A 110,253-nucleotide genomic window follows, 5' to 3' on the forward strand; every position below is an offset into this window, starting at 1 on the left:
CGCGGGGGCGCGGCGGGCGGGCGAGAGCGGGGCGCTCCAGGGCGTGGCGGGCGACGAGTGCGCGGGGCGCGACGGGCGCGCGGGGCTCTACGGGTGGTTCGTGGGCGCGCCGCGCTCCGTCCGGTCGGGCGGCGTTGGGCGGGCGGCGGGCCGGAGCGGAAGGGGCGGGCCGACGGCCTGCTCGTCGGGTCGTGTACCGCTGAGGTACCGAACTCGACGAGGTGCGGCCGGCGACCGTCGCGCGGCCGACCGACGGCCTGCTCGTCGGATCGTGTACCGCCGAGGTACCGAACTCGACGAGGAGCGGGCCGGCGACCGCCGCGCGGCCGGCCGACGGCCTGCTCGTCGGCCTGCGTACCGCTGAGGTACCGAACTCGACGTGGGGCAGGCCGGCGGGGGCGCCGCGACGTGCGCGTCGGATCGTGTACCGCCGAGGTACCGAACTCGACGAGGTGCGACCGTCGCGCGGCCGGCCGACGGCCTGCTCGTCGGATCGTGTACCGCCGCGGTACACGAACCGACGACGGGCGGGCGGCGCTGCCACGGGCGCGTCGCGTCCCGCGTGACGAACGACCATCGGCTCCGCGCCGTCCGGCGGTCGGGTGCGGGTCGTCGCGCCCGGCGAGACGGGGGACCATCGACCTCCCGCCAAGCGAAGGCCGGGTGCGGTTCGTCGCCCCCGACGAGACGAACGACCGCCGACCTCCCGCGCCCCATCTCCCTCCTCCCGCGCCCCGCGCCCCATCTCCGTCCTCCCGCGCCCCGCGCCCCATCTCCCGCCTGCCTCCTCCCACGCCCCGCGCCCCGCGCCCTGCGCCCTCGATGACCGGGCGCCTGTCCCTCTGGGGTCCCTTCGGGAGCCGGCCGCCCGTCACGCACCTGTCCGGTGCGAGCCGGTGCGGCCCGCGCCCGCCGCCCCTCGCCCCACCGTCCGTCCGCCCCTCGCGCGGCCGAAAGGCCCGCGGAGACGGGGCGCGGCCGGTCCGTCCACCCCCGTGGACCGTCCCGCGAGGTCCGATGTACGGTCCGTCCGTGGCCGTCTCATCGAGCGCGGACCATGGACGGATGGCATTCCGAATTGTCTTTTCGCAGGTCCTTGCAGGCGATCTCGGGCGGCCTGCGGCGTAGACGCGGCCACGGGGCGTCGTTCCGTCGGAGCAGTACGTCATGGTGTCCGTCCGTCGCCCTTGCGGACCAGTTCGCAAGGCCGGGGGAACCCCTTCGCCCGGATGGTCCGGCCGTGCTCTGCAGCGGTCTTCGCGTTCCGGGAACAGCACCAGTTCGGCAATCCCAGAGGAACGTAGGCAGGCATGGAACCGGCGAACCCGTCCATCATCAGCGACCGACGCGCAGACCAGGCGCTGACGGTCAGTCGTCGGTTCACCACCGCCGGTGTCCACCCCTTCGACCAGGTCGAGTGGGAGCTCCGCGACGCCGTCATCGGCAACCCGGAGAAGCCGGCGTTCGTCCAGCGGAACGTCGAGTTCCCGACGTCGTGGTCGCAGAACGCGACCAACATCGTCACGCAGAAGTACTTCCGCGGCCAGGTCGACACGCCGGCGCGCGAGTCCTCGGTCCGCCAGATCGTCAGCCGCGTGGCCGGCACGATCGCCGACTGGGGCCGCTCCCTCGCGTACTTCGCGACGCAGGAGGACGGCGACGCCTTCGAGGCCGAGCTGACCTACATCCTGCTCAACCAGCTCGCGGCGTTCAACAGCCCCGTCTGGTTCAACGTCGGGTTCGAGGAGTCGCCGCAGTGCTCGGCGTGCTTCATCCTCTCCGTCGACGACTCGATGGACTCGATCCTCGACTGGAACACCAAGGAGGGCCGGATCTTCCGCGGCGGCTCCGGTTCCGGCATCAACCTGTCGAACATCCGCGGCTCGATGGAGCCGCTGTCCAAGGGCGGCACCGCCTCGGGCCCCGTCTCGTTCATGCGCGGCGCGGACTCCTGGGCCGGCACGATCAAGTCCGGCGGCAAGACCCGCCGCGCGGCGAAGATGGTCGTCCTCGACGTCGACCACCCGGACATCCTCGAGTTCGTCCAGTGCAAGGCGAAGGAGGAGGACAAGGCCGAGGCCCTGGCCAAGGCCGGCTTCGACATGTCGATCGACGGTGACGGCTTCACCTCGATCCAGTACCAGAACGCGAACAACTCGGTCCGCGTCTCCGACGACTTCATGCAGGCCGTCGTCGACGACGCCGAGTGGCGGACGACGCCGCGCAACAAGGCGGCGCAGGACGTCGAGACGCCGAGCTTCCGCGCCCGGCAGCTGATGGACGAGATCGCGAAGGCCGCCTGGCGCTGCGCCGATCCGGGCATCCAGTACGACACGACGATCAACCGCTGGCACACGTCGCCGAACTCGGGGCGCATCAACGCGTCGAACCCGTGCTCGGAGTACATGCACGTCGACGACTCGGCCTGCAACCTCGCGTCGATCAACCTGATGAAGTTCCGTCGCCCCGACGGCACGTTCGACGTCCCGACGTTCGAGCACACGGTCGACGTCCTCCTGCTCGCGCAGGAGATCATCGTCGGCCCGTCGAGCTACCCGACGGAGAAGATCGGCGAGAACGCCCGCCGCTTCCGCCAGCTCGGACTCGGCTACGCCAACCTCGGCGCGCTCCTGATGTCCAAGGGCATGCCGTACGACTCCGACCACGGCCGCGCCACCGCCGCCGCGATCACCGCCCTGATGACGGGCCGCGCGTACCGCCGCTCCGCCGAGATCTCGGCCGCCATCGGCCCGTTCGAGGCGTACGAGGAGAACCGCGAGCCCCACAACGCGATCATGCGCATGCACCGCGACGCGTCGTACGAGATCGACGACGTCGACGCCGGCGACGTGCCGCTCCTGAAGGCCGCGCAGCGGTCCTGGGAGGAGGCCGTCGAGCTCGGTGAGCAGCACGGGTACCGCAACGCCCAGGCGACCGTCCTGGCACCGACCGGGACCATCTCGTTCCTGATGGACTGCGACACGACCGGCATCGAGCCGGACTTCTCGCTCGTCAAGTACAAGGAGCTCGTCGGCGGCGGCTCCATGGTCATCGTCAACCGGACGGTGCCGCTGGCGCTGAAGGAGCTCGGCTACACGCCCGAGCAGGTCGACCAGATCATCGCCTTCACGAACGAGCACGGCTCGATCGTCGGCGCCCCGGGCCTCAAGGACGAGCACCTCTCGGTGTTCGACGTGGCGGTCGGCGAGCGCGCGATCACGCACATGGGCCACATCAAGATGATGGGCGCCACGCAGCCGTTCCTCTCGGGCGCGATCTCGAAGACGGTCAACATGCCGAAGACCGCGTCGGTCGAGGACATCGCCGAGGCGTACACCGAGGCCTGGCGCCTGGGCGTCAAGGCCCTGGCCATCTACCGCGACGGCAGCAAGACGGCGCAGGCCCTGCGCACCGACGCCCAGGACGACGAGGTCGTCGCCCAGGAGGAGGTCGACCAGATCGTCGCGAAGGCCGTCGGCAAGGCCGTGGCCGAGGCCGAGACCCGCCTGCGCGCCGAGCTCGGCCCGCAGCGTCGTCGCATGCCGCGCGAGCGCCAGTCGATCACGCACAAGTTCTCGATCGGCGGCCACGAGGGCTACATCACGGCCGGCAAGTACGAGGACGGCTCGGTCGGCGAGATCTTCCTGACCGACATCGGCAAGGAGGGCTCCGCCGTCCGCGGCATGATGAACTCCTTCGCCACCTCGGTGTCGATCGCGCTGCAGTACGGCGTGCCGCTCGAGACGCTGGTGCGCAAGTTCGCGTACATGCGCTTCGAGCCGGAGGGGATCACGACGAATCCCGAGATCCCGTTCGCGAAGTCGATGCCGGACTACTTCATGCGCTGGCTCGCCAGCCGCTTCCTGGACGCCGACATCCAGGAGGAGCTCGGCATCCGGACCGACGCCGTGCGCCACCGCCAGAACGCGCAGGACGTCGTCTCCGGCGGCGGCGACACCGCCCGCCCGAACTCCGGCGGCGCGGTCGTCGGCTCGGCCGGCACGGCCACCCCGCCCGCCGGCGCGGCACCGGCGCTGAACGCCTCGACGGACACCCCGCCGGTCGTCCCCGCCCGCGTCCAGGCCTCGGGCCCGGACATCGAGCTGGGCCCGGTCTGCGGCGACTGCGGCGGCATGATGCAGCGCACGGGCGCGTGCTACACGTGCTCCAGCTGCGGCAACAACACGGGCTGCGGCTGAGCGGCAGCCCCTTCCGGTGACGTCGCACACGCGGCGCCACCGGGATCCGGTTGGCCCCGACGGCCGCCGACGCACCCGAACAGGACCGTGACGGGCGCCGCGAGGCGCCCGTCGTCATCGGCGCCCGTCGTCGGCCGTGCCCGTCATCGTCGGCGCCCGTCGTCGTCGGTACCCGTCGCGGGACTCCCGTCGCCGGCCGTCGCTCCTCGAGGAGGGCCTCCGGTGCGAAGGGGCCGAGCCAGCCGTCGAGCTCGAGGGCCAGGCCCACCGCGCCGACCACCGGCCCGCTCGCGACGATCGCCGCCGACGGCGCGTCGCCCACCGAGCATGCGTTCGGCGACGCACCCCCGGACGCCGTGCGGATCCGGGCGACGGTCGAGCTCGTCCTCGCGGACCTGCGAGACCTCGAGCGTCGGGGCGCCTCGGCGGCGGGCTCGACGACGACGTCGTCTCCAGGTTCCACGAGCAGGCGGACCGGCTCGAGGGGCTGACCCGGCCCACGCTCGTCGGGGTGCGGGAGTCCGGCACCCTCGGGGAGCTGCTCGCCGCCCAGCAGCTCGTCCGGCTCGCGCTGCGGCTGACCATCCACATCACCGAGACCCTCGAGCGCGGGCGCTGAGCGGCCCGGGCAGACCGACCGGCGGACACGACGACGGGCACCGCGTCGCGGTGCCCGTTGTGACCGGCGAGGAGGCGGGCGTCGCGCCCGCCGGACCTCAGTCGCCGTTCTGGAACGTGCCGCTGGTCGCCGAGAGCAGCGCGCCACCCTGCGGGAGGGCCGACGTGTCGCAGCCGATGGTCGGGACCATGCCGTCGAGCATCGGGACGAAGCCCATCTGCGTCTTGCCGTCCGCGCCCTTGTGGAGCGAGACGATCATCCCGGCGCCCACCTTGTCCAGCACGCCGGACGTCGAGGTGTTGTCGAACTTGTAGTAGAAGCTCGTGTCGTTCCCGTGGGTCTCGAGGCACGAGATCGGGCCGGCGAGGCGGATCTTGCCGACCTCGGGCGGGAGGCCCATCACCGCCACCGGAGCGCCCTCGGCGGTGAACGTGCCCGTGGCCTGCGTGGACTTCTGACCCGCGGCGCGCTGGGCGTCGTAGGTGACGTGGATGCCACCGGCCTGGAAGTCGCCGGACGAGCTCTGGGCACCCGACGTGTCGGCGGCGGCAGCGGTGGCGGCGGTGGCAGCGACGGCGGCCACGGATGCGACGGCCACGGCGGCCATGCGGCGGCGGGTGCGCTTCATCGGACGTGCGGTCATGCGTCTCTCCTCGTCGTGACGGCCGGACGCCTCGGCGTCCGCTCTTGGGGGAAGGACCGTCACCCGTTGCATCGGGGGCGCCCCGTCCGCGGACGCGGATCCGGCCCGATTCACGACTCCCGGGGGAGGCCTTCCCACCCGATGGGGGAGTTCGCCGACCCGGTGTGGGTAACGCTGTTGCCGCCGAACGGGGGACCGAGTAGGGTGACGATATGGACGTCCCTGGAGCGCCCACACCCCTCCCGGTGCGTGAGCTGTCCCGGGAGATCACCGACCGCATCGTCGACCTCACGGGCCGGTGGATCGAGGGCCGTCCGCCGTCACGGGACGAGATCGACTCGGTGTCCGCCGCGATCGCGCGGCTGCACACGACCATCACCTTCTCGGCCCCCAGCACGACCGGCCGACAGCCGCATCGCTGATACGCCCGCTGCAGGCAGCCGCAGCGGGTAGAAGTCCCCTGATGGCCGAGCGCACGCAGCCCCGCATCCTGCAGAAGCTCGAGGCCCGCCGGGAGTCCTACAAGGAGAAGGGCCGCATCTACCGCGCGGCCTGGGTGCTCGCGGGCGTGATCGTGGTGCTCGCGGGCATCGCGATGATCGTCTTCCCGGGTCCCGCCGTCGTCGTCATCCCGCTGGGCCTCGCGATGCTGTCGTTCGAGTTCGCGTGGGCGCAGCGGCTGCTCGACCGCGGCGTCGACGGCGGGCTCGAGGTCAAGGAGCGGATCGTCGCGGCCGACCGGCGGTCGCAGGTGCTCGGCGGCATCGCGGTCCTCGCGGCGGTCGCCGCGGTGGTGGCGGTCGCCGTCGCCGTCCTGCTCTGACCCGCGCCCGGACGCGGTCGTGCTTCGACCACCGGGGACGCACGAACGCCGACGGGGTGACCGGTCGCCCGGACGCGGTCGTGGTCCGGCCGCCGGGACGCGGACTCGCCGGGGCGCGGACTGCGACGACCTGGCCCACCACCCGGGCGCGGCCGGACCTGCGTCAGCCGCGGTCGCCCGACAGCCCGCCCGCGTCGGGCGGGACGTCCACCGCGTGGGCGCGGAGGGCCTCGATCGGCACGTCGTCGAGGACCCGCTCGTGGGTCGCGGCCAGCACGACCAGGGCCGCGGCACCGTCCTCGTGGGCGCGGAACCAGTTGCGCGCCGTCACGCACCAGCGGTCCCCCGGTTGGAGGCCCGGGAACAGGAACCGGGGCATCGGGGTCGTCAGGTCGTTGCCGATCGTTCGCTGGTGCTCCAGGAACTCCGCGGTGACGACGGCGCAGATCGTGTGCCGGCCCTGGTCCTGCGGGCCCGTGCGGCAGCAGCCGTCGCGGAAGAACCCGGTCAGCGGATCGGTGCCGCACTCCTCGAGGGGACCGCCGAGGACGTTCTGCTCCGCATCCACCCGACGAGCATCGCACGGACGCCGTGTCGCGCCGCCCGCCGTCCGCCCCGGCCGGCCGGGTCATGGGGCCTGCCGCCCGTGCACCCCGCCGGTGGCGCGTCGCGCGTCCGTGCCGATCTGTGCCGATCCGCAGGGGCACCCGTGGCCGGGCCAGGACGTACCGGGTAGGATCGACCGAGGTCAGAAGGCGTGGCGCACCGGTTGCGACACCTGCTCGGCACCCGGGCAGGACGTCCGCGAAGGAGGCGCACGGGGCTCGCCCCGCGGCGGACGACACCACGACAGTGCCGACAGCGTCCCGGAGCCGCCCTCCGCGGCGAGCGAGGCGAAAACCGATCACGGCCGGGCGCGAGTCCGGGCGGAGGATCCGTGTCCGAGTCCTACGAGCAGCGCGACCTGCTCGACATCGCCCTCATACGGCTCTACCGCGCCACCGGCGATCCCCGACGGCTCGACAAGCTCGTGCAGCGGTTCACGCCCCTGGTCCGGTCGGTCGTCCGGCAGTACACGGGCCGCGGCGAGTCGCTCGACGACCTCCACCAGGTCGGCATGCTCGCGCTGATGAAGGCGCTCGAGCGGTTCGACGCCTCCGGCGGCGGCAGCTTCGGGGCCTACGCCCGTCCGACGATCGCCGGCGAGATCAAGCGGCACTTCCGCGATCACACGTGGGCGGTCAAGGTGCCCCGGGCGATGCAGGAGCTGCAGGCCAAGGTCGCACGCGCGAAGACCGACGATCCGGCGGCCACGCACGAGGACCTCGCCCGGCAGTTCGACGTGACGGTCGCGGAGGTGATGGACGCCGAAGTCGCCCACGACGCCTACCGGGCGAAGTCGCTGGACTTCTCGACCCCCGGGGAGTCCGGTTCGTCGCCGCTGGACACGATGGGGTCGCGCGACCGCGGCTACGACGAGGTGGTCCTGCGTGACGAGATCGAGGACGCCCTCTCCGCCCTGGGGCCCCGGGACCGCGAGGTCGTCGAGCTGCGGTACTTCGACGAACGGCTCCAGCGCGAGATCGGGCAGGGGATCGGGGTCTCGCAGATGCAGGTCTCGAGGATCCTCAACCGCGCGATCGAGTCGATGCGCGACCACCTGGACCCGGACGACCGTCCGTCGGACCCTCCCCCGCTCGCGGCATGAGGTGCGTGCGCCGACGAACCGGGGGTACAGGATCAGACGGGCACCTGCGACCTGCGCTCGCAGCGGGCACGCCCGGACCGCCCCGGAGGGAGATCGGATGAAGGACGACCACACCCCAGCGACCACCCTCCCGACGCTGCTCGCCGCGGTCGTCGGGGCGCTCGACGCGGTCGACGACCACGTCGTCGTCGTCGACGAGCGCGGTCGGGTCCTGCACGTCAACGTGGCGTGGCAGCGCTTCGCCCACGACAACGGCTGGGAGGGGAGCGACTGGATCGGGATGGACTACATCGCCGCCAGCACCGTCGCCGGGGCAGGGACGGAGGGTGATCCCATCAGCCAGGGAGTCCGCGAGGTCCTCGAGGGCCGCCGCGCGCGGTTCGGCGTGGAGTACGACTGCCACGCGCCCGACGAGCTGCGCTGGTTCAGCCTCCGGGTGACGAAGATCGACGTCCCGGGCGTGGGTGCCGTCATCACGCACACCGACATCACCCACCGGCGGATGGCCGAGCGCCGGCTCGAGCGTCTGGCCACCCGGGACGAGCTGACCGGGCTCGCCAATCGCCCGAGCCTCCAGGAGAGCGTCGCGGAGATGCTCCGCGAGGAACGCGAGGTCGGCCTGATCGTCGTCACGCTCGAGGATCCGCGGGATCCCGGGCGGACGCTCGCCGACGACGTCGTCTCGCGTGCCGCGGCCCTGCTCAGCGAGCTCTTCCCCTCCCCCGCCATCACGGCACGCTACGGGCAGCACCAGCTCGTCGTCGCGATCGCCGGGATGCAGGCCCCGGCGCTCGAGGCGTCGCGTGAGATCGTCGCCATCACCATGGACACGGGGATGAGCGCGATCGCCGGCTTGCGGACGGAGGTCGCGGTGCACACGGCGGTCGAGGACGCGGCGACTCCTGACGGACTCGATCGGCTCGTGGCGGCCGCCCGCGACGAGGGCCGCACCGCCGGCTGAGCACCCCGCGGGCCCGGGACCCACCGGTTCCCGGTTGCTTCGGTCCGGGCGCTCCGTTAGAACCCGGAGGGGACAACACCTCCGGAAGCCGTTCCAAGGAGTCCCACCGTGGCCGTCCACCTCACCCCCGAAGAGCTCGCCGACGCCGTCGGCGTCAAGCGGGTCGACATCATCGCGACCTGCATCCAGCTCGGCGTGCCCGTGTACCAGGGCCGCATCGACCGCACGCTGTTCCAAGCGGCGGTCGAGGGGAGCCGCGAGGACTTCGACGACGCGCTGAACGAGCACGACCCCGACTGGCAGCTGCACTAGGCGCACGTCGGGCCCGCCGCCCGTCGGCGTGGGCGCGCTCGTCGGCGCGCCACGCCGTCGCCGCCGCGGCGCTCCGCTCAGAACCCGCAGTCGCCCTCGCCGGAGTAGGCGACGGCGGCGCGGTGCAGCACCGACGCGACGGTGTACGACGCGGTCAGCGTCGTCACGCGGCCGCACTCCCCCACGTCCTCGAAGGTCGGCCTGATCCGCATCGTGGCCTCCAACGCGCGGCCGGCGAGCGCGTCGAGCGGGCCCAGCGCGTCGACGATCGCGGCCCGGTGGTCGGCGAACCGCTGCGTGCCGTCCGACCCGTCGGCGTTCAGGCTGCGGGCGCTGTCGTCGATGCCGACGGCCGCCTGCACGACCGTGCCGTCGTCGGTGGCCCAGAGCGCGCCGCCCTGCCGCTGCACCACGAGCGCCCGCACCACGCCGTTGCGTCGCGCGCCGGCGGCGGAGGCCCGCGGGACGGCGGCGCGATCCTTGAGGAACGCGCGCTTGGTGCCGAGCTCGACGGCCCACACGCGGTCGATCGGCGCGCCCGCCTTCATGGTGTGGACCACGAACGCGGCGTACCGCCCGTCGAAGCGCACCAGCGACGGCTTCACGGGCCCGATGGTGCGGGTCAAGGAGCCGTTCAGCGTGCTGCACCCGCGCAGGAGGCCCGCCTTCGTCGAGAGGCGCGACACGACCTGGCCCTTCACGCGCTGCTGCGCCACCGTCCGGCCGGACCGGTCGCACGGGTTCACCGGCGTGACCGCCGAGGACGGGGCAGCGACCGCCAGGACGAGCGCGGCGGTGCCGGCCAAGCAGAGGAGCGGACGGGATGGACGTGGGCGTCGGGGCATGGACGCACGCTCGCAGCACCCCGTGCCGGTGGCGTCGAGGACCCCACCCTGAACTTTCCGGCGCCGCCCGGTCGGTCGCTGTCCGGCGCCACGCGGTCCGTCCAGGTTCCGTCGCCGCCCGGTCCTCCAGGTTCCGTCGCCGCCCGGTCCGTCTACGCTGCGCGCATGGCTACGATCGACCTGAACGAGGTCCGGACGCTCTGCCTGGCGCTGCCGGAGGCCGAGGAGCGCGTCAGCCACGGCAACCCGGGGTTCTTCGCCGGGGCCAAGGGGAAGATGTTCGCCGCGCACCTCGTCGACCACCACGGCGACGGCCGGATCGCCGTGTGGCTCGCGGCACCCGAGGGCGCGCAGGAGGCCCTCGTCGACGGCGACCCGGACCGCTACTTCCGGCCGCCGTACGTCGGCCATCGCGGCTGGATCGGCGTCCACCTCGACCGCGGCATCACCCGCGACGAGCTGCAGGAGCTGATCGCCGACGCCTACGTCACGGTGGCGATCAAGCGGCTGGCGCGGCTGGTCGAGGGCGCCGACGCCTGAGACGACGCCGGACCTCGTGATCGAGGGCGACGCGCGGCCGGGACCGGCGTCCGCCGTCGGTCCGCGTCAGTAGGCCCGCGCGACCACGGCGACCAGGTCGTCGGCCCCCGGCTCCGGCAACCCGCCGTCGGCGGCGACGAGGCAGCGGACGGTGACGCCCTGCTTGGCCAGGGCCTCCTCGCCCTCGACGCCGAGGATCGCCCACGGGATGCGCGCGAAGCCGGAGCCCGCGGCCTCGAGGGCCTCGTCGACGGTGGCGACGTCGACGGTCCGCTCGGTGCGGCGGGTCAGGGCCTCGTCGTACAGGCGCTGGTGCTGGCCGTCGAGGACCTCGATCGTGCGGGCGACGAGCTCGGTCAGCGGGACCGGGCCCTTGCTGCGGTCGACGCGGTCGGCGATCGTGGCGACGCCGCCCTCGATGTCGCGCTTGCCGATCTCGATGCGGACCGGTGCGCCCTTGAGCTCCCAGTCCGTGGCGCGACGGCCGAAGCCGCGGTCGACGCGGTCGTCGAGCTCCACGCGGACGCCGCGGGCCAGCAGCTCCTGCACGGTGGCGCGGGCGGCCTCGGCGACCGGCTCGTCCTCGGCGAGCTGCATGACGACGACCTGGGTCGGCGCCAGGCGCGGCGACAGGCGGATGCCGTGGTCGTCGCCGTGGACCATGATCGCCGCGCCCAGCAGGCGGGTGGAGACGCCCCAGGACGTCTGCCACGGGTGCTGCATCTCGCCGTTCTGGTCCTGGAAGCGGATGTCGAACGCCTTGGCGAAGTTCTGGGCGAGCTCGTGGCTCGTGCCCATCTGCAGCGCCTTGCCGTCGCCCATCATGCCCTCGACGGTCCAGGAGCGGATGGCGCCCGCGAAGCGCTCCTTGTCGGTCTTCAGGCCCGGGATGACCGGGATGCCCATGACGTCGACGATCACCTGGCGGTAGACGTCCTCGAGGATCCCGACGGCGTACCCCTGCGCCTCGTCGGCGGTGGCGTGGGCGGTGTGGCCCTCCTGCCAGAGGAACTCGGTGGTCCGCAGGAACAGGCGCGGACGCAGCTCCCACCGCACGACGTTGGACCAGTTGTTGATCCGGAGCGGCAGGTCCTTGTAGCTGTTGATCCACTTCGCGAAGTACGAGTTGATGATCGTCTCGCTCGTGGGGCGGATGACGGCGGGCTCCTCGAGCTCCTTGCCACCGCCCTGCGTGACGACCGCGAGCTCGGGGGCGAAGCCCTCGACGTGCTCGGCCTCCTTCTGGAGGTACGACGCCGGGATCAGCAGCGGGAAGTACGCGTTCTGCGCGCCGGCGCCCTTGATCCGCCGGTCGACCTGGCCCTGGAGCTGCTCCCAGATGCCGTAGGCCCACGGGCGGATGACCATCGTGCCGCGGACGGGGCCGTTGTCGGCGAGCTCGGCCTTGCTGACGACGTCCTGGTACCACTTCGGGAAGTCGGTGGCCTGCGGGGTGAGGACGGGCGGCTTCGGCACGCGGGCGATGATACGGACGACGTCGCGGTCCGCCCGCCGCGGTGCCGCCGGGCGTCGGCCTCCGCCGGCCGTCTACCGGTTGACGTGCGCGGTCAGGCCCACCTTCGCCTTCGCCCCGATCCGCTTCAGGCCGAGCGTCATCAGCGGGTCCAGGAGGCGCAGCGGGCCCTTCAGGAGGATCGTCGCGTCGTAGGTCACCTCGCAGCCGCCCGGCCGGGGCTCCACGGTGATCACGTCGATGGACACGAGCCACGCGTTGGTCCCGCGGAGCGTCACGCGGTGCGGGTGGGAGATCCGCTCGATCACGTAGTCGATCCGGACGTCCGGGCCCGTCGTGTCCTGGATCACGCGGAACCGGCAGCCGGCCTCGCCGATCGTGCCGCCGGTGTGCTCGCACGACGCGACACCGGGATCCCATTCCGCGACCGACCGGAAGTCGGCGAGATCCTCGAAGACCTCCCGCGCGGGGCGGTTGGAGGTGACGGTTCCGACGTACCGGGCCATGCCGGGGGTACGCGGGGCCGGCGGACGACGGACGCGCCCGGGGCGTGACGTCGCTCCGGTCCGCGGCGTGGTCAGCCCGCCGGCGGCGCCGCCCCGTGCGGGGTGGGTCGCGGCGGGCCGAGCGGGCGGTTGCGGCGCGCGACCTCGAGCGCGCACGCCGCGCGGAAGGGCGCACCGTGCCCGCCGCCCGTCTCCGGCACCGGCCCGAGCGAGCCGAGGATGTCGAACAGGGACGGGGCCGGGCGCTCGGCCGGGGCGGTCTCGTGACGGAGGAAGCCGGGGAGCTGGGTCATGCGGACCATCCTGCGCGGGGGCGCCCTCCCGCACCATGGGGATTCCCCCCAGTGCTTCCCCCAGGATCCCCGACGCGCACCCCGGAAAGGACCCCGCCCGGACGCTCGGGGACCGTCCGGCCGGCCGCCACCGCACGGAGGGTCGGTGCCTCCGCCGGGATCGGACCCGGTCGTCCCGGGGCCCGGGATCCGCGGCGCGCCCACGGCGATCGCCGTCCCTCGTTACCGCCGGTCGGCGCCGGGTAGCGTCGAGGGCATGGACGTCGTCATCGTCGGAGGACACGGGCAGATCGCCCGCAAGCTCGGTGCGCTGCTCGCGCAGCGCGGGGACACCGCCCGTGGGGTGATCCGCAACCCGGCGCACGGCGACGAGCTGCGCGCCGACGGGATCGACCCGGTCGTCGTGGACCTCGAGGACGAGCACACCACCGGAGAGTCGCTGGCCGGGGCGTTCCGCGGCGCGAGCGCGGCGGTCTTCGCGGCCGGTTCGGGTCCGGGCCAGCCCGCGGAGCGCAAGTGGTCGGTCGACCACGGCGGCGTCGTCAAGACGATCGACGCGTGCCGCCATGCCGGCATCGACCGTCTCGTGATCGTGTCCGCGATCGGCATCGACGGCGACATCACGGGCGACGACGTCTACGCCGAGTACCAGCGCGCCAAGGCCCAGGCCGACGCGGACGTGCGCGCCAGCGGGCTCCACTACACCATCGTGCGCCCCGCGATGCTCACGGACGAAGACCCGCACGGACGCGTCCACGCGGCGCGCCACGTCGAGCGCGGGCCGATTCCCCGGGCCGACGTCGCCGCGACCCTGCTGGCGGTCCTCGACGACCCGTCGACCGTCGGCCGCACCTTCGAGGTCGTGGGCGGGCCCGACGAGATCGTCGCCGCGGTCGCGGGCCTGAACGCCCTGCCGGACACCGTCGACGCGGTCAGCAGCGAGGGCTGAGGCCGCCGCTCCGGACCCGGGCCGGAGGACCGGCCCGGGAGCGGCCCTACTTGACCTTCACCGTCATCGTCATGAAGGACTCGTGGATCGTGCAGACGATCTTGTAGGTCCCCTTCTTGCGGAAGGTCGTGGAGTAGGACCCCGACTGCATCAGCTTCGAGTGGACCTTCTTCACGTTCTTCGGGGCCTTGCGGACCGTCACGTCGTGCTGGGTCATCGTCCCGGACCAGACGAACTTGACCTTCGTGCCGGCCTTGACCGTGAGCGTGGTCGGGCTGAAGCGGTTGTCGACGACCCGGACGGTCTTCGTGCTCGCCGCCTCCGTGCCCGGGACGGCGAGGACGGCGACGGCCGCGACGGTGGTGAGGGTCGCGGCGGCGACGGTCAGGGTGCGGGTGCGCATGGGGCTCCTTCGACGGACGGACCCGCGGCGGGTCGCCGTCGGTCCTGCATGGTGTACGCAACCGCACGGGCGGTGGACGCGTCAACGGGACCTTCGTCGCGGCGCGCCCGCGGCGCGCCCTACTCCTCGTCGTCGTCCAGCGGCTGCAGCTGCGCGAGGAGCTCCGGGAGCACGTCGAGGAAGATCTCGACCTGGTCCTCGGGGACCTCGATCTCGACGCCCTCGAAGTGCGAGTGGTCGCCGTGCTCCCGGATCCTCGGCGAGATCGTCGCGCCGGCGATCACGAAGAACGGGCTGTAGGAGAAGTACGGCAGGCCCTCGAACTCCTCGGGCTCGAGGCCGGTCTCCTCGAGGATCTTCAGGAAGCGATCCTCGAACGAGGCCCCCTCCAGCGTGATGGACGCCATCTGGGTCATGCCGACAGTCTCGCAAGACCGGGGCCGGGCGGGCCGTGGCTGCCCGCAGGGCCCCCGCGACGGCCCGGCACCGGCGCCCGCCGCGACCCGTCATCCTCCGTGGCGATGGACCCCGACGATCTGCGCGCCGTCCTGGCCGCCCACCCCGCCGTCGCGATCCAGCCGTTCGGGACCCGCCGCGGCGTGCTATGCGTCCGCGCGTCGGACGCGGCGCGGCTGATCGCGGAGGCGGGCCACGACCTCACCGACGCCGAGATCGAGACTGCGATGTCGGTCCTCGGCGGGGAGCGCCTGCGCCTCGTCGACCCCGCCGCGCAGGAGGGCGTCCGGCCGCCCGGGCAGGCGAAGGGCGGGCGCGGCCGGGCGAAGCCGCCGAAGGCCCCGCGACGGACGCGCAAGGGCCCGCCGCTGCAGGACCTCGACGTCTACGAGCTGCCGGCGAAGGTCTTCGGGGGCTGACCGACGACCATCGCCGCCGGCACACGCGGACGCGGCCACGTCCGACGCACCCCGTGCGATGGTGTGGACCCGGAGTCCGCCTCGCGCCTCCGTGTCCCGCTGCCGTTCCCTCGAAGGAGTCCGCGTGCCCCTCATCGGCATGAGAGCCGTGAACGAGACGACCGACGCCGACGGCGTGTTCGTCCGACTGTCGTTGATGACCCTGCTGTTCGGGCCCAACGACGCCGGGAAATCGCGGCTGCTGCGCAGCTTCGGCGCGGGATTCCAACGGCCGTCCGAGACTCCTCGTCGGGCACGACTGGAGACGCTGTACGTCGAACTGACCTCGTCCCAGATCGAATCGCTGCAGCAACGCTGTCACGTCGACGCCGCCGAGGGACACCCCGTGACATCGGCGCTCCGTCTCGGCGGCAACGTCCTGGTGGAACCCGACACCGGACCACTCCGGTCGTTCAGCAGGCAGGGCCACGGCAGGCGCGGCGAGCTTGCGTGGGTCGGGTGGGCCCGCGAGGTCGGCGGGCTCCAGGATCGCGGGTGGGACGCCACGTTCGACGTCCTCTCGCAGTCGCGGACCGTCGCGCTCACCGCGGCGGAGTACTCCGAGGACGGTGACGACGAACCCATGCTCGGGGTCGACATCTCGTGGTGCCTCCCGGCCGACAGCGCGTTCGAGGTCCTCGCGCACGCGAACTCCGCGCTCCATGGCGACCGTCCCCTCGTGGACGGCGAGCCGGTCCCGATGTTGACCATCAACCTCGAGCCCTTCACCCCGGACGGGCTCTTCGAGACGATCCGACTGCCGCAGAGCCTCGATGGGCAGATGCCGTGGAGCGACACCGCGAGGCAGGTCGACCGGCTCGCGGAGGCCATCGCGGACGCGACGATCTGGCGCCGGTTCTCCGACGACGCGGAGTACGAGGACGACGACGACGAATGGCGACGCGTCCGGGCCGTCTCGACTCCCGCCGCGCACGCCGTCGCGGGGGGTCTCATCGAATCAGCGCTCCCGTCCTTCGTCTCGGAGCGCTACCGCGTGGTGTCCGTCCCGGCCGGGGAGGACGCGTGGCATCTCGACCTGATGGATCGCGACAGCGGGCGGTCGTTCGCTTCCAAGGACGTCGCCGAGGGGTACCGCAACTGGGTCCGCCTCTCGACGGACGTCGCCTCGCGCCAGATGTGGAAGGTCGTCGAGCTCGCCGAGAGCGTGCGGGATGACCCGGACGAGCACGACGAAGGTGCGTGGTACCGCCGGATCGCGGCCTTGGCCGACTCCGACCCCGAGCGGTCCGTGGAGCACGTCACCGCGTTGACCGAGACGTGGGACGCGATCCGGGACGGCGACGGTGTCGGCCACGGGCCACTGAGCGACGAGCTCTCTCTCGGGGCCGTCCTCGGCGGGACGCGCCCTCTCGTCTATCTCCTGGACGAACCGGAGCGGAACCTCCATCCCCAGCTCCAGCGGGACGTCGCCGAGTGGCTGGGCCGGACCATCGCCGACCTCGGCGCGCAAGCGGTGCTCGCGACCCACTCGACGACGTTCCTCGAGCTCGACCCGTCGATCGCCACGTTCAACCGCGTCTCGCGCCCGCGCGGCGAGCCGAGCCGCGTCACGTCGTTCGCCCCGACCTCGCTGTCGCGGTCGGACGACCTCGCACGAGAGATGGGGCTCACCCGGGGCGAGCTCCTGACGTTGCAGCGCGGCTTCATCCTGGTCGAGGGACCGACCGACGTCGCGTTCCTCCAGGGATACGCCGGACCGCGGCTGCGCCGGCTCGGACTCGTCGTCGTGGCGATGCACGGCGGTGCGAAGGCGAAGCACGCACCGAACGCGCTGCTGCAGGGAGCGCTCGCGTTCACGGACGCACCGGTCGTGCTGCTGCTCGACGGGTTCGACACCGAGCTCCTGCAGGGCCGCGACGGATCGCGGGCCGCCGGCGTCGACGGCGGGGATCAGCGGTCGCGGCCGGCAGAGCTGACGTGGGCGGAGCAGGCCCTGAGGACCGCACGCGAGGCCGGTGTCCGGCTCGAGGCCCGCGGGATCGGGGTGAAGGACATCTTCCACCTCACCGACGACGACACCGTTCGCGCGCTCCGGACCGGGAAGGCGACCGCGAGGACGAAGCGGTTCCCCGGGCACGAGGAGGCGATGCGACTGGCCGACGACCGCGGGGTGCCGTGGAAGGCGCTGTACCGGGACCGGTGGGGCATCGACACCTACGACGAAGCGATCTTCGAGCAGGCGGGGTTCGCGATGAGCAAGGGCGCCGACGCGGTACGACCCCTGGAGGACGTGATCGCGCACTTCACCGCCGCCGCGGCCCGCGGTCCGCGGTGACGGTCCTGGACGTGACCGTCGTGCGGCGCGTGCTTCACCGCCGCAGCTTCGCGGCGTCCTCGATGCAGAGGACGCTCTCGGGCATCGCTGCCAGGCGGCGGGGTGCGATCGGCTCGCCGCACGCGTCGCAGCGCCCGTAGGTGCCCTCGTCGAGCTTCTCCAGCGCGCGGGCGACCCGGGCCTCCTCGTGCTCGAGCGATGCGCCGACGCCGACCTCGGTCAGGCGACCGACGGCCTCGATCGTGCCGTCGCCGATGCGCTTGCCGAACCCGAGGGCCGAGCCGCGCTCGGGCGCCTCCGCCATGGTCCCGATGCGCGAACGCAGCTCCTCGTCCCGTGCCTGCAGGGCACGCCGGATCGCGTCGAGGTCCGGGCCGGCGATCGGCGTGGCGGCAGCGGTGCGGCGGGGGACCATCCAGGGTTGCTACCCGGCGACGCCACGACGACACCCGGCGGCGCGCACGGCGCGCCGTCGCCCCGGGTCCGGCGGCCACCTGTTCACGACGACACACCCGGGCGCCGGGGCCGACCGGGGAGCCGAGCGGCCGGGCGCCGGTCCTACGGGAACGCCTTGATCGGGCCCTCGACGCCCTGGACCGTGCGCTCCTGGCGCGGCGGCTCGGGCGGCGCGACGTACGGGCCGGGTTTCGGCGTCTCGCCGCCGCCCGGGAACGCGAGGCGCAGGATCGTGCGCTGCACCATCAGCCACTGCTGCCAGAACGGGCCCGTGTTGTACGGCAGCCCGTACTCCTCGCAGAGGGCCTTCACCTTCGGCGCGATCTCCTTGTAGCGGGAGCTCGGCATGTCCGGGAAGAGGTGGTGCTCGACCTGGTAGCTCAGGTTGCCGCTCATCAGGTGGAACGTGTCGTTCCCCTCGATGTTCGCGGCGCCCAGGAGCTGCCGGACGTACCAGCCGCCGCGGGTCTCGTCGGCGACCTCCTCCTCGGTGAACGTGTACGCCTGGTCCGGGAAGTGGCCGCAGAAGATGATCGCGTTGGACCAGATGTTGCGGACGATGTTGGCGGTGAAGTTCGCCTTCAGCGTCTTCTTCCAGTGCTTGCCCGAGAGCGCCGGGAACAGCACGTAGTCCTTGAGCACCTGGCGGCCGGCCTTGCGGCCGATGCCCTTGAGGTCGGCCATGATGGCCTTCTTGGACTTCTTGCCCTTCTTGATGGCCTCGAGGTCCATGTCGTGGATCGCGACGCCCCACTCGAAGAAGAGCATCACGAGCACGTTGATGAACGGCTGGGCGAGGAACTCGGGCGACCACTTCTGCTTCGGGTCCACGCGCATGAACTCGTAGCCGACGTCCTTGTCGAGCCCGATGATGTTCGTGTACGTGTGGTGCACGTAGTTGTGGGAGTGCTTCCACGACGCGGCGGTCGAGGCGGTGTCCCAGTCCCACGTCGAGCTGTGGATCTGCGGGTCGTTCATCCAGTCCCACTGACCGTGCAGGACGTTGTGGCCGATCTCCATGTTCTCGAGGATCTTCGCCGTCGAGAGCCCCGCGGTCCCGAGCAGCCAGGCCGGCGGGTAGCGCGAGGCCATCAGCACGATCCGGGAGAGGGCGGTGAGTCGGCGATGGAACTCGATGATCGAGCGGATGTACTGCGCGTCGCGCTCGCCGAGGTCGGCCTTGACCTCGTCGTGGATCTTCTGGAACCGCTCGCCGATCTCCTCGATCTCCTCCGAGGACAGGCGGAACAGCGGGTTGAACGCGTTCGGGTCCCCGTCGCGGCGGGACGCTCCGCCGTGGGAGCCGTCGTTCGTGCCGGGGATGGTGGCGGTGCTCGGTCCGGTGGGGGTCATGCGTTCTGTCCTGTTCCTCGGGTGGCGTGGAGCCTGGAAGGGGAAGGGCCCCGCGGGGCCTGGAAGGTGGGTGTCCCGCGATGACGGACCTGGGAGGCGCCGTCGCGGTCGGTCGGCCTGCGGGTGCCCGGAACCCCGTCGTCGTCCGATGCGGTCCGGATACGAGAGGTGGAGGGCGGGGCTCGCACCGTTGTTCTCAGAGCTCGATGACGACGTGGCCCTCGGGGGCGTTGACGCAGGTGCGGACGGTCTCGCCCTGCTCGCCGTGGACCTCGCCGGAGCGCAGGTCGCGGACCTGCCCCTCGCGGAGCACGCCGACGCACGTGTGGCAGATGCCCATCCGGCAGCCGTAGGGCAGGGTGGCGCCGGCCTCCTCGCCGCCGACCAGGATGGAGATGCCCTGCTCGCAGGTCGCCTCCTTGTCGGTGACGACGAAGGAGACGGTGCCGCCGGAGCCGACCTCGGCGTCGCCGGTGCCGATGACCGGCTGGAAGCGCTCGGTCTGCAGCTGGTCGGCGATGCCCTCGGCCTCCCAGTGCTCGGTGAACGCGTCGATCATCTCGCGCGGGCCGGAGAGGCAGGCGGAGCGCTCGCGCCAGTCGGGGCAGAGGTCGTCGAGGTTCTCGGTGGTCAGCCGGCCGTCGTCGGCGCTGAGCTGCTCGTGGAGCTTGTAGCCATCGTTCTCGGCGGCGAGCTCGCGGAGCGGCGCGCCGAAGATGAAGCCCTCGGCGGTGCGGGTGCCGTGGAGGTGGACGACGTCGTCGAGGCGGCCGCGGCGCTGGAGCTCGCGGAGCATGCTCCAGATCGGCGTGATGCCGCTGCCGGCGCTGATCATCAGGAGCTTCTCGGGCAGCGGGTCCGGCAGCGCGAACTCGCCCTCGACGTTGCCGAGGAAGACGGACGTCCCGGGACCGCAGACCTCGGTGAACCAGGGCGACATCTTGCCGCCCTCGACGGTCTTGATGGTCACCGAGACGAGACCCCGGGGGTGGTCGGGGTCGGACGTCAGCGAGTACGCGCGCCAGTGGCGGATGCCGTCGATCTCGGCGCCGATGCGGAGGTACTGCCCGGGGCGGTGCCCGGGCCACGGGTGGTCGGGACGGACGACGACCGTCGCGGCCTCGTCGGTCTCGGACTTCACGCGGAGCACGGTGCCCGTGGCCTCGCGCGTCGACCAACGGGGGTCGAGCAGCGCGAAGTAGTCGTCGGGCAGCAACGGCGTGGTCATCGCCCCAGCCGCCTGGAGGGCCTTCCGACGCCAGCGCGAGACCCGCGGAGCTGCTGCTTTCTCAACCATGGTGTGACGACCCTACCCTCGGTCGGGACGCCCTACGCGCCCCGAGGGTCGAAACGTACGGGTTTCGGTGCACAGTCGTCAAGTGAACTCGGATCCGCGTCCGGAACGCAACCGGTCCGCCACCCGGCCGACACCTCCTGACGGCCGCCGCGGGAACCTCCGGACGCCCGTGCCGGACGCATCGTCCGCGGCCCGCGAGCCTCCACCGCCGCCCTCAGACGCGCCGCGCGCGCTCGCAGCCGCGAACGTGCGCGAGCAGCTCGGGGGCGTCGCCGAGGTCCGCCCCGGCGCCGTCCCCGGCGACCTCGAGCTCGAGGACCCTCCCCTTCTTCCGCGCGCGCCAGAGCCCCGCGATCGCGCCGTCCCGCAGCACGACGCCGGGACGGCCGACGGCCGGGAAGAGCGCCTTGCGCTGCGCCGTGTCCGGCACCAGCGTCTCGCGGTCGGGCTGGGCGACGTACGGGTCGTGCCCGTGCAGCAGGTGGACGCCCGAGGCGGCGGGCGGGTCCGCGAGCCGGTCCTCGTCGGCGACGAGGATCCAGCGCTTCGCGCCCTCCAGGCGGACCGCGCGGAGCTCGTCCTCGATCCCTCGGAACAGCGTCTTCGCGTACGCGGGGGACGTCTGCGCCCAGGACGCGAGCTGGCTGTGCGTCCCGGGGCCGTAGGTGCGGAGGAAGCGCCGGACGAGCTCGGCGCGTGCGGCGGGCAGGTCGGCCGCCGGCGTCGCGCCGTCCGCAGCGCCGTGGCCGGCGAGCGCCCAGACGGCCTTCTCCGGCATCTCGGTCACGCCGAGCGGGCCGAGGGCGCGCCAGATCGCGGGACGGACGTGGTGGCTCTGGCAGCCACGGCACCACGGCAGCAGGCTCTCGGGGAGCCGCTCGCGGAGCGCCTGGTGGAACGCGTCGCGGTCCAGCGGGCCGCCGGCCAGGCCGTCGCGGGCGGCGGTGGCGACGAGGTCCAGGGCCTCGGGGACCTCGTGGCCGGCGTCGGCGAGCCCCTTGGCCACGGCGGAGCCGATCAGTCCGCTGAGGTCCTCGTCCTCCTCGGGGACGAGCGCGGTCGTGAAGACCGCGAGGTCGGCACGCGGCACGACGTACGGCGAGCCGCGCATCGCGTTGACGGTGACGAGGTCGTCCCACACGGGGGCGTCGTCCTCCACCGCCCCCGCCCGGGCGTGCAGCGCGACCCGCGCGTGGCCCGGCGGGAACTCCTGCAGGCCGCACGCGGCGACGGCGGTCAGCGGGTCGACCGGGGCGTCCAGGTGGTGCCCGGCGACACGGAACGCGAGCGCCTGCTCGCGGGAGACCTCGAGCATGCTCACCCCTCCTCGCCGGGGGCCTCGTCGACGATGCCGGCGCGGGCGAACCGGGCGCCGAGCGTCCGGACCTCCTCCGCGAACTCGGGTGGCCCGAGGACCGTGAAGTCGACGCCGATCGACGCGACGTGCACCGCCAGGCCGCCCATCCAGCCGGCGCCGACCTCGAGCAGGCAGCAGTCCTCGTCGATCTCCGTGATCGTGCCGAACCAGGGCGGCACCTTGCCCTCGAGCGCCGACTTCGGCGCGTGCAGCCGGACGCGCGCCCGGTAGCGGCTGCGGGTGGCGGAGACCTGGCGCAGGACGTAGGCCGCGAGGTCGTGGTCGGGCGGGTCGCGTCGCGTGCACCGGCGTCCGAGGCTGAGCTTCGACGTGATCCGGTCGACGCGGAACGTGCGCCAGTCCTCCCGGGTCTGGTCCCACGCGACGAGGTACCAGCGCCCGTGCAGGTGGACCATCCGGTGGGGCTCGACGAGCCGGCGGCTCTTCGTGCCGTCGTGCGTGCCGTACCCGAAGCGCAGCTGGACGCGGTCGCGACAGGCACCCGCGATCGTCGACAGAGCCTCGGCGTCGACCTCCGGCCCGAAGCCCGGGACCGGCACCGTGAACTGGTGCACCGCCCCGACCCGGCGGCGCAGCGCGGGCGGGAGCACCTGGTCGAGCTTCGCCAGCGCGCGCAGCGACGACTCCTCGATCCCGCCGACGCTCGACCCGCTCGCGGCCGTCCGCAGGCCGACCGCCACGGCGACGGCCTCGTCGTCGTCGAGCAGGAGCGGCGGGAGCTCGCTGCCCGCGCCGAGCCGGTAGCCGCCCGCGACGCCGGGCGCCGCGTTGACCGGGTAGCCGAGCGAGCGCAGCTTGTCGACGTCGCGCCGGACGGTGCGCGGCGTGATCTCGAGCTCGTCGGCCAGCTGCGTGCCCGTCCAGTCGCGGTGCATCTGCAGCAGCGACAGCAGGCGGAGCAGCCGGGCCGAGGTCTCGAGCATGGGCGGAGTCTCGCGAGCAACGCGGACGGGATCGGTCCGCGATGAGCCGCGCGGCCGCCTGCGCGCCCGAGGGTCCGGCGACCGGCCGCCCGCCGTCGGTCGATCGCGTGAGACGACGTACGCCCGCGCCTCGGGCGCCCGCACCGCGTCGTACCCTTCCCGGCGATGGCGCTCGAGGACCTGGCCCCCTTCCCCACCGTCGGCCGCGTCCACGAGCTGGCGCAGCGGGTGGGGCCGGCGTCGACGACGATCGCCGGGCGGGCGCGCCTGGACGCGATCGCGGACTGGCTCCAGCAGGTCGCCTACGACGACGTCGTGGCCGCGGGCATCGCGCAGGAGGTCGTCTGGGTGCTCCGGCGCAACCAGATCCGGGTGGAGCGGTTCCCGGTCTTCGGCGAGCTCCTGAGGATGCGCACCGCGTGCAGCGGCCTCGGCCCCCTGGTCTCCGAGCGGCGGACGACGATCACGGGCGACGCCGGCGGGCGGATCGAGGCCGCGGCGATCTGGGTCCCGCTGCACCCCGGCACCCTGCTGCCGCACCGGTCGCCGGCGTTCCTCGAGGTCTTTGGCCCGTCCGCCGCGGGCCGACGGGTCCGCGCGCGGCTGCGGCACCCCGCACCGCCGGCCGACGCCCCCGCGGTCCCGTGGTCGTTCGTGTCCGCGGACCTCGACGTCGCCGGGCACGTGAACAACGCGGCGACCTGGCGCCCCCTGGAGGAGGAGCTCACCGCGCTCCCCGCCGACGCCCCGCTCGGCGTCGATCTCGAGCACCACGAGCCGGCGTTCGCGGGCCCGGTCCGGGTCGTCGCCGACGGCGTCTCGCGCTGGGTCACCACGGCGGACGGGCGGGCGCTGGTGTCGGCGGTCTTCGACCGGGAGCCGGGCGTCGACGCCTGACCGGAGGCCCGGTCACAACCCGCCCGCGCTGCGCGTAGTAGGTGCGTGTGGCGTGGAGACCAGGACCGCAGGTCCGACGAGGCGTTGCTCGCGGCGGCGGCCTCGGGCGACGATCCCGACGCGTTCGGGGCGTTCTACCGCCGGCACGTGGAGGCGCTGCTGCGGTTCCTGCTGGCCCGCACGCGGAGACCGGAGATCGCGGCCGACGTGTGCGCCGAGACGTTCGCGCACGTGCTCGAGCGGCTCGACGCCTACGACCCGCGGCGCGGCGCCGCGCGGGGGTGGCTGTTCACGGTCTCCCGGAACCTCCTGATCGACGCCGCGCGCCGCGGGCAGGTCGAGGACCGTGCGCGCCGGCGGCTCGGGATCGAGCCGCGCGACCTCACGGACCGCGACCTCGCGACGATCGGCGGGCTGCTGGACGAGGGCGACGACGCCACGTCGCTGCTCGCCGACCTGCCGGCGGACCAGCGCGAGGCGCTGAAGGCCCGGATCGTCGAGGAGCGCGAGTACCACGAGATCGCCGCGTCGCTGTCGGTGTCGGAGTCCGTGGTGCGCAAGCGCGTCAGCCGCGGGCTCTCGACGCTGCGCACCCAGCTCGGAGGAGGGAACCGATGACCGACTTCATCACCGGTCTGGAGCGCGACCTCGTCGCCGCGGCGGCCCGCCGGGCGGCCACGAACGGGCCGGCGCATGCCCCCGGGACAACGGGTGCTCCGGCGGGCGACGGCCGTCGGCGATCGTTCGGCCTGCCGCTGCGGACCGTGCTGGTGGCCCTCGTGATCGGCGGGACGACGGCCTCCGCGGGCGCGGCCGCCACGCTCGTCGCGCTCCGCGGCAGCGTCATCCCGGCGCCTTCGGCGGCCGACGTCCCCCGCGAGCAGACCCCCGTGCCCGACTCCGTGCGGGTGTCGGCGGTCCGGGCGCCCGACCCCGCGCCGGGCGTGCCGCCGTGGACCGTCCGCGTCGCCCGCAGCACCACCGGCTACGTCTGCAGCACGATCGGCCAGGTCTCGGGCGGGGTGTTCGGGCTCGTCGGCCTCGACGGCCGGTTCCGTCCCCTGGCGCCCGGCGTCACGAACTCGTGCGGCCAGGAGCAGCGGGACGCCGCGAGCCTGATCGGCGCACGGACCCTCGCCGCGCGCCGGGACGCCGACGCCCGGGTGGTCGTCAGCGGCGTGGCGGGCGACCGGCTCCGTCGGGTCGTCGTCAGCACCTCGCAGGGCAGGCGCACGGTCCCCCACGACGCGGGCGGCGCCTTCGTGACCGTCTACCGCGGGCATCCCGAGGACCTCGGCGCCGAGGCGACGCTGACCTTCGACGGCGGGCGGATCCAGCGGGTGCCGCTGGGGCGCGACCCGGCGGTCCTCCTCGACCCGCTCGGCGGGCCGGCCTGGCGGGCGCAGGCCGGGTCGACGGACGACGACGAGCGCAACTGCGTGTCGTTCGGCACCGTGCGTCGCGTGCCGGGCGGCCCGCAGAGCCCGCCCGCGTGCGGGCTGCTGGGTCCGGCGGGCGACCCGACGGCCCCGAGCACCGGCGTGTTCTTCGCGGTCCGGCGGCTGTCGGCGATCACGGTCCGACGCTCCCCGGAGCGCCGGCGGTTCACCGGCGACTGGCGTGGCGACCCGCCCCGCACCGCGGTGTGGGGCGGGATGGGCCGCGACGTCCGCTCGGTGGCGGTCCTCGGCGTGCCGGGGCGCTCCGCGCCGGTGCAGATCGTCCGGCCGCGCTCCGGCAGCGCGTTCCTCGGCGTCTTCCCGCCGACGGTCCGCCCGTCGAGCCTGCGCGTCCGCGTGACGCTGCGGGACGGCACCGTCCGCACGTACCGGGGCGACACGAACCTCGTCGACCACCGCGTCCCGGTCCGACGCACCACGACTCCCGGAGGACGCCCGTGAGCCCCCTCGTCCGACGCGTGGGCCTGCTCGCGCTCCTCCTCGGCGTCCTCGGCGGTGCCGTCGCCGCCGCGGCGATCCCCGGCGAGCGGACGGCGGCCGCGACGTCCGGGCGGGCGGGCGCGGGGCGCGAGATCCGGGTCGCCGCTGCCCGGCCACAACGGCACGGCTCGGCGGTCGTCGGCCTGCGCCGCACGGGACGCTTCGCGACCGCCGCCCGCGTCGACGATCCGGCGGGTGGCGCCCCGTGGGTCCTCCGCACGTTCCTCGCCGAGCGCTTCACCACGGTCCGGAGCGGCACGCACGTGGTCGGTCGCAACCGGTGCTTCCAGCTCGGCCGGCTCCACCGCGGGCGCTTCGGCTGGATCGACGGGCACGACGTCTTCCGGCCCGTGACCGCCGGATACCGCGGCGCGCCGATCGACTGCGGGTCCCGGCTCCCCGACCTCCACCGGGAGCCCGCGGTCCAGGCGTTCCACCCGCTGCGGACCGCGGCGGGGACGCAGCCGTCGCGGACGGGGACGGTGGTGTGGGGATCGGTCGGCGTCGACGGGCGCGCGCTCGACCTGCGGCTCGACGGGGAGTCGGTCCGGACGACGCGCGGCCGGTACGGCGGCCTGCTCTCCGTCCGCACGGACGACCCGGACGCCGCCACCCTGACCGGCAGCGTCCGGTACCCGACGGGTGGCCCCGTCCCGATCGGCGGTGGGCCCCGGCTGCCGGACCGCTTCCTCCGGGGGCTGAAGGCCCAGCCGGACCCCGACGCGGCGACGTTCGTCGCCGCCCGCGCCGCCGACCCCAACGGGGGCCTGCCCTTCGGTCTCGCCGCACGGCCGGCGACGGGCGGCGGCCACTGCGTCGCGTCCCAGCCCGGGCGGATCGTGCAGGACCGTGTCGGTCGGATCGACTTCGAGCTGGGGACCTTCACCGAGCAGCGGATCGGCCGCGAGAGCTGTCAGAGCATCGGCTACGTCGGACGGACCCACCCGATCGGCATCGGGTACGGCGGCGCCGACGAGGGCGGCGAGCCGTCGGCCGACCCCGCGCCCGGGCGCGTCGCCCGCCGCACGCTCCCCGGGATGGAGTACTTCGCCGGACAGCTGGCGCCGGACGTCCGGTCGTTGACCCTGAGCTCCCCCCGCGACGTCCGCACGCTGCTGCCGTCCTCGCCGGCGCACGCGTACCTCGTCGTCTACGACGGGACCATCGACAGCGGCACGATGCGGTTCTCGGCGCGGATGGCGGACGGCAGCTCGCACGAGGAGTCGGCGCCGCTCGGGTTCTGACCCGTCCCCACCGGGCCGACGTCGGCCGCCCCGTATGGTCGGAGCGATGAAGGTCGAGATCTGGTCGGACGTCGCCTGCCCGTTCTGCTATATCGGGAAGCGGTCGTTCGAGGACGCCCTGGAGCGGTTCGAGCACGCGGACGACGTCGAGGTCACCTGGCGGAGCTTCCAGCTCGACCCGACGATGCCGCCGTCCGTCGAGGGCGGCCTCGACGCGCTGCTCGCGAAGAAGTACGGCAAGACGCCGGAGGAGGCCCGCGCGATGAACCAGCGGGTGGTCGAGATGGCCGCCGGCGTCGGGCTCGAGTATCGCCTGGACCGCGCGCAGCCGGGCAACACCCTGGACGCGCACCGGCTGCTGCACCTCGCCCGGGACCGCGGCGTGGGCGACGCCGTCAAGGAGCGCCTGCTTCGCGGCTACTTCGTAGAGGGCGAGCTGCTCTCCGACCACCCGACGCTCGTGCGGCTGGGCGCCGAGGCGGGGCTCGACGCCGACGAGGCCGAGCGCGTGCTCGCGGGCGACGCCTACGCGACGACGGTGCAGGCCGAGGCGGCGGAGGCCCAGCAGCTCGGGCTGAACGGCGTGCCGGCCTTCGTGCTGGACCGCCGGCTCCTGGTCTCCGGCGCGCAGCCGCCCGAATCGCTCCTCGGCGCGCTGCAGCAGGCCTGGGAGGGCCGCGAGGTCGCGGCGGGCTGACGGCGCCCGCGGTCGGTCACCGCGGCAGCGGCGGGGCGTCCAGGTAGCGGGCGCTCCGGCGGGCGTACGCCCTGGGCCGCTCCGCGTGGAGGCGCAGGCCGTGGGCGCGCGCGACGACGAGCAGCTCCGCGCGGCGCGCCTCCACGACGGGCAGCAGGGCGTCGGTGTCGCCGGCGACGTGCGCCACCGGGCCCGACGGGTCCCGCAACGCGACGTCGAGCGCGTCGAGGTCGTGGTCGGCGCCCAGCACCTTGGACAGCGCCCGGGCCTCCTCGGCCTGGGCGCCCAGCACCGTCGGCCAGACCGGCGACAGCAGCGCCTGCTGGTACCAGAGGTCCTTCACCCGCTTGCGCCAGTCGTGGAGGCGTTCGGCCGTCGGGTCCTCGTCGGCGGCGGCGAACGCGGCGTACCCGCGGGCGTAGGTTCGCGCGAGGCCCGCGGCCAGGGCGGTGCGGCCGTCGACGTCGAGCGCGCCGTCGGCGACGCGCGAGCGGATCTCCGCCACCGCCCGGACGGCGCCGTCGAGATCGTCGCCGCCGCCCGACGGGGCGTCGGCGACCAGCGCCTCGCGGAGCCGGTCGAGCGTCGCGGCGGGCACGTGGCCCGCGGCGGGGTCGCGCAGCGCGTCGACGGTCTCGACGAGCGCGTCCGCCTCGCGCCGCCCGCCGAGCGACCGCGAGACGCTGCGCAGCGCGTCGGCCTCCTCGCGGTAGCGCGCCTTCGGCAGCCCCGGCTTCAGCAGCCGGACGAGCGACCGCGTCTTCTTCAGGTCCTTGCGGGCCTCGTGCACGGCGGTCGCGACGTCGTCCGAGCGCTCCCCGGAGAGCTCGCCCATCACCCGGTCGAGGCGCTCGAGCGCCACGGCGCGGACGGCCTCGGGGACGGGCGGGCGAAGGTCGATCCTGAAGCTCATGGGGTCTCCGGCGGCGGGATGCGTCGCCGCTACCCGGCGGACGGCCCCCGCAGCCGCCCGGATCCCGGGCGACGCAGGCCGGGCGGGACCGCCGCACGTGTCGCGATCCCGCCGCTCGAGACCGCCGGGCGGCCACGCCCGCCCCGACGACCGCTGGTGCGCCCGCGGCCCCGCGGGTACGGTGCCGACATGGCCAAGGTCAAGCTCCACCGGTGCAGCTACACGTTCCTGCACGTCAACCTCGACGCGTGCTGGGTCGTCCAGAAGGAGCTCGACGCCCAGGGCATCGACTACGAGATCGTCAAGCACGGCTTCGGCAAGGGCAAGCGCCCGAAGGTCGAGGAGCTGAGCGGCCAGAGCAAGCTGCCGGTCCTCGAGCTGGCCGACGGCGAGGTCTACCGCGCCGAGTCCAAGGACATGGCCGCGCGGGTCCGCGAGGGGAACCTGCCGACGGGGTGAGCGTCGCGGCAGCCCCGGCCGGGTAGCGCTCGAGGGACCCCCACCCCGGCCACGCGCCGGGAGTCTGGAACCCCTTGAGCACCACCGCCTCCGCCGACACCCTGCCGTTCAAGCGCTCCGGCGCCGGCTCGCCGCTCCTGGCCATCCACGGTCTGGGCGGCGACCGCGACTCGTTCGACGCGATCCTCCCGGGCCTGACCGCCGAGCGCGACGTCATCAGCCCGGACCTGCCCGGGCACGGGGCCGCTCCCGAGCTCGTGGGCGACGTGACCATCGTCGCGATCGCCGACCGGCTCGAGGCGTTCATCGACGCCCACGGGCTCGACGGCGTCGATGTCGTCGGTTCGTCCCTCGGGGCCCGGCTCGCCCTCGAGCTCGCGCGGCGCAAGAAGGTCGGGACCACGGTCGCGCTCGACCCCGGCGGGTTCTGGAGCACCCGCGAGCGCAAGACGTTCGGCGTCTCCGTCGCCGCGTCGTACAAGCTCGTGATGGGGCTCCAGAAGGCGCTGCCCGTCCTGACCGGCAACCCGGTCACCCGGACGGCCCTGCTCGCGCAGTTCTCGGCGCGGCCGTGGGCGCTGCCCCAGGACCTCGTCCTGCAGGAGCTCCGGGCGTTCGCGGCCGCCCCCGGCTTCTCGAAGACGCTCGACGCGCTCTGGCACGGCCCGCTGCAGCAGGGGCTCGCGGCCGGCGAGGCCCGGGGGCCGATCCACCTCGTCTGGGGCCGTCAGGACCGCGTCACGTTCACGAGCCAGGCCCCGCGCGCGCAGCAGGCGTTCCCCGACGCCGACCTCACGTGGATCGAGAAGTGCGGCCACTTCCCGCACTGGGACCAGCCGGAGCAGACCATCCGGCTGATCCTGGACCGCACCGGGGCGTAGGACGGCCACCGCCTCGGCCACCGGCAGGCCGGACGGCGTCCGGCGGGCCGCGGGGTTCAGCCCGTCGCGGTCTCGAGGTCCTCGTCGGTCGCGGGCGCGCCCTCGACGCGGGTCTTCCCGGCCTCCTCGGCGGCGCGCTCCTCCTGCGCCCGGCGGTACTTCGCCGCGGTCTTCCTGCGCCCCGGGATCGCGATCGGCGCCCGCTCGCGGATCTCCTCCACGACGCGGACCATGAACGCGCCGGGCTCCTCGCCCGCGGCGAGCTGCCCGTCGCGGGGCGGGAAGAACTCGACCCGGATGGTCGGCCGCAGCGGGAACCGGACGAGGTCGACCGTCCCGGTGACGCTCACGCTGACGACCGTCGCGGCGGGCACGGCCTGCGCCAGCCGCCCGGCCCCGCTGCGGGGACGCAGGTAGGCGCCGCGGGAGATCGTGCCCTCGGGGAAGACGCCGATGCAGGCGCCCGACGCGAGCTCGGTGATCGCGGTGTCGAGCGCGTGGGCGTCGCCCTGGCCGCGCCGGACGGGGATCTGGCCCATGCCGTTCATCACGAACGCCAGCGGCTTCGTCTTCCACAGCGTCGACTTCGCCAGCGCGCGGATCTGGCGGCGGGACTCGCCGGCCTTGCCGATCGCGACCGGGTCCCAGTTGCTGTCGTGGTTGCCGATGAGGAGGACGGGCCCCTCGAGCGGCAGGTGCTCGGTCCCCGCGACCTCGAGGCGCCCCCAGTGCTTCACGACGCCGCCGGCGATCGCCATCACCAGCGCGTACATCGGGGTCATCCGCTCGGTGCGGGTCGCGGTCGGCGGGACGTCGGCAGCAGCCACGGGGCCATCATCGCAGCGGTGGGCGGCCCGGGTGGCGGGCGCGTGTCCCGACCGCCCGCGAGGTGCACGCGGTCGTCGCGCTCCGACTGCTCGTGAGGTGAACGGTGTTGCGGCGTCTCGACCTCCGAGAGGTGAACGGTGTTGCGTCTCCGCGACCGTCGGTTTCCGACATGTGACCTAGGTGATACCCCCTTGACACGAATGGCGCGAGTGGTCAGATTGGGCGCCTTCGAGGCCTTACCGCGTCCCCGGCGGTGTGCGCAACGACCATCAACGCGTATACGAGGGAGCACCAGTGAGGACATCAGGACGGCGCGCGACAGGCGTGCTGGCCGCGGCGGCGTGCGTGGGCACGTTCGCCGCAGCCACCCCCGCGCAGGCCGGGCTGCTCGGGAATCTCGGAGGGCTCGTCGGCGGCGTGCTGCAGCCGACGACCCCGAAGGCCCCGACGACCGCGACCGGCACCACGCCGACCGGCGGCGCGACCACCGCGGCCGCGACGCCCGCCGCGAACCCGCTGGCCCCGGTCCTCGGGCTGCTCGGCGGCCAGAACGGCGTCGGCACCGTCGTGCAGGGACTCCTCTGCCAGCCGCTGACCGCGGTGTCGGGCGTCGTCAAGAACCCCGTGACGGGCGGCCTCTCGCCGATCACGGACGGCCTGACGACCCTGGCGTGCAACGCGAGCATCCTCGACTACCGCTTCCAGACGCGGTTCAAGCGGGCCGACGGGACGATCGTCACCCGCACCCAGGTCGCACAGCTCGGCGTCCCCACCGCCCTGAACGTCGACGACGACGCGCAGGCCGACCTCGTCGGCACCATCACGCTCGTCGGCCAGAACGCCGTCGGCCTGAAGGTGGAGCGCGCGCCCGGCGAGACGTCGCAGCTCCCGGTGCAGGTCGAGGCGATCGTCGGCGACCCCGGCGCGACCGTCCTCGGCGGCCGCCGCATCAACGTCGGCTACGACAGCCGCGACGACCGCGCGCCGTCGTCCTTCACGATCTCCACTCCCGCGGACACCCTCCTGAAGCCCGGCCCGAGCGTGACCGCGACGGTCACGCAGAGCGGCCGCGGCGAGCGCGTCGCGATCCTCGCCGGCGTCTTCGACGGCACGCCCGACGCCCGGACGAACGCCACGCAGGCCCGGCTCGACTACCGCCAGGCCCCCGACGCGGCGACGTTCACCGCGAACCTCTCCGGCGCGACCGCGGTGACGGCCACGACGAACCGCCCCGGCGGGCTCCTGACCGCCGCGGTCACCACGCCCGACCTGAGCGCGGACGTCGCGCTGCGCGCCGTCCCCGCGAAGCTCGACCTGGCGTTCCAGCAGGACGCCGGCCGCATCGCGTACGACGGGAACGGCAGCTCGATCGGCCGGCTGACCGCCGACCTCCGCTCGAAGAAGCCGCTGATCGGCGACGCCGACCGCCTCCGCGCCGACCTCCTCGGCATGCCTGTGAAGGGCTCGCTCGGCCTGCGGGCACCGGAGACGAACCGCGACGCGTTCGGCCTGACGGCCGACGGCGAGATCGACCGCATCGAGGTCCAGGCCACCGGCGGGACCGCCGACTTCCCGGCCGTGCCCGGCGCCGACGACGACGACGGCGCCTTCCTCGACACGACCGGCGGCACGTTCCGCCTGGCGGCGCGGGTCTTCAAGCTGCGGTCCGTCTCCGTCGCCCCGAACCCGGCGGCGATCGAGATCCGGACCGGCGCGGTCCACCCCTTCCGCGTCGACGCCACCGTGCCCGGGAAGGGCTCCGGTGCCGCGCCGTCGCACCTGGCGCTCGCGATCCAGGACCTGCCCGAGAGCCTGAAGCTCGGTGTGCAGGACGGCCAGGACGGCGCCCGCCTGACCTACGAGGCCAGCGCCCCGATCGACCGCATCGACGTCGCCGCCGACGGCCTCGCGCTCGTCGACGGCGCCGACCGCGTGAAGCTGTCGCTGGACGGGATCTCCGGGAACGGCGCCCTGGCGCTCCGGACGCCCTCGACCGATGACGGCCGCCTGGGCCTCGTCGCCGACGGCGTGAAGATCGATCGCATCGACGTGGCCGCCACGAAGGGCGACCGGCCGTTCCCGGAGGTCCCGGGCGACGGCACCGACGCCGGTGCGTTCGTCGACACCACCGACGGCCTCCGCCTGGCGGCCCGCATCTACGCGCTGGAGTCGATCACGGTCGGCACCGACCCCGTGTCGCTCTCCCTGCGGACGGGCGTCGTCCGGCCGTTCCTCGTGGACGCGACCGTGCCCGGCAGGAGCTCGGGCGCCGCGCCGGTCCACGTGACCGCCGCGATCCGCGACCTGCCGAAGGCGCTCACGATCGGCCTGGAGGACGGCCCCGACGGCACGCGGCTCCGGTACGCCGCCGACAGCCCGATCGACACGATCGACGTCGCCGGCTCGGGCATCCCGCTCGTCGACGGCGCCGACCGGCTGCACGTCCGGCTCACCGGCGTCTCCGGCGACGGCTCCATCGCGGTCAGCGGCGGGGACGACGACGGTGCGCTCGGCCTGACGGCCGAAGGCGTCGCCGTGCAGAAGCTCGAGATCGAGGCCACCGACGCGGGCTCCGACTTCCCGCAGGTGCCCGGTTCCGGCGACGACGCCGGCGCGTTCCTCGACACCACCGGCGGGCACTTCCGGCTCGCCGCCCGGGTGTTCGAGCTGCGGTCGATCACGGTGGACCCGGATCCGGTCACGCTCGAGGCCACGACCGGCGTGTCGAAGCCGTTCCGCGTCGACGCGACGTTGCCGCCCGGCGAGGGCGCCACGACGCCGATCCACGTGACGGCCGCGATCGAGGACCTGCCGACGGCGTTCAAGCTGGCGCTCCAGGACGACGGCGCCGGCGGCACGAAGCTCGCCTACGACGCCAACGCCCGCGTGGCGCGGCTGAGCCTCGGCGCCGACGGCGTGCCGCTGCTCGACGGGGCGGACTCGATCTCCGCCGCGATCCGCGACGTGCCGAGGTCGTTCGCGCTCGGGCTGCCGAAGCAGGACGGCCCGACCGCCCGACCGCTCGCCGAGCTGTCGATCGGCGACGGCGAGGCCGCGATCGGTGAGCTCCGGCTCGCCGCGGGCTCCACGCCGCTGCCGGTGACCGGCCTGAAGGAGGACGGCTCGAACGACGACGCCGTCGAGGACCTGTTCCAGTACGAGAGCGGGTCGGCCGACCAGGTGGGCGTCGCCGTCCGCCTGACCGGCCTGAAGTCGCTGAGCCTCGGGCTCGACCCGATCGCGATCACGCTCGGGCAGGACGAGACGCGCAGCAAGCCGATCCGCCTGCAGGCGTCGACCCCGAACGACAGCGGCCCGGCGTCGCAGATCACCGGCCGGTTCTCGAAGACGTCCGCGTCGACGAGCGTGCAGGCGATCCTCGCCGACGGCCAGCCGACGCGGCTGGTCTTCGGGAACGCGGCGAACCTCGCGCGGCTGGAGCTGAACGCCACGAACCTCGGGTCGATCCCGAAGCTCGACCTGGCGCTCGACAACGTCCCGCGGACGCTGAACGTCTGCGTCGACTCCGCGGGCGGCTGCCGGCGCGACAACCCCAACCTGCTCTCGGGCGGGGGCGCGGCGGGCAAGAACCGGCCGTACGTCGCGAAGACGTCGATCGACCTGGACGACGCGGGCACGCTCGCGGCCGGCCAGTTCACGACGCTGAACGCGTCGCTGCCGGTCGGCTCGGACAACGTGTCGGTGTCGAACCTGCGGTTCCGGAACCTGCAGCTCGACCTGGGCGACGGGCCGACGTTCAGCTACCTGACGCAGAGCATCCCGCGGCTCTACGCGTTCTTCGACTCGCGGAACCAGCCGTTCTCGATCGGGGAGATCAAGTTCCCGCCGACGATCGAGTCGTTCAAGATCGGCACCCCGGCGAGCCCCGCGACGGCGAACAACCGCATCGTGTGGCTGAAGGGCACCAAGGGGCTCTTCGGTGCGCAGCTCGACAACGTCTCGGCGGGCCAGCTGGCCTGCGGCGGCGCCCGGACGATGTCGATCAAGGTCATCGGGTTGAACATCAACCTGCTGAACTTCCTCGGCACGCAGATCCTGCCGGTCTGCTCGAGCTGACCGGCGGTCGCGCGCCGGTCCGGTGATCCCGGTCCGGCGCGCGGCGACGGCACGACGGACGCGGTCGGGCGGGCGACGCCACCCGACCGGAGATCCGCAGGAACGACGACGGCCCGCTCGCGCGGGCCGTCGGTGTTCCCGGGTGGCGCCGGTCGCCGGCGCCCGCGGGTCGGTCCGGGGCCCCGGCCGGCCGCGTCCTGTCGGACGGGCCGGACCGGGTGGCCCCGGGGGTCAGTGGGCCATCGCGGGCGCGCCGCCCGGCTCGCCCTCCGGCTGGACCTGGGCGCCCGGGCGCAGGATCGTCCCGGCCACGACCGCGCCGACGGCGAGGATCCCCGACGCGATCCAGAAGGCCGTCACGTAGCCGTGCATCGACGACTCCAGGACGAGCTGCTGCCCCTGGAACCGGCCGGCGTTGTCGGCCGCGAACCCCGACGCCGCACTGGCGAAGAGCGTGGACAGGAGCGCGGTGCCGATCGAGCCGCCGACCTGCTGCGTCGTGTTCACCATCGCCGAGCCGACGCCGGCGTCGCGCGGCTCGATGCCGAGCGTCGCGGTGGCCATCGCGGCCGAGAACACGAGGCCCATGCCGAGGCCCATGACGATCAGGCCCGGCAGCACCCCGGTCGCGTAGCCGGAGCTCGTCTCCAGCTGGGCGAAGATCGCCATCGCGATCGCCGCGAGCGCCATGCCGCCGGCGATCAGCGGGCGCGGCCCGAACCGCGGCAGGAGCCTCGTGCTCGCCACCGCGATGACGCCCATGATCGAGAAGTTCATCGGCAGGAACGCCAGCCCGGTCTCGACCGGACGCATCTCCAGCGTGCGCTGCATGTAGTACGTCAGGAACAGGAAGACGCCGAACATGCCGGTCGACACGATGCCGATGGCCAGGTACGAGCCGCCGCGGTTGCGGTCCAGCACGACGCGGAGCGGCAGCAGCGGCTCCTTCACGCGCAGCTGGATCGCGACGAACGCGGCCAGGAGCACCACGGAGGCGGCGAGCATGATGATCGTCAGCGGGGCGCCCCAGCCGTTGGTCTCGGCGTTCGAGAAGCCGTAGACGAGGGCGAACAGGCCACCGGTGACCGCGACCGTGCCGGGGACGTCCAGACGCGGACGCCGACCGGTGCCGTGCTGCGTGTTGGAGTGCAGGACGGTGAACGCGCCGATGGCCGCGGGGATCGCGAAGGCGAGGTTCACGTAGAGGCACCAGCGCCACGACAGGTACTCGGTGAGGACGCCGCCGAGCAGCAGCCCGACGCCGCCGCCGACGCCGGCGAGCGCGCCGAAGACGCCGAACGCCTTGTTGCGCTCCAGCGGGTCGGTGAACGTCGTGGTGAGGATCGAGAGCGCGGCCGGCGCGAGCAGCGCGCCGAAGACGCCCTGCAGCGCACGGGCGACGACGAGGACGCCGAAGCTGCCGGCGGCACCGCCGACGGCGGAGGCCGCGGCGAAGCCGAGCAGGCCGATGATGAAGACGTGCTTGCGGCCGATGAGGTCGCCGATCTTGCCGCCGAGCAGCAGCAGCGAGCCGAACGCCAGCGCGTAGGCCGTGATGACCCACTGGCGGTTGTCGTCGGAGAAGCCGAGGTCGCCCTGCGCCGACGGGAGCGCGATGTTCACGATCGTCGCGTCGAGGATGACCATCAGCTGCGCGATGCCGAGGATCCCGAGGATCAGCCAGCGCCGCTCGTGGTGTGGATCGACCGTGGTCTCGGTCGGGGAGGAAGACATGCGAGGTCCTTCGGACGGATGCGGTGCCGGGCGGATCGGTGCCCCGAGGGTCGGGAGCGCCTCCCACCCGGCGTTCCGGAGCACCGTAGCACGAAAGCGGAGGCGTGTCCTCCATATGGAGTGTGACCCTCCGCATAGTGATCGTGGGCTAGCCTGTCCCTCATGGAGACGACCGCCGACGACCCGGCCGCCCGCCCGCTGCGCCGTGACGCCGAGCGCAACCGGCGTCGCATCCTCGACGCCGCCGCCGAGGTCTTCGCGGATCGGGGCCTGGGCGCGAGCCTCGACGAGATCGCCCAGCACGCCGAGGTCGGCGTGGGGACGGTCTACCGGCGCTTCCCGAACAAGGAGACGCTGATCGACGCGCTGTTCGACGACCAGCTCGACGGCATCGTCGCGATCGCCGAGGAGGGGCTCGCGATCGACGACCCCTGGGGCGGGCTCGAGCACTTCGTCCGCAGCGCGACCGAGCGTCAGGCCGCCAACCGCGGGCTGAAGGAGCTCCTGCTCGGCGCGCGGATGGGCACCTCGACCGGGTGCGCGATGGCCGGGCGCGAGCGGATCGAGCCGCTCGTCCGGCGCCTCGTCGAGCGGGCCCAGGCCGACGGCAGCCTGCGACCGGACGTCGTCACGACCGACATGCCGCTGATCCAGCTGATGGTCGGTGCCCTCGTCGACTACACCCGGGACGTCGACCCCGACGTGTGGCAGCGCCTCTTCACCGTCGTGCTCGACGGCCTCCGGGCGCAGCCGGGCGCCCGCACGCCGATCACCGCCACGCCGCTGGACGACGACGGCCTCACCGCCGCGATGACCGGCTGGCGCCCGCCGCGCGGCTGACGCCGGCCGCCCTCAGCGTCGCGATCGCCAGACGCGGAACGCGTCGACCTGGATCTGCCGCTGCTTCAGGCTGCCGCGGAAGACCGGGCCGGCCCCGGTGACGTACTCGCCCTTCACGGGGTCCCGGGCCGGGCGCAGCGACGCCCGGACGTCGAAGACCGTGATGCCCGGCAGCGTGACGTCGCCGCCGATCGCGACGACGTGCAGGTCGCCGTCCCCGTCGGGGTCGTAGGACTGGATCGACAACACCCGGCCCCGGACGGCCCGACAGCCCATCGGGGACCTGGTGGCCGTGGGGCACGTCGCGTCCCAGCCGCGGGGCGGCGGGGCGACGTCGTCGGTCGTGGCGCCCGGGACCGACCGGGTCGTCGTCGGGGCGCCGGCCGAGGTCGCGGTCGACGGTCTCGTGGCGGGATCCTCGGCCGTCGTCCCGGGCCGCCCGGCCGTCGTCGCGGGCCCCGCGCCGGCGGTCGCGGTGGCGCCCGGCCGCGCGGCGCCCTCCGCGCCGGTCGGCGTCCCGGCGTCGTCGCCGCACCCGGCGACCGCTGCCCCGAGCAGGGCGACGGCGACGACGGCGGCCGTGGTCGGGCGGGGCACACCGGGATCGTGCCGGAACGCCGCCGGTGGTGCGGACGGCGGCCTCCCCCGGGGCCGCTCGGGGAATGCGCACCGATCCTGCACATTCCCCGAGCGGCCGCGCGGCCGGCCGCCCGGGTGGTGGCGGGGGCGTCACGTCGACGTCCCCGTCCGCGGGTGTGCGTGGCTCACCGGGCGAGCCCCGCCCGGTGCGGCGTGCCGCCGGTGGTCCGCGCGATCCGCAGGACGTCGCCGCCGGCCGGGCGGCAGACGCGGACGACGTACGTGTCGGCGCGCAGGACCCGCGGCAGGCGGACCTCCCGCCGGACGCGGTGGGAGCACGCGGCACGCCGCGTGACGCGGATGCGGAGGACCGGGCGGTCCGGTCCGGCGTCGCCGCCGGCCGGCGCCGCGTGCGGCTGCGTCGTCTGGGTGGGCCAGGTCGTCGTCCCGAACATGGGTGCAGCTTCGCCCCGGCCGGTGGGAGCCACCCGAGGCCCCGCTGGGAGGATCCTGAGCGCGCCGAGCGGCAAGGCGCCACGTCTGCGCCCGCCGGAGCGCCCCGACCGCCATCATCCAGGGATGGCCACCCCGCCCCTCGTGCCCGGCGACGTCGTCCGCCGGTCGATCGAGCTCCTCCGCACGCAGTTCGTGCTGCTCTATCCCGTGGCGCTCGTCTTCGGGCTCGTGCAGGCGATGGTCTCCTACGCGCTGATCGACACGGGGGCGGCGGCGCTCGCCCTGGCGGTGTCGATCGTCCTCAACACGCTGATGCTCGGCGTCGTCGTCGCGGCGGTCCACGACGCCGAGACCGGGACGGCGCCCGCGGAGCCGACTCCCGGCCCGCTCTTCCGGCGGATCGCGCCGCTCGCGGACAAGCTGCTGCTGGTGCTGCTGATCACGTTCATCGGCACGATCGGTGGTCTGTTCCTGCTGATCGTCCCCGGCCTGTTCCTGATGACGATCTGGGCCGTCGCGGCACCGGTGGTCGTCGTCGAGCGGACCGGGGCGCTCGCCGCGCTCACCCGCAGCCGCGACCTCGTCGCCCCGCTCTGGCGGCCGGTGCTCGTCACGCTGCTCCTGATGGTGCTGCTCCTGCTGCCCGGGGCGTTCGTCACCCTGGGGGCGCTCCAGCTCGGGGAGGTCGGCGGGTCCTTCGTGCAGGTCCTGTTCGGCGCCTTCGTCACGGTGCTCGGCGGCATCGTCGCCACGGTGCTCTACCTGGGCCTGGTCGCCGCCGAGGCCGGGGCCGCCGCGAGGCGGGCGGAGCCGGTCGCCCAGGACGCCGACGCGTGGACGGGCCCGGTCCGCCCGGAGGCCCGGGCGGACGACGACCCCGTGTCGGTGTGGGGCGGCGGGTCGCGGACCGGTGGGACGTCCGCCGACGCACCCGCGTCGGGCGATGACGGCGGGCGCGGGGACGCCGACGGACCCGGCACCGGGCCGGCCGACGACAGGCCGACCGGCGGTGAGCGGCCCGACGCGGGGTCGCGGTCGTCCGACCGCGACCCCGCGTAGCTCAGCGGTCGATCGAGGACATGTCGGGGTAGCGGTCCCCGGCCGCGGCACCCGTGTCGTCGAGGAGGCGCAGGTCGTCCTCGGAGAGCGCGATGTCGACGGCGCCGGCGTTGTCCTCGAGGTACGTGCGGCGCTTCGTGCCGGGGATCGGCACCACGTCGTCGCCCTGGGCGAGGACCCAGGCGAGCGCGACCTGCGCGGCGGTGGCGTCGTGCTCGCCGGCCAGCCGGTCGACGGCCTCGACGATCGCGATGTTCTGCTCGAGGTTGTCCCCCTGCAGGCGCGGCTGATGACGGCGGAAGTCGCCGTCCTCCAGGTCGTCGAGCGTGCGGATCTTCCCGGTCAGGAACCCGCGGCCCAGCGGGCTGTAGGGGACGAAGCCGATGCCGAGCTCCCGCAGCAGCGGCAGGATCTCGGCCTCGGGGCCGCGCTCCCAGATCGAGTACTCGGTCTGCAGCGCGGAGATCGGGTGGACCGCGTGCGCGCGGCGGATCGTGTCCGGCGCGGCCTCGGACAGCCCGAGGTACCGCACCTTGCCGGCCTGGACGAGCTCGGCCATCGCGCCGACGGTCTCCTCGATCGGCACGGTCTGGTCGACGCGGTGCTGGTAGTAGAGGTCGATGTGGTCGAGCCCCAGCCGCTGCAGCGAGGCGTCGCAGGCGGAGCGCACGTACTCGGGCGACCCGTCGATGCCGCGGAAGCCCTTGTCCTCCGGGTCGCGGACGTTGCCGAACTTCGTGGCGAGGACGACCTGATCCCGGCGGTCGGCGATCGCGCGGCCGACGAGCTCCTCGTTGACGAACGGGCCGTACATGTCGGCGGTGTCCAGGAAGGTCACCCCGAGCTCGAGCGACCGGTGGATCGTGGCGATCGACTCGGTGTCGTCGGTCGCGCCGTAGAACTCCGACATGCCCATGCAGCCGAGGCCGAGGCGGGAGACGCGGAGACCCTGGTCTCCGAGGGCGGTGGTGGTGATGCTGGTCACGGGGTGACGCTCCTCTCGGGCGCGCCCTCGCGGGCACGCTCGCGGTAGATGCCGATCTTGTGCTCGATGGCCTCGAGGTTGCGCCGCGTCTCGTCGAGCTGGCCGAGCACGCGTTCGCGGTGCTCCTCCAACAGCTGCAGCCGGGCGGGCTCGGTGTGCTCGCCGGCCCGGACGAGCGCGGCGTACTCCCGCACCGACCGGATCGGCATGCCGGTGCCGCGCAGCTTCGTGACGAGGCGGATCCAGCCGAGGTCGACGTCGCTGTAGCGCCGGTGGCTGGACGACGCCCGGTCGACGGGCTGCAGCAGGAGCCCCTCGCGCTCGTAGTAGCGCAGGGCGTCCGGCGTCAGCCCGGTCTCCCGGGCGGCGTCGGCGATCGAGTGCCCGCCGGCGCCGGCGATCGCGGGACGTCCGAGGACGCCGTCCTGCGTGTCGGCGGTGGTGGTCGGTGCGGTGGCCATCTCGACCTACGGTAGGACCTGGAGCGCACTCCAGGTCAAGGGCTCAGGACTTCAGCGTCGCCTTCAGCGAGATCTCGGCGTTGCCGCGCAGGACGTTCGAGACGGGGCAGGCCTGCTCCGCGTCGGCGGCGAGCTTCGCGAACTGGTCCTGATCGAGGCCGGGGACGTCGCCGACGACCGTGAGCTCGCTCTTCGTGATCGCGAAGCCCTCGCCGGCCTTGTCGAGGACGACGCGGACGTCGACGTCGAGCTTCGTCGGCGGCGTGTCGTTCTGCGACAGGACGTTGGAGAACGCCATCGCGTAGCACGTGGAGTGCGCCGCGGCGATGAGCTCCTCCGGGTTCGTCTGGGTCTTGTCCTCCTGGTCCGTCCGCTTCGTGAGGCTGACGGGGAACGGCCCACCGGCCTGGGAGCTGACGAACGTGGTGCTGCCGGACCCCTCGGCGGCGGTCCCCTGCCACTCGGTGCTGGCCTTGCGGAATGCGACGGGCATGCTGCTCCTCTGATTGGTTGCGCGAGGAACGAGTACCCCGCGCCCGGGGCGTCATGCGCGGGCCGCCCGGGGGCCGGACAGGGCACCCGGCGCGTGCGGGTCAGAGAGCGGGGGAGCGCCCGGCGCGGATCAGAGCGCCGCGCGGGGGTGCTTCGCGGTGGCCGCCCAGACGATCGCGCCGACGACGAGGCTCACGAGGACCACGGCGGGCCAGGAGTCGATCGCTTTGCCGAGCGGGTGCGACAGCCCGAAGGCGAGGAGGTAGACGGCCACGAGGCCGAGCGCGACCGGCAGTCCGCGGGTCCGGCGCCACTCGAGCCCGCACCAGAGCGCGGCGAGGAACAGCACGATGCCGCCGAGCGGGCGCACGCCCGTGACGTCGGCGACACCGAAGCCGACGATCAGCGACAGCGGGGCGATCAGCCAGGTGGGGTGCGCTCGCGGCATCGGGCCAGGGTAGCTCCGCCGGGCCCGTCGGCGCCGCGCCCCGCCCGGGCGTGCGTGCCGGTCGTCACTCCCGGTGTCCAAGACCGCCTCGCTCCGTTCGGGACCGTCGTCAGAGGCCCCGCCGCGGGGCCTGTCGCATCATGCAGGTGGGTCATGCGCCGGTGGCGCACCCTCTCTCCTCAGGGGCCTCGGCGATCTCGGTCGCCGGGGCCCTGCTCCTTCCCGGGACGCCCCGCCCGCGGCGTCTCAGCCGGCGGCGTCCGCCGCGTGCTCCAGCCGCGCCCGCAGGTCCGTGCCGCGCAGCGGACCCAGGTGCCCCGGCACCACGACCAGCGGGTCGAGCGCGGCCAGCGCGCGGAGGCTCGCGCGGGCGAGGCCCGTGTCCTGGTTGTACGCGGGCAGCGGGAGCGCGGGCTCCTGCGGGCGGCCCCACATGTCGGTCATGTAGAAGGCGTCGGAGACGAGCGCCAGGCGGTCGCGCTCTCGCCACAGGCCGATCTGGCCGGGCGCGTGGCCGGGCAGGTCGATCACCCGGAAGCCGGCGATCTCGTCCCCGGCGGCCACGGTCCCGTCGATGGTCACCGGTCCGCCGTCCCACACGTGGTGCATCACCGCGTGGAAGCGCCGGACCGCGGGCGGCAGGAGCTCCGGGCGCCAGTAGTCGCGGCCGCCGGAACCCTCGGCCTGCGCGACGGCGTCGGCGTGGCAGAGCACCGGGATCGGCCGTTCGCCGCCGGCCGCGCGGATCGCTGGGGCGCCGCCGCGGTGGTCGGTATCGCCGTGCCCGAGCACCACCCGCGAGATCCCGCCCCGTGCCCGTCCGGCCGCGAGGATCGCCGCCGCCATGCCGGCCTCCCCGGAGTCGAGGACGACGACGCCCGGGCCGCCGGGATCGTCGATCAGGACGACGTTCATCGTCCGCGTCAGCCCGCCGCGGAGGAGCTCGACCCCGTCGGCGACGGGCTCGGGCGCGGAGGTCAGCAGGCCGTGGAGCAGCCGCCGCGGGTCGCGGCGACGGACCCGCGGGCGGCCCGGCACGGTCAGATCCGCTCGATCAGGGCGGCCATGCCGAGGCCGCCGGCGACGCACATCGACTCGATGCCGTACCGGGCGTTCTTGGCCTCCAGGCCGTTGATCAGCGTCGTCATGATGCGAGCGCCCGTCATCCCGAACGGATGCCCCAGCGCGATCGCGCCGCCGAACGGGTTCAGCTGCTCGGGGTCGATGCCGAGCTCGTCCATGCACGGCACGATCTGCGCCGCGAACGCCTCGTTGATCTCGACGATGTCGATGTCCTCGATCTTCATGCCCGTCGCCGCCAGCAGCTTCTGGATCGCCGGGATCGGGCCGACGCCCATGATCTCCGGACGCAGGGCGGCGACCGACGTCGCGATGATCCGCGCGCGGGGCGTGAGGCCGAGCTTCTCGGCCTTCTCGGCGCTCATGATCAGCGTCGCCGCCGCGCCGTCGTTCAGCGGACACGCGTTGCCGGCGGTGACCGTGCCGTTCTCGGGGTCGAAGACGGGCTTCAGGCCCGCCAGCTTCTCGACCGTCGTCCCCGGGCGGGGGCCGTCGTCCTGCGAGACGACGGTGCCGTCGGCGAGCGTGAACGGGACGATCTCCTTGTCGAAGTGCCCCGAGTCGCGCGCGGCGACGGCGCGCTGCTGACTCTTGGCGGCCCACGCGTCCTGGGCCTCGCGGGAGACCTTCCACTGCTTCGCGACGTTCTCGGCCGTCAGGCCCATCGGGATGTAGACGTCGCAGAGCGCGCCGTCGGAGCCGTTCAGCTTCGGGTTGAGCTCCCACGGCGACCCCGAGCCGTAGCGGGAGACGGCCTCGACGCCGGCGGCGATGAACTGCTCGCCCTCCCCCGCCTTGATCGCGTGGAACGCGGTGCGGATCGTGTGCAGCGACGACGCGCAGAAGCGGTTGCTCGTCACCCCGGGGACCTCGAACGGCAGGCCCGCCAGGAGGGACGCGGTGCGCGCGATGTTCGAGCTGTGCTCGCCGTCGCCGTTGGCGGCGCCCATGAGGACGTCGACGGTCTCGGCGAAGTCGACCCCCGGGTTGCGCTCGATGAGCGCGCGGATCGGGGCGGCGGCCAGGTCGTCGGCACGGACGTCCTTCAGCGACCCCTTCACGGCACGCCCGATGGGGGTGCGGACGGCGTCGACGATCACGGCTTCGGGCACGGCGGGACTCCTCGGAGAGACGGCTCCGGGCGAGCCTACCGGCCCGCGCTCCCCGACTCCTACCGGCGGTAGATCCGTGCCGTCCGGCCGCTAGGCCCGTGCGTCGCGCAGGACGATCGGACCGGGGCCCGCGGCGGCCGCGCGGTCGTCGGGGTTCGCCAGCGCGCAGCGGTCCAGGGACAGGCAGCCGCACCCGATGCAGTCGGTCATCGCGGACTTCAGGCGCTCGAGCTGGGCGATCTCCTCGTCGACCCGGGTGCGCCAGCGGGCCGACAGGGTCGACCAGTCCGCGCGGGTCGGGGTGCGGTCGCCGGGGAGCGACGCGAGGGTCTCCTCGATCTCGCGCAGGGTCAGGCCGACGCGCTGCGCGAAGACGATGAACGCCAGCCGCCGCAGCACGCTGCGCGGGTAGCGCCGGTGGCCGGAGCCCGCCCGGTCGGACGCGATGAGCCCGCGGGTCTCGTAGTACCGGAGCGCCGTCGCGGCGATGCCGGAGCGCTCCGCGACCTCGCCGATGGTCAGCTGCCGGGACATCGTGGCTCCCGTGCCGCGCAGGGACGCGCCCGCGTCCCTGCGCGGCGGAGGGTCCTCAGGCGGCGAAGCGCTCGGCGACCTTGTTCCAGTCGACGACGTTCCAGAAGGCCTCGAGGTAGGCGGGGCGCTTGTTCTGGTAGGTCAGGTAGTAGGCGTGCTCCCACACGTCGTTGCCCAGGAGCGGGGTCTTGCCCTCGGCCAGCGGGGTGTCCTGGTTGGGGGTCGAGATGACCTCCAGGCCGGAGTCGCCCTTCACGAGCCACACCCAGCCGGACCCGAACCTGGCGACGCCGGCGTCCTGGAACTGCGTCTTGAACGCGTCGAACGAGCCGAACGCGGAGTCGATCGCGGCGGCGAGGTCCCCGGACGGGGTCTGGACGCCGTCGCCCTGCAGGGCCTCCCAGAAGAGGGAGTGGTTGTAGTGGCCGCCGCCGTTGTTGCGGACGGGGCCCTGCTTGTCGGCCGGCAGCGCGCCGAGGTTCGCGACGATCTCCTCGATCGACTTGTCCGCGAACTCGGTGCCCTCCAGCGCGGCGTTGGCCTTGTCGACGTACGCCTGGTGGTGCTTGTCGTGATGGATCTCCATCGTCTTCGCGTCGATGTGGGGCTCGAGCGCGTCGAACGCGAAGGGCAGCGGGGGAACGGAGAACGCCATGGGAGTACCTCGTGGGTCGTGGTGGTCTTGCCGACGCCTACCCGCGGTCGCCGGGGGCGATGCGGTGGGCGGACCGTCCGGTCTCGCCGCTGCCCGGGTCGCCCCGCGGATGCAGCTCGATCGAACTCGAACCCAGTATGCAACTTCGACCTAGGTCGAGGTCAAGGTTTCGTGTCCGGGACCGACGATCAGGGGGCGGCCGGTCGCCGCCGGGCGACGGTCCGGTCGCACGCCGGCTCGTTCAGACCGCCGTCCTCTCGGCCGCGGCCTCGCGCTCGCTGCGGGCGATGCTGTTCAGGAGGCGGATCGCGCCCTTGCGGGCCTCGCGCCGGAAGAGCGGCGGGACGAAGCGCTTGACCGCGTAGGCCACGACGCCCTCGCGGTCGGTGAGGATCAGGAAGCGCCCCTTGGCGACGGCGTCCTGGATCCGCCCGGCGATCACGTCCGCGGGGACGGAGCTCTGGGTCACGAGCTTCTCCATCGTGCGGCGGACCGCCTCGTCGGGCGTACGGAACGAGCCCGCCAGGCCGGTGCGGAAGAACGTCGGGCAGACGACGGAGGTCGTGATACCGGCCGGCTCGAGCTCGCTGCGCAGGGTCTCCGACAGCGAGACCACGCCGGCCTTGACCACGTTGTAGGACGCCATCACCGGCGGGTTCAGGAGCCCGGCGGCCGACGCGATGTTCACGAGGTGCCCGGAGCCCTGCTCCCGGAACAGCGGCACGAACGTGCGGCAGCCGCGGACGACGCCCATGAGGTTGATCTGGAGGATCCAGTCCCAGTCCTCGACCGGCAGGTGCTCGAAGCGCCCGCCCGTCGCCACGCCGGCGTTGTTGACGAGGACGTCGAGCCCGCCCCAGGTGCGCCGCACCCAGGCCTCCGCGGCGCCCCAGTCGTCGTCGGAGCGGACGTCGAGGACGAGCGTCGACAGGCGGTCCGCCGCCCCGCCGGCCGCCGTGATCCCCGCGACGGCGCGGTCGAGCGCGTCCTGGTCGAGATCGGTGAGGAGGACGCGCCAGCCGTCGCGGGCGTAGCGCGTCGCGAGGGCCAGGCCGAGGCCGGACGCCGCGCCGGTGATGAGGATCCGCTGCTCGGTCATGTCGGGCCGATGCTCCCAGACCGCGGGCCTCAGCCGGGCTTGACGCAGTACAGCGTGAGGTTCGCGTCGCCGCGGATCGCGTGGAGCCACCAGAACCGCGCGGCGCGGCGGGCACGGAGGAGGTGCGCACCGCCCGGCCCGTCGCGGAGGGCCCGCTTGGCCTTCCCGAAGCGGGTGGTCGGGACGAACGTGCGGTCGAACGGCTCGTCGAGCATCGCGCGGAGCTTCGGGACCTCGACCGCGAAGCCGGCGGAACGGGTCGCCCGGACGTACTGGTGCATGAGGTAGACGTGCTCGTTGCCCTCGAACTCCGCGACCTCCTCGCCGTGGTCGAGCTTCGGGCGGAGGGGGAACCGCAGCGGCTCGTTGACGATCGTCAGCCGGCCGCCGGGCCTCAGGATCCGGAACAGCTCGCGCAGCGTGCGGTCGAGGTTCTCGCGGTCGTTGTGGTGCAGGACCTCGCAGCAGAAGACGTGGTCGAACGAGGCGTCGGCCAGGGCGGGGGCGTACATCGGGGAGAGCAGGCGCTCGAAGTGGATCCCGTGGCCCTCGAAGTGGATGTCGCCGGCGCCGAGGCCCTGGAGGTCGTTGTCGGCGATGTCGAGCGCGACGACCTCGAGCCCCTCGCGGGCGAAGCGGCTGCTGGCCCAGCAGGTGTTGGACCCGACGTCGAGGATCCGCTGCCCGGGCTCCAGCGGGACGTCGGCGAGCATCCGCTGCATCGCGGCGGCCTGGGCGTTCCAGTAGCCGAGGTCGACGTCGGGCAGCGCGAGGATCCGCTCGGCGTCCCAGCCGTCCGCGCGCATGACGTCCGCGAACCGGGCGAGGCCGTCGGCCTCGCGCTCGACGAACGCCGGCGGATCGGTGAGGAGGTCGACGATCCCGCCGCGGAACGGGCGCTCGAGCGCGCAGGTCGCGCAGCGCAGGGTGCCTTCGCGGACCTCGCGTTCGTCCTCCTCGACGACCTCGAGCCGCAGCGATCGCTCGGACAGGCAGGAGGGGCAACGGAGGATCTCGAGGAAGGACTCACGCACGCCCCGGGACGCTATCGGCCGCCGGGTCGGTCCTGTGCCGGTGCGGGCGCCGGCGCCGGCGTCCTCCGCGGAGGGGGCGACGGACGGCCCGGGAGGCGCGCACCCAACCCGCCCTGCCGACCCATCCCGGACCCGTTTTCGCCGGATTTCACCCCGCGGCCAAGCGCGATGTGACGACGCTGTGTCCGCGGTCCGAACCTGACCGCGGGCCGTGTGACGATGATGGTGCACGGGTAGATGCCCGCGCAACCGGTGCTCGCCCGGGCGCGTAACGATCAGCAGGTCGTCGCGGACGGTCGAGGACCACCACCCTGACCACGGACGGTCAAGCGCCCCTGCGCGGCGTGCCGGTCGTCCTGGTCGACCCCAGACCCCGGAGCCCCTCCGTGAGCACTGCCCAGGCCCTGCCCGCAGACGATCCCGACGACCACGCCGGCGGCCCGCCCGCGGGCGGCGTCCGTCGCCTCCCCACCCCCGCCGAGGCGCTCCGCGCGCCGCTCCCGGCGTCCCCGGTCGACGCCCTGCGCGCCGTCCGGGAGCGCACCCGGATCCTCGTCGACGGCCTGACGCGCGAGGAGCTCGAGGAGCAGCTCGACCCGCTGATGAGCCCGCTGGTCTGGGACCTGGCGCACATCGCCGCCTACGAGGACCTCTGGCTCGTGCACCGCCACGGCGACCGGCCGCTGCTGCACCCCGAGCTCGCCGACCTCTACGACGCGTTCGAGACGCCGCGACAGGCGCGCGGCGACCTCGAGCTGCTCGACGTCCCGCAGGCCTGGGACTACCTCGACGACGTGCGCGCCCGGGTCCTCGAGGTCGCGGAGGAGCGCGGCGTCGACGACGAGCTGTTCGAGATGGTGCTGCAGCACGAGATGCAGCACACCGAGACGATGCTCCAGACGATGCGCCTCGGCGGCCTGACGTCGTGGCTCGGCGGGCTGCCGGGCGGCACCGGTACGTCGACGAGCACGACCGGCGAGGCCGCGCTGCACGCCGGCGCGGGTCAGGGCGGCCCGGCGGCCGGCTCGGACGCGCCGTCGACCGCCATGCGGCCGATCTCCGCCGCGGCCCGGTCCCGCGCCGAGGTCCTCGGGGGCACGCTCCTGCGGGTCCCGGGCGGCGACACGCAGGTCGGCGCCGCCCCGGACGTCTTCTCCTACGACAACGAGCGCCCGCGCCACGCCCGGACCGTCGCGGCGTTCCGGATCGCCCCGCGGCCGGTCACCGTCTCGCAGTGGGACGCGTTCGTCGCCGACGGCGGCACCCGCGACCAGCGCTTCTGGAGCGACGCCGGCTGGGCGTGGCGCGCCGGCGGCGCCGGCAGCGGCGTGGGCGACGCGACGGGCGACGGTGCCACCGGCGGGAATCCGGCCGCGGGCGCCCGAGGCGCCGAGGCCTCGGTCGCGTCGGTGGCGGACGACGTCGTCTGCCACCTGAACGCCTTCCAGGCCGAGGCCTTCGCCGCCTGGGCCGGCCTGCGACTCCCGACCGAGGCCGAGTGGGAGCACGCCGCGGCCGCCGGGATCCTGCAGGACGTCGGCGTCGTCTGGGAGTGGACGTCGACCACGTTCCACGGCTACCCGGGCTTCCGGCCGCACCCGTACAAGGAGTACTCCGAGGTCTTCTTCGACCGCGGGTACCGCGCCCTCCGCGGCGGCTCCTTCGCCGCCCACCCCCGCGTCGCCACCACCACGTTCCGCAACTGGGACCTGCCCGAGCGCCGCCAGATCTTCGCGGGCGTCCGGCTCGCCGCCGACGTCGCACCGACCGGCCGGGAGGCCTCCGCATGAGCACCACCGACCAGTCCCCCGCCGAGCTCGTCCAGGTCACGGTCGCCGACGCCGACCCGGCGCCGCGCACGCTCGCCCACGACGTCCACGACGGGCTGACGCAGCCGTTCAAGCAGCTGCCGCCGAAGCACCTCTACGACGACCACGGGTCCGAGCTCTTCCACGCGATCTGCGACCTGCCCGAGTACTACCCGACGCGCACCGAGCGGGCGATCCTCGTCGAGCGGGCCGAGGAGCTCGCGCAGCGCACCGGCGCGGTCGACCTCGTCGAGCTCGGCTCCGGCTACGCGACGAAGACGGGCGTGCTGCTCGAGGCGCTGAAGGCCCACGGCACGCTGCAGCGCTTCGTCCCCCTCGACGTCTCCGCGCCCACCGTCCACCACTGCGCGAACGAGGCCGCCCGCGACTTCGGGGTCCCCGTCCACGGCATCGTCGGCGACTTCGAGCGGGACCTCGGCCTGATCCCCGGCCCGATCGGCCCGCGGATCGTCGCGATCCTCGGCGGCACGCTCGGCAACCTCCAGGCCGGCTCGCGCCGCCACTTCCTGAGCCGCCTGCGCGGCCTGCTCGACGAGGACTCCCGCCTCGTGATCGGGATCGACCTCGTGAAGGACCCCGCGGTCATCGAGCTCGCCTACAACGACGCCGCCGGCGTCACGAGCGCGTTCAACCGCAACGTCCTGACCGTGATCAACCGCGAGCTCGGCGGGGACTTCCCGGTCGACGAGTACGAGCACGTCGCGTTCTTCGACCACGAGAACGAGTGGATCGACATCCGCCTGCGCGCCGTCCGCGACCACGTCGTCCGGATCGACGCGCTGGACCTCACCGTCGAGTTCGCGGCCCGTGAGGAGCTCCGGACCGAGATCTCCTCGAAGTTCACCCGCGAGCGGATCGCCGCGGACCTCGCGGCCGCGGGGCTGGAGCTGGAGGACCTCCTCACCGACGCGGACGGGCTCTTCGGCCTGGCGCTCGCGAAGGTGGCCTGAGCCCCCGGCCTACGGATCGACCGCGTCGGGCTCCGCCCTGGTGCCCGGCGTCGAGCGCTGGCCCGGCGTCGTCGACGGCGCCGTCTCGGTGGTCGGCGTGGTCGTGGGGGTCGTCACCGTCTCGGTGACGGTGGGCGGGGCCTCCTCCGTCACCGTCGTCGTCGGCGTCGTCCCGGTGGTCGCCGTCTCGGTCGGCTGGGTCACGGTCGTGACGGCGTCCGTCGGCACCTGCTGGATCACCGTCGTGGTGGTCGCGGGCGTCGCCTGCTTCTTCGAGGGCGTGTTCCCGCCGCGGAAGATGGTGGTGCTGCTCTTGCCGGCGATGACCTCCGGCACGGTGATCAGCACCGCGGCGACGACGAAGCCGAGGATGCCCGTGATCGCCGCGATCTGCCAGCGACGGCGGTTGCGCTGCCGGACGGCGTGGACCGTGACCGGATCGACGCCCGTCGCCCCCGGACCCTGCGGGCCGAGCGCCGGCGTCACCTGCGTCGGCTGCTCGGATCCCGGCAGGCGGTGCACGCGGGTCGGGTCCTCGTCGGGGGCCGACAGGTCGTAGCGCGGGTCGCCCGCGAGCGGCCGACGGGTCAGGGGGAGCGCGGCGGGCAGCGCGGAGGTCACGACGTCGGTCGGCTTGGCGAGGGCCTCGCGGAAGAGCGCGACCGCGACGGGCGTGAACGCCGCCGACGCGAGGGTCCCGGGCGCCCACACCTTCGAACAGATGAACGCGGCCAGCGCGGACGCCGCCGCGGTGATGATCAGCGTCTTGAGGTCGAGACCGCCGGCCGCCGCGGGAGCGGGCTGGGGCGGGTTCGCGACCGGCTGGACGCGGGTGGGCTGGTCGTGCGGAGAGGCCATGGGGGAGGTGCGAGGGGCGCGGCCTGCGCCCCTGCGTTGGTTCTAGCGCACCGCGCCCGGACGTGGAGCGATCGATCTCACGGGGACGGCTCAGCCTCCTCGGACACGGGCGATCCGCCGCCGCCGCGCGCCCGGGGGCCCGCTACGTTGACGCGATGACCGACCCGTCGAGCACCCGTTCCTGGCCGCACCCGGACGTCGTCTCCGACCTCACGGCCCTGCGCTCGGCGTCGCCGCTGACCCATTGCATCACGAACGTCGTCGTCTCGAACGTCACCGCCAACGTCCTGCTCGCGACGGGCGCCTCCCCCGCGATGGTCCACGCCCCCGAGGAGGCCGCTGACCTGGCGCGGATCGCCGGTGGGTTGCTGGTCAACCTGGGGACGGTCACCGCGGAGCAGGGCCGCGCCGCGCACGTCGCGGTGGCCGCGGCGAACGAGGCCGGGGTGCCCTGGGTGCTCGATCCCGTCGCCGTCGGCCCGCTGCCGATGCGCACGGCGCTGGCGCACGAGCTGCTCGCGCTCCGGCCGGCCGTCATCCGCGGCAACGCGTCCGAGGTCCTCGCGCTCGCCGGCGGCGCGGGCGGTCGCGGCGTCGACGCGACCACGGGCCCGGAGGCCGCGATCGGGGCCGCCGAGGAGCTCGCCCGCACGACCGGCGCGGTGGTCGCGATCAGCGGACCGGTCGACCACGTCGTGTCCGGCGACGGGATCCTCCGGGTGCCGGGCGGCGACGAGCTCCTCACCCGCGTGACCGGTGCCGGGTGCGCCCTCGGGGCCCTGGTCGCGGCGTTCCTGGCGGTCGCGCCCGACCCGGTCCGCGCCGCGACGGCCGCCCACGCCGTCCTGGCCGTCGCCGCGGAGCGGGCGTCGAGCGCCTCGCGCGGTCCCGGATCGTTCGCCGTCGGGCTGCTGGACGAGCTCTCCCGCCTCGAGACCCACGGGCACTGAGCGCCGGACCGCGCCGCGCGGCGCGGCGGATCCTGTGAAGGTCCAGGGATGACCGACGGACAGATCGTGGCGCTCCTGCAGGGCCTCGCCGAAGCAGAGACGCACCCGATCCCGACCCCCGAGAAGTGCGAGCGCCTCCGCCGCGACAGCGTGCTGCCCAAGCAGCAGGCCGAGGTCGACGACTTCGTGACGCGCAAGGGCGGCAGCGTCGAGACCGCCTCGACGCCCGGCTACAAGGGCGGTCCGGCGACCGACGTCGAGTACTACATCATCCCCACGAAGGCGATCTTCCGCACCTGACGCGGGCGGGCCACGCCCGCCTCCCGCGCGCTGACCTCGGCTCGTGGCACTCCGGTCGACGGCGTCCACACCCCGTCGCCCCCCGCGCGACGGGTCGGTCGGTTGGGACCGGCGTCGAATCCGCCGGGGCGATTCCTCGCCCGGCGGTCAGCCGGGACGCCGCCGCCGCGCTCGACACTGACGCATGCCCGTCGTCACCACCCGCCTCGCCCTCGTCCGCACCGCCCGCTGGCGCCCCGAGTACGAGCTGCGCGAGGGTGGCCGACCACTGGGCCGCCTGCTCTGGGGCGGCACGACGCCGGGCGTGGCCGAGGCCACGGTCGGCGACCGCGTCTGGACCCTGCGGCCCGGCATCGGCTGCGCCGCCGTCGACGCGACCGCGGCGGACGGCCGGATCGGCGCGAGCCTGAGGGACGGCGCGATCACCCTGGGCGACGATCCCCGCCCCGCGGTGGTCTGGCGCCGCAACCGCACGAAGGGCACCTGCGCGGAGCTCGAGGCCCCGGGGTGCACCGCCACGATGCGCGTCCGCCGGCGCACCGTCCCGGGCTTCGACGTCGCGATCGACGGCGACCTCGTGGAGCGGGAGCTGCTCCTCCTCCTGGCGGGATACGACCTGCTGCGCTGAGGGAGGACGTACGGGCCCCGGGTCCGTGCCGCCCGGGGCCCGGTCCGCGTCAGTCGCGCAGCAGCGGGAGGCGGACGACGAACGACGCGCCGCCGTCCGCGGCGTTCGCCGCGCGGACCTCGCCGTCGTGGGCGTCCACGATCGCCGCGACGATCGCCAGGCCCAGGCCGGCGCCGCTCTTGCCGCGCGTCCGGCCGCCCTCCGCCCGCCAGAAGCGGCCGAAGATCGCCTGCGGGTCCTCCGACGGGAGGCCCTGGCCGTGGTCGCGGACCTCGATCTCCACGTGCGTCGCGTCGGTCGTCGTCGTCACCTCCACCGGCGTCCCGCCCGGCGTGTGGACGAGCGCGTTGCGGACGAGGTTCGTCAGCACCTGACGGAGCTGGCCGTCGTCCCCCCGGACCACCGCCTCCCCCGCCCCGGCGGTCGTGATCGGCCGGGCCGGGTCGATCGCCCGGGCGTCCTCGGCGGCGTCCTCCGCGATCAGCGCCACGTCGACCGGCGCGTGCGCCTTCTCCGGCGCCTCGTCCAGGCGCGCGAGCACGAGCAGGTCCTCGACGAGCACGCCCATCCGCGCGGCCTCGTCCTCGATCCTCCCCATCGCCTTCTTCAGGTCTTCGGGATCCTTGACCGCACCGACGCGGAAGAGCTCGGCGTAGCCGCGGATCGACGCCAGCGGCGTGCGGAGCTCGTGGGAGGCGTCCGACAGGAACTGCCGCAGCCGGCCCTCGCTGGCCTCGCGCTCGGCGAACGCGGACTCCAGGCGCCCGAGCATGCCGTTCAGCGCGAGGCCCAGGCGCCCGACCTCGGTCTTGTGGTTCGCGTCCTGGACGCGGTGGTCGAGATCGCCGGCGGCGATCACGCCCGCCGTGGTGGCCATGCGGTCGAGGGGCCGCAGTCCGATCCGGACGAGCACCCACGAGAGGCCGGTCAGGAGCGCCAGGGCGATCGCGATGACGATCGCCTCGGTGCGGAGCAGGCGGTCGAGGGTGTCGTCGACGTCGGTCAGCGGGACGGCGACGACGACGAAGCCGTCGGCCAGGGCGGCACGGACGGCGGAGGTGCCGCCGGCGGAGGTGCTCGTCTGCAGGCCGGTCGATCCGCCGGCGGCGCCGCGGCCCGACGGGTTCCCGGGCCCGCCGGGAGAGCCGGGCCGGTCGCGGGCGACCGTCCGGACGCGGTAGCGCACGCCGTCGTCGCCCTTCGAGCTCGCGGTGAACGTGCGCCCGGCGCTCAGGGTCCTCGGGAGGACCGGTGCGGCGAGGTAGGCGGCACCCAGCGACGGCCGCGACCGCGCGACCTTGCCGACCTTCTCCCCCGTCGCCGAGCGCAGTTCCCCGTACGCGCCGGGGACGAGATCGTTGCCGTCGTCGCCGCCCCCGCCCGGGCCGGGTCCGGCGGCGCCGGGGCCGCCGACCGGCGGGGCGCCCGGAGGACGGTTCGCCCCGCCCGTCCGGCCCAGGGCGTCGTTCTGGACCGCCAGGCGGCGGCCGACGCCCTGCTCGGCCGCGCGCAGCTGGCCGTCGACCTGGTCGAGCAGCGCGCCGCGCTGGCTCGTGTACGTGACGGCGGCCAGCGCGATCATCGCCCCCGCCGTGAGGACGAAGACGAGCGCGATCAGCCGGACGCGGAGCGTCACGGGCTCAGCGCCTCGGGGCGCGCAGCGCGTAGCCGACGCCGCGGGCGGTGTGGATCAGCGACGGCAGCTCCTCGCCGCCGGCGCCGTCGAGTTTCTTGCGCAAGTAGCTGACGTACGTCTCGAGCACCCGGGCGTCGCCGCCGAAGTCGTAGTCCCACACGTGGTCGAGGATCTGCGCGCGGGTCAGCACGCGGCGTGGGTTGCGCAGGAAGTAGCGCAGCAGCCGGAACTCGGTGTCCGTCAGGTCGATCAGGTGCCCGCCGCGCGTGACCTCGCGGGTGTCCTCGTCCATCTCGAGGTCCTCGAACCGGAGCGTCGAGGACTCCTCGGTCGCCTGGCCGGTGCGGCGCAGGATCACGCGGATGCGGGCGACGAGCTCCTCGAGCGAGAACGGCTTCGTCACGTAGTCGTCGCCGCCGGACGTCAGGCCGCGGAGCTTGTCCTCGGTCGCGTCCCGGGCGGTGAGGAAGACGATCGGCACGTGGCTGCGCTGCGCCCCGAGCCGGTCGGCGACGTCGAAGCCCGTCATGTCGGGCAGCATCACGTCGAGGATCATGATCTGCGGGCGGAACGCCTCGACCTGGGTCAGCGCCTCGTCGCCCGTCCCGGCCGTGGCGACCTCGAAGCCCTGGAAGCGCAGGGCCATCGAGACGACGTCGACGATGTTCGGCTCGTCGTCGACCACCAGCACGCGGTGGGCAGGGGCGTCCTGGGTGCTCATGGGCGCAGCATCGCAGCCGTTCCTGGGGGAATGCTGGGGACGTCCTGTGAGCGGAGGCGTGCCAGAATCCGGGCGTGGCCTCCCCCGTCCAGCGCGCCCTGTCCTTCTTCGGGCTCGACAGGACCGATCCCGAGGCCCACGACCCGCGCCACGACCGGTCCCTCCTGCAGGTCCTGCTCGGCAACCTCCTCTTCGGCGTCGTCGCGGCGGTGGTGAGCAAGCTGCTGGGCAGCGACGCGGTCGAGGCCGTGATGTTCGGCGTGATCATCTACGTCGTCTTCCTCTGGTTCGACCTCCAGGCGCGGCGGAAGCGGCGGGAGGCCGACGCCGGCGGACGCGGAGCGGGACGGCGGCGGTAGCTCAGCGCCGGACCTCGTGGCCCGCGTCCGCGAGGAGCCCGGCCGCCTCGTCGACCCGACCGGCGGGGACGAGGACGAGGTCGGCGTCGAAGGTCGACGTCACGAAGACGGGGACGCCCGCCTCGCCGAGCGGGCGGATCACCGCCAGCAGCATCCCGGGGAGGTCGAGGTCGTGCCCGGCCTCGCCGTGGAACGCACGCCACGGCTCGTCCGCCGGCTCGCCCGCCCGTACGCGCCGGACGACGGTGACGCCGTCCGGTGCCCGGACGACGGCGACCCAGTCGTCGCCCGCGGGCGGCGCCGCGGTCCCGCGCTCGACGACGAGGACGTCGTCGAGCAGGCGGAGCGGCTGGACCGGCGGCGGCATCCGGCAAGCGTACGGCCGGACGCACCGGTGTCCCGGCAGCGGGTCGCCGGGACACCGGTGCCGCGGGCGGACGGCGTCCTCGGCCTAGGAGGTGCTGACCGCGTAGAGCGTGCCGCCGCTGACCGTGACCCCCGTGACGGCCTTGCCGTGCTGCTGCACCCACGTGGTCAGGTCGCTGGACCCGCCGCCGCCCGGGCCGCCGCGCCCGCCGCCGCTGGAGACGAGGACGTACTTCAGCTCGCCGGACCGCACCATCTGCGCGAGCTGGGCGACCGTCGGGCTGTTGTCGCTGCCGCTGAAGCCGCCGATCGTCACGACCGGCTTCCCCGTCTCGATGATCACGTCGGCCGTGGTCTGCGAGCCGCTGGCGGCGAACAGGTACTTCGCGGAGCCCTGGTGGGCCTCGAGGTAGCTGACGACCTCGTCGCTGACGGAGCCGCCGCCCATGCCGCCCCCGCCGCCGCCGGGCCCACCCTGGCCGGCCGCGGCGGACGCGGACCCGGTGCCGCCCGACGTCGTCGTGCCGGGCGGCAGCGCCGTGGACGACCCGTTGCCGGAGGCGGCCGAGCCGGAGCCCGCGGTGCCCGACGGGGCCGCCCCGCCGGTCGGCGCACCCGAGGGCGGGGCGCCCTGCGTGCCGGAGGGCGGGGTGCCCATCCGGCCGCCGGGCCCGCCCTGACCGCCGCCGCGCATGCCGCCGGGACCGCCCATGCCGCCCTGCGACGCGCTCGCCGGGCCGGCGAGGACGTTGTTGCCGTTCAGGGACCGGCCGGCGCTCGCGACCGCGTAGGACGCGGGGCCGACCGCGACGGCGAGGACGCCGGTGACCGCGGCGACGACCGCGAGCCGGCGCATCGCCGTCCCGGGCCGGCGCAGGCCGACCGACGCGAGGACGGCGAGGCCCGCGAGCACCGGCACCGCCACGCGGAGCCAGGGCTGGAAGTCGGCGGCGCGGCCGAGGAGCTCGACGGACAGCCACGCGGTGCCCGCGACGCCGACCGCCAGGGCGACGTGCGCGACGACGGACGTGCGGGCCGCGCGGAACAGGAGCACGAGGCCGACGGCGGAGAGCCCGGCGATCGCCGGGGCCATCGCGCTCGTGTAGTACGGGTGGAAGATGCCCTTCGCCGTCGAGAAGACGAGCGCGTGGACGAGCATCCAGACGCCGAGCAGCACGATCACGGCGCGGACCTTGTCCGTGCGGGGCGCCCGGCGGGTCAGCCAGAGCGCGGCGACGAGCGACAGCGCGGAGAGCGGCAGCAGCCAGGCGATCTGGGCGCCGACCTGCTCGTTGAACATGCGCCAGATGCCGGCGGTGCCGCCGAACGTCGGGCCACCGCCACCGCCGCCCATGCCGCCCTCGTTCCCGGTGATCCGGCCGAGTCCGTTGTAGCCGAGGATGAGGTTCCAGGCGGAGCCGTCGTCGGACCCACCGATGTAGGGCTTCGAGCCGGGCCACAGCGAGACCGCCGTCGGCCAGGCGGCCGAGACGACCGCCATGACGACGCCGGCGATCGCGAGCTGCCGGATCCGCGTGAGGAGCTTCGGCGGGCCGGCGAGCAGGTAGACCGCGCCCAGTGCCGGGACGATCATCCAGCCCTGCAGCATCTTCGTCATGAAGGCCAGGCCGACGAACACGCCCGCCCAGACCAGCCACGTCGTCCTGCCGCCCTCGACGGCGCGCATCGTGGCGTACGCCGACGCGACGAGCAGGAGGATGAGCAGCGCATCCGGGTTGTTGACGCGGCCGATCGCGACCGTGATCGGCGTGATCGCCAGCAGCGCCGCGGCGAGCAGGCCGGCGGCGGCCGCGGCGGAGCTGCCGAGCCGGTCCTGCAGCGCGCGGCGGACCGTGGCGTGGAGGAGCCCGACCGCGGCGACCGTGCAGAGCGCCTGCGGCAGCAGCATGGTGAAGCTGCCGAAGCCGAGCACGCGGGTCGAGAGGCCCATGAGCCAGATCGAGAGCGGCGGCTTGTCGACCGTGATGAACGAGCCGGGGTCGAGCGACCCGAAGAACAGCGCCTTCCACGACACCGACGCCGACTTCACCGCTGCGGCGTAGTACGTGTTCGAGTAGCCGTTCCCGGAGAGGTTCCAGAGCAGCAGGAGCGCGGCGCCGGCCAGGACGGCGAGCAGCGTCGGACGGATCCACGCCGGATCGCCCTCGCGGCCGCGGACGAGGGTCTGCAGGCGGCCGCGACCGGATGCGTCGTCGCCCAGAGCCGCCGGACCGCCGCCACGGGTCGTGGTCGCGTCCGGCGCGGGGGCGTCGACGGGCCGTCCCGGCGGAGGCGTCGCTCCGGCGGGGTCGTCGGCGGTCCGGGGCGGGGTCGCGACGGCGAAGCGCCGCTGGCCGCCGAGCGGCGTGGTGCGCGGTCGGCGCGGACGGCCGCGACCGGGAAGGACGGAATCGAACATGCGCGCCACGATCGAGGACCGCCGTGGGCGGCCCGTGAGCGTTCGCTGGGAAGGCGCTGGGAGCGCCGGGACCGCGGTCAGCGCTTGGTGATCACGACCGGGGTGCCGGGCCGCACGAGGTGCGCCAGGTGGCGGGCCGCGGAGTTGTCCAGGCGGATGCAGCCGTGCGAGCGGGCGGTGCCCAGCGGATCACCGAGCGCCGCGGGACCGCGGCCGTGCAGCGCGATCGTGCCCGGGCCCCCGCCGTAGTCGTCGAGCACCTTCGACCGGGCGGTCAGGTGCATGGCCAGGGGCCCGATGAACCCGGTGGGGTCGCGCTGGCGCTGGATCTCGTAGATCGCGAACCGGCCCGTCGGCGTGGGCGTCGCCTTCGCCCCGACGACCGCCCGGAACCGCGAGACGACGCGGCGTCCGCGCAGCAGCTCGACCCGCCGGGCGTTCAGGTGGACCCGGATGATGTACGCGTTGGTGCGGACGATCGCGGCGCTGGAGAGGATCCAGCCGGTCCGGCCGTTCGGCCGGCCGGGCAAGAGCACCCGCAGCCACTCGCGCCCCGTGTCGTCGATGCGGCGCTCGAGCACGAGCAGCCGGACCGAGTTGCGGATGTGGGTCGTCAGCGGGCGCAGCGAGGTCCGGATCCCCGAGCTCAGCCGCGGCGCGAACCGCACGCGGGTGGTCCGGGTCAGCTGCGCGTTGCGGGACGGCCTGGTGGAGTCCGACCACGCCCACGGCCCGTCGCCGGGGAAGGCCGGGTTCCGGACGGGCGCGGCGGCGCCGGGGGTGGGTGGGGCCGGGGTCGTCGTCGTGGCGGACGACGGTGCGGTCGTGACCGTCCTGATCGACGGGGTCCGCGACGTCGTCGTGCTCGACAGGGTCGCCGTCGTCGTGGCCGGTCCGCGACCGGCCGGCGCCCCGGCGACGGCCGTGGCCGCCGTCCCGACGACCATCGCGCCGCCGGTCAGCGCGATCAGGGCCGGACCCGACCCCGGAACGCGGCGACGCCGGGGACGCGGTGCGTTCCCCGGCGTCGCCGGCCGTTCGCGGGCCCCTCGCGGGGCCCGAGGAGCGGAGTCGGTCACCCGGTCACGCCGCCGTTGCCGGAGGTGCCGGGGCCCGGGAGGACCCGCACGGAGCGGGTGGCCTTCTTGCTCAGCTCGTTCGGGGCGATGACCCGCACCGAGTTCTTGAGCGTCTTGGACTTCGTGGCCCGCTCGGCGCGGACGGTCACCGTGAACGTCCGCGTCCTGCCGGCACCGAGGGAGCCGATCGTGACGCACGCCTTGCGGCCCGTGACCTTCAGCGGCGAGGCCTTCTCGAAGACGAGGCCGCGCGGGAGGGTGTCGCAGACGGACACCTTCTTGACGGTCTTCTTCGTGAAGTTCTTCACCCGGATCGTGAAGTTCACGCGGGAGCCGCCGCGCACCGACGTGGCGGACGCGGTCTTCTTCACCGTCAGCGACGAGGCGAGGCGGCGCACCGAGGTGTCCGCGACGTCCGACTCGGCCGGGACCGCCGGGCTGCCCGTCGCGACCGCGGTGGCGGCGTTGTCGAACTTGCCGGGCGTCGTGACCCGCAGGGCGACGGTCACCTGCGCCGTCGCACCGGGCGCCAGATCACCGAGGTCGCAGGTGATCGGGGCCTTGGCGGAGCACGTGCCGACCATCGGCTTGACGGACACGAGCGTGGCGGCGCGGGACGGGACGTCCGTGACGCGGACGGCCCTCGCGACGCCTTGGCCCTTGTTCGTGACCGTGATCCGGTAGGTGAGGATCCGGTTCACCTCGACCGTCTTGTTGATCAGCACCTTGTCGATCGTCAGGTCGGCCTGCGGCTCGGCGGCCGGCGGGTTCGCCGGTGCCGGGTCGATCGCCAGCGGCGTCTCCGCGGAGGTGTTGTCGGCCGGATTGGCGTCGGGATCGCTCGCCGCCTGGACCGATGCGGTGTTGACGACCGTCCGGACCTGGTCGGCCCGGACCCGCAGCAGGATCTGGGCGCGCCCACCCGAGGCCACCGTTCCGAGGGCGCAGCGCACCGTGCGGCCGGAGACCGAGCAGTCGCCCTGGGTCGTCGTGGCCTGCAGGAGCGTGACGCCCTCCGGCAGCGTGTCCGAGACGACCGTGCCGTTCGCCTCGTTGGGTCCGCGGTTGACGACGTCCAGGGTGTAGATCGCCTCACCGCCGACGGGCACCCGGCCCGGCGTCACCGACTTCGTGATGCCGAGGTCGATGAGACGGCCGATCGTGGTCGACGCGGTGGCGTTGTTGTTCCCCGGCGCCGGGTCGGGCGTCGCGGACGAGATCGTCGCCGGGTCGGCCAGGGTCGTCCCTGCAGCGGCGGGGTCGACGACGCCGGTGAAGACCAGCGGGATCGAGGCTCCGTCGGCGAGCGTCGGACGCGCGCAGGTGATGAACTGCCCCGCGCGGGTGCAGTCCGCGGCCCCGGTCGTGATCTGCACGTTCGAGACGTTGTCCGGGATCCGGACGGTGAACGTCGGCGAGGTCGCCGGGCTCGGACCGTTGTTCCTGCCCGTCACCGTCCAGGTGACCGTCTCCCCGACGGACGCGCTGGCCGGCGCCGTGTTCGTGACCTGGAGGTCGGCGCTCGGCGCGACCGTGACGTCCGCCGTCTTCGGCGGGTCGTTCTTGTTGATGTCGACCGCGACGGGATCCGTCGTCGTGGAGACGACGCTGTTCCTGATCGTCGTCCCGGCCGCCGCGTTCGTCGGGCGGACGGTGATGGTCCGGGTCTCCGACGCGCCCGAGGCGAGGGCACCGATGTTGCAGGTGACCGTGCCGGCGACGTTGGAGCAACCCGCGCCCGCGCCGACGAACGTGGTGTTCGTCGGGAGGGTGTCGACCAGCTGCACGCCGGTGGCGTCGTTCGGCCCGTCGTTGCGGATCGTCACGTCGAACGTCGTCGCCTGGTTCGGCGCGACCGTCGTGTCACGCGCGGTCTTCGACAGGACCAGCTTGTAGCGGCGGCCGATCGGGGTCTGCACGATGGCGGTGTTGTTGCCGAGGTTCGGGTCGGCCGTGGCCGACGAGATCGTCGCCATCGCCGTCGCGGTCTTGCCCGCCAGCGGCTCCTGGACGACGCCGCGGATCGCGGCGATGTCCGTCTGCGCGTTCGCGAACGGGCCGGTGACGGTGCAGGTCACGACCTGGCCGCTGACCGAGCAGTTCGGTGCGGTCGTCGTGATGTTCCCGATGCCCGCGGGCAGCGTGATCGAGTAGGTCGTGCCGATCGCCGGGTCCGGGCCGTTGTTGCGGGCCGTCAGGGTCCAGGTGATCGGGTCACCGACGTTCGCCGAGGCGACGTCGGGCACGTTCGTGATCGCGAGGTCGGCCGCGGCGACGAGCGGGAGGCGCGCCGTCGAGCTGTTGTTGCCCTGGAACGGGTCGTCCGTGTCGCTCGTGACCGTCGCGGTGTTCACCGCGGTGCCCGACGAACCGGCGGCGACCTTGACGACGAAGGTCCGGGTCGCGTTGCCGCCGGCGGCGATGGTGCCCATCGGGCAGCTCACCGTCTGGCCGACGTTGGTGCAGCCGTCGGTGCTGCTGTCGAAGGTCAGCGACGCCGGGAGGATGTCCGTGGCGCGGGCGTTGACCGCGGCGCTCGGGCCGGCGTTGTCGGCCCGCAGCGTGACGGTGGCCGTCCCGCCGACGCCGACCGCGGCGTTCGTCGAGAAGGACTTCGCGATGCCGAGGTCGGCGACGGCGCCGATGGTGGTGACCGCCGTCGCGGTGTTGTTCGCCGTGTTCGGATCGGCGGTCGTCGAGTCGGCGGACGCCGTGTTCGTGACCAGGCCACCGGCCGCGGAGGTGCCGGTGATGGTGACCGTCGCCGTCGCGCCCGAGGCGAGGGACGCGCCGGTGCAGGCCACGCGGGCGGTGGTCGTGTCGCAGGTCAGACTCCCGGCACCCGACGCCGCCACGTTCGTGACGTTGAAGTTCGCCGGGACCGGATCGATCAAGGTGATGTTCTGCGCGGTGTCCGGGCCGTTGTTCTTCAGCGTGAGCGTGAAGTCGTACGGCGTGCCGGCAGCCGGGGAGGCCGCCGGGGCGACCTTCGTGAGGACCAGGTCGGCGCTCGGCGCGACGACGAGCTGGGACGACGACGTGTTGTTCGCCGCGTTCGGGTCCGTCACCGGGCTGGAGACGGTGGCCGTGTTGGTGACGGTGCGGGGTGCGCCCGAGACGGTCGCGGTGACCGTGACCGTCGCGCCCTCGCCGCTCGGGATCGTCCCGAAGGTGCAGGTGATCGCGTTCGTGCACGTGCCGCGCGTGGACGTGACGTTCGTGACCGTCAGGCCGGCCGGGACGGTGTCCTGGAGCGTCGCGGCGGTCGCTGCCGACGGGCCGTCGTTGCGGACGTCCATCGTCCACGTCACGGTGCCGCCGGCGGTCGCCGTGGCCTGCCCGAACTTCTTGACGACGTCGAGGTCGGCGCGGTTCGTGCCGGTGCCCGTCGCGGTGCCGGTGTTGTTCGTCGTGTTGCTGTCGTTCCCGCCGGCCACGGTCGTCGTGTTCTGGACGGTGCCGGGCAGGTTGTCGGCCGCGGTGACGTCGACGATGATCGGCGGGTAGCCGGCCCCGGCCGCCAGCGCGTCGGAACGGGTGCAGGTGATGGTCGTGCCCGCGACGTTGCAGGTCCACCCGTTGCCGCTGGCGCCCTGGATGCTCTGGAACGCCGCCGGGTCCACCACGTCGGTCACGGTGACCGCCGGGGGGCTGCTCGAGGGGGCGCCGCCGGAGTTCGTGACGTTCAGCGAGAAGCGGACGGGCTGGCCGGCCGTGATCGCGCCGGACGTGACCGTCTTGGAGATCTGGAGGTCGGGGGCGCGGACGAGCGTCGAGGCGATGGGCGTCGGGACGTCGGTGAATCCGACGCCGCTGGTCGCGGCGCGGTAGCCGGCCTGCGCCTGGTTGTCGATGCGGGTGTTGTCGCCCACCCCGGCGTTCACCGTGACGTCGAAGGTCATCGTCGCCGTCTGGCCGACGGCGATCGTCCCGCCGGTCGTGCCGTTGCCGCCCGTGCCGGGCCGGAAGCGGACGGTGCGGTTCGCGGCGTCGTACTCGCCCGCGTCGGCGTCCGCCGCGTTCGTGATGGTCTGGGTCGCGCCCGGGCTCGTGATCCGCAGTGATCCGTCGACCAGCGTCGTGTTGCCCGGGAGCGGATCGTCGACGCGCATGCCGGCGGCGGCGTCGCCGCCCGTGTTCTCGTACGAGACCGTGTAGCGGAGCGTGTCGCCGGGCCGCGTGGCGCCGGTCGAGCGCGTGAGGTTCTGGACGGTCTTCCGCGGCGTGAACTTCGGCGCGTAGAGCTCCGTCGCGAGAGTCACGACGTGGGGGGCGAAGACGTCCTGCGTCGTGCCGAGCTTGATCGACGCGCTGGTGGCGCTGTTCCCGAGCCGGCCGGTGGCGTCGAAGATGTCGGCGTCGTAGCCGAAGGTGTTGACGTAGTCCGGGGTCATGCCGCTGCGCCGGACGCCGAGCGTGGTCTGCGTGCTGTTGAAGAAGTTGGTCGCCGGGTTCGCCGCGTCCGTGAGGTTCTGCCCGTTGAGCTGCGCGTAGTCGCCCTGGATGCCGTAGTCGCCCTCGTAGGCGATGATGCCGAGCTTCGTGTTGACCGCGCCGGTCGGGGGCGTGAGGAAGCCGGTGACGTTGATCGTCGGCTGGTTCGTCGTGTTGACGGTCTCGAAGCCGTCGAAGACCGAGAGGTTGCGCGCCGGCTCGTTCGGGTCCTTCGTGACGATCACGAGCGACCAGCCGCCGTAGGAGTCGTTCACCGTGGCGCTCGGCGAGGACGGCGAGAAGATCGGGATGCCGCCCGCCGTGTACACGCCTCCGCCGGCCGCCTTGACGATGCTGGTGACGTCCGCGAAGCCGGCGTACCCGTTGACGTGTCCCGGAGTGCCGTTGCCCACCGGGGCACCCTGGTCGAACTGGCTCGCGGCGACCGTCTGGAACGCGCCGCCCGGAGCGCGGAGCTGGATCGTCTGCGCCACGCTCGGGTTGGTCGTACCGCTCGTCGAGCCGGCGTCCCCGCCCCAGTAGAGGCCGGCCCAGAGGACCTGGGCGCCCGTGGGGAGGTTGAAGGTGGAGCTCGAGGAGTTCGCCGTGTTGCCGGAGCCGATGCCCGCGACGTTGACCAGCTGGTTCGGGACGAGGTTGTTGTAGAGGTTGTTCGTCCCGCCCCGGCCGGCCGGCTGGCAGGGCAGGCTGCCCGTGGCCGCCGACGAGACCGACCCGTCGGCGCACGTCGACAGCGTGTTGCTGACGTACGTGATGTCGCCGGTGTCGTTCGTCTGGAACCGGGGTGTGTTGAACGCGCGCGTCGCGGCTGATGCCTCGGCCGCGGAGACGCCCGCGATGCCCGCGACGAGGGTGGCGAGGAGCGCGAGGCGCCGGACGAGCGACCTCGAGCCTCGGGACCGGGTCGGGTCGGGATCCGCCTCGGGATCGGTGGACGGGTTGGACGGACGCATGGCCACACACCACGCACCTGGCTTCTTCATGGCGGCTTTATACCTCCGGTCCACCACGATCGGGGGAGAAATTGGGATCTGTCTCGGTTCTCCGCGATCGGGAGATTTCCGGTAGGGCTTGGGTGGTCGACGTGTGACGACCCTCCGGAGCGCGTGCACCGTCGACCGCCCGGACCCGCGAGGATTCGCGGATTCCCCGTGCCCATCGGACGTTCCCCCGACAGGTGGACCATGGATCGCGACGGCGGCGCGCGCCGCGCGCCGCAACCACGACCGGGCGCGAAGGTCGTCGAACGCGGGCGTTCCGCACCTGAAACGAGACGCTGCGACCCGTCGTCGGACGCCGCGCGGACGCGGACCGGCCGGACACCCATGCTCCACGCGGGGGAGGTCGGCGGGCCCTCGGACGGACGCGTCGCCCCTCCCCGGCATGCTTGTTCCGGGGCGGACGGTGCGCCCCGAGGGCCGCACCGACCGGTCCGGCCGACCGCGACGCGGCCGATCGCCACACCCGGGTGATACACCTTTTCACCGGGGTGATTCCGAGTCTTCGACCCCACCCATGCAGGCCCCGTGCACGGCGCGACGGCGACGGAAGGCGCGCGGCACCACCCCGCCCGCCCACACACTGAACCTCGACCTGACATTGATGCATTCGCCCCTCCGGCGCTACCGCCCACCGCGGTCTCCCGGAGCGCGGCCACGCCGTCCTCTGGAGCTCGCGTCGGCGGCGTGCCCGGAGGACGCGGACCGTGCCCGTCGCCCGCACGCCGCCCTGCTGGCGGACGTCGGCGCCGGGTCCGTCCGACCGACCCGGCGCGGGACCGGGCCCTGGCGCACCCGGGTCCTCGGCACCGAGCGGCACACGCCCCGTCAGCCCGCGGCGCGGATGGCGCTCGCGAGGCCCTGCAGGTCGTAGAGGCCGTCGACCGACGGGACCTGCTTGCCGACCTCCTGGACCAGCGCCATGATCTTCGTCGCGCCGACCCGGCCGCCGCTCGCGCCGCCGCCGCCCGGGCCGCCCTGGCCCGTGCTCGAGGCGAGGACCCAGCGGATGTTCCCGTTCTCGACCTGCTGGGCGAGCCACTCGGCGGTGACCGCGCTCTCGCTGCCGGAGAAGCCGCCGATCCCGGCGACCTCCACGGTCGACGACCCGGTGCCCGACAGGATCGAGGCCGCCGCGCTGCTCTGGCTGGAGACGCCGATCGTGCCGCCGCCCTGGGTCGCCGCGTACGTCACCGCCGCGGTGAGCTCGGTCGAGTTGCCGCCGAACATGCCGCCGCCACCCATCCCGCCGCCGGGGCCGCCGTTCGTCGCGCCACCGGTCGTCCCGGAGGAGGTGCCCGTGGACGAGGTCGTACCGGGCGGGAGCGCCGAGGCCGAGGCGCCGGACGACGTCCCGCCGGCTGCCGACGACCCCGCGGGGGAGCCGGTGGCACCCGGCATCGCCGGGGGCGTGCCCATGCTCGACGTGCCGCCGGGGCCGCCCGCGCCGCGCATGCCGCCCCGCTGACCGCCGGGACCGCCCATGCCGCGCCCGCCGCCCGGACCGCCCATCCCCATGCCGGACGACTCGGGGCCGCCCGCGGGGAAGGTGCTCGAGGTCGCGTGCCCGAGGGTCTGGACCGCCCAGGCGCCCGGGGCCGTCAGCAGCAGCGCGACGATCGCCGCCAGGACCGCGTTCCGCGCCCGGGCCCCGCCGCGGCCGACCGCGAGGGCCAGCGACGCCAGGACGCCGCCGACGATCAGGACCGGGGCGATCCACTCCATGTCCGTCGCGCTGTCGTGGAGGACCACCAGCTCGGTGGCGACGCCGGCGAGGATCAGCGCCGGGCCGAAGGCACGGAGGACGATGCGGTCGGAGGCGGCCGTCCGACGTCCGGCGGCCCGGGAGGCCGGCGCCGCGTCGCCCGTCGACGCGTGGGCGATGGCCGTCGCCGACCCCGTGATGTCGGTCCCGGCGACACGGTCGCGACCGCGACCGATCCGGACCGCCCCGGCGCCCTGGGTCGCGACCGTCCCGATGCCGGCGCCGACCATGGCGGCGACGAACGGGGCGAGCAGCGACACGTAGTACGGATGGAAGATGCCCGCGGCGCGGGAGAACGCGACGGCGGTGACGAGGAAGGCGCCGCCCATCGCCAGCAGGAAGCCGGTGCGGGCGTCCGTGCGTCGCAGGCGGGTCAGGAGCAGGAGCCCCAGGCCCGCGACGAGCGCGGTCCCGATGAGCCAGCCGGCCTGACCGCCGAGCGCGGCGTTCAGCAGGCGGAACGGTCCGGCGTCCCCGCCGAAGACGCCGCCCATGCCGCCACCGCCGCCACCCATGCCGCCGGCGTTGCCGGTCGCCGCGGTCGCCGGCCCACCGGACTGCCCGAAGAGGCGGCCCAGGCCGTTGTAGCCGAAGATCAGCGACCAGATCGAGTTGTCGTTCGTGCCCGAGATCCACGGGCGCGACCCGGCCGGGGTCAACCACATGAGCATCGGCCAGGCCAGGCCGACGACTGCGGCGACGGCACCGAAGACACCGAGCTGGCGGACGGCCTTCAGGCGCCCCTGCGGCGCGATCCACATCCACGCGGCGACGATGCCGGGGACGATCGTCAGCGCGGCGGCCATCTTCGTCTCGAAGCCGAGGCCGATCATGAGACCGGACAGCGCGAGCCAGCGCGTCCTCCCGTCCTCGAGCGCCCGCACCAGGAACCACAGCGCGGCGACGGAGCAGAGGATCAGCAGCGCGTCGGGGTTGTTGTGGCGCGAGATCGCGACGGCGATCGGGGTCAGGACGAGTGCGAGGCCCGCGACGCCACCGGCGACGCGGCCGAAGACCCGGCGCGCGACGTCGTAGGTCAGGCCGACGGTCGCGACGCCCATCAGCGCCTGCGGCACGAGGTACGACCAGGTGTTGAAGCCGAACAGCCGGACCGAGAGCGCCTGGACCCAGAGGGCCAGCGGCGGCTTGTCGACCGTCTGGACGCCGGCGGCGTCGAACGAGCCGTAGACGAACGCGTGCCAGCTCGTCGACATCGACTTGACCGCGGCCGAGTAGTAGTCGTTGGCCTGGCCGTTGATGCCGAGGTTCCAGAGGTTCAGGACGCCCGCGAGGACGAGGAGCGCGAGGAGCTCGGGGCGTGCGCGCAGGGCGAGGGCGATCCGGGCGAGGCGGCCGCGGTCGGCGTCGTCGGTCGCGTGGGGGGCGGCGACCTCGTGGTCGTCGCCCGGGGCGACGGGGTCGTGGTCGTCGCCGGATCGGCGGCGCCAGGGGAGCGGCGGTGTCTGGGTGGCCATGAAGAGGTCTCGGGGTGGGGTTCGGAGGCGATGGGTCGGGGTGCGGCCCGATGTCGTGCGGTCACGATCGCCGGGGGACGCGGGAGCGCCCTGGGTGCGTCCAGGGCGATCGCTGGGAGGCGCGGCGCGCCCCCGCGGGTCAGCGGCCGGCGCGCTCGGCGACCGGTGCGACGGGGGGCCGGCGGGGGCCGGCCGTCGCCGCGTCCTGCGGTGCCGGACGCCCGAAGACCCAGAACCGCAGCGCGAGGTACCGCGAGACGGTCGCCAGGACGCCGGCGGCGACGAGGACGGCGAGCTCGACGGCGTGCCCGGGGGCCCGGTCGACGAGGTGCAGGACGCCCAGGGCACCGCTGGTCAGGAGCACCGTCAGGACGAAGACGGCGCCGCCCTGCGCGTGGTGCTTGACGAGGTTCTCGCGACCCTTCACGCGGAAGGACCAGCGGCGGTTGGCCTGGGTGTTGCCGACCGCGGTGATCGCGAGGGCCGCGATGTTCGCGACGGCGGCGCCGAGCTCCGGGCGCAGGACGAGGTAGAGGATCGCGTAGGCGATCGTGGAGACGACGCCGATCGCGAGGAAGCGCACGACCATCGATCCCGCCCACCCCGCGGCCAGGAGCCGCGCGACGCCCTTGAGGTCGTCGGTCGCGGTGCGGACGATGTCGACGGAGGAGTCGGGGTCGTCGATCCAGTCGACCGGGACCTCGTGGATCCGCAGGCCGTCGCGCTGGGCGAGGACCAGGAGCTCGGTGTCGAAGAACCACGCCTGGTCCTGGACCTGCGGCAGCAGCTGCTGCGCGGCGTCGCGGCGGATCGCCTTGAAGCCGCACTGGGCGTCGGAGAACCGGGCCTGCAGCGACATGCGCAGGATCTGGTTGTAGGCGCGGGAGATGAATTCGCGCTTCGGACCGCGGACGACGTTGGAGTCCCGCGCCAGGCGCGTGCCGATCGCCAGGTCGCTGTGGCCGGAGATCAGCGGGGCGACCAGGGGCAGCAGCGCGTTGAGGTCCGTCGAGAGGTCGACGTCCATGTAGCAGAGGACGTCGGCGTCGCTCGAGGACCAGGCGGCGCGCAGCGCGCGGCCCCGGCCCTTCTCGGCGAGGTCGAGCAGCTCGACGCCCGGGAGGTCGTCGGCCAATGCGCGGGCGACCGCGGCGGTGGCGTCGGTCGACGCGTTGTTCGCCACGACGATCCGCCACGGGAACGGGAACGCGGTGCTCAGGTGCTCGTGGAGCCGGCGGATCGAGCCCGGCAGCGCCGCGGCCTCGTTGTGGACGGGGACGACGATCTCGACGGCCGGGGGCGTGGCCGGCACGAGACCGTCGCGGCGGGCGGCGGGGAGGGTCGCGGAGGTCATGCAGCCAGGGTGCGCCCGGCCCGCGTGAGCGGACTGGGGCGACCCTGAGCGGAACCTGGGACCGTCGAAGAGCCGGCGAAGAGCCCGGCCCGTGATCCGGCCGCGGGCCGGTCCGGCGCTCTACGGCGTGGTGAGCGTGCCGTCCGGCGGGGTGGTCGTGTCCGTCCCGCCGTCGGTCGACGTTCCGCCCTGGCTCTGCAGCTGCGAGACCTGGTCCTCGAGGTCGGAGACCTTCGACTTCAGGTCGTCGATGGCGCCCGACTGGTCCGAGGACCCGGAGTCGGTGCTCGACGCCTTCTTCACGTCGCCCTCCAACTGGTCGACCTCGTCGGACAGCGAGGAGACGCTGCTCTTCGTCGCCCGGTCGCCGAGGCGGTCCTCGAGCTTCGTCACGCGGCTGCGCAGCGCGGCCGGCGTGCTGCCGCCGGTGCCCTCGTCGTCGCTCCCGCCCGTCGCCAGCGCCACGCCGGCGACGACGAGCGCGAGGACCGCCACGAGCGCCATCGCGGTGAGGAGGTTCCGGGTCGTGCGGAGCCGCTCCTCGAGCGTGGTCAGGCGGTGCTCGTCGGCGTCGCGCCCGCCGGGGCCGCCGAAGTCGCCGCCCCCGCCGCCGCCGCCGTAGTCGCCACCGCCGCCGTAGCCCCCGGGAGGACCCCCGCCGGCCGGACGGACGGGCTCCCTCGGCCGCGCCGGCACGGGCTCGCGCGGCAGTTGACGCGTGGGCGACTCGTCGTAGCTCATGCGGACGCCTTTACCCGTCCGGGCGGGGCGGCCACCGCGCGGTGGCCGCCCGTCAGCCGCCGGGGGTGCCGACCGCGAGGCTGCCGCCGCTGACGATCAGGGGCGTCGGCCCGCCGTGGCCGCAGCCCACCGTGGGGGCGAGCGCCACCGGGACCGGCGAGAAGCTGAAGTGCCCGAGGCCGCCGTCGGCGTCGCCGTCGACCGTGATCAGGACGCCGCCGAAGAGCGCGGCGACCGGGGCCGGCGAGGAGTCCTTCAGCGGGTAGTAGATCGTCGCCTGGTCGCCCGCGGCGTCCAGGCACGTCACCGGGCCCTTGAACTCGAACGGCACGAGGCCGCCGACGCCGATGATCGACGCCAGGGACCCGGTGGCCTTGAACTCACCGGAGACGACGCCGGCCGCGGTCCGCTTCGCGTCGACGGAGAACCCGATCGGCCCGGACTCCAGCGTGCCCTTCAGCGTCTGCGACCCGTCGGTGGTCCGCACCGCGTGGATGCCCCGGACGGTGTCGGCCGGAGCGGACGGACCGGTCGGGGCCGCGGTGGTCGGTCCGACGACCCGCACGTAGGTGCTGCGGCCGCCCAGCGTCACGCGGTAGTCCCCGGCGGCCGAGGTGCCGAGCTTCCGGCTGGTGGCGACCTTCCGGCGGACCGTCGTCCCGAAGCGCCCGTCGCGGCAGGTCGAGATCCGCAGCGTGACGGCCTTCCTCGACCGCCGGCTCGCGCCCGTGCGGACGAGCCGCAGCCGGACCGTCGCGCCGCGGGCGACGGTGATCGCGCGGCGCTGGACCCCGCAGACGGTCGTGGCGGCGGCGGTGCCACCCGACGCCTTCACGGTCGTCGCGGCCCCCGCCGGCGGCGCGACCGCGGCGAGCGTCCCGGTCGCGATGAGGATGCCGGCGACGCCCGTACGGCGCATGGAGCCCATGACCCACCATACGTCCGGCAGCCCCGACCGGACGCCCATCACACAAGGGCGTCGCCTCGAGAAACCTCCCGCGGCGCCCGTGGGCCGGATACCGTACGCCCCCGAACGGAATTGCAGCCCGAGGAGTGCATCGCGTGACCGACGTGCAGATCACCTACGTGGGCGGCCCGACCGTCCTGATCGAGGTCGGGGGGTGGCGGATCCTCACGGACCCCACGTTCGACCCGCCCGGCAAGCGGTACTTCTTCGGCTGGGGCACGGCGTCGAAGAAGCTCCAGGGCCCGGCCGTGGCGTTCGACGACCTCGGCCCGATCGACGCCGTCCTGATCTCGCACGACCACCACGGCGACAACCTCGATCCGACCGGCCGCGAGCTGCTGCCGCGGATGGGGCAGATCGTCACGACCGCGCCGGGCGCCAAGCGGCTGGGCGGCGATGCGCTCGGCCTGCAGCCGTGGCAGACGACGACGCTGGCCGCCGAGGGCAAGGAGGACATCGAGATCACGGCCACCCCGTGCCGGCACGGGCCTCCCGGCTCCAAGCCGATCGTCGGCGAGGTCGTCGGCTTCGCCCTGAAGTGGGCGGGGCAGGAGCACGGCGTCCTGTGGATCACCGGCGACACCGTGCTCTACGACGGGGTCCGCGAGGTCCCGAAGCGGCTCGACGTCGGCACCGTCGTGGTCCACATGGGCGGCGTCACGTTCCCGTGGCTGTCCGGCCCGCTGCGGTACACGATGAACGCCCAGGAGGCCGTCGAGCTCTGCGGCGCCCTGGACCCGACGACGATCGTGCCGATCCACTTCGAGGGCTGGAAGCACTTCCGCCAGGGCCGGTCGGCGGCGAAGACCGTGATCGGGGCGTCCCCGCTGGCGGGGCGCACGCGGTGGCTCGAGCCGGGGACCGCCGAGAGCATCGCGGTGTGATCGGGATCCCCGGAGGCGGCGGCGGACCGACGCCGCGGTGCGGGCGGGGCGCGTGAGCCCCGCCGGGCGCCCGGCCCTGACGTCCCCGGACGCCTGGGCCGCCGCGGCGCTGGACGACATCGAGGAGGCCGGGGTCCGTGGCCTGTCGGTGCAGTCCGTCGCCCGGCGGCTGGGCGTCAGCAAGGGCGGGCTCTACCACCACTTCGCCGACCGCCGGGCGCTGTTGCGGGCCGCGCTGGAGCGGTGGGAGCGCCGCCAGGTGACCGAGCTGTCCGTCCGCTTCGACGCCGTGGAGGACCCGCGGCGCCGGCTGCACGAGCTGCTCGTCTACGCCTGCGTCGAGATGGCGCCGACGGTGATCCTCCAGTTCATGGCCGGCGCGGAGGACCCGGACGTGGCGGCGGTGCTCGAGCGCTCCGCGGTCGCGCGCGTCGCGCACCTGCGGCGGATCTTCGTCCAGCTCGGCCTGCCCGAAGACCTCGCCCAGCACCGGGCGGTGATGGCCTACAGCCACTACCTCGGCCTGGCCCAGCTGCGGACCCAGACGCCGGAGGTCCTCGCCACCGAGGACCTCGTGCTCGAGCACGTCGCGGTGCTCGAGGCGGCCCTGCTGGCCGGGGTGCCGCCGGGTCAGTCCTGCGGGGTCGTGTAGGCCGCGATCGTCCGGTCCGCGCGCCGGCGGGCCTCGGCGGGGTCCGCCCCGCCCTGGACGTCGGCGTCGTGCCACGACTCGCCGCTGACCCGCAGGAACCGCAGGCCGTCGTCCTCCCCCGCCCACGCCGCCGCCTCGGCCGGGTCGAGCGCGCCGCCCGGCGAGAGGTGGAGCGCCAGTCCGAGGACCGAGAGGTCCCAGCCGATGCCCGTGGCGCCGGGGCCGTACTGCACCCAGGTGTCGTCGGCGGGATCGGAGTGGTGCTCGAGGACGAGGCGGGCGCGGTCGCCGCCCTCGGCCTCGACCCGCACGACGATCCGGCTCGTCGCACCGCCGAACTCCCAGGTCGCCGTGAACGTGCGCGGCGCGTCGCACGACTCGATCGTCCCGCCGGCGTTGCCCTGCAGCTGGTACCGGCCGCCCTCGGCCAGGCGGCCCTCGACGGGCAGGAACCAGCGCGGGATCCGCTCCGGGTTCGTGCAGGCGTCCCACAGGTCGTCGGCCGTGGTCGCGTACGACTGCTCGACCGAGAGGACGTGGACCTCGCCCGACGCGGTCGTGCGCCGACCGACCCGGCGCTCCACCGCGTCGATCTGCTCCGTGACGTCGATCATGGGGTTCCCGTCCTCCTCGTCGTGGTCCGCGCCGGCGCCCCGCCGGCGCGGCGGGCGGGCCGGCGACCGCGGACCCGGCGGCGACCGGCGCCCCGATCCTGCCGGATCCGCCGTGCCCGCGTCTCGGCGGGTCGGCCGCATCCGCCGCCCGCCGCCCGCCGCTCGCTGACCGCCCGCCGCTCCTGGACAGGGCGCTTCCCAGCGGCGACGATGGCCCGGTGGCTCTCGACGTCGCCACCACCCTCCCCCGCCCGGAGCTCGCCGGCCACGTCGGCCGGCTCTCGGGCGTGCGGTCGAGCGGAGCGCCCGAGCGGCGCACGGAGCCCGCGATCCCAGGAACCGCGCTGATCCTGGCGCTCGAGCACGAGTGGCGGATCGGCGCGGCGCCGGATGCGCCGCTGCGCCGCCGGCGCTCGTTCGCGGGCGGGATCGCCCTCGGGCCCGCGGCCTCGGAGCACGCCGGCGACGTCCACGTGCTGCAGGTCGATCTCACGCCGCTCGGGACCTCCTCGGTGCTCGGCGTGCCGGGCGCGGCGCTGGCGGGCGAGGTCGTCGCGTTCGAGGACGTCGTCGGGGAGCGCACGGCGGCGGAGCTCGTCGAGCGCCTGGCGAGCACCGCCGGGTGGCCCGGGCGCTTCGGGCTGATGCAGGACTGGCTCGGCCGACGCGTCCGGGACGCCCGTCCCGGACGCCCCGACGTCGCCTGGGCCGTCGGGCGCCTGGACCGGACCGGCGGGCTCCTCCCGATCGACGAGCTGCGCCGCGAGCTCGGGTGCTCACGGCGCCATCTGGCGGCGCGGTTCCGCGAGGAGGTCGGCGTCGGCCCGAAGGCGTACGCCCGCCTCGTCCGCTTCGACCGGGCCCAGCACGCCCTGCGGGAGCGGCCGGACCCGCTCGCCGTCGTCGCGGCGGCCCACGGGTTCAGCGACCAGGCGCACCTGACCCGCGAGGTGCGCGCGTTCGCCGGCGTGACCCCCACCGCGTTCCGGACGCAGGCGCTTCGGTCGACGGCGGACGGGATCCCCGGCGACCGCGGCGAGGCCGGCCCCGGCGACCCGGTCACGTCCGTTCAAGACGCGGCCCGGCAGCGGGCGTAGCGTGGCGCCCATGACCTTTGTCGTCCCCACCCTGCGCATCCGCGACCGTGCGACCCTGCAGCACTGGATCGACGCGTTCGGCCTCGAGCTGACCGCGGTCTTCCCGGAGACCGGGGAGCTCGTCGACCACGCCCAGCTGCGACTCGGCGACGGATGGGTGATGGCCGGCTCGGTGCGCGAGGACGGTCCCGGCCAGCCGCCCGGCACCGGCGCGATGTACTGGGTGCTGCCCGACGCCGCCGCGGTCGACGCGCTGCACGAGCGGGCCGTCGCCGCGGGCGCTGAGTCGACGCGTCCGCCGAACGACCCCGAGTACGGCGGACGCGAGTGCTCGCTGCGCGACCGCGAGGGCAACCTCTGGTCGTTCGGCACGTACGCGCCGGGGGCCGCCGGGTGAGCACCGAGGCGGACGTCCGCGAGCTGGCCCTCGCGCTCCCGGAGACGGTCGAGAAGCCGTCGTACGGGACGCCCGGGTTCCGGGTGAAGGACCGCCTGTTCGCACGGATGTGGGACGGTGAGGACGACGTGCTCGTCGTCTGGACCGGCGGTCCCGAGGAGCAGGAGGGCCTGGTCGCCGCGGACCCCGGCCGCTTCTTCACGACGCCCCACTACGACGGGCACCCCCACGTCCTGGTCCGCCTGGGTGCCGTGGACCGCGAGGAGCTGGCCGGCCTGCTCGAGGACTCGTGGCTGCTCCGCGCGCCGAAGCGGATGCGCGAGGCGTTCGAGGCCGACGCGGGCTGACCGCGCGCCGCACGGGGGGCGCCGGCTGAGCCGGGCGGCGCGGGACGGGGCGGAGCCGGGCGGGGTGCCGGGGTCAGCCCGCCGCGTCCTCCGTCGGCCGCTGGACCAGCCGCGCGATCATCTCGGTCGTCGGGGCCCGCAGGTCGCGGACCGCGTCGGGACCGTCCTCGGCGGCGCGCAGGACGAGCTCGTTGATCGCGCCGACGACCGCGAGCGAGAGCGTGGGGTCGAGCGAGCGGGCGGACGGGTCGATCTCGGAGAAGACGTCGCTCATCCACGCGATCGCGACGGAGAACCGGTCGAGGATGTCGCGGCGGACGAGGCGTCCCTCGGGACCGGCGGACGCGATCTCCAGGAGCGACATGCGCTCGCCGGCGGACGCTGCTGCCATCTCGCCCAGGTACGTCGCCATGAGGAGGGAGAGCCGTTCGCGCCAGGGGGTCGTGCGGTCCTGGCCGAACAGCTCGCGGGCCAGCAGGGTCAGCAGCCGGTCGCTGAGGTCGGAGTACAGCCCGATCAGCGCCTGGTCCTTCTCGGAGAAGTGGTCGTAGACGGTCGTCCGGGACACGCGGGCGGCCGCCGCGATGTCGGCGATCGTCGTCGCGGCGTACCCCTTCTCGGCCAGTGCGGTCGCGAGCCCCGCCAGGATGCGCGCCCGGTTCTTGCGGGACCGCTCACCTGGATCGGGGGACGACGCGGACGCTGACACGGTGCGGATCGTCCCAGACCCCGGCCTCCACCGGGAGCCGACCGTCAGGGATTCGCCGCTGGTGGGACCGGATCGGGACCACCCGGGTGGCCGGCGCCTACGTCGTCGGGGCGGTCGTCGACGACGAGGACGACGACCCGCCCTGCGCCGGCGGCGTGCCCTGGGCGCCGGACGGGGGCGTCCCGCCCTGGCCGCCCGACGGCGGGCCGCCCATGCCGCCGCCCGGCCCGCCCGCGCCGCCCGGACCACCGGTCGGCAGGACGTCGGCGAGGGCCGTCCTCACCTTCGCGGCGGTCGTGCCGAGCTGCTTCGCGATCGCCGCGTACATCGCCGTCCGCGGGTCGGTGCCCGAGCCGCCGGCGGACCCGGAGCCCGGCTGCGCGCCGCCGGCCGTCGGACGTGACGGGCGGGCGGCGGTCAGCGCGGCCTGGAGCTCCGTGCTGGTGACGCCGAGCTCCTTCGCCGCCGCGGCGAGCTTCGTCGTGTCGAGCGCGCCCGGCCCGCCACGGCCCTGCGTCGCGCCCTGGCCGGTGGTGCCGGTGCCCTGCTGGGTGGTGGCGGTCCCCGGCTGCGCGGCCGCCGCGTTGGTGGTGTCGTCGCCCGACGAGCTGCCGCAGCCGATGACGCCGAGAGCGGCGGCACCGGTGACGAGGATCGAGGCGAGCGTCTTCTTGGTGCGGTTCATGTCGCCACGATCCCGTCACCGGCTGGGAGCACCCTGGGTGGCGTCTGGGCGCTCACGGAGACCGCGTGACGCGGGTGACGAGGGCCCGGGCGGGCAGGCACGGATCCAGGGACGAGGCGACGAGCGCAGGCCCTGGTCGGCGCCGACGCCGACGCCGACGCCGACGCCGACGCCGACGCCGACGGCACGATCGGCACGATCGGCACGAGCCCGGCCCCGGCGCGGCCGCGTTCCGGCCGTAGTCCTGGTCCGCATGCGCACGGGGATCCGTCGTCCCCGCGACGAGTATTCCTGGAACTCGCGATCGTGAGATCCAGGAATACCCAGGCAGGAAGTACGACGTTCCGGGGCGTCGGTACGAACGCTGGAGGTCGTCGGCGGGGCACCGGCGACCGCCCGCCTCCGCGGTTCAGCCGCGGGCGCGCAGGCGCAGCGCGAGCGCCGGGCAGGCCTTCGCCGCCCGGCGGGCGTGGTCGCGCAGGGCCGGGTCGGACGCCTCGTCGAGCACGATCGGGAAGCCCCAGTCGTCGAGCACGATGCCCTCCGGGAAGAGCTCGGCGCAGAGGCCGTGGCCGACGCACGCGATCGGGTCGAGGGCGAGCGCCGGCGCGGCCTCGCGGTCCGCTGCCCGCCTCATGCGGCCACCGCCCCGGCGCGACCGTGCGCGGTCGCCGCCGCCCGCCCCGTGCCCGCGCAGGCCGCGCACCGTCCGTGGTGCGCGTGGTCCTCTAGGTCGACGGCGAACAGGCGGGCCGCGCTCGCGATCATGCGGACCGTGCCGGTCGGGTGCGCGCAGGCGCCCCGGCCGTCGACCATCGCGGTCCAGCGGTGCAGGAGCCGCAGGTCGTCCGGCGTGCCGTCGCCGTCGGCCAGGCGCACGAGCACCCCGGCGATCGCCGCGAGACCGTTGACGCACGAGCCGCACTGCCCCGCGGACTGGCCCGACATCCACGACGCGAGGCGCGCCACGGTCCGCACCGGGCACGCGGACGCGCCGAGGGCGATCACGACGCCCGCGCCGACGGACGCGCCGTGCGGCCGGAGGTCGCGGTCGGTGAGGGCGGGCCGGGCCGCCCCGTCGATCCAGGCCCCGAAGTATCCGCCGACGAGGAGCGCGCGGACCGGCTCGCCCGGGCCGCCGGCGAGCCGGAGGACGTCGTCGACGGGGACCCCGACCGGGACCTCGTGGACGCCGCGCCGTGCGACGGCCCCGGACACGGAGACGAGCGTCGTCCCCGGGCGCTCCGGGGTGCCGACCGCGCGGAACCAGTCGGCGCCGTGCCGGACGATCAGCGCCAGGTGGGCGAGCGTCTCGACGTTCTGGACGAGGGTGGGGCGGCCGTCCAGGCCGCGCTCCGCCGGGCGGGGCGGGGCGAGCCGCGGCACCGGCGGACGACCCTCGACGTGGGCGAGGACGGCGGTCTCCTCCCCCGCGACGTAGCCCTCGGCGGCGGCGACGAGCCGGATCGCCGGCTCGTCGCGGGCGGCGCGGTCGTCGATCGCGCGGGCGACCGCGTCGTGGGTGGCGGCCGGGGCGACGACCACGACCTCGCCGGCCCCGACCACCCGTGCGGCGGTCACCGCGCCGTCGAGCACGAGGTGCGGCTGGCGGCCGAGGAGGAGGCGGTCCTTCGAGGAGGCGGGCTCGCCCTCGGTGCCGTTGACCACCACGAAGGGGCGCCGCGAGCCCGCGACCGCGGCGAGCTTCCGGGCGGCCGGGAACCCGGCGCCGCCGCGACCGCGCAGGCCGGCGGCCGTCAGCACGTCGACGAGCGCGTCGGCGTCGCCGCGGCCGAGCACCGGCAGCGCCCCGTGGACGGCGCGGTGGTGCGCGAGGTCGGTCGTCCCGTGCGGGACGGCGGCGGACAGCAGGCGGGTGGTCATCGGCGGACCTCGCGGTCGTGGGAGGTGAACGGGGCCGGCGGGACGGGGACGAGCGGCGGTCCGAGGGGGACCGTCTCCCGCCCGGCGAACGGCATCGCGGTCCCTGCCGATCTCGGCGTCCCCGCGGGCATCGCGGTCCCGGCGGGCACCGTCGGGGCCAGCGGCGCAGCGACCGGCCTGGGCGCCAGGGTCAGGCGCGCCCAGACGGCGGCGGCGACCGTTGCGGCGCAGGCGACGGACAGCCAGAGCATCCAGCCGGTCGTGCCGACGTCGGTGCCGATCCCCAGGCCGTGGGCCATCGCGACCGGCCAGCAGACGTAGGTCGCCCAGTGCACGGCGCGCCAGGCGCGGACGCCGATGCGGTCGCGCAGGACGCTCGTGACGATCACCGCGATCAGCAGGTCGAACGCGAGGGTGCCCAGACCGAGCCAGAGCGGGTGGTACGAGCCGACGAACGGGACGACCGCGTCGACGAGATCGATCTGGACGTAGCCGTCGATCACGTTCGTGGCGATGTGGATCGCCAGGACGACGAGCACCAGCAGCGACGTGGAGCGATGCAGGTGGTCGACGACGAACCGCGGGGTGCGCCGCGGCGCCCAGCGGCGCTCGTTCGCGATGCCCAGCGCGATCGTCAGCGTCAGCAGCACGAGGGTCACGGCGCCGGTGGCGCGCGACAGGTACCAGAGGGTCATCAGGCGGCCTCGGCGCGGCGGCGGTCGGTCGTCGGTCGGGCGTGCGGGGTGACCGTGGCCGGGTCGGTGTCGAGAAGCCCCTCGCTCGCGCCGTCACGCGGGTCGGCCGGACCCGCGGCGCGGGCGGCAGCCACCCCGTCCTGTGCATCCGCGTCCGCCGGCCAGCCGCCGACCGTGGTCACGCGGCCGTCCGCGGCGACCAGGCGCGCGGCGACCCCGGCGCGCCGGAGCGCCTCCGGCGCGGCCGTCCCGAGGACGAGCGCCGCGGTGCTCCAGGTGTTCGCGGCGACGCAGGTGGGCGCGGCGACGCTGACGGTCCGCCAGACGACGTCGACCGGGGCGCCGGTGCGGGGGTCGAGCACGTGGTGGACGTCGCGGCCGCCGCGGCGCCAGCGACGCGCGGTCAGGCCGGACGTGGCGATCGCGCCGCCGTCGATCGCGACGACGTGCTCCGGGCGGCGCTCGCGGTGGTCGTCGGCGATCCCGATCGCCCACCCGCCGCGCGGCGGTGTCCCGGCGACCGCGACGTCGCCGCCGAGGCTGACGAGGACCCGCCCGCCCGGGACGGCCCGCAGCCCGGCGGCCGCGGCGCGGTCGGCGGCGAGCGCCTTCGCGGTCGCGCCCAGATCGAGCGCGACGCCCTTCGGCAGGACGACGGTCCCGCCATCGCGGTCGACGACGATCCCGTCGATCCCGGGTGCGGGCCGGGGCGCGAAGGCCGGGCCGTCGGCGGGCGCGCGGTGCAGGTCGCGGGCGTAGCCGGCGGCGACCATGGCGCGCCCGACCGTCGGGTCGACCGCGCCGTCCGTGCGCCGGGCGGCGTCGAGGGCGACCTCGATCGCGGCCAGGAGCAGCGGCTCCGCCGGGCGCGGGCCGTCCCACGCCGCGGCGTTCAGGCGCGACAGCCCGGAGGTCTCGCGGAACCGGCTGCACGCGCGGTCGATCGCGGCGAGCTCGCGCTCGACGGCGACGCGGGCGGCGAACAGCCGGGCGGACGGGGCGACGACGAGCTCGACGGTCGTCCCGAGCGCGCGCCAGCGGGTCAGGGCGGTCATGACGCCCCCGAGGTGACGGAGGAGCCCGAGCTCGTGGACGACGGCGCGCTCGAGCTCGAACTCGAGTCGGACGACGACGTGTCGGCGCTCGAGGTGTCGGCGCTCGAGGAGTCGTCCGTGGTGCCCGAGGAGGTCGGGTCGCCGGACGACTCCGTGGTGCCGGAGGACGTGTCGTCGGCGGAGGTGTCCGCCGTCGAGCCGGCGTCCGAGGAGCCCGTGGTGCTCGACGACGTGCTGTCGGTCGCGTCCGCGGCGCCCGACGACGACGTGCCCGAGGACGTCGCCGCGTCGCTGGTGGTCGAGACCGTCGCGCCGGTGGCGGCGGTGCTCGAGCTCGTGGTGCCGGCCACCAGGACGCTGAGACCGAGGACGAGCGCCGCGGCGCCGCCGGCGAGGGCGGTCGTGAGGCGGCGCGCAGTGCGCCGGCCGCGGTCGCGGACGGCGCCCGGCCGCTCGCGGTCGGCGTCGCCGGGAGCGGGTCCCCGGTCGACGCGGGTCGTGGGGTCGTCGGGCGGCTCGCGGAACATGGGGACACCATCCGCCCGGGTCCTCCGGGGCCGCTCAACGCCGGCTGGGGATTTCCCGAGAGCGGGTCGGCCCCGCAGGACTTCGACCCGTCCGATGCGACCGTGAGATGGTGTCCGCCGGACGGCGCACGAAGGAGCCCACGTGGACGAGCACAGCACCCCGACGATCAGAGCGACCGGAGCACGCGCCCACCGCGGCGCGCTGACGGTGCTGGCCGCCCTCGGGGCGCTCGTCGGGGCCGGTGCCTCGGCGATGCCCGCGGCGGCCGCCGAGCAGGCCACGCCGCGCGTGGTCGGGGGAGCCCAGTCGACGATCGCGTCGCGTCCGTTCCAGGTGGCGCTGTACGACCCCAACCAGGACAACAAGCCGACCAGCCCGTACAACGGGCAGTTCTGCGGCGGCTCGATCGTCGACGCGACGCACGTCGTCACGGCCGGGCACTGCGTCTTCGACAGCGCCACCGGCCAGGCGCGCCAGGTCGCCCACGTCCGCGTGCTCGCGGGCACGGCCCACCTGCGCGACGGCCAGGAGGCCGAGGCCCCGACCGCTCGCGACGTCGCGGTGACCCAGATGGTCGTCCGCCCGGGCTTCACGCTCGCGAACCTCGACGGCGACGCCGCCGTCCTGACCCTCGCGTCCCCGCTCTACGAGGGGTCCCCCAAGATCGACGGCACCACGTCGATCGCGCCGATCCCGCTGATCACGGCCGCCCAGTCCGCGCAGTTCGCGGACCCGGAGGGCAACGGCGTCGTGAAGATCTCCGGCTGGGGCGACCGGCAGGCGCAGACCGGGTCGAGCGTCGGCGGCATCCTCGGCGGGGGCGTCACGAACGACTACCCGCGCGACCTCCAGACCGGCGTCACCCACATCTTCAAGCGGTCCTCCTGCCAGAGCGCGTACTCCGGCACCGGGGCCAACGTGAACGACCGGACGCTGTGCGCGGGTGAGCCGAGCGGCGGCATCGACTCCTGCCAGGGCGACAGCGGCGGGCCGCTGACGGTCGACGTCGACGGGTCGCCCGTCCTGGCCGGGATCGTCAGCCTCGGCATCGGCTGTGCCCAGGCGAACCGGCCCGGGCTCTACACCCGCGTGGCGGAGGACTCGGTGAACCAGTTCATCCGGGCCGGGTCGAACATCCAGACGACCACGACGGCCACCCCGACGCCGCGCACCACCGCGGACACGGGCCGTCCGACGATGAAGCTCGCATCCCGGAGGTGCACGTCGACCCGCTGCGTCACGCGCGTGACCGTGGCCGACCCCACGCCCAGCGCGGGCGTCCGCTCGATCACGGCGACCCTGCGCTGGACGGCCGGGGGCCGCACCCGCACGAAGACGGTGAAGGCCAGGACGACGTCGAGCGGCAAGGGCACGATCATCACCTCGGGCCTCGTCCGCGGGCGGCGCTACACGCTGACGCTGCGCGCGAAGGACAAGGCCGGCAACACGCAGCGCAGGGCCAAGGTCTACGTGCTGACGCCCGGGCGCTAGGACGACCCCGGGTCAGTCGCCGGGGGCCGTCGCCCCCGGCGCCGCGTCCTCGAACACCGCGCGCCGCGGCAGCGCCTCCGGGAGCCGCAGCACGGTCGTCCCGGCGGAGCGCATCGCCGGGCAGAGCGCCCGGCCCTCGCCCGCGGGCGGCGGGACGGCCCCGAGCCGCAGGTCGATCGTCGCGCGACCGCCCCGCGCCGCGACCGACGCCCGGGCGAGCGCCTCGCAGGCGCCGCGCAGGTAGGTGACCATCACCGTCCGGCGGTCCGGTTGGACCGTGACCCGGGCGTAGCGCACGTGCCGGACCGGGCGGACGTCCGCCCGGGGCTGCTCGAGCGGGTCGTTCCACACGGACGTCGCCGGGTCCCAGTCGTTGCCCGTCCGGACGCGGATCGTCGTCGGAGCGGGCTCGCAGCCGGCCTCGACGGGGAAGCTCTGGTTCGTCGCCCAGACCCGCACGCTCCGCACCGCGCCGCCGGGAGGACCGACCTGGACGTGGTCGAGCCGCCGGCAGTCGCCGCCCCAGCGGACGCCCGAGAGCTCGACGGCCCCGCCGACGTAGGCGACCCTGCGCCACGACAGCTCCTCGAGGACCGGGCGACGCCGGCCCGGGAGCGCCGGGGCGACGGTGCCGAGCGCGACGGTCGTGCCGTACCGCGACGGCTGCGGATGGGTCGGGGTCTGCGTCACGACCGGCAGCTCGTCGCCGTCGTCGGGCCCGAACGTGACGACGGCGCCCGTCCGCCCCTCGACGCCGTACCGCTGCCCCGGCTCCGGGACGAAGCGGGCCGCCCCGATGCGCAGCCGCGCAGCACGGACCGGCATGCCGATGACGCTCGGGGCGTGCACGAACTCGGCGGGCGGGCCGGCGGAGCGCGCGGGGAGGTCGCCCGTCGAGGTCGTCGTGGCGCGTCCGCCGTCGCCGATCACCGTGCCGGACGTGTCGACGCCGCATCCCGCGGCGGCCAGGGCGAGGACGACGGCCGACGTCGCCGCGGTGGAGGTTCGGGGTGGAGGCACAGCGCAGGGCGGGGACCGCGGGACCCCACCGTAGTCGGCGGCCCGGAGGTCGCGGGTTCCGCGCGGCCCCACCGACCGGCCCGCCGGGTGCGGCGCGTGCCGTCGGACGGCCGGGTGCCGTTGCGGGGCCGAGACGCCGGATCCCCAGTGCCAGTCGGCTATACACTCTGTGAATACTCGGTGTGTATAGTCATCGTCCATGTCCATCGCCAAGACGTTCCTCGGGCTGCTCGAGGGCGGCCCGAGCCACGGCTACGACCTCAAGCGGGCCTACGACGAGAAGTTCGGCCAGGACCGCCCTCTCGCCTACGGGCAGGTCTACGCGACCCTCTCCCGGCTGCTGAAGCACGGGCTCGTGGAGCTCGACGGCGTCGAGCAGGGCGGCGGGCCCGACCGCAAGCGCTACGCGATCACCGATGCCGGCGTCGCGGACGTCGACCTCTGGCTCGCCCAGCCGGAGCGCCCCGAGCAGTACCTGCAGACGACGCTCTACGCGAAGGTCGTCCTCGCGCTCCTCACCGACCGCCCGGCGACGGACGTGCTCGACACGCAGCGGGCCGAGCACCTGCGGACGATGCGCGAGCTGACCCGGCGCAAGACGGGCGGCGACCTCGCCGACCAGCTCGTCTGCGACCACGCGCTGTTCCACCTCGAGGCCGACCTGCGGTGGCTGGAGCTGACCGCCGCCCGGCTCGACCAGCTCCGGACGGAGGTCGCGTCGTGAGCCTCCTCCCTCGCCGCCCGTCGTCGCGCACCGGCGGGACGGACGACGTCCGCCCGACCGACGGCTCCCCGGGGCAGGACGAAGCCGCCGGGCCGCTGCTCCGGGGTGTCGACCTGCACAAGGCCTTCGGCTCGACCGCCGCGCTCGAGGGCGCGAGCTTCTCCGTCTCCCCCGGCGAGATCGTCGCCGTCATGGGCCCCTCGGGCTCCGGCAAGTCGACGCTGCTGCACTGCCTGGCGGGCATCGTCCCGCCCGACCGCGGCAGCGTCACGTTCGACGGCCGCGACGTCGCGGCGCTGTCCGACGCGGAGCGCGGGGCGCTCCGCCGATCGGCGTTCGGGTTCGTCTTCCAGTTCGGGCAGCTCGTGCCCGAGCTCAGCTGCCGCGAGAACGTGGCGCTGCCGCTGCGCCTGAACGGCGTGCGCCGGAAGGACGCCGAGCGCCGCGCCGACGAGTGGCTCGAGCGCCTCGAGGTCGCGGGTGTCGCCCGGCAGACCCCCGGCCGCGTCTCCGGCGGGCAGGGGCAGCGCGTCGCCGTCGCGCGGGCGCTGGCGACCGAGCCCCGCGTCCTCTTCGCCGACGAGCCCACCGGCGCGCTGGACTCGCTCAACGGCGAGCGCGTCATGGAGCTCCTCAGCGGCGCGGCGCGCGAGACCGGGGCGGCCGTCGTCCTCGTCACCCACGAGGCGCGCGTCGCCGCGTACTCCGACCGCGAGGTCGTCGTCCGCGACGGCCGCACCCGCACGACCGAGGTCGTGGCGTGAGCACCGGGTCGTGGCTGCGCGAGCTCGGGCTCGGTGCGCGGCTGGCCGCCGCCGGGGGCCGCGCCTCGTGGTCGCGCACGGTGATGACCGCCGTCGGGGTCGGGCTGGGCGTCGCGCTCCTGCTCCTCGCCGCGTCGGCCCCCAACGCGCTCGACGGCCGCGACGACCGCAACGCGGCGCGCTCCGAGTTCCAGCTCGGCGCCCCCGAGCGGCGGGCGAGCGCGGACACGGCCCTGGTCGCGAGCGCCGACACGAACTTCCGCGACGGCAACGTCCGCGCCCGGCTCGTCCGCGCGGAGGGGCCCGACGCGCCGGTCCCGCCCGGCGTCTCGCGACTCCCCGGACCCGGCGAGGTCGTGGTCTCCCCCCGGCTGCGCGACCTGCTCGCGTCGTCCGACGGCGCGCTGCTGCGCCCACGGGTGCCCGGCCGGATCGTCGGCACGATCGCGGACACCGGCCTCGCCGGTCCCCGCGAGCTCGCGTACTACGCGGGCGACGCCACGCTCCGCCCCGGACCCGCCGTCCAGCGGATCGACCACTTCGGGTCGGGGGACCAGCGGGAGGGCCTGCCGCCCGCGCTGGCGCTGCTCGTGGTGATCGCCGTCGTCGTGATGCTGCTGCCGGTCGCGGTGTTCGTCGCCGCCGCGGTGCGGTTCGGCGGCGAGGAGCGCGACCGGCGGCTCGCGGCGTTGTCGCTCGTCGGCGCCGACCGCCGGATGGTGCGGCGGATCGCGGCCGGCGAGGCCCTGCTGGGCGCGCTCCTCGGGCTCGCCCTCGGCGGCGCGCTGTTCCTCGGGGCGCGGCAGCTCGCCCGGAGCGTCGAGATCGACGGGCTCAGCGTCTTCCCGTCGGACCTGCGTCCGGCGACCGCCCTCGTCGTGCTCGTCGCGCTCGCGGTCCCGGTCGTCGCGGTCGTCGTGACCCAGCTCGCGCTCGGCCGGGTGGCGATCGATCCGCTCGGGGTCGTGCGCCGCGGCACCGAGCGTCGCCGCCGCGTGTGGTGGCGCCTGCTGCTGCCGGTGGCCGGGCTGGCGCTGCTGTTCCCGCTCCTGGGCGTCGACGTCGGGGGCGGCGAGTCCGTCGACCCCGCGCAGGTGTCCGTGGGCGTGACGCTGCTGCTGCTCGGGGTCACCGCGATCCTCCCCTGGCTCGTCGAGACGGTGGTCCACCGCCTCGGCGGCGGGGGCGTCTCGTGGCAGCTCGCCGTCCGCCGCCTGCAGGCCGACAGCGGCACCTCAGCGCGCGTCGTCTCCGCCATCGCCGTGGCGGTGGCCGGCGCGATCGCGCTGCAGATGCTGTTCTCGAGCGTCGAGGACCGCAGCAGCACGGCCACCGGCAAGGACGTCGAGCGCGTGCAGGCCCAGGTCCTCCTGCCGTCGGGGCCCGGGGGACCGGACCGCGCGCGGGTCGCCGCGGCGCTCCGGTCGGCCGACGGCGTCCGGCCGGGCCTCGTCGTGTCGACCGTGTTCGTCGCCACCCGCGGGGAGGACACGTCCACGGTCACCGTCGCGCCGTGCGCGACGCTGCGGCGCCTCGTGCGGACCGGCCCGTGCCGGGACGGCAGCGTCTTCCTCGCCCGCGGGGACGACGCCGCGCCGCGCGCGGGCTCCGTCGTCCGCGACGCCTCCGCGCCAGGGGAGGAGGGCAGCGCCGGCGCGCGCTGGCGGGTGCCCGCCGACGCACGCCGGGTCGCGTCGCGCGTCGCGCCGGACGGCTCCGAGGCCGGCGGGATCCTCGCGACCCCCGGGGCCGTCGGGGACGCCCTGCCCGGGCTCGCCGTGCGCGCCGACGTCCGGCTGGACCGGAGCGCCGACGCCGCCGAGCGGCTGCGCAACGTCGCGGCCGGGCTCGGGCCGCTGACGCGGGTCGACGAGCTCCAGGTCGTCAAGCAGGACCGGAAGTTCGTGGCGATCCGCCGCGGCATCGTCGTCGCGGCGGTCCTCGTGCTCCTGATGATCGGCGCCAGCATGCTGGTGGCGGCGCTCGAGCAGCTGCACGCCCGGCGCCGGCTGCTCGCGTCGCTCGTCGCGTTCGGCACGCCGCCCGCGACCATCAGCCGCTCGATCCTGCTGCAGACCGCGGTGCCGGTCGTCCTGGGACTGGCGCTCGCCGTGGTGGCGGGGATCGGCCTGGGCGCCGTGCTCCTGCGCCTCGTCGACGCGCCGCTCCACGTCGACGCGGGACCGCTCCTCGTGATCACCGGCGTCGGCGCGGCGGTCGTCCCGCTGGTGACCGCCCTGAGCACCCCCGCGCTGCGCCGGATCCTGCGACCCGGCGGGCTGCGGACAGAGTGACGGCGGTCCTGCCCGCCCGCGGCGCACCGGCCGACGCGGCCCGGGCGGTCACCGTCGGCGGGCAGGCGACCGGCGTCCGTCCCTCGTCCCGGCACCCAAAGCCGCGGACGGCGTGGGCTCAGGCCTTCTTCGGCACCGTCACCGTGCGGCGGACGCTCTTGACGGCACCGCTCGCGTCGGTGAACGCGACCGCGAGGCGGGCCTTGCCGCGCGCCGAGCGGACGGGGATCCGCAGGTCGAGGGTGCGGTCGCCCTTCTTCATCCCGCTCCTGCTCTTCCGCACGATCGTCTTCCCGTCGCGCGCCAGGCGGGCGACGACGGCGACGGTCTCGTCGAGGTCGAGCGTCAGGCGCAGGATCCGGCGGCCGGTCGACGTGCGGACCCACTTGGCGGATTTGACGGTCGCCTCGACGGCGGACGAGGACGCCGTGGTGCCCGTGGTGGTCCCGGTCGTCGTGCCCGTGGTGGTGCCCGTCGTCGTCCCGGTGGTGGTCCCGGTCGTCGTCGTGCTCGAGGGCGCGCCCGACAGGCCGATGACGTGGGTGCCGGCCAGCGACGTGGACGGGCTGCCGGTCAGCGCGACGACCAGCGTCCCGCCGTCGGAGCCGTAGATGCCGTCCTTGCTGTTCGGCGTGTCCGGCGTCCCGCGGTTCCCGTAGGCGCTCGTGGCGACGACCTGGTTCTCGAGCGTCGGGTCGAAGAACAGCTGCGACGTGAACTCGTACGTCGTGCTCGTGCCGTCGTAGAGGCGGACCTTGAAGTGGACGTGGATCGCGCGGCCGGAGTACCAGCCGGGGAAGATCGTCGTGAAGGTGACCTCGCCGTCGGCGTCGGAGGTCTGCGAGCCGCGGAGGTACTTCTTGCCCTTCGTGCCCTCGGACTGGATGTCGGAGTACGTGCCCAGGGCGTTGGCGTGCCAGACGTCGACGGTCGCGCCGGCCACGGGCGTGCATCCGTCCGCGCCGTCGACGACGACGAGCGTGAGGGCGAGCGGCACGCCGGCCTGCGTCGTCCCGTCGCTCGGGTCGATGCGGATGTCGGAGCGGTTCAGGCCCTCCTCGACGAAGTAGGGCCCCTCGGTCTTCGCGGGCGTCAGGACGCACGCGGCGGTGGCGGCCTGGGCCTCCTCGTCGAGCCCGAGCCGGTCGAGCAGGCCGCCGGTGACGCCGATCTTGGACAGCATCGCCGTGGCGCCCACCGCACCGGCGACCGTCATGAGGGTCCGGCGGGTGTGGCCGTGGTCGTGGTCGGCGTGGGCGGTGTCGGCGTGCGGGGTGTCGGCGTGCGCGGTGGCGTCCGGCGTTCCGGCGGCGGCAGGCGCGGCGGCGTGGGCGTGCGCGGTGGCGTCCGGCGTTCCGGCGGCGGAAGGCGCGGCGGAGGTGGCGGACGCACCGGCGGCGTCGATCGGGGCGGTCGTGGTGTCGTCGTGGTGATCGGTGTGCATCTCGTCGGCTCCTGGCTCGGTGCCGGAGAGGGATCCGGCGCACGAGGAGGATCGGCGCGGCCGCTGGGACCGGACCCAGGACTACCTGAGAGGACCCTGAGCGTGATCGGGGACGCGTCACGCGGACGCGGCGGGGTCGCGGAGTCAGGGCGGTGGGGCGGGGCCGGGTGGGGCCGCGGCGGCTCGCGTTCCTGATCCGGCACCGCCCGGGTACCAGATCGGGAACGCACCACCCCGGCACGACCACCGCCGCGCCGCAGCACCTCACGTTCCGGATTCGGCACCGCCCAGGTACCAGATCGGGAACGCGACGCCCCAGCACGACCACCGCCGCGCCACCCGACCGATGAGCCGCGCCCGACCGGCCGGTCCCTGCCTCATGACCACCACGGAGACCGAGATCCGCGACCAGGTCACACGGTGGGTGGCCGCCGTGAACGCCCACGACCTCGAAGGGGTCGCGGCCGACCGGACGTCCGACGTCGTCATGTTCGACGTGCCCGAGCCGCACGCCGGGGTGCGCGGCATCGACGCCTACCGCGCGACGTGGCCGCCGTTCTTCCGCTGGTTGGCCACGGGCGCGCTGTTCGAGCTCGCGTCGCTCGAGGTGACCGCCGGCACCGACGTCGCCTGGGCCTCCGCGCTCGTGCGGTGCGGCACCACGGATGAGCTCGCGGAGCACCCCGACCGCCGGCTGCGACTCACCCTCGGTCTGCGCCGGGAGGACGGCCGGTGGCGGGTCGCGCACGAGCACCACTCGTTCGTCCACGAGGCCTGAGGCTGCGGACCCCGCACGCCCGCCGGACGACCGTTCGCGGCCCGCGCACGCCCGTCGGATCGGCGTTCTCGGCCCGTGCGCACCCTCCTGATTCCGCATCCTGGCCACCTCCCGCGGGAACATGGACCCCACCATGACCGGCCGCAAGCCGCACGACACGAGCATGGAGTCCTGGATCGAGCGCCGGATCCGGGAGGCCGCGGAGCGCGGGGCGTTCGACGACCTGCCGGGCCACGGGGAGCCGATCCGTGACCTCGGCCGGCACCGCGACGAGGGCTGGTGGCTCAAGCGGAAGATGCGGGCGGAGGGGCTCTCCTACCTGCCGCCGTCGCTGATCCTGCGCAAGGACGTCGAGGACGCGCTCGCCCTCGCGCGGGACGCGGCGAGCGAGGACGACGCGCGCGCGATCCTCGAGGACGTCAACGCCCGCATCCGCGCGGCGATCCGCACGCCGCCGGAGGGCCCACCGCTGAACCGCCGACCGGTCGACGTCGAGGGCGCCATCGGCCAGTGGCGCGCGCGGCGCGGGCGATGACCCGGGGCCGACGCGGAGCCGGGCGGCACGTTCGCGTCGCATCGCGACGAGAACGTGCGTCCGATCGCGCGCCGCCGCCGCGAGGCGCTCCCGCCGGCCGTCCGCCACCCGGCCACCGCCACCGTCCGATCCCGGTGATCAGCCACTCGCCCTCACCGTCCGATCCCGGTGATCACCCACTCGCCGTCCCGGCGCACCAGCTGCACCGCCGGGCCGCGGCCGCGCCGCGTGGCCTCGAAGGTCGCGACGCTCGTCCCGCCGGTGCTGGTCGCGAGCGTGCTCAGGTAGGCGGGGTGCTCGAGCTTCGGGTACCGCCGGTGGAAGCGCTCGAGCGCGCGTGCGCAGACGTCGCCGTCGTGCAGGGAGCGCACGGCGGCGGTGGTCAGCACGTTGCACGCCCCGTCGAAGTCGCCGTCCTCGAGCGCGGAGCGCCAGGCGTCGACCGTGGCGTCCGGCGTCCGGCCGGGGCTGACCGCCGGGCGATCGTCGCCGCAGCCGGCCGCCCCGAGCGCGAGTGCGGTGAGCACGAGCGACGCGGCGCGACGGCCACCACGCGCGACCGCCACCGGTCGCCGGGCCCCGCCGTCCACGGAGGACCCGGGCGCGAACCGCCCATCGGTCGCCCCGCCCGGTCCGCACGCCACCACCGTTCAGCACCCGCCCGCCAGCCCGCGGACACTGCGCACCCACCGGCCGAGCGTCCGCGCGTCCACGCCGTCGGGGCGGATCCCGTCCGCCACGAAGCCGAGCGCGGCCTGCCGGCGCCGCGCGACCTCCCGGGCCGAGATCCGCGGGACCGCCACCCCCCGCAGCGCCTTCCCCGGGAGCAGCGCGACGACCCGCAGCCGCACGCGGACGGTGGCCTTCGACAGGCCCAGCGCGCGGCCGGTCGCCGCGACCGTGGGGGTCCGGCGGTGCTGCGCCTGGACCCGGCGGAGCTCGCCGAGCACGGCCCGGGGGAAGACGGGCGGCGGCAGCGTCGACGTCGCCGTGGCCTGCGTCCGGGGGCGCAGGCCACGGCGGGCCTCCAGGGCGAGCGCCCTCGCGTCGGCGTAGATCTTCAGCGTCCGGCGCCCGGTGTTGACGCTCTGCTCCGCGCCGCGGTCGGTGCCGATCGCACCCCCGGGAAGCCGGTGCAGCCCGCGCGGGTCCACACCGTCGAGCGCGACCGGGTTCTCGCCGCACGTCGTCTGCGTCTGGATTTGGAGCGGTGGGAAGCACCCGCCCTCGTCGCCCGGACCCGGGTCGCAGTCCCCGTAGACGGCGAGGCCCGCCTGCGGCTCCGTGAACGGCAGTCCGCCGACGGTGGGGCCGGCCCACCAGGCCGCCGGCGCCGGGCCCTCGGCGGCGGTCGCGGCGTCCGTCCCCCGAAGGACGACCAGCGCCGCGACGACCGCGAGCAGGATCCAGAGCGACACGCGGCGCATGACGCGATGATGCCCTGCCGCGCCGACGGTGTACAGGCACGGGTCACGGGCGGTCCGGCGATGCGTCGCAGGCCCGTCCCCCGGGTAGGGTCGCCCCACCGTGACCCTGCCGCTGCAGCCCCCGTTCGCCCCGCAGCTCGCCCGCGGCCGCGCGACCCTCCCGACCGGCGGCGGCTGGTCGTACGAGCCGAAGTGGGACGGGTTCCGCGCGATCGCGTTCGTCGACAGCGAGACGCCGGTCGGCGGGCTCCCCTCCGCGCCGGACGCGGACGCCGCGGGCGAGACCGACGACCCGACCGCCACCGCCGGCGGGGCCTCGCTCGTCCTCCTGTCCCGCGGCGGCAAGCCCCTGCAGCGGTACTTCCCGGAGCTCCGGTTCCCGCCAGGCCGGTACGTGCTCGACGGCGAGATCGTCGTCGACCCCGACGGCCTGGACGGCGACAGCGCCCCCGACTTCGACGCGCTGTCGCAGCGCATCCACCCCGCGGCGTCCCGGATCGCGAGGCTCGCGGTCGAGGTCCCCGCCCGGTACGTCGCGTTCGACCTGCTCGCGGTCGGCGACCTGTCGCTGCTGGACCGCCCGTTCTCCGCGCGCCGCGACGCCCTGGAGCGCTTCGTCGGCGACGCCGCGTTCACCGGCACCAGCGTCGCCCTCACCCCCGCCGTCCGCACGCCGGAGGAGGCCGAGGGCTGGCTCGTGGACACCGAGGGCGTCGTCGCCAAGGAGCTCGAGGCCGCCTACCTGCCGGGCGAGCGCAAGGGCATGGTGAAGATCAAGCGCAAGCGGACGATCGACGCCGTCGTCCAGGGCTGGCGCCACGGCAAGGAGGAGGGCACCGTCGGGTCGCTGATCCTCGCGCTCTACGCCGAGGGCGGCGAGCTGCGCACCGTCGGGCACTGCTCGAGCTTCACCGCCAAGCGCAAGCGGGAGCTCATCGAGGAGCTCGCGCCCTACGGCACCGGCGAGGTGATCGCCGGCGAGCCGAGCCGCTGGAAGTCCGACAAGGAGCTCGAGATCAACGCGCTGCGCCCCGAGCTCGTCGTCGAGGTGAGCTTCGACCAGGTCTCCGCCGGCCGGATCCGCCACGGCACGAAGCTCGAGCGCTGGCGCGACGACAAGCCGCCCGAGGCCTGCACGATCGACCAGCTCGACGCCTGAGCGGCCGCTCGCCGGCTGCCCTGGCGCCACCTCCCGGACCGGCTCGGCCCACGCGGTAGCGTCCCGCCCGTGCGCGTGGACGTCCGGACCGACCGGCTGAGGATCGCCGACGTCGGGACCGCCGATCGCGCGGCGTGGGCGGCCCTGGCGGGACGGGCGCTGGAGCCCAACCCGTTCTTCGAGCCCGGCCTCGCGATGCCCGCCGCGCGGCACCTGCCCGGCGGCGGACGCGCCGAGCTCCTGGTCGTCCGCACGGACGAGCGCTGGCTCGCGTGCGTCCCGGTGCGCCGCCGGCCGAAGTGGTCGGATCTCCTGCTGCCGTGCGTCCGGGCCTGGAACCACGACTACTGCTTCCTCTCGACGCCGCTCGTCGACCGGGACGCGCTCGACGTCGCCGCGCACGCCCTGCGGGCCGCCCCGCGACGCTGGCCCGGCCGCGCGTTCCTGGCGCTCGAGGCCATGGGCGACGGCCCGCTCGCCGGTGCGCTGCCGACGCACGCCGCTCCGGGTCGCCCCGCGCCCGCGGTCCACAGCGGCTTCGACCGCGCGGTCCTGCGGCGGCGTCCGGACGACACGTACGTGGACGGGGCGGCCTCAGGCAGGCGTCGCCGCGAGCGCCGCCGCACCCGCCGGATCCTCGAGCGGGAGCTCGGTGGCACCGCGACGCTCGTCGACGCGACCGAGGACCCCGCGGCGCTGGACCGCCTCCTCGCCCTCGAGGCCGCCGGCTGGAAGGGGGCCGCCGGGACCGCGCTGACGTCGGACCCCGAGCACGAGGCGTTCGTCCGCGAGACGTGGGACGACTTCCACGGGCGTGGCCGTGGGCACCTGCTGGAGCTCCGCGTCGGGGACCGGATCGCCGCGTCCGTCCTCTGCCTGTCGGCCGGCGACGTGGTCTTCTCGCTGAAGATGGGGCACGACGAGACGCTGCGGGCCGGGGCGCCGGGCGTCCACCTGATGGCCGACGCCGCGACGTGGTTCCACGGCCGTCCGGAGTTCGCGCTGTTCGACTCGTGCGCGGTGCGGGACAACGCGATGATCAACGCGCTCTGGCCCGATCGCCGGCGGATCGTCAGCCCGGTGCTGCCCGCCGGAGGCCTCCCGGGACGGGCGGCGCAGGCCGCACTGCGACGGCACGCGCTCCGGGCGGGTCCGCCGGGCGGGGACACCATCCGGCCCTGAGGGGTCCTCCGGGCGGTCCACCCCCGAGGCGCACGGCCGACCGGACGCCACGCGCCACGGGACGCCCCGTCGGGCGAGGACCGCCGCCCGTGCGCGTCCCGACGGACGGTCGCCACGGGCGATCGCCGGGCCGAGCGCCCCGAAGCGCCACCGAAGACGGCGCGAAGAATCGCGCCCGAGCGGCCGGGGACCGCGACGCCGGCCCCACGACCCGGCTACGGTGCCCCGACGGCGACGCATCCGGCCGCCGGCCCCGGGTACCGAGGACCACCTGACCATGACGCTCCCCCGCCCCCGTCCCCTCCGCCTGGCGCTCTGCACCGCCGGCGCCCTCGTCGCGGGGCTCGGGGCCGTCGCCCCGGCCCAGTCGGCCGAGTGGCGGACGGACGTCACGACCTCGTCCGTCGCCCACGCGTCCACGGCGACGGAGTCCGCCCCGGCGTCGTCGCCGCGGATCGCCGGCAGCACGTCGGGCCCGGGCAGCGCCGCGACCCCGCGCATCGTCGGCGGGACCACCCTGCCCGACACGACGACCGCCCCGTACACCGTCGCGATCCAGACGGTCTTCGGCGACGACGCCGTCGGCGGCTGCAGCGGCACGATCCTCGACGCCACCCACGTCCTCACGGCGGCGCACTGCGTCGTCGAGGAGAACGGCACGCGGGCGACGCCGGACCAGGTCGCAGTCGCGTCGGGCACCACGGACGCGACGACCAAGGCCGGGCTCGCGCAGGGCACCGTGTCGAGCGTCGCGACGATCCGCGTGCACCCGCGCCACAAGGCCGGCGGCTTCTTCGACGACGTCGCCGTCCTCACGCTCTCCGCGCCGCTGAACCTCGCCGACGGGAAGACCGCGGCGCTGCCGATGGCGCCGAGCGGCACGATCGTCTCGCCGGGCCGCCTGGTCCGGATCACCGGATACGGGATCACTGGCGGCTCCGCGGACGACTTCGGCACGCTCCGGTTCGTGAACGTCCGCGCGGTGATCGGTGGCAGCAGCTGCAGCACGTCCGCCCCGGGCGCGTTCCTGTGCACGGAGGGCACGAGCAAGGGCGCGTGCTCCGGCGACAGCGGCGGCACCGCCACGATCGGCTCCGCGAGCGCGCGGCGCCTGATCGGCGTCACCGACATCGCGGACTCCAACTGCCGCGGTCTGAACCTCTTCGCGAACGTCGCCGCCCCCGAGATCCGGATCTTCATCGACGCCGCCCTCGCCGAGCAGGACGTCACGGCCGCCCAGACGCCGCTGGCGCCCCGCGGCGGCACGAAGGCGAAGATCACCGGCAGCGCCCGGGTCGGCCGCACCGTCACGTGCAAGCGCGGCTCGTGGACCTCCGGGACGAAGTTCCGCTACGCCTTCCTGCTCGAGAACGGCTCCCGCCAGATCAACCGCGGGTTCCGCAGCAAGAACACCTACAAGCTGCGCTCCGCCGACCGCGGCCGGCGCGTCTTCTGCGCGGTCGAGGCCCGGAGCGCCGGCGGCCAGGGCATCGCGGTCGGGCGGAACGTGAAGACGGTCTCCCGCTAGTCCTTCGGCTTCTTCGCCCGGCTGGGCGCCACGCGCTTGGGCTCGTTCTCGCCCTTCGCGAAGTTCGGCGGCCACGGCGCGTCGCCGAGGCCCTCCTCCTCGTCGCGCCGGGCCAGGTCCAGCAGGCCCGCGAGCGCTCCGGGGTGCTCGTCGATCGCCGCGTGCGGGTCGCCGTGCTCGCGCAGCAGCGCCGGGACGGTCGCGAGGGTGAAGTCGCCGAGCTCCGCGTCGGGGACCTGGTCCCACGTCAGCGGCATGGAGACGCGGGCGTCCGGGGTCGGGCGGACCGACCAGGCCGACGCGACGGTGCGGTCGCGCGCGTTCTGGTTGTAGTCGAGGAAGACGCCCTCGCGCTCCTCCTTCCACCACTTCGACGTCGCGCGGCCGGGCATCCGGCGCTCGACCTCCCGGGCCAGGGCGAGCGCGGCGCGACGGACGCCGGTGAAGTCGTGCTCCGGGTGGATCCGCACGTTGACGTGGATCCCGCGCGAGCCGGAGGTCTTCGGCCATCCGATCAGGTCGTGCTCGTCGAGGACGTCCTTGACGCAGAGCGCGACCGCCCGGACCTCGTCCCACCCGACGTCAGGCTGGGGATCGAGGTCGATCCGCAGCTCGTCGGGCCGGTCGAGGTCGGCGCGGCGGACCGGCCACGGGTTGAAGTCGATCGTCCCGAGCTGGACGGCCCAGACGAGGTGCGCGGCGTCGTTGACGACGAGCTCGCGAGCCGTGCGGCCGCTCGGGAACGACACCGTCGCGGTCTGCAGCCAGTCCGGCGCGGTGTCGGCGATCCGCTTCTGGAAGAACGGCTCCTTCGTGATCCCATTCGTGAACCGCTTGAGCGCACCGGGGCGCTCCTGCAGGTGGAGGACCGCCGGGCCGACGCCGCTGTCCGCGGCCTCGCCGACCGCCACGTAGTACTCGGCGAGGTCGAGCTTCGTGATCGCCTTCTCGGGGCCCAGCCCGTCGCCGCGCTCGGCCCGCGCGGGGAAGAAGACCTTGCTCGGGCTCGACAGCCGCACGTCGCGCCCGGCCGCGTGGACCTGGGTCTCCTCCTTCGCCATGCGCGGACGGTACCCGCGGGAGCCCGGCGCCACCACGAGGTCGTCCGACCGACCGGCGTCGCGACGGGCGCGTGCTGGGAACATGGGACGGGTGCTCGCGACGTCCCCGCCGGCCCGGCCCGCCGCCACGACGCCCCTCGGCCCCCGGCCGGCGCGGATCCGTGGCTGAGGCCCCGTACCAGCGCGACTGGGCGCCGATCGGCGCCCGACACGGTCTGCGCATCAGCCACGCGACGACCGAATCGGCGTCTGACTCGTGGGACGACGTCTGGGACGTGACGTTCACCGTGGTGGCGGAGGACGGGTCCCTCGTGCTCCGCCACGCGGTGCCCCGCTCGCTGGCCGGCGAATGGGTCGCTGCGCTGATCGCGGTGCTCGACGTCCCCGCGGGAGCGCTCCCCGACGCCTCGACGTGGGGCGCGCAGGCCGACGCCCTCCGCGTCCACCGCCGGCAGCTGCGGGCTCTCCCCGGGACCGACGCCTGACGGTCGTCGTCGGGCCTCCGCCGGACCGGGCCGTCGTGGCGCGGCGGCGCGCACGACGTCAGTCCGGTCGTCTGCTGTCCGCAGGCCCCGCGTCGGGACCGTGTCGATCAGGGGCGGCGGGGTCCGGACCCTCGCGAACGGCCTCACCCTGACGGGCCCGAGCTGATCGCCGGCCCGCCGCGGGCCGGGCCGTTGTGGGGTTGCGCGCCGGTCAGCGCGCCGGCATCACCCGCACGCGCGGGCCGGTGCTCGACCGGCCACCGGCCCCGGGCACGGTCCAGCGCAGCGTGACGACGACGCCCGACCGCGTCGCCGCGACCGCCCGACGTCCGGCCCCGGTGAGCCGCAGCCGGACCGGCCGCGTCCCGGTGCCCGGCGCCACGTTCCCGGACGCCACGACGACGTCCGCCGCGCGACGACCTCTCGTGCCGGCGCGGCGGGCGACGGCCACCACGCGACCGCCGCACGACGCGCTGCAGCTCGTGGTCACGGCGAAGGCGCCCCGCGCGGCCCGCACCCTGGACGGGCCCCGGAGCGTCCCGACGCCGACCGTCGCCGGGCGGGGCGCCGCCAGGGGCTTCGCCGCGGCCGGTCGTGGCAGCGGCGCCATCGGGACACCGACCCGTGCGGGCGCCTCGACCGCGCCCCGGTACGGCCGGTCGTCGGTGTCGACGCACAGGTGCTCGGCGTACGGGAACGCCGGCGGCGTCGCGGCGACGACCTGGGTCCAGTTCCCGTCGGCGTCGCGCACGTCCCGGTGCCCACCGGCGGGCGTCCAGCTGCCGTCCTGCCCCCAGCAGTCCTCGGTCGGCACGCGCCGCAGGCGCAGGAGCACGCCGTCGACCGTCTGCCCGTGCTCCGTCCGCACGACGACGCGGTCCTCCCACGGCGTCCCGCCTTCGCGCAGCGGCAGGTAGTCGTCGGCGGAGGCGGTCATCACGACGTCGCCGGGGAACACGCGCCCCGAGAACGCCCCGGTGCGGTCCGCCGGACCGAACGGCGTGGTCGCACCCGCGATCCCGGCGCCCGAGAAGTCGACGACCCGTCCACGGATCGTGACCGACAGCTCGACGATGGCGAGGTCCTCCGTGACCGTCTGCCCGGCCCCGACGGAGAAGGTCCGCGTCTGCAGGCGGGTGCCCGCCGGGTGCGACTCGGCGCTCGCGTACCCGTCCTTGCTCGCGCGGAGGACGTAGTCGTCGCGCGCCGGCACGTCCGGGGCGACGTAGCGCCCGAGCGCATCGGTGCGGGTCGACGCCACGACGGGGTCGTAGCCGGAGGGCCACGGCGCCTGCGTCGCGGCGACGTGCACCGACGCGTCGGCGACGGGGCGCCCGAGGTCGTCCACGACGTGGCCGACGAGCGTGCCCGTCGGCGGCGCGGCCGACGCAGTGCCCGGCACGACGACGCCGACCAGCACCACCAGCAGCAGGATCAGCCGGCCGACCGGCGTGCGCCGGGCGCTCACCGGGACTCCAGACGCACGCTGCGGACGGTGGCCTTCGTGGACCCCGCGGGCGCCCAGCGCAGGGTCGCGGCGAGTCGCCCGTGCGCCGAGCGGAGCATCCGCGTGCCCGTCGACGTGAGGCGGAGCGTGGTGCGGTGCGTGCCCCTCGTGGTACGGGTCCCGGTCGACGCGATCGTCAGGGACGCCGCCTTCCGGCCCCGGGTGGACACGCGCGGCACGGTGACGGTCAGCGCGCCCCTGCACGTCGCGTGCGCCGGACAGCTGGTGGTGGCCACGAGCCGGCCCCGCCGGACGGGGACGCGGCGGGTGCCGACCAGCGACGCCGCGACGGGCGCCGCGGAGCCCGACGGCCTGGCGACGGCCGGCGGCGGGGTCGGCGTGCCCTGCGCGATCCCGGTGTAGCCGTCGCTCACCAGCCGGACCGTCGGCGGGTTCCGACCGCTCCAGGTCGCCGGCATCATCACCGCCTCCATCTGCTCGATCATGTCCATGTGCTGGCCGCCGACGAGGAAGGGGCCCTGGTCGCGGACGATCAGCGGGGCCTTCGGCGCCAGCGGCCCCGAGCAGTAGTCGCCGGCGTCGGGCGGGAACGACGGCGCGGGCCGGTCGGCCGTCCCGGCGATCCAGTAGCCGCCGTCGGCCCAGCAGCTCCGGGCCGGCCGGGGCGGCAGGCGGAAGTCCACGCCGTCGACCGTCTGACCGGGGGCGATCTCCACGGCACCGGCGCCGTTCAGGCTCGGGCGGTCCCCGATCCAGTGGCGGACGAGGTCCGGTCGCTCGGCGAGCAGGTACCACCAGCCCGCGTAGACGGGGAGGTCGTAGCGCCCGTTTGCGTCGGTCGTCGCCGTCGGCTCGGCGATCGCCGCCGGACCCGTCCCGCGACTTCCGTGGTCGAGGCTCTGGAGGACGTTCACGCCCGCCAGCGGGGCGCCGTTCAGGTCGACGACGCGGCCGCGGATGTGCCCGTCGAGCCGGTTGAGCGTGAAGTCGAACGGGTACGTCTCGCCGATGCGCAGGTCGAAGGTGAAGGGCGTGAAGACGTCCGAGCCGCGGAGGTAGCCGAGCGTCGTCTCGTACCCGGGCGCGCTCATGCGCACCGTGTAGTCCGAGCGCGAGGGCAGCCCGGTGATGGCGTAGTGCCCGGCGAGGTCGGCGCGGGCGGATCCGACGGTCGTGTCGCCGGAGACCGCCTCGACGAGGGCCAGCGGCACCGGGGCACCGCCCTGCGCCGCGGTGACCGTCCCGGCGATCGTGGCCGAGACGGGCACCCCGAGCCCGTCGGCTCCCGCGGGACCCGCCGCCCCGAGGGCGAGCAGGCCGGCGACCAGTGGGAGCAGCGCCGCACGGCGGAGGGACGGGCAGGGGGACGGGAACGCACGCATGTCCGTCCCCTCGGCAGGGCCGCCGTCCGGCGCGAGTGCGGTCAACGTTCGTCGGACGCCCTGCGCGCCACCGGCGGACGTCCGGGCCGGCGGACGGACGACAGCGGGTGCCGGTGGTGCCCCTCAGCCGCTCAGCGCGGCCCGCTCGACGTCCGCGGTCGTGAGGATCCGCATCGCCGCCGCGTCGGGCGTGGTGCCGCCGGAGAGCAGCCGGTCGGCCTGCGACGAGATCACGTCGTCGAACAGGTTGCGGACCGCGCGGGCGTTCGCGAAGCGGTCGTCGCGCTCGGCGTGCCAGCGCCCCAGCACCTCCGCCGCGTAGGTCCGGGCCGCGTCGTCGAGGGCGTAGTCGCTCTCGGTGCAGAAGCGCTCCAGGATCGCGAGCAGCTCGCCGGGGCCGTAGTCGTCGAACGTGATCGTCTCCGCGAAGCGGCTGGCGAGCCCCGAGTTCGAGCACAGGAACTCGTCCATCTCCCGCGGGTAGCCGGCGCAGATCACGGCCAGGCGCTCGCGGTCGTCCTCCATCCGCTTCAGGAGCGTGGAGATCGCCTCCTGCCCGAAGTCCTTCGGGCCGCCGGACGCCAGGGCGTACGCCTCGTCGACGAACAGGACGCCGTCCAGCGCGGAGTCGACGACGGTGTTCACGAGCGTCGCGGTCTGCCCGAGATAGCCCGAGACCAGGCCGGAGCGGTCAACCTCGACGAGCCGGTCGGTCCCGAGCAGCCCGAGCGCGTGGTAGAGCCGGCCGTAGAGGCGCGCGACCGTCGTCTTGCCGGTGCCGGGCCCGCCGCAGAACACGAGGTGCAGGGATACGTCGGCGACCTTCAGCCCGGCGGCCTTGCGCAGCGCGCGCATTCGCAGCAGCTGGCCGGTGCGGTGGACCTCCGCCTTCACGCCGCCGAGGCCGATCAGCCCGTCGAGGTCGGCCATGACCGCGGCGAACGCCTGCTCGTCGACGACGCCCGACGCCGGGACGGCCTCCGGCGTCGCGTCGCCCTTCCGCGCCGCCGTGCCGGGCGGGCCCTCGGGATCGCCGTCCCGTGACGGGACGCCGCCGCCGGCGCGCCCGGGGCCGCGTCCGTCCCGGCCGACCGTCCGCAGGTCCGGGCGCCCGTCGTCGCGGGGCAGTCCGCGCGCCGGGCGCCCGGGGGAGCGCGGAGCCGGCGCGTCGCCGCGCGGGTCGCTCGAGCGGTGGGCCGCCCGGTCCGCGCCGGTTCCGTCGCCGGTGCCCGGACCACCGGACGACGTCCCGCTCCCCGCGGGGCCACCGGTCGTGAGCGACGCGTCGCCCGCGCCGGGCGACGCCGCGCCGGTCCCCGGCGTCGGCGGCGGTGCGGAGAACGGCTCGCGCAGCGCCTCCAGCAGCGCTGCCGGCGGGTTCGGCGTGCCGGCCAGGCGATCGCGTCCCTGCGACCGCGACGCCGCGGCACCCTTCGCGTCACCGGCCCGGTCGCGTGCACGCGCCTGCAGGGCGAAGGCCCGCGCCATCGGCCAGTTCGCGCGCCCCTGGGCGAGCCCCTCGGTGACGACCGCGTCGACCGCCGTCCCGGCGCCCGGGTCGTTCGTCGCCAGGAGCAGGCGGGCCTCGTCGAGCCGCAGCGCGAAGGTCTCGTTCGCACCGTCGGTGAGCGTCAGGGCCTCGCGCGTGGCGGCGAGCGCCCCGGCGTGGTCGGCCTGGCGGACCAGGCGGTCGGACCGCAGCGCCAGGACCGCGCCGCGCTCCTCGCGTCCGCCACCGGGGACCATCTCGGCGAACATCAGCGCCTGGCGCTCGAGGCCCTCGGCCTCCGCCGTGCGGCCGGCCGACAGCTTCCGCCGGGCGTGGTCGAGGTACGAGGCGACGCGGGCGTCCATGGGGGGACGAGCCTACGTCGGGCGCCCCGGCCGGTGGGCCGGACGGGGCGATCCGGTCAGCGCGCCAGCCCGACGGTGCTCGGTGCCGCGGGGTCGGCCACGGACGCGGCGACGGTCTGCGCGGCTCCGGCCGCCGCGGGGGCGGCGACCACGGCGCCGCGCCCGGTCGACCCCACCGCGCCGGCCGCCCCGGTCCCGGGAGCGACGTCCTCGTCCCGGGCCGCCCGCACCTCGGGGCTCCAGCCGGGCCCGTGGAACAGGTAGCCGGCGCGGTCCCGCCAGGACGACGCGCGCCGGACGTCGCCGATCAGCGCCGCCCACTCGTGGTAGGCGACCCGCACCGGGTTGTGCGTGTCGATGTTCGTCGTCAGGCCGTACACGACCCGCTCGCCCTCGGGCTCGAACGTCCGGAACAGGCGGTCCCAGACGATGAAGATGCCGCCGTAGTTCTTGTCGAGGTACTGGTCCTGGACGCCGTGGTGCACGCGGTGGTGGCTCGGCGTGTTCATCACGAGCTCGATCGGGCGCGGGAGCTTCCGGACGGCCTCGGTGTGCAGGAGGAACTGGTAGAGCAGGTTCCAGCTCTGCGCCAGGAGGATCGCCCACGGCGGGAAGCCGATCACGGCGAGCCAGACCCAGAAGACCGGCGCGGTGAACGGCGACCAGTCCTGCCGGACGGCGGTCGAGAGGTTGTAGTGCTGCGAGGAGTGGTGGACGACGTGGGTCGCCCAGAGCATCCGGATCCGGTGGTGCCCGCGGTGGTACGCGTAGAACGACAGGTCCTCCGCGAACAGCAGGAGCAGCCAGGGCCACCAGGTGTCCATCGGCATCTTCAGCGGCGAGAGCTCGTAGATCGCGGCGAAGACGACGAGCGCGCCGAGCTTCAGGACGAACTTGAAGCCGAGGCTCCCGAAGCCCATCGCGATGCTCGTCGCGGAGTCCTTCGTGTCGTAGCCGACCGGCGTCGACGGGTCCTCCGCGTGCTCGTGCGCGGCGTGGCGGAGCGTGAAGACCTCCACCGCCATGAACAGCACGAAGAAGGGGATGGCGAAGATGATCGGATCGTTCATGCGGCGGCGCTCCTCACTGGTTGGACCAGATGCGTCACTGGTTGTACCAGTTGGTCGCCGGGGTCGTCAACCCGCGCCGACGCACGTCCCGGCCTCCTCCCCGGCCGCGGCCCGTGCCGCCGGAGGACCCGACGGGCGGCGACCGGGCGACGACCGCGGTCCCGCCCGCTAGGTTGCGCCGATGCGTGTCCCGTCCCGATCCGTGTCCTCGCCCCTCCTCGTCGCCCTGCTCGGCCTCTCGGGGGTCGCCGCGGGGTCAGCCGCGGCGGCACCGTCCCCCGGCGCGGAGTCCGCGAAGGACCGGATCTATCCGACGATCGGCAACGGCGGGTACGACGTCCAGCACTACGACCTGGCGCTCGACTACCGGCCCGCCGCGAAGCGCCTGTCGGGGACCGCGACGATCACGGCGCGGGCGACCCAGGACCTCAGCCGGTTCACGCTCGACTACGCGGGGCCGGCCGTCTCGGCGGTGACCGTCGACGGCCGCCCCGCCCCGGTGCTGCGGGTGCGGCGGACGAGGAAGCTGCGGATCACGCCCCCGGTGCCGATCACCTCGGGCGCGCCGTTCGTCGTGGCGGTGACGTACGCCGGCCGACCGCGCCCGACGTCGACGGCGGGCCCCGACGAGGGCTTCATCCCGACGCGTCGCGGGGCGGTCGTGACGTCCGAGCCCGTCGGCGCGAAGACGTGGTTCCCCGGCAACGACGTGCCGTTCGACAAGGCCGCGTACACGCTCCGGATGACCGTCCCGCGCGGCCTCGACGTCGTCGGCAACGGCGTACTGCGGTCGAAGGTGCCGGGCGCGACGGGCACGACCTTCACCTGGGTCGAGGACCAGCCGCTCTCGACGTACCTCATGACCGCGAACGTCGGGCGGTTCCGGGTCTCCACGTCGACCGGCCCGGGCGGCATCCCGATCTACGACGCGGTCGCGCCGGCCGCGGCGGAGCAGACCCGGGAGGAGGGCGGGATCGCGGCGCAGCCGGACATCCTGGCCGTGTTCTCGAAGCGCTTCGGCGCCTACCCGTTCACGACCTCGGGGAGCACCGTCTTCGACGAACCCGCGCTCGGGTTCGCGCTCGAGAACCAGTCGCGCCCGACGTACTCCTCCGCGCCCGACGCCTCGACGGTCGCCCACGAGCTGGCGCACCAGTGGTTCGGCGACGCGGTCACCCTGCGCCGCTGGAGCGACATCTGGCTCAACGAGGGGTTCGCGACGTGGGCGCAGTGGTACTACGACGCGCACCGCAAGTATTACTTCCCGACCCGCGCGAACCTGCGCGGTGTGCTCCGCATCGAGGATCGCGCCTTCTGGAACGTCGCCCCGGCCGCCCCGCGCAGCCGTGCGGAGCTGTTCGACGGCGCCGTGTACTTCCGGGGCGCGGCGACGCTCGAGGCCCTCCGGGGGCGCATCGGCGACGCGCGCTTCACGACTCTCCTGCGGCGCTGGTACGCCGAGCACCGCGCGGCACCGACGACGACGCGGCAGTTCACGGCGCTGGCCGAGGAGGTCGCCGGGCGCGACCTGACCCCGTTCTTCCGGGCGTGGCTCTACGCCCACCGGAAGCCGGCGAAGCGCTTCCGCTGACGCCGGGTCACGCGGGCGGGACGTCGCCCTCGAGCTGCGCTGCGACGACCGCCGCGGCCACCCCCACGTCCCCGTCGCGCACGGCCGCCGCGAGCGCCAGCAGCGCGGCAGGATCGTCGGGAGCGAGCGCGATCGCGAGCTCGGGGAATGCGGCGACGGCCTGGTTCAGCGAGTTGAGCATCAGCCGGTAGGCGACGTTCCCGGACCCGGCGACGACGGCGCGCCAGAGGTCCTCGTACGCGGTGGCGACCAGGGCCGGGCCCTCTCCGCGGTCGACCGCGACCGCCACGGCCTCGACGAGCACGGACACGTGCGCGCGCTCGTCGGCGTCCGCGAGGTCGACGAACCGGCGCACCGCGTCGACGCCGATCAGGGCCCGCAGCTCGAGCACGGAGCGGACCACCTCGGCGGGTGGCCCGGCGTCGCCGCCGGTGTCGCGGACGAGGTCGAGGAGCAGGTCGAGCCCGCCGGTCTCGCGCCAGTCCTGGACGCGCGTCGCGCCGCCCTGCGTGATGCGGACCAGCCCGGCCTGCTCGAGCCGCTTGAGCGCCTCGCGGACGGCGTGGCGGTTGACGCCGTGGCGCTCGGCCAGCGTGCGCTCGGACGACATCGCGTCGCCGGGGGCCAGGTCGCCGGCCAGGATCTCGGCCCGCAGCCGGTCGTGGAGGACGTCGGACACCCGGCGTCCCGGGCCCGTCCCTCCGTCGACCACGCGCGTCGCCATGCCGGGATTCTGCCATCGCGCGCCGGGTAGACGCCGCTCGAGGCGCCGGACGGCGCGTTCGTTCCCCGATCCACGAGGTCCAAGATGTCCGACAACGTCTACCGCACGATCAAGGTCACCGGCAGCTCCACCGAGAGCGTCGCCGAGGCGATCCGCAAGGGCGTGTCCGCCACCGCCTCCTCGGTGGAGAACGTCGAGTGGTTCGAGGTCACCTCGATCCGCGGTCACGTCACCGACGGCAGCGTCGAGCACTTCCAGGTGACGATGGACATCGGGCACCAGGTCACCGAGAAGTAGCGGCCCGGTAGGCCGGCCCAGGGCCGCCTACCGCTCGAACGGGACGTTCTGGAGTCGCACCCGCCCCTGCGCGACGAGCTTGCCGTCCTCGCGCGTCAGGTCGCACTGCCAGAGCTGGCCGGTCCGCCCCTGGTGGATCGGCCACGCGCGCACGTCCAGGCGCCCCTCCGTGTGGGCGCGGACGAAGTCGGTGTGGTTCGACAGGCCGACCGCGTACATCCCCTGGTCCAGCACGGCCGCGGACGCGCCGATGCTGCACGCCGACTCGACCGCGGTCGCGTGGACGCCGCCGTGCACGACGCCCCACGGGGTGTGGTGGTCGACGCCGGCGTCGATGTGGCCGGTCACCTCGGTGCCGGTCGCGACGTCGGTCTCGAACCCGGCGCCCTTCAGGAACGCGTTGGCGGCGGCGAGCGACAGGTCGGGTGTCTGGGTCATGCGAGGGCCTTCTCGGTGCTGGGGGTCGTGCGGTCCCGGGCGGGCCGCAGCAGGATCAGGACGGCGAGCGCGCCGCCGAGCGCGATGCCGGCCACGACGAGCAGCAGGCTGTTCATCGCGCCGGTCGCGGCGGAGGCGGCCGACTGGCCGAGGTCGACGCGGTCGGCGGTGCCGGTCCGCAGCAGGCCGACGACGAGCGGGACGCCGAGCGCCGCGCCGAGGTAGCGCGCGGTGTTGTTCGCGCCCGCGCCCATGCCGCTCCTCGAGGGCGGGACGACGGAGACGGCGGCCTGCGCCAGCGCGGCGTTGAGGAACCCCGTCCCGACGCCCAGGACCGCGAGTCCGGGCGCGAAGTGGCCCGCCCCGGAGTCTGCGTCCAGGCCGCGCATGAGGAGCAGGCCGACACCGCAGACCACGAGCCCGATCGCGGTCTGCACGCGCGGCGTGAGGAAGCGCCCCAGCACGCGTGCGCGCATCGAGACGCCGAACGCGACGACCGACCACGGGAGCCCCCAGAGGGCCGCGCCGACGACGGTCGCCCCGAGCGCTATGTGCATCCACGTCATCACGTAGCTCATGAACGACAGGACGGCGAGGCCCAGGACGAACGAGCCGACGAGCGCGCCGGTGAACGCCGGTCGGGCCAGCAGGCGGACGTCGAAGAGCGGCGCGGCGGAGCGCAGCTCCCACCGCGCGAAGGCGGCGAGCAGCACGACCGTGACGGCGAACGCGACGAGCGGGACGGCCCCGCCCCAGCCGGCCGCGTTCCCCTGGACCACCGCGGCGGTGAGCGCCGTCAGGCCGCCGGCCAGGAGCGCGGCGCCCACCGGGTCGACCGCGCGGCGCTCGGGGGCGCGCGACTCCTCGAGGCCCCGGCCTGCCGGGACGAGCGCGGCGAGGGCCACCACCCCGAGGACCGCGTAGGCGACGCGCCAGTCCGCAGCGTCGGCGATCAGCGCCCCGGCGAGCGGGCCGATCGCGATCCCGGCGCCGATCATCGCGCCCCACACGCCGGTGGCGTGGACGCGCGACGGGCCGGCCGGGAACGCGTGGGCGATCAGGGAGAGCGACGACGCGAGGAGCGCGGCGCCGCCGATCCCCTGCAGGGCGCGGGCGAGGCTGAGGACGAGCACGCTCGGGGCGGCCGCGGCGACGAGGCTCCCGACGCCGTAGACGGCGAGGCCACCGAGGAAGATCCGCCGCCGCCCGAGGTCGTCCGCGAGGCTGCCGGCCACCAGGAGCGCGCCGGCGAGCCCGACGGACATCGACGAGACGATCCAGGTCCGCCCGACGTCGCCGGCCGACAGGTCGGGGACGATCGTCGCGAGCATCCCGAGCGGGAGCGTGAACGCGACGAGGACGAGCGCGGTCGCGGCGCCCGCGATCCGGAGGGTGGCCCGGGCCCGTGGGCTGGGTTCGTCGGACGGACCGTGCATGGCGGGCACCATAGCGCGCTTGGGTTCTTCGCGCGAACTCAGCTAGGATCGTCCCGTGGACCTCCGCCAGTACGACTCGGCGACGTGCTCCGTCGCCCGCGCCCTCGACATCGTCGGGCAGCCGTGGGTGCTGCTCGTGCTCCGCGAGGCGTTCTACGGCCTGCGCCGCTTCTCCGACATCCAGGACCATCTCGGCGTGTCGCGCTCGGTGCTCGCGTCCCGGCTGGAGGCGATGGTCCGGGAGGACCTGCTGGAGCGCCGTCCCTACCGCGAGCCCGGGCAGCGCGAGCGCACCGAGTACGTCCTCACCGACAAGGGCCGTGGGCTCTACCCCGTCATCGTCGCGTTGCGCCAGTGGGGCGACGAGCACCTCACGGGCGACGCCGGCGTCCCCGTCCACACCGAGCACGAGGGCTGCGGCGCGACGGTCCGCGCCGCCCTGGTCTGCGACGCGGGGCACGTCGTCGGGGTCGACGAGGTGGAGCGCCGCCCCGGGCCGGGACACCGCCTCCGCGCGACCGCCGCGCACTGACCGGTGGGCCGGTGACCGCGCCGCTCGCGTAGCGTCCCCGGCGCCCCATGTGTCTCTCCCCCGAGGTCGACTTCGTCGGCGGCACCGCGATCGCCGCGATCGGCGTGGCGACCCTCACCCAGGTCCGCCGACCACGCGACCTCGTGATCGCCGCCCTGCCGCTCGGCTTCGGCGTGCACCAGTTCGTCGAGGGGTTCGTGTGGCTCGGCCTGCGCGGCCAGGTCTCGGCCGGCGTCGGGAACGCCGCCCGGGACGCCTACGTGATCTACGCGCAGGCGGTCCTCCCGATGCTCGTGCCGCTCGGCTTCGCCCTGCTGGAGCCCGAGCGGCGGCGCCGCATGCTCGTCTGGCCGTTCGCGGTCCTCGGGCTCGTCACCGGACTCTTCCTGCTGTGGCAGGTCACGCAGTGGCCGATCGTCGCCGAGGAGCGCGCCCACTGCGTCGCCTACACCACGCACACGCCCTACGCGATCCCCAGCGCCACCGCCTACGTCCTGGCGGTCTGCGCCCCGGCGCTGCTCTCGAGCCGCCGGTACCTGCGCTGGTTCGGCGTCCTGAACGTCGTCGGCCTGCTGGGCGCGGCGACGATGCAGGAGGAGGAGTTCACCTCGGTCTGGTGCCTCTACGCCGCCGTCATGAGCGTGCTGATCCTCGTGCACTTCCGGCGCGAGCGACGCGGCCCGCCGGGCGCCGGCGCCCGCGCGGCGCCCGCCGCGGCCGACGGGACGCCGACCGCGACCTGACGCCGTCCGCGGCCCCGGGGACACTCGGCGGATGACCCAGCTCGGCGGCGTCCCGGAGGCCCGGATCCTCGACACGGAGCACGGTCGCGTGCCCGCGGACGGCGGGTGGTGGGCGATGAACGTCGGCGACCTGGCCTGGCGGACCGTCGAGGGCACGGGCGCGTGGTGCGTGTTCGAGTCGCCCGACGCCCGGTCGGCGACCCTCGGGATCGGCGTGCACGTCCTCTGGCCCAGGGACACGCCCGGGAAGTACCACGCGGAGGACCAGCAGGAGGGCTTCCTCGTGCTCGAGGGCCGGTGCATCGCGATCGTCGAGGGGCAGGAGCGGCGGCTCGGGCGCTGGGACTACCTGCACTGCCCGCCCGGGACGGCGCACATCACCGTGGGTGCGGAGGGCGGTCCCTGCGCGATCCTCATGGTCGGCACCCGCGGACCGGACGAGCACACCCGCTACCTGACCGACCCGGCCGCCGCGCGGCACGGGGCGGCGGTGGACGTCGAGACGGACTCGTCGGCCGAGGCGTACGCGGGCCGACCGCCGATCCGCGACGTCCGCGCGCCGTGGCCCGCGGCGCCGGACGTCTGAGCCGCCGGGGCGCGGACGCCCGCCCGGCGCCCGTCAGCCCGTGCCGAGGATCCGCGCGAGCAGCGAGTCCGCGTCGTAGCCGCAGTCGAGCCGCTCGCCGTCGAGGAAGACCGTCGGCGTGCCGGTGACGCCGCTGCGCGCCGCACCGTCGACGTCCGCGCGCACCGCCGGGAGCCGCACGTGGTGGCGCAGGTCGTCGGCGACGCGGTCGGGGTCGAGCCCGGCGTCGCCCGCGATCGCCAGCAGGTCGGCGGGCCCGAGGTCGTCGCCCACCGGGTGGTGGAGCAGCCGGCGGTGCATCTCCCAGAAGCGCCCCTGCGCGGCGGCCGACAGCGCCGCCTCGGCCGCCAGCGTGGCGCCCGGGTGGACGTCCTCGTTCGGGAGGTGCCGCGGCACGTAGCGCAGCAGGTGCCCGGCGCGCTCGCGCACGACCTCGAGCTCGGCCGCCAGCGCCCGGGTGTGCGGATCCTCGTAGTCGCCGTAGACCACCAGCGTCCGCGGAGCGTCCGGTGCGCCGAGGATCCGGTCGTGCATCGGATCGACGGGCGGGTCGAGCGGCACCGCCTCCCCGGTGTCGTCCGCGTCGTCGGTCCCCCGCCGGACGAGCAGCACCGTGCCCGCGACCGCGGCCAGCACGGACGCGACCAGCACGCCGATCTTCGCCTCGTCGCGCAGGGCCTCGTCGTCGAACGCGAGCTCCGCGACGAACAGCGAGACGGTGAAGCCGATCCCCGCCAGGGTCGCGGCCCCGGGGAGATGCCCGCCCCGCATGCCGTGCGGCAGCGGCCCGACGCGCGACCGGACGGCGAGCGCCGTGCTCAGCCCGATCCCCAGCAGCTTGCCGAGGACGAGCCCGGCCACGACGCCGATCGTCACCGGGGACGTGAGGGCGCGGTCCAGCGCGTCGCCGTCGAGTGCGACCCCCGCGTTGGCGAGCGCGAACAGCGGGACGACGACGTAGCTCGTCCAGGGATGGATGCCGGTCTGGAAGCGCTCGTTCGGCGAGACCGCCGAGGCGAGCTCGAGGACCGCCGCCCGCCCGCCCGCCGGCGTCGGGGTCCGCCGGAAGAGCCGGGTGACGCTCGCGGCCCGCTCGACGTCCGCGCGCCGCGGCGGGTGGACCGCGGTGATCAGGCCCATCGCCACACCGGCGATCGTCGGGTGGATGCCGGACTTCAGGGTCGCGTACCAGAGGACGACGCCCGCGACGAGGTACGCGGGCCCGCGCCAGGTCGGCCCGTAGCGCCGGGCCAGCACGATCGCGACGAGGATTCCACCGGCCGCGGCGAGCGCCGTCAGGTCGATCCCGGACGAGTAGAAGAGCGCGATCACGGCGATCGCGCCGACGTCGTCGACGATCGCCAGCGTCAGCAGGAAGACGCGGACGCCCGGCGGGACGCGGGGCCCCAGCAGCGCGAGCGCCCCGAGGACGAACGCGATGTCGGTC

General features: G+C 74.8%; 106 protein-coding genes (1 of these 106 running past the window's edge). 46 read left to right on the plus strand and 60 right to left on the minus strand.

All coding sequences use genetic code 11. The features are described from left to right. The first annotated feature begins 1,310 nt into the window (after positions 1-1,310). The gene (locus PATMI_RS0101425; protein WP_051470920.1) at positions 1,311-4,199 is read left to right on the plus strand and encodes a vitamin B12-dependent ribonucleotide reductase; all 2,889 of its coding nucleotides are present in this window, start codon (positions 1,311-1,313) and stop codon (positions 4,197-4,199) included. A gap of 716 nt (positions 4,200-4,915) precedes the next feature. Here PATMI_RS0101425 and PATMI_RS0101440 read toward each other — a convergent pair. Then, on the minus strand, positions 4,916-5,461 hold the full coding sequence (locus PATMI_RS0101440) for a hypothetical protein (RefSeq protein ID WP_026909572.1): 546 nt from the start codon (positions 5,459-5,461) through the stop codon (positions 4,916-4,918). 245 nt (positions 5,462-5,706) lie between these two features. Here PATMI_RS0101440 and PATMI_RS36345 point away from each other — a divergent pair, with 245 nt between their 5' ends. Beyond that, positions 5,707-5,883 carry a hypothetical protein gene (locus PATMI_RS36345; RefSeq protein WP_157260563.1) on the plus strand — a complete coding sequence of 59 codons (177 nt, stop codon included), beginning with the start codon at positions 5,707-5,709 and terminating at the stop codon, positions 5,881-5,883. Between the two features lie 41 nt (positions 5,884-5,924). Then, entirely contained in the window at positions 5,925-6,284 is a 360-nt protein-coding gene (locus PATMI_RS26475; RefSeq protein WP_036725064.1) for a PGPGW domain-containing protein, read from the plus strand. Between the two features lie 163 nt (positions 6,285-6,447). Here the strand turns inward: PATMI_RS26475 and PATMI_RS0101455 are convergent, their stop codons facing one another. Further along, on the minus strand, positions 6,448-6,852 hold the full coding sequence (locus tag PATMI_RS0101455; protein ID WP_026909573.1) for a DUF2237 family protein: 405 nt from the start codon (positions 6,850-6,852) through the stop codon (positions 6,448-6,450). Between the two features lie 369 nt (positions 6,853-7,221). On the opposite strand from PATMI_RS0101455, the gene PATMI_RS26480 reads away from it, so the two are divergent. From PATMI_RS26480 to PATMI_RS26485, 3 genes are all read left to right on the plus strand, one after another. After that, positions 7,222-7,992, plus strand: a complete 771-nt coding sequence (locus tag PATMI_RS26480) for a sigma-70 family RNA polymerase sigma factor (RefSeq protein ID WP_051470921.1) — start codon at positions 7,222-7,224, stop codon at positions 7,990-7,992. 97 nt (positions 7,993-8,089) lie between these two features. After that, complete coding sequence (locus PATMI_RS0101465; protein ID WP_026909574.1) at positions 8,090-8,953, plus strand: GGDEF domain-containing protein; 864 nt, start codon at positions 8,090-8,092, stop codon at positions 8,951-8,953. A 108-nt stretch (positions 8,954-9,061) separates the two neighbouring features. Continuing rightward, the gene (locus PATMI_RS26485) at positions 9,062-9,265 is read left to right on the plus strand and encodes a hypothetical protein (RefSeq protein ID WP_036725066.1); all 204 of its coding nucleotides are present in this window, start codon (positions 9,062-9,064) and stop codon (positions 9,263-9,265) included. Between the two features lie 77 nt (positions 9,266-9,342). Here PATMI_RS26485 and PATMI_RS0101475 read toward each other — a convergent pair whose 3' ends face one another. Beyond that, the gene (locus tag PATMI_RS0101475) at positions 9,343-10,110 is read right to left on the minus strand and encodes a hypothetical protein (RefSeq protein ID WP_157260564.1); all 768 of its coding nucleotides are present in this window, start codon (positions 10,108-10,110) and stop codon (positions 9,343-9,345) included. A gap of 165 nt (positions 10,111-10,275) precedes the next feature. Here PATMI_RS0101475 and PATMI_RS0101480 point away from each other — a divergent pair, with 165 nt between their 5' ends. Next, positions 10,276-10,650: an MmcQ/YjbR family DNA-binding protein gene (locus tag PATMI_RS0101480; RefSeq protein ID WP_026909576.1), complete on the plus strand. Its 375-nt coding sequence runs from the start codon at positions 10,276-10,278 to the stop codon at positions 10,648-10,650. A gap of 66 nt (positions 10,651-10,716) precedes the next feature. Here PATMI_RS0101480 and proS read toward each other — a convergent pair whose 3' ends face one another. The 3 genes from proS to PATMI_RS37115 all read right to left on the minus strand — a co-directional run bounded on the left by proS (position 10,717) and on the right by PATMI_RS37115 (position 12,923). After that, entirely contained in the window at positions 10,717-12,126 is a 1,410-nt protein-coding gene (gene proS, locus PATMI_RS0101485; RefSeq protein ID WP_026909577.1) for a proline--tRNA ligase, read from the minus strand. A 72-nt stretch (positions 12,127-12,198) separates the two neighbouring features. Continuing rightward, positions 12,199-12,630 carry an SRPBCC family protein gene (locus tag PATMI_RS37110; RefSeq protein ID WP_026909578.1) on the minus strand — a complete coding sequence of 144 codons (432 nt, stop codon included), beginning with the start codon at positions 12,628-12,630 and terminating at the stop codon, positions 12,199-12,201. A gap of 71 nt (positions 12,631-12,701) precedes the next feature. Beyond that, a complete protein-coding gene (locus PATMI_RS37115) occupies positions 12,702-12,923 on the minus strand; it encodes a hypothetical protein (protein ID WP_026909579.1) in 222 nt (73 codons plus the stop codon). Positions 12,924-13,179: 256 nt separating this feature from the next. Between PATMI_RS37115 and PATMI_RS0101500 the strand changes: the two genes are divergently transcribed. After that, the gene (locus PATMI_RS0101500) at positions 13,180-13,872 is read left to right on the plus strand and encodes an SDR family oxidoreductase (RefSeq protein ID WP_026909580.1); all 693 of its coding nucleotides are present in this window, start codon (positions 13,180-13,182) and stop codon (positions 13,870-13,872) included. Between the two features lie 46 nt (positions 13,873-13,918). Here the strand turns inward: PATMI_RS0101500 and PATMI_RS26490 are convergent, their stop codons facing one another. Then, positions 13,919-14,275, minus strand: coding sequence for a cupredoxin domain-containing protein (locus PATMI_RS26490; protein WP_051470922.1), 357 nt, complete (start codon positions 14,273-14,275; stop codon positions 13,919-13,921). Between the two features lie 119 nt (positions 14,276-14,394). Continuing rightward, positions 14,395-14,691, minus strand: coding sequence for a hypothetical protein (locus tag PATMI_RS0101510; RefSeq protein ID WP_026909581.1), 297 nt, complete (start codon positions 14,689-14,691; stop codon positions 14,395-14,397). Positions 14,692-14,796: 105 nt separating this feature from the next. Between PATMI_RS0101510 and PATMI_RS0101515 the strand changes: the two genes are divergently transcribed. Beyond that, positions 14,797-15,150: a hypothetical protein gene (locus PATMI_RS0101515; protein ID WP_026909582.1), complete on the plus strand. Its 354-nt coding sequence runs from the start codon at positions 14,797-14,799 to the stop codon at positions 15,148-15,150. Positions 15,151-15,289: 139 nt separating this feature from the next. Continuing rightward, positions 15,290-17,485 (plus strand): AAA family ATPase, encoded by a 2,196-nt coding sequence (locus PATMI_RS0101520; protein ID WP_169738309.1) that lies wholly within the window; start codon positions 15,290-15,292, stop codon positions 17,483-17,485. 34 nt (positions 17,486-17,519) lie between these two features. Here the strand turns inward: PATMI_RS0101520 and PATMI_RS0101525 are convergent, their stop codons facing one another. The 5 genes from PATMI_RS0101525 to PATMI_RS0101545 form a co-directional block, all read right to left on the minus strand. Next, positions 17,520-17,900: a TraR/DksA family transcriptional regulator gene (locus PATMI_RS0101525; RefSeq protein WP_026909584.1), complete on the minus strand. Its 381-nt coding sequence runs from the start codon at positions 17,898-17,900 to the stop codon at positions 17,520-17,522. A 143-nt stretch (positions 17,901-18,043) separates the two neighbouring features. Then, the gene (locus tag PATMI_RS26495; protein WP_084269473.1) at positions 18,044-19,294 is read right to left on the minus strand and encodes a fatty acid desaturase family protein; all 1,251 of its coding nucleotides are present in this window, start codon (positions 19,292-19,294) and stop codon (positions 18,044-18,046) included. A 196-nt stretch (positions 19,295-19,490) separates the two neighbouring features. Further along, complete coding sequence (locus PATMI_RS0101535) at positions 19,491-20,591, minus strand: 2Fe-2S iron-sulfur cluster-binding protein (RefSeq protein WP_026909585.1); 1,101 nt, start codon at positions 20,589-20,591, stop codon at positions 19,491-19,493. A 214-nt stretch (positions 20,592-20,805) separates the two neighbouring features. Further along, a complete protein-coding gene (locus tag PATMI_RS0101540; RefSeq protein WP_026909586.1) occupies positions 20,806-21,906 on the minus strand; it encodes a DNA glycosylase AlkZ-like family protein in 1,101 nt (366 codons plus the stop codon). 2 nt (positions 21,907-21,908) lie between these two features. Continuing rightward, positions 21,909-22,892: a helix-turn-helix transcriptional regulator gene (locus PATMI_RS0101545; protein ID WP_026909587.1), complete on the minus strand. Its 984-nt coding sequence runs from the start codon at positions 22,890-22,892 to the stop codon at positions 21,909-21,911. 165 nt (positions 22,893-23,057) lie between these two features. Between PATMI_RS0101545 and PATMI_RS33605 the strand changes: the two genes are divergently transcribed. Genes PATMI_RS33605 through PATMI_RS0101570 form a run of 5 tightly spaced genes read left to right on the plus strand, consistent with a single transcriptional unit; the run spans position 23,058 to position 27,670 of the window. Beyond that, positions 23,058-23,789 carry an acyl-ACP thioesterase domain-containing protein gene (locus PATMI_RS33605; protein ID WP_026909588.1) on the plus strand — a complete coding sequence of 244 codons (732 nt, stop codon included), beginning with the start codon at positions 23,058-23,060 and terminating at the stop codon, positions 23,787-23,789. A 45-nt stretch (positions 23,790-23,834) separates the two neighbouring features. Continuing rightward, positions 23,835-24,407 carry an RNA polymerase sigma factor gene (locus PATMI_RS0101555; protein WP_084269475.1) on the plus strand — a complete coding sequence of 191 codons (573 nt, stop codon included), beginning with the start codon at positions 23,835-23,837 and terminating at the stop codon, positions 24,405-24,407. Beyond that, positions 24,404-25,690, plus strand: a complete 1,287-nt coding sequence (locus PATMI_RS0101560) for a hypothetical protein (protein WP_026909590.1) — start codon at positions 24,404-24,406, stop codon at positions 25,688-25,690. Before PATMI_RS0101555 ends, PATMI_RS0101560 begins: the two co-directional genes overlap by 4 nt. Further along, complete coding sequence (locus tag PATMI_RS0101565; protein WP_036725070.1) at positions 25,687-26,973, plus strand: hypothetical protein; 1,287 nt, start codon at positions 25,687-25,689, stop codon at positions 26,971-26,973. The genes PATMI_RS0101560 and PATMI_RS0101565 overlap by 4 nt, the downstream gene beginning before the upstream one ends. A 46-nt stretch (positions 26,974-27,019) precedes the next feature. Continuing rightward, positions 27,020-27,670, plus strand: a complete 651-nt coding sequence (locus tag PATMI_RS0101570; protein ID WP_026909592.1) for a DsbA family oxidoreductase — start codon at positions 27,020-27,022, stop codon at positions 27,668-27,670. A gap of 16 nt (positions 27,671-27,686) precedes the next feature. On the opposite strand, the gene PATMI_RS33610 is transcribed toward PATMI_RS0101570, so the two are convergent. Beyond that, the gene (locus tag PATMI_RS33610; protein WP_026909593.1) at positions 27,687-28,583 is read right to left on the minus strand and encodes a CHAD domain-containing protein; all 897 of its coding nucleotides are present in this window, start codon (positions 28,581-28,583) and stop codon (positions 27,687-27,689) included. Positions 28,584-28,772: 189 nt separating this feature from the next. On the opposite strand from PATMI_RS33610, the gene PATMI_RS37760 reads away from it, so the two are divergent. Together PATMI_RS37760 and PATMI_RS0101585 are read left to right on the plus strand one after the other, a co-directional pair. Further along, complete coding sequence (locus tag PATMI_RS37760) at positions 28,773-29,042, plus strand: glutathione S-transferase N-terminal domain-containing protein (RefSeq protein WP_036725073.1); 270 nt, start codon at positions 28,773-28,775, stop codon at positions 29,040-29,042. A 74-nt stretch (positions 29,043-29,116) separates the two neighbouring features. Continuing rightward, positions 29,117-29,923, plus strand: a complete 807-nt coding sequence (locus tag PATMI_RS0101585) for an alpha/beta fold hydrolase (protein WP_211241680.1) — start codon at positions 29,117-29,119, stop codon at positions 29,921-29,923. Between the two features lie 56 nt (positions 29,924-29,979). Here the strand turns inward: PATMI_RS0101585 and PATMI_RS26515 are convergent, their stop codons facing one another. After that, positions 29,980-30,750: a lysophospholipid acyltransferase family protein gene (locus PATMI_RS26515; protein ID WP_245604047.1), complete on the minus strand. Its 771-nt coding sequence runs from the start codon at positions 30,748-30,750 to the stop codon at positions 29,980-29,982. A 295-nt stretch (positions 30,751-31,045) separates the two neighbouring features. Between PATMI_RS26515 and PATMI_RS0101595 the strand changes: the two genes are divergently transcribed. Next, positions 31,046-34,828: a hypothetical protein gene (locus PATMI_RS0101595; protein ID WP_157260565.1), complete on the plus strand. Its 3,783-nt coding sequence runs from the start codon at positions 31,046-31,048 to the stop codon at positions 34,826-34,828. A gap of 231 nt (positions 34,829-35,059) precedes the next feature. Here PATMI_RS0101595 and PATMI_RS0101600 read toward each other — a convergent pair whose 3' ends face one another. After that, positions 35,060-36,562: an MFS transporter gene (locus tag PATMI_RS0101600; RefSeq protein ID WP_026909596.1), complete on the minus strand. Its 1,503-nt coding sequence runs from the start codon at positions 36,560-36,562 to the stop codon at positions 35,060-35,062. 162 nt (positions 36,563-36,724) lie between these two features. On the opposite strand from PATMI_RS0101600, the gene PATMI_RS0101605 reads away from it, so the two are divergent. After that, positions 36,725-37,402 carry a TetR/AcrR family transcriptional regulator gene (locus PATMI_RS0101605; protein ID WP_026909597.1) on the plus strand — a complete coding sequence of 226 codons (678 nt, stop codon included), beginning with the start codon at positions 36,725-36,727 and terminating at the stop codon, positions 37,400-37,402. A 12-nt stretch (positions 37,403-37,414) separates the two neighbouring features. On the opposite strand, the gene PATMI_RS0101610 is transcribed toward PATMI_RS0101605, so the two are convergent. Beyond that, positions 37,415-37,999, minus strand: a complete 585-nt coding sequence (locus PATMI_RS0101610) for a hypothetical protein (protein WP_026909598.1) — start codon at positions 37,997-37,999, stop codon at positions 37,415-37,417. Between the two features lie 167 nt (positions 38,000-38,166). Continuing rightward, positions 38,167-38,436 carry a hypothetical protein gene (locus PATMI_RS0101615; protein WP_026909599.1) on the minus strand — a complete coding sequence of 90 codons (270 nt, stop codon included), beginning with the start codon at positions 38,434-38,436 and terminating at the stop codon, positions 38,167-38,169. A 124-nt stretch (positions 38,437-38,560) separates the two neighbouring features. Here PATMI_RS0101615 and PATMI_RS33615 point away from each other — a divergent pair, with 124 nt between their 5' ends. Continuing rightward, entirely contained in the window at positions 38,561-39,496 is a 936-nt protein-coding gene (locus PATMI_RS33615; RefSeq protein WP_026909600.1) for a hypothetical protein, read from the plus strand. Position 39,497: 1 nt separating this feature from the next. On the opposite strand, the gene PATMI_RS0101625 is transcribed toward PATMI_RS33615, so the two are convergent. The 10 genes from PATMI_RS0101625 to PATMI_RS0101670 all read right to left on the minus strand — a co-directional run bounded on the left by PATMI_RS0101625 (position 39,498) and on the right by PATMI_RS0101670 (position 47,396). Beyond that, the gene (locus PATMI_RS0101625) at positions 39,498-40,472 is read right to left on the minus strand and encodes an aldo/keto reductase (protein WP_026909601.1); all 975 of its coding nucleotides are present in this window, start codon (positions 40,470-40,472) and stop codon (positions 39,498-39,500) included. 5 nt (positions 40,473-40,477) lie between these two features. Next, a complete protein-coding gene (locus tag PATMI_RS0101630; protein WP_084269477.1) occupies positions 40,478-40,942 on the minus strand; it encodes a MerR family transcriptional regulator in 465 nt (154 codons plus the stop codon). Between the two features lie 43 nt (positions 40,943-40,985). Beyond that, on the minus strand, positions 40,986-41,435 hold the full coding sequence (locus PATMI_RS0101635) for an OsmC family peroxiredoxin (protein WP_026909603.1): 450 nt from the start codon (positions 41,433-41,435) through the stop codon (positions 40,986-40,988). Between the two features lie 129 nt (positions 41,436-41,564). Then, positions 41,565-41,882, minus strand: a complete 318-nt coding sequence (locus PATMI_RS0101640; protein WP_026909604.1) for a hypothetical protein — start codon at positions 41,880-41,882, stop codon at positions 41,565-41,567. A 246-nt stretch (positions 41,883-42,128) separates the two neighbouring features. Further along, positions 42,129-42,920 carry an MBL fold metallo-hydrolase gene (locus PATMI_RS0101645; protein ID WP_026909605.1) on the minus strand — a complete coding sequence of 264 codons (792 nt, stop codon included), beginning with the start codon at positions 42,918-42,920 and terminating at the stop codon, positions 42,129-42,131. Between the two features lie 2 nt (positions 42,921-42,922). Then, on the minus strand, positions 42,923-44,074 hold the full coding sequence (locus PATMI_RS0101650; RefSeq protein ID WP_026909606.1) for an acetyl-CoA C-acyltransferase: 1,152 nt from the start codon (positions 44,072-44,074) through the stop codon (positions 42,923-42,925). A gap of 90 nt (positions 44,075-44,164) precedes the next feature. Further along, positions 44,165-44,608 (minus strand): redox-sensitive transcriptional activator SoxR, encoded by a 444-nt coding sequence (soxR, locus tag PATMI_RS0101655; protein WP_026909607.1) that lies wholly within the window; start codon positions 44,606-44,608, stop codon positions 44,165-44,167. Positions 44,609-44,663: 55 nt separating this feature from the next. Then, positions 44,664-45,263: a superoxide dismutase gene (locus PATMI_RS0101660; RefSeq protein WP_026909608.1), complete on the minus strand. Its 600-nt coding sequence runs from the start codon at positions 45,261-45,263 to the stop codon at positions 44,664-44,666. Positions 45,264-45,504: 241 nt separating this feature from the next. Next, positions 45,505-46,362, minus strand: coding sequence for an SDR family oxidoreductase (locus PATMI_RS0101665; protein ID WP_026909609.1), 858 nt, complete (start codon positions 46,360-46,362; stop codon positions 45,505-45,507). 29 nt (positions 46,363-46,391) lie between these two features. Continuing rightward, complete coding sequence (locus PATMI_RS0101670; RefSeq protein ID WP_026909610.1) at positions 46,392-47,396, minus strand: class I SAM-dependent methyltransferase; 1,005 nt, start codon at positions 47,394-47,396, stop codon at positions 46,392-46,394. Positions 47,397-47,782: 386 nt separating this feature from the next. Between PATMI_RS0101670 and PATMI_RS0101675 the strand changes: the two genes are divergently transcribed. Both PATMI_RS0101675 and egtD read left to right on the plus strand, forming a co-directional pair. After that, a complete protein-coding gene (locus tag PATMI_RS0101675; protein WP_211241681.1) occupies positions 47,783-49,186 on the plus strand; it encodes an SUMF1/EgtB/PvdO family nonheme iron enzyme in 1,404 nt (467 codons plus the stop codon). Further along, positions 49,183-50,175 (plus strand): L-histidine N(alpha)-methyltransferase, encoded by a 993-nt coding sequence (gene egtD / locus PATMI_RS0101680; protein WP_026909612.1) that lies wholly within the window; start codon positions 49,183-49,185, stop codon positions 50,173-50,175. The genes PATMI_RS0101675 and egtD overlap by 4 nt, the downstream gene beginning before the upstream one ends. A 9-nt stretch (positions 50,176-50,184) precedes the next feature. Here egtD and PATMI_RS0101685 read toward each other — a convergent pair whose 3' ends face one another. Next, entirely contained in the window at positions 50,185-51,033 is an 849-nt protein-coding gene (locus tag PATMI_RS0101685; protein ID WP_026909613.1) for a hypothetical protein, read from the minus strand. Positions 51,034-51,188: 155 nt separating this feature from the next. Here PATMI_RS0101685 and thiM point away from each other — a divergent pair, with 155 nt between their 5' ends. The 3 genes from thiM (at position 51,189) to PATMI_RS0101700 (ending at position 52,911) form a co-directional block, all read left to right on the plus strand. Next, positions 51,189-51,983 (plus strand): hydroxyethylthiazole kinase, encoded by a 795-nt coding sequence (gene thiM / locus PATMI_RS0101690; RefSeq protein ID WP_026909614.1) that lies wholly within the window; start codon positions 51,189-51,191, stop codon positions 51,981-51,983. Between the two features lie 48 nt (positions 51,984-52,031). Then, entirely contained in the window at positions 52,032-52,283 is a 252-nt protein-coding gene (locus tag PATMI_RS0101695) for a hypothetical protein (protein WP_026909615.1), read from the plus strand. Positions 52,284-52,467: 184 nt separating this feature from the next. Then, positions 52,468-52,911 (plus strand): hypothetical protein, encoded by a 444-nt coding sequence (locus PATMI_RS0101700; RefSeq protein WP_026909616.1) that lies wholly within the window; start codon positions 52,468-52,470, stop codon positions 52,909-52,911. A 49-nt stretch (positions 52,912-52,960) separates the two neighbouring features. Here PATMI_RS0101700 and PATMI_RS0101705 read toward each other — a convergent pair whose 3' ends face one another. Continuing rightward, on the minus strand, positions 52,961-54,547 hold the full coding sequence (locus tag PATMI_RS0101705) for a sensor histidine kinase (RefSeq protein WP_026909617.1): 1,587 nt from the start codon (positions 54,545-54,547) through the stop codon (positions 52,961-52,963). A gap of 4 nt (positions 54,548-54,551) precedes the next feature. After that, positions 54,552-55,268 (minus strand): response regulator transcription factor, encoded by a 717-nt coding sequence (locus tag PATMI_RS0101710; RefSeq protein WP_026909618.1) that lies wholly within the window; start codon positions 55,266-55,268, stop codon positions 54,552-54,554. Between the two features lie 74 nt (positions 55,269-55,342). Between PATMI_RS0101710 and PATMI_RS0101715 the strand changes: the two genes are divergently transcribed. Then, positions 55,343-55,627, plus strand: coding sequence for a hypothetical protein (locus PATMI_RS0101715; RefSeq protein WP_026909619.1), 285 nt, complete (start codon positions 55,343-55,345; stop codon positions 55,625-55,627). Position 55,628: 1 nt separating this feature from the next. Here the strand turns inward: PATMI_RS0101715 and PATMI_RS0101720 are convergent, their stop codons facing one another. The 8 genes from PATMI_RS0101720 to PATMI_RS33625 all read right to left on the minus strand — a co-directional run bounded on the left by PATMI_RS0101720 (position 55,629) and on the right by PATMI_RS33625 (position 71,207). Next, complete coding sequence (locus PATMI_RS0101720) at positions 55,629-55,994, minus strand: ACT domain-containing protein (RefSeq protein ID WP_026909620.1); 366 nt, start codon at positions 55,992-55,994, stop codon at positions 55,629-55,631. 84 nt (positions 55,995-56,078) lie between these two features. Continuing rightward, positions 56,079-58,412 (minus strand): mannosyltransferase YkcB-related protein, encoded by a 2,334-nt coding sequence (locus tag PATMI_RS26525; protein WP_051470923.1) that lies wholly within the window; start codon positions 58,410-58,412, stop codon positions 56,079-56,081. Positions 58,413-58,489: 77 nt separating this feature from the next. Continuing rightward, positions 58,490-59,359 carry a L,D-transpeptidase gene (locus PATMI_RS33620; RefSeq protein ID WP_051470924.1) on the minus strand — a complete coding sequence of 290 codons (870 nt, stop codon included), beginning with the start codon at positions 59,357-59,359 and terminating at the stop codon, positions 58,490-58,492. A gap of 128 nt (positions 59,360-59,487) precedes the next feature. Beyond that, the gene (locus tag PATMI_RS0101735) at positions 59,488-64,929 is read right to left on the minus strand and encodes a CARDB domain-containing protein (protein WP_169738310.1); all 5,442 of its coding nucleotides are present in this window, start codon (positions 64,927-64,929) and stop codon (positions 59,488-59,490) included. Between the two features lie 843 nt (positions 64,930-65,772). Continuing rightward, positions 65,773-68,184 carry a glycosyltransferase family 39 protein gene (locus PATMI_RS26535; RefSeq protein WP_051470925.1) on the minus strand — a complete coding sequence of 804 codons (2,412 nt, stop codon included), beginning with the start codon at positions 68,182-68,184 and terminating at the stop codon, positions 65,773-65,775. Positions 68,185-68,323: 139 nt separating this feature from the next. Further along, positions 68,324-69,538 carry a bifunctional glycosyltransferase family 2/GtrA family protein gene (locus tag PATMI_RS26540; protein ID WP_051470926.1) on the minus strand — a complete coding sequence of 405 codons (1,215 nt, stop codon included), beginning with the start codon at positions 69,536-69,538 and terminating at the stop codon, positions 68,324-68,326. A gap of 120 nt (positions 69,539-69,658) precedes the next feature. Then, positions 69,659-70,279 (minus strand): hypothetical protein, encoded by a 621-nt coding sequence (locus PATMI_RS0101750; RefSeq protein ID WP_157260566.1) that lies wholly within the window; start codon positions 70,277-70,279, stop codon positions 69,659-69,661. A 52-nt stretch (positions 70,280-70,331) separates the two neighbouring features. Beyond that, positions 70,332-71,207: a hypothetical protein gene (locus PATMI_RS33625; protein WP_051470927.1), complete on the minus strand. Its 876-nt coding sequence runs from the start codon at positions 71,205-71,207 to the stop codon at positions 70,332-70,334. Positions 71,208-71,341: 134 nt separating this feature from the next. Here PATMI_RS33625 and PATMI_RS0101760 point away from each other — a divergent pair, with 134 nt between their 5' ends. Further along, entirely contained in the window at positions 71,342-72,130 is a 789-nt protein-coding gene (locus tag PATMI_RS0101760; RefSeq protein ID WP_026909623.1) for an MBL fold metallo-hydrolase, read from the plus strand. Positions 72,131-72,182: 52 nt separating this feature from the next. Continuing rightward, positions 72,183-72,782 carry a TetR/AcrR family transcriptional regulator gene (locus tag PATMI_RS26550; protein ID WP_036726649.1) on the plus strand — a complete coding sequence of 200 codons (600 nt, stop codon included), beginning with the start codon at positions 72,183-72,185 and terminating at the stop codon, positions 72,780-72,782. Here PATMI_RS26550 and PATMI_RS0101770 read toward each other — a convergent pair. After that, the gene (locus PATMI_RS0101770) at positions 72,761-73,396 is read right to left on the minus strand and encodes an SRPBCC domain-containing protein (RefSeq protein WP_026909624.1); all 636 of its coding nucleotides are present in this window, start codon (positions 73,394-73,396) and stop codon (positions 72,761-72,763) included. The two genes, PATMI_RS26550 and PATMI_RS0101770, sit on opposite strands and share 22 nt — an antisense overlap. A 218-nt stretch (positions 73,397-73,614) precedes the next feature. Here PATMI_RS0101770 and PATMI_RS33630 point away from each other — a divergent pair, with 218 nt between their 5' ends. From PATMI_RS33630 to PATMI_RS0101785, 3 genes are read left to right on the plus strand one after another with little or no spacing between them, the layout of a single operon-like run. Next, positions 73,615-74,493, plus strand: coding sequence for a helix-turn-helix domain-containing protein (locus PATMI_RS33630; RefSeq protein WP_051470929.1), 879 nt, complete (start codon positions 73,615-73,617; stop codon positions 74,491-74,493). 10 nt (positions 74,494-74,503) lie between these two features. Then, a complete protein-coding gene (locus PATMI_RS0101780) occupies positions 74,504-74,890 on the plus strand; it encodes a VOC family protein (RefSeq protein WP_026909625.1) in 387 nt (128 codons plus the stop codon). Then, positions 74,887-75,237, plus strand: coding sequence for an MmcQ/YjbR family DNA-binding protein (locus PATMI_RS0101785; protein WP_026909626.1), 351 nt, complete (start codon positions 74,887-74,889; stop codon positions 75,235-75,237). The genes PATMI_RS0101780 and PATMI_RS0101785 overlap by 4 nt, the downstream gene beginning before the upstream one ends. Before the next feature lie 73 nt (positions 75,238-75,310). Here PATMI_RS0101785 and PATMI_RS0101790 read toward each other — a convergent pair whose 3' ends face one another. The 7 genes from PATMI_RS0101790 to PATMI_RS0101820 all read right to left on the minus strand — a co-directional run bounded on the left by PATMI_RS0101790 (position 75,311) and on the right by PATMI_RS0101820 (position 80,792). Then, positions 75,311-75,946 carry a TetR/AcrR family transcriptional regulator gene (locus PATMI_RS0101790; RefSeq protein ID WP_026909627.1) on the minus strand — a complete coding sequence of 212 codons (636 nt, stop codon included), beginning with the start codon at positions 75,944-75,946 and terminating at the stop codon, positions 75,311-75,313. 97 nt (positions 75,947-76,043) lie between these two features. After that, on the minus strand, positions 76,044-76,631 hold the full coding sequence (locus tag PATMI_RS37125) for a hypothetical protein (RefSeq protein ID WP_026909628.1): 588 nt from the start codon (positions 76,629-76,631) through the stop codon (positions 76,044-76,046). Positions 76,632-77,040: 409 nt separating this feature from the next. Continuing rightward, a complete protein-coding gene (locus tag PATMI_RS26560; RefSeq protein WP_026909629.1) occupies positions 77,041-77,268 on the minus strand; it encodes a ferredoxin in 228 nt (75 codons plus the stop codon). Next, positions 77,265-78,515 carry an NADH-ubiquinone oxidoreductase-F iron-sulfur binding region domain-containing protein gene (locus PATMI_RS26565; RefSeq protein WP_051470930.1) on the minus strand — a complete coding sequence of 417 codons (1,251 nt, stop codon included), beginning with the start codon at positions 78,513-78,515 and terminating at the stop codon, positions 77,265-77,267. Before PATMI_RS26565 ends, PATMI_RS26560 begins: the two co-directional genes overlap by 4 nt. Beyond that, a complete protein-coding gene (locus PATMI_RS26570) occupies positions 78,512-79,210 on the minus strand; it encodes a ferric reductase-like transmembrane domain-containing protein (protein ID WP_084269483.1) in 699 nt (232 codons plus the stop codon). Before PATMI_RS26570 ends, PATMI_RS26565 begins: the two co-directional genes overlap by 4 nt. Further along, on the minus strand, positions 79,210-80,265 hold the full coding sequence (locus tag PATMI_RS26575; RefSeq protein WP_084269485.1) for an FAD:protein FMN transferase: 1,056 nt from the start codon (positions 80,263-80,265) through the stop codon (positions 79,210-79,212). Before PATMI_RS26575 ends, PATMI_RS26570 begins: the two co-directional genes overlap by 1 nt. Next, complete coding sequence (locus PATMI_RS0101820) at positions 80,262-80,792, minus strand: hypothetical protein (RefSeq protein WP_026909630.1); 531 nt, start codon at positions 80,790-80,792, stop codon at positions 80,262-80,264. The genes PATMI_RS26575 and PATMI_RS0101820 overlap by 4 nt, the downstream gene beginning before the upstream one ends. 142 nt (positions 80,793-80,934) lie before the next feature. Here PATMI_RS0101820 and PATMI_RS0101825 point away from each other — a divergent pair, with 142 nt between their 5' ends. Beyond that, the gene (locus PATMI_RS0101825) at positions 80,935-82,284 is read left to right on the plus strand and encodes a S1 family serine peptidase (protein WP_026909631.1); all 1,350 of its coding nucleotides are present in this window, start codon (positions 80,935-80,937) and stop codon (positions 82,282-82,284) included. A gap of 12 nt (positions 82,285-82,296) precedes the next feature. Here the strand turns inward: PATMI_RS0101825 and PATMI_RS0101830 are convergent, their stop codons facing one another. Next, positions 82,297-83,304, minus strand: a complete 1,008-nt coding sequence (locus PATMI_RS0101830; protein ID WP_026909632.1) for a hypothetical protein — start codon at positions 83,302-83,304, stop codon at positions 82,297-82,299. Between the two features lie 199 nt (positions 83,305-83,503). On the opposite strand from PATMI_RS0101830, the gene PATMI_RS0101835 reads away from it, so the two are divergent. The 3 genes from PATMI_RS0101835 to PATMI_RS0101845 all read left to right on the plus strand — a co-directional run bounded on the left by PATMI_RS0101835 (position 83,504) and on the right by PATMI_RS0101845 (position 87,086). Then, on the plus strand, positions 83,504-84,028 hold the full coding sequence (locus PATMI_RS0101835; protein ID WP_026909633.1) for a PadR family transcriptional regulator: 525 nt from the start codon (positions 83,504-83,506) through the stop codon (positions 84,026-84,028). 95 nt (positions 84,029-84,123) lie between these two features. Next, a complete protein-coding gene (locus tag PATMI_RS0101840; protein WP_026909634.1) occupies positions 84,124-84,792 on the plus strand; it encodes an ATP-binding cassette domain-containing protein in 669 nt (222 codons plus the stop codon). Further along, positions 84,789-87,086 carry an FtsX-like permease family protein gene (locus PATMI_RS0101845; protein WP_026909635.1) on the plus strand — a complete coding sequence of 766 codons (2,298 nt, stop codon included), beginning with the start codon at positions 84,789-84,791 and terminating at the stop codon, positions 87,084-87,086. The genes PATMI_RS0101840 and PATMI_RS0101845 overlap by 4 nt, the downstream gene beginning before the upstream one ends. A 118-nt stretch (positions 87,087-87,204) precedes the next feature. On the opposite strand, the gene PATMI_RS37765 is transcribed toward PATMI_RS0101845, so the two are convergent. Further along, the gene (locus tag PATMI_RS37765) at positions 87,205-88,530 is read right to left on the minus strand and encodes a dioxygenase family protein (protein ID WP_051470931.1); all 1,326 of its coding nucleotides are present in this window, start codon (positions 88,528-88,530) and stop codon (positions 87,205-87,207) included. Between the two features lie 379 nt (positions 88,531-88,909). On the opposite strand from PATMI_RS37765, the gene PATMI_RS0101855 reads away from it, so the two are divergent. Together PATMI_RS0101855 and PATMI_RS0101860 are read left to right on the plus strand one after the other, a co-directional pair. Next, positions 88,910-89,308 carry a YybH family protein gene (locus PATMI_RS0101855; RefSeq protein WP_026909636.1) on the plus strand — a complete coding sequence of 133 codons (399 nt, stop codon included), beginning with the start codon at positions 88,910-88,912 and terminating at the stop codon, positions 89,306-89,308. Between the two features lie 121 nt (positions 89,309-89,429). Further along, positions 89,430-89,843 carry a DnaJ family domain-containing protein gene (locus tag PATMI_RS0101860; RefSeq protein WP_211241682.1) on the plus strand — a complete coding sequence of 138 codons (414 nt, stop codon included), beginning with the start codon at positions 89,430-89,432 and terminating at the stop codon, positions 89,841-89,843. Positions 89,844-89,995: 152 nt separating this feature from the next. On the opposite strand, the gene PATMI_RS0101865 is transcribed toward PATMI_RS0101860, so the two are convergent. Beyond that, the gene (locus PATMI_RS0101865) at positions 89,996-90,370 is read right to left on the minus strand and encodes a hypothetical protein (protein ID WP_157260567.1); all 375 of its coding nucleotides are present in this window, start codon (positions 90,368-90,370) and stop codon (positions 89,996-89,998) included. Between the two features lie 123 nt (positions 90,371-90,493). Beyond that, positions 90,494-91,270, minus strand: coding sequence for a hypothetical protein (locus tag PATMI_RS0101870; protein WP_026909639.1), 777 nt, complete (start codon positions 91,268-91,270; stop codon positions 90,494-90,496). 100 nt (positions 91,271-91,370) lie between these two features. Between PATMI_RS0101870 and PATMI_RS0101875 the strand changes: the two genes are divergently transcribed. From PATMI_RS0101875 to PATMI_RS33640, 3 genes are all read left to right on the plus strand, one after another. Continuing rightward, positions 91,371-92,429 carry an ATP-dependent DNA ligase gene (locus PATMI_RS0101875; protein WP_026909640.1) on the plus strand — a complete coding sequence of 353 codons (1,059 nt, stop codon included), beginning with the start codon at positions 91,371-91,373 and terminating at the stop codon, positions 92,427-92,429. Positions 92,430-92,498: 69 nt separating this feature from the next. After that, positions 92,499-93,611, plus strand: a complete 1,113-nt coding sequence (locus PATMI_RS0101880) for a GNAT family N-acetyltransferase (RefSeq protein WP_026909641.1) — start codon at positions 92,499-92,501, stop codon at positions 93,609-93,611. 277 nt (positions 93,612-93,888) lie between these two features. Beyond that, positions 93,889-95,139: a S1 family peptidase gene (locus tag PATMI_RS33640; protein ID WP_051470932.1), complete on the plus strand. Its 1,251-nt coding sequence runs from the start codon at positions 93,889-93,891 to the stop codon at positions 95,137-95,139. Here PATMI_RS33640 and PATMI_RS0101890 read toward each other — a convergent pair. Then, complete coding sequence (locus PATMI_RS0101890; protein ID WP_026909642.1) at positions 95,136-96,200, minus strand: DNA polymerase domain-containing protein; 1,065 nt, start codon at positions 96,198-96,200, stop codon at positions 95,136-95,138. The two genes, PATMI_RS33640 and PATMI_RS0101890, sit on opposite strands and share 4 nt — an antisense overlap. A gap of 161 nt (positions 96,201-96,361) precedes the next feature. Here PATMI_RS0101890 and PATMI_RS0101895 point away from each other — a divergent pair, with 161 nt between their 5' ends. Beyond that, entirely contained in the window at positions 96,362-96,685 is a 324-nt protein-coding gene (locus tag PATMI_RS0101895) for a hypothetical protein (protein ID WP_026909643.1), read from the plus strand. A 211-nt stretch (positions 96,686-96,896) separates the two neighbouring features. Here PATMI_RS0101895 and PATMI_RS37135 read toward each other — a convergent pair whose 3' ends face one another. The 4 genes from PATMI_RS37135 to PATMI_RS26595 all read right to left on the minus strand — a co-directional run bounded on the left by PATMI_RS37135 (position 96,897) and on the right by PATMI_RS26595 (position 102,459). Continuing rightward, positions 96,897-98,153: a carboxypeptidase-like regulatory domain-containing protein gene (locus tag PATMI_RS37135; RefSeq protein WP_026909644.1), complete on the minus strand. Its 1,257-nt coding sequence runs from the start codon at positions 98,151-98,153 to the stop codon at positions 96,897-96,899. Continuing rightward, complete coding sequence (locus PATMI_RS0101905; RefSeq protein ID WP_026909645.1) at positions 98,150-99,535, minus strand: carboxypeptidase-like regulatory domain-containing protein; 1,386 nt, start codon at positions 99,533-99,535, stop codon at positions 98,150-98,152. Before PATMI_RS0101905 ends, PATMI_RS37135 begins: the two co-directional genes overlap by 4 nt. Positions 99,536-99,658: 123 nt before the next feature. After that, on the minus strand, positions 99,659-101,389 hold the full coding sequence (locus tag PATMI_RS33645; RefSeq protein ID WP_051470933.1) for an AAA family ATPase: 1,731 nt from the start codon (positions 101,387-101,389) through the stop codon (positions 99,659-99,661). 56 nt (positions 101,390-101,445) lie between these two features. Next, on the minus strand, positions 101,446-102,459 hold the full coding sequence (locus tag PATMI_RS26595; RefSeq protein ID WP_051470934.1) for a sterol desaturase family protein: 1,014 nt from the start codon (positions 102,457-102,459) through the stop codon (positions 101,446-101,448). A gap of 202 nt (positions 102,460-102,661) precedes the next feature. Between PATMI_RS26595 and PATMI_RS0101920 the strand changes: the two genes are divergently transcribed. Then, on the plus strand, positions 102,662-104,050 hold the full coding sequence (locus PATMI_RS0101920) for a M1 family metallopeptidase (RefSeq protein WP_169738311.1): 1,389 nt from the start codon (positions 102,662-102,664) through the stop codon (positions 104,048-104,050). A gap of 7 nt (positions 104,051-104,057) precedes the next feature. Here the strand turns inward: PATMI_RS0101920 and PATMI_RS0101925 are convergent, their stop codons facing one another. Next, a complete protein-coding gene (locus tag PATMI_RS0101925; protein WP_051470935.1) occupies positions 104,058-104,774 on the minus strand; it encodes a FadR/GntR family transcriptional regulator in 717 nt (238 codons plus the stop codon). Positions 104,775-104,858: 84 nt separating this feature from the next. Between PATMI_RS0101925 and PATMI_RS0101930 the strand changes: the two genes are divergently transcribed. Then, positions 104,859-105,071 carry a dodecin gene (locus tag PATMI_RS0101930; RefSeq protein WP_026909648.1) on the plus strand — a complete coding sequence of 71 codons (213 nt, stop codon included), beginning with the start codon at positions 104,859-104,861 and terminating at the stop codon, positions 105,069-105,071. Positions 105,072-105,098: 27 nt separating this feature from the next. Here PATMI_RS0101930 and PATMI_RS0101935 read toward each other — a convergent pair whose 3' ends face one another. Both PATMI_RS0101935 and PATMI_RS26600 read right to left on the minus strand, forming a co-directional pair. Continuing rightward, positions 105,099-105,509 carry a PaaI family thioesterase gene (locus PATMI_RS0101935; protein ID WP_036725080.1) on the minus strand — a complete coding sequence of 137 codons (411 nt, stop codon included), beginning with the start codon at positions 105,507-105,509 and terminating at the stop codon, positions 105,099-105,101. After that, positions 105,506-106,945 (minus strand): MFS transporter, encoded by a 1,440-nt coding sequence (locus PATMI_RS26600; protein ID WP_051470936.1) that lies wholly within the window; start codon positions 106,943-106,945, stop codon positions 105,506-105,508. The genes PATMI_RS0101935 and PATMI_RS26600 overlap by 4 nt, the downstream gene beginning before the upstream one ends. Before the next feature lie 55 nt (positions 106,946-107,000). Here PATMI_RS26600 and PATMI_RS0101945 point away from each other — a divergent pair, with 55 nt between their 5' ends. From PATMI_RS0101945 to PATMI_RS0101955, 3 genes are read left to right on the plus strand one after another with little or no spacing between them, the layout of a single operon-like run. Continuing rightward, positions 107,001-107,477 (plus strand): winged helix-turn-helix transcriptional regulator, encoded by a 477-nt coding sequence (locus tag PATMI_RS0101945; protein ID WP_026909650.1) that lies wholly within the window; start codon positions 107,001-107,003, stop codon positions 107,475-107,477. Positions 107,478-107,524: 47 nt separating this feature from the next. Next, the gene (locus PATMI_RS26605) at positions 107,525-108,220 is read left to right on the plus strand and encodes a DUF6629 family protein (RefSeq protein WP_051470937.1); all 696 of its coding nucleotides are present in this window, start codon (positions 107,525-107,527) and stop codon (positions 108,218-108,220) included. 31 nt (positions 108,221-108,251) lie between these two features. Further along, positions 108,252-108,806 carry a cupin domain-containing protein gene (locus PATMI_RS0101955; RefSeq protein WP_026909651.1) on the plus strand — a complete coding sequence of 185 codons (555 nt, stop codon included), beginning with the start codon at positions 108,252-108,254 and terminating at the stop codon, positions 108,804-108,806. A gap of 33 nt (positions 108,807-108,839) precedes the next feature. On the opposite strand, the gene nhaA is transcribed toward PATMI_RS0101955, so the two are convergent. After that, positions 108,840-110,253: the 3' portion of a Na+/H+ antiporter NhaA gene (gene nhaA / locus PATMI_RS26610; RefSeq protein ID WP_051470938.1), read on the minus strand. 464 nt of this gene lie beyond the right edge of the window; the window shows 1,414 of its 1,878 coding nt (coding positions 465-1,878); its start codon lies off the right edge, out of view — the gene reads right to left on this strand; its stop codon occupies positions 108,840-108,842.

This window comes from Patulibacter minatonensis DSM 18081 (genome assembly GCF_000519325.1).
Classification (GTDB): domain Bacteria; phylum Actinomycetota; class Thermoleophilia; order Solirubrobacterales; family Solirubrobacteraceae; genus Patulibacter; species Patulibacter minatonensis.

What these genes read in the sequence shown, in the direction of transcription:
- PATMI_RS33640 (WP_051470932.1), top strand. Translation starts at nt 93,889, where the DNA reads ATGACGCTCCCCCGCCCCCGTCCCCTCCGCCTGGCGCTCTGCACCGCC.
- PATMI_RS37110 (WP_026909578.1), bottom strand. Translation starts at nt 12,630, where the DNA reads ATGGCCCGGTACGTCGGAACCGTCACCTCCAACCGCCCCGCGCGGGAG.
- PATMI_RS26525 (WP_051470923.1), bottom strand. Translation starts at nt 58,412, where the DNA reads ATGTTCGATTCCGTCCTTCCCGGTCGCGGCCGTCCGCGCCGACCGCGC.
- soxR (WP_026909607.1), bottom strand. Translation starts at nt 44,608, where the DNA reads ATGTCCCGGCAGCTGACCATCGGCGAGGTCGCGGAGCGCTCCGGCATC.
- PATMI_RS26535 (WP_051470925.1), bottom strand. Translation starts at nt 68,184, where the DNA reads ATGGCCACCCAGACACCGCCGCTCCCCTGGCGCCGCCGATCCGGCGAC.
- PATMI_RS0101710 (WP_026909618.1), bottom strand. Translation starts at nt 55,268, where the DNA reads ATGAGCACCCAGGACGCCCCTGCCCACCGCGTGCTGGTGGTCGACGAC.
- PATMI_RS0101905 (WP_026909645.1), bottom strand. Translation starts at nt 99,535, where the DNA reads ATGCGTGCGTTCCCGTCCCCCTGCCCGTCCCTCCGCCGTGCGGCGCTG.
- PATMI_RS26605 (WP_051470937.1), top strand. Translation starts at nt 107,525, where the DNA reads ATGTGTCTCTCCCCCGAGGTCGACTTCGTCGGCGGCACCGCGATCGCC.
- PATMI_RS0101925 (WP_051470935.1), bottom strand. Translation starts at nt 104,774, where the DNA reads ATGGCGACGCGCGTGGTCGACGGAGGGACGGGCCCGGGACGCCGGGTG.
- PATMI_RS0101615 (WP_026909599.1), bottom strand. Translation starts at nt 38,436, where the DNA reads ATGTTCGGGACGACGACCTGGCCCACCCAGACGACGCAGCCGCACGCG.
- PATMI_RS33645 (WP_051470933.1), bottom strand. Translation starts at nt 101,389, where the DNA reads ATGGACGCCCGCGTCGCCTCGTACCTCGACCACGCCCGGCGGAAGCTG.
- PATMI_RS0101570 (WP_026909592.1), top strand. Translation starts at nt 27,020, where the DNA reads ATGAAGGTCGAGATCTGGTCGGACGTCGCCTGCCCGTTCTGCTATATC.
- PATMI_RS0101525 (WP_026909584.1), bottom strand. Translation starts at nt 17,900, where the DNA reads ATGGTCCCCCGCCGCACCGCTGCCGCCACGCCGATCGCCGGCCCGGAC.
- PATMI_RS26495 (WP_084269473.1), bottom strand. Translation starts at nt 19,294, where the DNA reads ATGACCCCCACCGGACCGAGCACCGCCACCATCCCCGGCACGAACGAC.
- PATMI_RS37765 (WP_051470931.1), bottom strand. Translation starts at nt 88,530, where the DNA reads ATGCACACCGATCACCACGACGACACCACGACCGCCCCGATCGACGCC.
- PATMI_RS0101440 (WP_026909572.1), bottom strand. Translation starts at nt 5,461, where the DNA reads ATGACCGCACGTCCGATGAAGCGCACCCGCCGCCGCATGGCCGCCGTG.
- PATMI_RS0101665 (WP_026909609.1), bottom strand. Translation starts at nt 46,362, where the DNA reads ATGACCGAGCAGCGGATCCTCATCACCGGCGCGGCGTCCGGCCTCGGC.
- PATMI_RS0101870 (WP_026909639.1), bottom strand. Translation starts at nt 91,270, where the DNA reads ATGCGCCGCGTGTCGCTCTGGATCCTGCTCGCGGTCGTCGCGGCGCTG.
- PATMI_RS0101605 (WP_026909597.1), top strand. Translation starts at nt 36,725, where the DNA reads ATGGAGACGACCGCCGACGACCCGGCCGCCCGCCCGCTGCGCCGTGAC.
- PATMI_RS0101770 (WP_026909624.1), bottom strand. Translation starts at nt 73,396, where the DNA reads ATGATCGACGTCACGGAGCAGATCGACGCGGTGGAGCGCCGGGTCGGT.
- PATMI_RS0101935 (WP_036725080.1), bottom strand. Translation starts at nt 105,509, where the DNA reads ATGACCCAGACACCCGACCTGTCGCTCGCCGCCGCCAACGCGTTCCTG.
- PATMI_RS26570 (WP_084269483.1), bottom strand. Translation starts at nt 79,210, where the DNA reads ATGACCCTCTGGTACCTGTCGCGCGCCACCGGCGCCGTGACCCTCGTG.
- PATMI_RS0101480 (WP_026909576.1), top strand. Translation starts at nt 10,276, where the DNA reads ATGGCTACGATCGACCTGAACGAGGTCCGGACGCTCTGCCTGGCGCTG.
- PATMI_RS0101520 (WP_169738309.1), top strand. Translation starts at nt 15,290, where the DNA reads ATGAGAGCCGTGAACGAGACGACCGACGCCGACGGCGTGTTCGTCCGA.
- PATMI_RS33625 (WP_051470927.1), bottom strand. Translation starts at nt 71,207, where the DNA reads ATGGGCTCCATGCGCCGTACGGGCGTCGCCGGCATCCTCATCGCGACC.
- PATMI_RS0101600 (WP_026909596.1), bottom strand. Translation starts at nt 36,562, where the DNA reads ATGTCTTCCTCCCCGACCGAGACCACGGTCGATCCACACCACGAGCGG.
- PATMI_RS0101750 (WP_157260566.1), bottom strand. Translation starts at nt 70,279, where the DNA reads ATGAGCTACGACGAGTCGCCCACGCGTCAACTGCCGCGCGAGCCCGTG.
- PATMI_RS33615 (WP_026909600.1), top strand. Translation starts at nt 38,561, where the DNA reads ATGGCCACCCCGCCCCTCGTGCCCGGCGACGTCGTCCGCCGGTCGATC.
- PATMI_RS26600 (WP_051470936.1), bottom strand. Translation starts at nt 106,945, where the DNA reads ATGCACGGTCCGTCCGACGAACCCAGCCCACGGGCCCGGGCCACCCTC.
- PATMI_RS33610 (WP_026909593.1), bottom strand. Translation starts at nt 28,583, where the DNA reads ATGAGCTTCAGGATCGACCTTCGCCCGCCCGTCCCCGAGGCCGTCCGC.
- PATMI_RS33605 (WP_026909588.1), top strand. Translation starts at nt 23,058, where the DNA reads ATGGCGCTCGAGGACCTGGCCCCCTTCCCCACCGTCGGCCGCGTCCAC.
- PATMI_RS37125 (WP_026909628.1), bottom strand. Translation starts at nt 76,631, where the DNA reads ATGAACCGCACCAAGAAGACGCTCGCCTCGATCCTCGTCACCGGTGCC.
- PATMI_RS0101955 (WP_026909651.1), top strand. Translation starts at nt 108,252, where the DNA reads ATGACCCAGCTCGGCGGCGTCCCGGAGGCCCGGATCCTCGACACGGAG.
- PATMI_RS0101820 (WP_026909630.1), bottom strand. Translation starts at nt 80,792, where the DNA reads ATGTTCCGCGAGCCGCCCGACGACCCCACGACCCGCGTCGACCGGGGA.
- PATMI_RS0101835 (WP_026909633.1), top strand. Translation starts at nt 83,504, where the DNA reads ATGTCCATCGCCAAGACGTTCCTCGGGCTGCTCGAGGGCGGCCCGAGC.
- PATMI_RS0101780 (WP_026909625.1), top strand. Translation starts at nt 74,504, where the DNA reads ATGACCTTTGTCGTCCCCACCCTGCGCATCCGCGACCGTGCGACCCTG.
- PATMI_RS0101890 (WP_026909642.1), bottom strand. Translation starts at nt 96,200, where the DNA reads ATGGCGAAGGAGGAGACCCAGGTCCACGCGGCCGGGCGCGACGTGCGG.
- PATMI_RS26540 (WP_051470926.1), bottom strand. Translation starts at nt 69,538, where the DNA reads ATGACCTCCGCGACCCTCCCCGCCGCCCGCCGCGACGGTCTCGTGCCG.
- PATMI_RS0101640 (WP_026909604.1), bottom strand. Translation starts at nt 41,882, where the DNA reads ATGCCGCGAGCGCACCCCACCTGGCTGATCGCCCCGCTGTCGCTGATC.
- PATMI_RS0101630 (WP_084269477.1), bottom strand. Translation starts at nt 40,942, where the DNA reads ATGGCCACCGCACCGACCACCACCGCCGACACGCAGGACGGCGTCCTC.
- PATMI_RS0101930 (WP_026909648.1), top strand. Translation starts at nt 104,859, where the DNA reads ATGTCCGACAACGTCTACCGCACGATCAAGGTCACCGGCAGCTCCACC.
- PATMI_RS0101635 (WP_026909603.1), bottom strand. Translation starts at nt 41,435, where the DNA reads ATGCCCGTCGCATTCCGCAAGGCCAGCACCGAGTGGCAGGGGACCGCC.
- PATMI_RS37115 (WP_026909579.1), bottom strand. Translation starts at nt 12,923, where the DNA reads ATGACCCAGCTCCCCGGCTTCCTCCGTCACGAGACCGCCCCGGCCGAG.
- PATMI_RS0101685 (WP_026909613.1), bottom strand. Translation starts at nt 51,033, where the DNA reads ATGGCCTCTCCGCACGACCAGCCCACCCGCGTCCAGCCGGTCGCGAAC.
- PATMI_RS0101475 (WP_157260564.1), bottom strand. Translation starts at nt 10,110, where the DNA reads ATGCCCCGACGCCCACGTCCATCCCGTCCGCTCCTCTGCTTGGCCGGC.
- PATMI_RS0101535 (WP_026909585.1), bottom strand. Translation starts at nt 20,591, where the DNA reads ATGGTTGAGAAAGCAGCAGCTCCGCGGGTCTCGCGCTGGCGTCGGAAG.
- PATMI_RS0101500 (WP_026909580.1), top strand. Translation starts at nt 13,180, where the DNA reads ATGGACGTCGTCATCGTCGGAGGACACGGGCAGATCGCCCGCAAGCTC.
- PATMI_RS0101700 (WP_026909616.1), top strand. Translation starts at nt 52,468, where the DNA reads ATGCCCGTCGTCACCACCCGCCTCGCCCTCGTCCGCACCGCCCGCTGG.
- PATMI_RS0101515 (WP_026909582.1), top strand. Translation starts at nt 14,797, where the DNA reads ATGGACCCCGACGATCTGCGCGCCGTCCTGGCCGCCCACCCCGCCGTC.
- thiM (WP_026909614.1), top strand. Translation starts at nt 51,189, where the DNA reads ATGACCGACCCGTCGAGCACCCGTTCCTGGCCGCACCCGGACGTCGTC.
- PATMI_RS37760 (WP_036725073.1), top strand. Translation starts at nt 28,773, where the DNA reads ATGGCCAAGGTCAAGCTCCACCGGTGCAGCTACACGTTCCTGCACGTC.
- PATMI_RS26565 (WP_051470930.1), bottom strand. Translation starts at nt 78,515, where the DNA reads ATGACCACCCGCCTGCTGTCCGCCGCCGTCCCGCACGGGACGACCGAC.
- PATMI_RS0101425 (WP_051470920.1), top strand. Translation starts at nt 1,311, where the DNA reads ATGGAACCGGCGAACCCGTCCATCATCAGCGACCGACGCGCAGACCAG.
- PATMI_RS0101855 (WP_026909636.1), top strand. Translation starts at nt 88,910, where the DNA reads ATGACCACCACGGAGACCGAGATCCGCGACCAGGTCACACGGTGGGTG.
- PATMI_RS33620 (WP_051470924.1), bottom strand. Translation starts at nt 59,359, where the DNA reads ATGGTCGTCGGGACGGCGGCCACGGCCGTCGCCGGGGCGCCGGCCGGT.
- PATMI_RS0101735 (WP_169738310.1), bottom strand. Translation starts at nt 64,929, where the DNA reads ATGAAGAAGCCAGGTGCGTGGTGTGTGGCCATGCGTCCGTCCAACCCG.
- egtD (WP_026909612.1), top strand. Translation starts at nt 49,183, where the DNA reads ATGAGCACCACCGACCAGTCCCCCGCCGAGCTCGTCCAGGTCACGGTC.
- PATMI_RS26575 (WP_084269485.1), bottom strand. Translation starts at nt 80,265, where the DNA reads ATGACCGCCCTGACCCGCTGGCGCGCGCTCGGGACGACCGTCGAGCTC.
- PATMI_RS26595 (WP_051470934.1), bottom strand. Translation starts at nt 102,459, where the DNA reads ATGAACGATCCGATCATCTTCGCCATCCCCTTCTTCGTGCTGTTCATG.
- PATMI_RS0101695 (WP_026909615.1), top strand. Translation starts at nt 52,032, where the DNA reads ATGACCGACGGACAGATCGTGGCGCTCCTGCAGGGCCTCGCCGAAGCA.
- PATMI_RS26490 (WP_051470922.1), bottom strand. Translation starts at nt 14,275, where the DNA reads ATGCGCACCCGCACCCTGACCGTCGCCGCCGCGACCCTCACCACCGTC.
- PATMI_RS0101510 (WP_026909581.1), bottom strand. Translation starts at nt 14,691, where the DNA reads ATGACCCAGATGGCGTCCATCACGCTGGAGGGGGCCTCGTTCGAGGAT.
- PATMI_RS0101540 (WP_026909586.1), bottom strand. Translation starts at nt 21,906, where the DNA reads ATGCTCGAGGTCTCCCGCGAGCAGGCGCTCGCGTTCCGTGTCGCCGGG.
- PATMI_RS0101560 (WP_026909590.1), top strand. Translation starts at nt 24,404, where the DNA reads ATGACCGACTTCATCACCGGTCTGGAGCGCGACCTCGTCGCCGCGGCG.
- PATMI_RS26475 (WP_036725064.1), top strand. Translation starts at nt 5,925, where the DNA reads ATGGCCGAGCGCACGCAGCCCCGCATCCTGCAGAAGCTCGAGGCCCGC.
- PATMI_RS0101545 (WP_026909587.1), bottom strand. Translation starts at nt 22,892, where the DNA reads ATGCTCGAGACCTCGGCCCGGCTGCTCCGCCTGCTGTCGCTGCTGCAG.
- PATMI_RS0101720 (WP_026909620.1), bottom strand. Translation starts at nt 55,994, where the DNA reads ATGCCGCCGCCGGTCCAGCCGCTCCGCCTGCTCGACGACGTCCTCGTC.
- PATMI_RS26560 (WP_026909629.1), bottom strand. Translation starts at nt 77,268, where the DNA reads ATGAGGCGGGCAGCGGACCGCGAGGCCGCGCCGGCGCTCGCCCTCGAC.
- PATMI_RS0101660 (WP_026909608.1), bottom strand. Translation starts at nt 45,263, where the DNA reads ATGGCGTTCTCCGTTCCCCCGCTGCCCTTCGCGTTCGACGCGCTCGAG.
- PATMI_RS0101860 (WP_211241682.1), top strand. Translation starts at nt 89,430, where the DNA reads ATGGACCCCACCATGACCGGCCGCAAGCCGCACGACACGAGCATGGAG.
- PATMI_RS0101465 (WP_026909574.1), top strand. Translation starts at nt 8,090, where the DNA reads ATGAAGGACGACCACACCCCAGCGACCACCCTCCCGACGCTGCTCGCC.